General features: G+C 45.6%; 112 protein-coding genes, 1 tRNA gene and 1 pseudogene (1 of these 114 running past the window's edge). 59 read left to right on the top strand and 55 right to left on the bottom strand.

The annotated features are described in order from the left end of the window. Positions 1-42, bottom strand: partial view of a hypothetical protein gene (locus tag AC5EF3_RS05355; protein WP_493547296.1) — the start only. The gene continues 594 nt to the left of window position 1, outside the view; the window shows 42 of its 636 coding nt (coding positions 1-42); it begins with the start codon at positions 40-42; its stop codon lies off the left edge, out of view. A 247-nt stretch (positions 43-289) separates the two neighbouring features. Between AC5EF3_RS05355 and AC5EF3_RS05350 the strand changes: the two genes are divergently transcribed. Beyond that, positions 290-3,226, top strand: a complete 2,937-nt coding sequence (locus AC5EF3_RS05350) for a M16 family metallopeptidase (protein WP_493547295.1) — start codon at positions 290-292, stop codon at positions 3,224-3,226. 85 nt (positions 3,227-3,311) lie between these two features. Here the strand turns inward: AC5EF3_RS05350 and AC5EF3_RS05345 are convergent, their stop codons facing one another. From AC5EF3_RS05345 to AC5EF3_RS05335, 3 genes are all read right to left on the bottom strand, one after another. Then, entirely contained in the window at positions 3,312-3,515 is a 204-nt protein-coding gene (locus AC5EF3_RS05345; RefSeq protein WP_015826491.1) for a DUF3126 family protein, read from the bottom strand. A 158-nt stretch (positions 3,516-3,673) separates the two neighbouring features. Beyond that, complete coding sequence (gene cysE, locus AC5EF3_RS05340) at positions 3,674-4,513, bottom strand: serine O-acetyltransferase (protein WP_493547294.1); 840 nt, start codon at positions 4,511-4,513, stop codon at positions 3,674-3,676. Between the two features lie 50 nt (positions 4,514-4,563). Continuing rightward, positions 4,564-5,205, bottom strand: a complete 642-nt coding sequence (locus AC5EF3_RS05335; RefSeq protein ID WP_493547293.1) for an NUDIX domain-containing protein — start codon at positions 5,203-5,205, stop codon at positions 4,564-4,566. A 155-nt stretch (positions 5,206-5,360) separates the two neighbouring features. On the opposite strand from AC5EF3_RS05335, the gene AC5EF3_RS05330 reads away from it, so the two are divergent. From AC5EF3_RS05330 to ald, 3 genes are all read left to right on the top strand, one after another. Then, positions 5,361-5,999: a nitroreductase family protein gene (locus AC5EF3_RS05330; RefSeq protein ID WP_493547292.1), complete on the top strand. Its 639-nt coding sequence runs from the start codon at positions 5,361-5,363 to the stop codon at positions 5,997-5,999. Positions 6,000-6,310: 311 nt separating this feature from the next. Continuing rightward, positions 6,311-6,967, top strand: coding sequence for a TorF family putative porin (locus tag AC5EF3_RS05325; RefSeq protein WP_015826487.1), 657 nt, complete (start codon positions 6,311-6,313; stop codon positions 6,965-6,967). A gap of 265 nt (positions 6,968-7,232) precedes the next feature. After that, the gene (gene ald / locus AC5EF3_RS05320) at positions 7,233-8,348 is read left to right on the top strand and encodes an alanine dehydrogenase (protein WP_015826486.1); all 1,116 of its coding nucleotides are present in this window, start codon (positions 7,233-7,235) and stop codon (positions 8,346-8,348) included. A 144-nt stretch (positions 8,349-8,492) separates the two neighbouring features. Here ald and AC5EF3_RS05315 read toward each other — a convergent pair whose 3' ends face one another. From AC5EF3_RS05315 to AC5EF3_RS05275, 9 genes are all read right to left on the bottom strand, one after another. After that, positions 8,493-9,884: a M28 family metallopeptidase gene (locus AC5EF3_RS05315; protein ID WP_493547291.1), complete on the bottom strand. Its 1,392-nt coding sequence runs from the start codon at positions 9,882-9,884 to the stop codon at positions 8,493-8,495. A gap of 122 nt (positions 9,885-10,006) precedes the next feature. Then, on the bottom strand, positions 10,007-11,392 hold the full coding sequence (locus AC5EF3_RS05310; protein WP_493547290.1) for an efflux transporter outer membrane subunit: 1,386 nt from the start codon (positions 11,390-11,392) through the stop codon (positions 10,007-10,009). Continuing rightward, a complete protein-coding gene (locus AC5EF3_RS05305) occupies positions 11,389-14,493 on the bottom strand; it encodes an efflux RND transporter permease subunit (RefSeq protein WP_493547289.1) in 3,105 nt (1,034 codons plus the stop codon). Before AC5EF3_RS05305 ends, AC5EF3_RS05310 begins: the two co-directional genes overlap by 4 nt. A 10-nt stretch (positions 14,494-14,503) precedes the next feature. After that, complete coding sequence (locus AC5EF3_RS05300) at positions 14,504-15,568, bottom strand: efflux RND transporter periplasmic adaptor subunit (RefSeq protein WP_493547288.1); 1,065 nt, start codon at positions 15,566-15,568, stop codon at positions 14,504-14,506. A 115-nt stretch (positions 15,569-15,683) separates the two neighbouring features. Continuing rightward, a complete protein-coding gene (locus tag AC5EF3_RS05295) occupies positions 15,684-16,364 on the bottom strand; it encodes an HTTM domain-containing protein (protein ID WP_493547287.1) in 681 nt (226 codons plus the stop codon). Continuing rightward, positions 16,361-16,834: a hypothetical protein gene (locus AC5EF3_RS05290; protein WP_493547286.1), complete on the bottom strand. Its 474-nt coding sequence runs from the start codon at positions 16,832-16,834 to the stop codon at positions 16,361-16,363. The genes AC5EF3_RS05295 and AC5EF3_RS05290 overlap by 4 nt, the downstream gene beginning before the upstream one ends. A gap of 87 nt (positions 16,835-16,921) precedes the next feature. Beyond that, positions 16,922-17,008: transfer RNA gene (locus tag AC5EF3_RS05285), tRNA-Leu, on the bottom strand. 107 nt (positions 17,009-17,115) lie between these two features. Beyond that, entirely contained in the window at positions 17,116-18,159 is a 1,044-nt protein-coding gene (locus AC5EF3_RS05280) for a cupin-like domain-containing protein (RefSeq protein ID WP_493547285.1), read from the bottom strand. A gap of 66 nt (positions 18,160-18,225) precedes the next feature. Next, on the bottom strand, positions 18,226-19,002 hold the full coding sequence (locus AC5EF3_RS05275; protein ID WP_493547284.1) for a competence/damage-inducible protein A: 777 nt from the start codon (positions 19,000-19,002) through the stop codon (positions 18,226-18,228). A 238-nt stretch (positions 19,003-19,240) separates the two neighbouring features. Between AC5EF3_RS05275 and map the strand changes: the two genes are divergently transcribed. Continuing rightward, positions 19,241-20,077 carry a type I methionyl aminopeptidase gene (gene map / locus AC5EF3_RS05270; RefSeq protein WP_083773106.1) on the top strand — a complete coding sequence of 279 codons (837 nt, stop codon included), beginning with the start codon at positions 19,241-19,243 and terminating at the stop codon, positions 20,075-20,077. 29 nt (positions 20,078-20,106) lie between these two features. Beyond that, positions 20,107-20,925, top strand: coding sequence for a RadC family protein (radC, locus tag AC5EF3_RS05265; RefSeq protein ID WP_493547283.1), 819 nt, complete (start codon positions 20,107-20,109; stop codon positions 20,923-20,925). Between the two features lie 86 nt (positions 20,926-21,011). On the opposite strand, the gene AC5EF3_RS05260 is transcribed toward radC, so the two are convergent. Then, positions 21,012-21,878 (bottom strand): NAD(P)H-binding protein, encoded by an 867-nt coding sequence (locus AC5EF3_RS05260; RefSeq protein WP_493547282.1) that lies wholly within the window; start codon positions 21,876-21,878, stop codon positions 21,012-21,014. Between the two features lie 126 nt (positions 21,879-22,004). On the opposite strand from AC5EF3_RS05260, the gene AC5EF3_RS05255 reads away from it, so the two are divergent. Beyond that, positions 22,005-22,709: a TetR/AcrR family transcriptional regulator gene (locus tag AC5EF3_RS05255; RefSeq protein ID WP_493547281.1), complete on the top strand. Its 705-nt coding sequence runs from the start codon at positions 22,005-22,007 to the stop codon at positions 22,707-22,709. 99 nt (positions 22,710-22,808) lie between these two features. Here AC5EF3_RS05255 and AC5EF3_RS05250 read toward each other — a convergent pair whose 3' ends face one another. Continuing rightward, positions 22,809-23,780, bottom strand: coding sequence for a peptidoglycan-binding domain-containing protein (locus tag AC5EF3_RS05250; RefSeq protein ID WP_015826463.1), 972 nt, complete (start codon positions 23,778-23,780; stop codon positions 22,809-22,811). Positions 23,781-24,142: 362 nt separating this feature from the next. Between AC5EF3_RS05250 and purB the strand changes: the two genes are divergently transcribed. Beyond that, positions 24,143-25,450: an adenylosuccinate lyase gene (gene purB / locus AC5EF3_RS05245; protein WP_015826462.1), complete on the top strand. Its 1,308-nt coding sequence runs from the start codon at positions 24,143-24,145 to the stop codon at positions 25,448-25,450. Between the two features lie 173 nt (positions 25,451-25,623). After that, entirely contained in the window at positions 25,624-26,106 is a 483-nt protein-coding gene (locus AC5EF3_RS05240; protein ID WP_493547280.1) for a TlpA family protein disulfide reductase, read from the top strand. Between the two features lie 30 nt (positions 26,107-26,136). Here the strand turns inward: AC5EF3_RS05240 and AC5EF3_RS05235 are convergent, their stop codons facing one another. Then, positions 26,137-26,445 carry a DUF1476 domain-containing protein gene (locus AC5EF3_RS05235; protein WP_015826460.1) on the bottom strand — a complete coding sequence of 103 codons (309 nt, stop codon included), beginning with the start codon at positions 26,443-26,445 and terminating at the stop codon, positions 26,137-26,139. A 245-nt stretch (positions 26,446-26,690) separates the two neighbouring features. Beyond that, a complete protein-coding gene (locus AC5EF3_RS05230) occupies positions 26,691-27,020 on the bottom strand; it encodes a DUF1476 domain-containing protein (protein ID WP_015826459.1) in 330 nt (109 codons plus the stop codon). Positions 27,021-27,298: 278 nt separating this feature from the next. Here AC5EF3_RS05230 and purC point away from each other — a divergent pair, with 278 nt between their 5' ends. Genes purC through AC5EF3_RS05210 form a run of 4 tightly spaced genes read left to right on the top strand, consistent with a single transcriptional unit; the run spans position 27,299 to position 29,695 of the window. Then, positions 27,299-28,075, top strand: a complete 777-nt coding sequence (gene purC / locus AC5EF3_RS05225; RefSeq protein ID WP_015826458.1) for a phosphoribosylaminoimidazolesuccinocarboxamide synthase — start codon at positions 27,299-27,301, stop codon at positions 28,073-28,075. After that, on the top strand, positions 28,076-28,318 hold the full coding sequence (purS, locus tag AC5EF3_RS05220; protein WP_015826457.1) for a phosphoribosylformylglycinamidine synthase subunit PurS: 243 nt from the start codon (positions 28,076-28,078) through the stop codon (positions 28,316-28,318). A gap of 45 nt (positions 28,319-28,363) precedes the next feature. Next, positions 28,364-29,038 (top strand): phosphoribosylformylglycinamidine synthase subunit PurQ, encoded by a 675-nt coding sequence (gene purQ / locus AC5EF3_RS05215; protein WP_493547279.1) that lies wholly within the window; start codon positions 28,364-28,366, stop codon positions 29,036-29,038. A 48-nt stretch (positions 29,039-29,086) separates the two neighbouring features. After that, complete coding sequence (locus AC5EF3_RS05210) at positions 29,087-29,695, top strand: hypothetical protein (RefSeq protein WP_015826455.1); 609 nt, start codon at positions 29,087-29,089, stop codon at positions 29,693-29,695. A gap of 21 nt (positions 29,696-29,716) precedes the next feature. Here AC5EF3_RS05210 and AC5EF3_RS05205 read toward each other — a convergent pair whose 3' ends face one another. Next, positions 29,717-30,106 (bottom strand): BRCT domain-containing protein, encoded by a 390-nt coding sequence (locus AC5EF3_RS05205; RefSeq protein WP_015826454.1) that lies wholly within the window; start codon positions 30,104-30,106, stop codon positions 29,717-29,719. Between the two features lie 158 nt (positions 30,107-30,264). Between AC5EF3_RS05205 and purL the strand changes: the two genes are divergently transcribed. Beyond that, entirely contained in the window at positions 30,265-32,535 is a 2,271-nt protein-coding gene (gene purL, locus AC5EF3_RS05200) for a phosphoribosylformylglycinamidine synthase subunit PurL (protein WP_493547278.1), read from the top strand. An 84-nt stretch (positions 32,536-32,619) separates the two neighbouring features. After that, complete coding sequence (locus tag AC5EF3_RS05195; RefSeq protein WP_493547277.1) at positions 32,620-33,693, top strand: alpha/beta hydrolase; 1,074 nt, start codon at positions 32,620-32,622, stop codon at positions 33,691-33,693. A gap of 52 nt (positions 33,694-33,745) precedes the next feature. Here AC5EF3_RS05195 and AC5EF3_RS05190 read toward each other — a convergent pair whose 3' ends face one another. Then, positions 33,746-34,270, bottom strand: a complete 525-nt coding sequence (locus AC5EF3_RS05190; protein WP_015826451.1) for a DUF1993 domain-containing protein — start codon at positions 34,268-34,270, stop codon at positions 33,746-33,748. Between the two features lie 322 nt (positions 34,271-34,592). On the opposite strand from AC5EF3_RS05190, the gene AC5EF3_RS05185 reads away from it, so the two are divergent. Beyond that, positions 34,593-36,446 (top strand): M2 family metallopeptidase, encoded by a 1,854-nt coding sequence (locus AC5EF3_RS05185; protein ID WP_493547276.1) that lies wholly within the window; start codon positions 34,593-34,595, stop codon positions 36,444-36,446. A 94-nt stretch (positions 36,447-36,540) separates the two neighbouring features. On the opposite strand, the gene AC5EF3_RS05180 is transcribed toward AC5EF3_RS05185, so the two are convergent. After that, positions 36,541-36,831 carry a putative quinol monooxygenase gene (locus AC5EF3_RS05180; RefSeq protein WP_493547275.1) on the bottom strand — a complete coding sequence of 97 codons (291 nt, stop codon included), beginning with the start codon at positions 36,829-36,831 and terminating at the stop codon, positions 36,541-36,543. A gap of 219 nt (positions 36,832-37,050) precedes the next feature. Here AC5EF3_RS05180 and AC5EF3_RS05175 point away from each other — a divergent pair, with 219 nt between their 5' ends. The 5 genes from AC5EF3_RS05175 (at position 37,051) to rimO (ending at position 40,804) form a co-directional block, all read left to right on the top strand. Next, positions 37,051-37,293 carry a BolA/IbaG family iron-sulfur metabolism protein gene (locus AC5EF3_RS05175; RefSeq protein WP_015826448.1) on the top strand — a complete coding sequence of 81 codons (243 nt, stop codon included), beginning with the start codon at positions 37,051-37,053 and terminating at the stop codon, positions 37,291-37,293. A 28-nt stretch (positions 37,294-37,321) separates the two neighbouring features. Next, positions 37,322-38,206: an aldo/keto reductase gene (locus AC5EF3_RS05170; RefSeq protein WP_493547274.1), complete on the top strand. Its 885-nt coding sequence runs from the start codon at positions 37,322-37,324 to the stop codon at positions 38,204-38,206. Between the two features lie 50 nt (positions 38,207-38,256). Further along, positions 38,257-38,592, top strand: coding sequence for a Grx4 family monothiol glutaredoxin (gene grxD / locus AC5EF3_RS05165; RefSeq protein WP_015826446.1), 336 nt, complete (start codon positions 38,257-38,259; stop codon positions 38,590-38,592). Between the two features lie 256 nt (positions 38,593-38,848). Beyond that, positions 38,849-39,256 (top strand): hypothetical protein, encoded by a 408-nt coding sequence (locus AC5EF3_RS05160; protein WP_015826445.1) that lies wholly within the window; start codon positions 38,849-38,851, stop codon positions 39,254-39,256. Positions 39,257-39,451: 195 nt separating this feature from the next. After that, a complete protein-coding gene (rimO, locus tag AC5EF3_RS05155) occupies positions 39,452-40,804 on the top strand; it encodes a 30S ribosomal protein S12 methylthiotransferase RimO (protein WP_493547273.1) in 1,353 nt (450 codons plus the stop codon). Positions 40,805-40,863: 59 nt separating this feature from the next. Here rimO and AC5EF3_RS05150 read toward each other — a convergent pair whose 3' ends face one another. Next, a complete protein-coding gene (locus AC5EF3_RS05150; RefSeq protein WP_493547272.1) occupies positions 40,864-42,894 on the bottom strand; it encodes a methyl-accepting chemotaxis protein in 2,031 nt (676 codons plus the stop codon). Between the two features lie 399 nt (positions 42,895-43,293). Here AC5EF3_RS05150 and AC5EF3_RS05145 point away from each other — a divergent pair, with 399 nt between their 5' ends. Further along, the gene (locus AC5EF3_RS05145; RefSeq protein WP_493547271.1) at positions 43,294-45,699 is read left to right on the top strand and encodes a DUF4332 domain-containing protein; all 2,406 of its coding nucleotides are present in this window, start codon (positions 43,294-43,296) and stop codon (positions 45,697-45,699) included. Positions 45,700-45,758: 59 nt separating this feature from the next. Here the strand turns inward: AC5EF3_RS05145 and AC5EF3_RS05140 are convergent, their stop codons facing one another. Both AC5EF3_RS05140 and AC5EF3_RS05135 read right to left on the bottom strand, forming a co-directional pair. Further along, a complete protein-coding gene (locus tag AC5EF3_RS05140; RefSeq protein WP_015826441.1) occupies positions 45,759-46,121 on the bottom strand; it encodes a hypothetical protein in 363 nt (120 codons plus the stop codon). Between the two features lie 87 nt (positions 46,122-46,208). After that, complete coding sequence (locus tag AC5EF3_RS05135; RefSeq protein ID WP_493547270.1) at positions 46,209-46,595, bottom strand: winged helix-turn-helix transcriptional regulator; 387 nt, start codon at positions 46,593-46,595, stop codon at positions 46,209-46,211. Between the two features lie 213 nt (positions 46,596-46,808). Here AC5EF3_RS05135 and AC5EF3_RS05130 point away from each other — a divergent pair, with 213 nt between their 5' ends. Next, positions 46,809-47,393 (top strand): NAD(P)H-dependent oxidoreductase, encoded by a 585-nt coding sequence (locus tag AC5EF3_RS05130; RefSeq protein ID WP_493547269.1) that lies wholly within the window; start codon positions 46,809-46,811, stop codon positions 47,391-47,393. A gap of 33 nt (positions 47,394-47,426) precedes the next feature. Here AC5EF3_RS05130 and AC5EF3_RS05125 read toward each other — a convergent pair whose 3' ends face one another. After that, entirely contained in the window at positions 47,427-48,257 is an 831-nt protein-coding gene (locus AC5EF3_RS05125) for a PPK2 family polyphosphate kinase (RefSeq protein ID WP_493547268.1), read from the bottom strand. Between the two features lie 299 nt (positions 48,258-48,556). Here AC5EF3_RS05125 and AC5EF3_RS05120 point away from each other — a divergent pair, with 299 nt between their 5' ends. Further along, positions 48,557-49,387 (top strand): TylF/MycF/NovP-related O-methyltransferase, encoded by an 831-nt coding sequence (locus AC5EF3_RS05120; protein ID WP_493547267.1) that lies wholly within the window; start codon positions 48,557-48,559, stop codon positions 49,385-49,387. A 101-nt stretch (positions 49,388-49,488) separates the two neighbouring features. Here AC5EF3_RS05120 and rpsD read toward each other — a convergent pair whose 3' ends face one another. Continuing rightward, on the bottom strand, positions 49,489-50,106 hold the full coding sequence (rpsD, locus tag AC5EF3_RS05115) for a 30S ribosomal protein S4 (RefSeq protein ID WP_015826436.1): 618 nt from the start codon (positions 50,104-50,106) through the stop codon (positions 49,489-49,491). Positions 50,107-50,363: 257 nt separating this feature from the next. On the opposite strand from rpsD, the gene AC5EF3_RS05110 reads away from it, so the two are divergent. Continuing rightward, positions 50,364-51,032 carry a hypothetical protein gene (locus tag AC5EF3_RS05110; protein ID WP_493547266.1) on the top strand — a complete coding sequence of 223 codons (669 nt, stop codon included), beginning with the start codon at positions 50,364-50,366 and terminating at the stop codon, positions 51,030-51,032. 58 nt (positions 51,033-51,090) lie between these two features. Here AC5EF3_RS05110 and AC5EF3_RS05105 read toward each other — a convergent pair whose 3' ends face one another. Next, positions 51,091-51,807 carry a glutathione S-transferase family protein gene (locus tag AC5EF3_RS05105; protein ID WP_493547265.1) on the bottom strand — a complete coding sequence of 239 codons (717 nt, stop codon included), beginning with the start codon at positions 51,805-51,807 and terminating at the stop codon, positions 51,091-51,093. 114 nt (positions 51,808-51,921) lie between these two features. On the opposite strand from AC5EF3_RS05105, the gene AC5EF3_RS05100 reads away from it, so the two are divergent. Continuing rightward, the gene (locus tag AC5EF3_RS05100; RefSeq protein ID WP_493547264.1) at positions 51,922-52,671 is read left to right on the top strand and encodes a helix-turn-helix transcriptional regulator; all 750 of its coding nucleotides are present in this window, start codon (positions 51,922-51,924) and stop codon (positions 52,669-52,671) included. On the opposite strand, the gene AC5EF3_RS05095 is transcribed toward AC5EF3_RS05100, so the two are convergent. Further along, positions 52,640-54,046 carry an L-serine ammonia-lyase gene (locus tag AC5EF3_RS05095; protein WP_493547263.1) on the bottom strand — a complete coding sequence of 469 codons (1,407 nt, stop codon included), beginning with the start codon at positions 54,044-54,046 and terminating at the stop codon, positions 52,640-52,642. The genes AC5EF3_RS05100 and AC5EF3_RS05095 overlap by 32 nt on opposite strands. Before the next feature lie 99 nt (positions 54,047-54,145). Between AC5EF3_RS05095 and AC5EF3_RS05090 the strand changes: the two genes are divergently transcribed. Beyond that, positions 54,146-54,601 carry a methyltransferase family protein gene (locus AC5EF3_RS05090; RefSeq protein WP_493547262.1) on the top strand — a complete coding sequence of 152 codons (456 nt, stop codon included), beginning with the start codon at positions 54,146-54,148 and terminating at the stop codon, positions 54,599-54,601. Positions 54,602-54,603: 2 nt separating this feature from the next. Here the strand turns inward: AC5EF3_RS05090 and AC5EF3_RS05085 are convergent, their stop codons facing one another. The 3 genes from AC5EF3_RS05085 to AC5EF3_RS05075 form a co-directional block, all read right to left on the bottom strand. Beyond that, positions 54,604-55,365, bottom strand: coding sequence for an RNA methyltransferase (locus AC5EF3_RS05085; RefSeq protein ID WP_493547261.1), 762 nt, complete (start codon positions 55,363-55,365; stop codon positions 54,604-54,606). A gap of 97 nt (positions 55,366-55,462) precedes the next feature. Then, positions 55,463-56,086: a class I SAM-dependent methyltransferase gene (locus tag AC5EF3_RS05080; RefSeq protein ID WP_493547260.1), complete on the bottom strand. Its 624-nt coding sequence runs from the start codon at positions 56,084-56,086 to the stop codon at positions 55,463-55,465. A 70-nt stretch (positions 56,087-56,156) separates the two neighbouring features. Then, on the bottom strand, positions 56,157-57,158 hold the full coding sequence (locus tag AC5EF3_RS05075; protein ID WP_493547259.1) for a GIN domain-containing protein: 1,002 nt from the start codon (positions 57,156-57,158) through the stop codon (positions 56,157-56,159). 249 nt (positions 57,159-57,407) lie between these two features. On the opposite strand from AC5EF3_RS05075, the gene AC5EF3_RS05070 reads away from it, so the two are divergent. Next, complete coding sequence (locus AC5EF3_RS05070; protein WP_493547258.1) at positions 57,408-58,631, top strand: NADP-dependent isocitrate dehydrogenase; 1,224 nt, start codon at positions 57,408-57,410, stop codon at positions 58,629-58,631. A 194-nt stretch (positions 58,632-58,825) separates the two neighbouring features. Further along, entirely contained in the window at positions 58,826-59,161 is a 336-nt protein-coding gene (locus tag AC5EF3_RS05065; protein WP_493547257.1) for a 5-carboxymethyl-2-hydroxymuconate Delta-isomerase, read from the top strand. 70 nt (positions 59,162-59,231) lie between these two features. On the opposite strand, the gene AC5EF3_RS05060 is transcribed toward AC5EF3_RS05065, so the two are convergent. After that, on the bottom strand, positions 59,232-60,767 hold the full coding sequence (locus tag AC5EF3_RS05060) for an alpha-N-arabinofuranosidase (protein WP_493547256.1): 1,536 nt from the start codon (positions 60,765-60,767) through the stop codon (positions 59,232-59,234). Between the two features lie 197 nt (positions 60,768-60,964). On the opposite strand from AC5EF3_RS05060, the gene AC5EF3_RS05055 reads away from it, so the two are divergent. The 5 genes from AC5EF3_RS05055 to AC5EF3_RS05035 all read left to right on the top strand — a co-directional run bounded on the left by AC5EF3_RS05055 (position 60,965) and on the right by AC5EF3_RS05035 (position 69,042). Next, positions 60,965-62,179, top strand: coding sequence for a TIGR03862 family flavoprotein (locus AC5EF3_RS05055; protein ID WP_493547255.1), 1,215 nt, complete (start codon positions 60,965-60,967; stop codon positions 62,177-62,179). Between the two features lie 337 nt (positions 62,180-62,516). Continuing rightward, a complete protein-coding gene (locus AC5EF3_RS05050; protein WP_493547254.1) occupies positions 62,517-64,727 on the top strand; it encodes a putative bifunctional diguanylate cyclase/phosphodiesterase in 2,211 nt (736 codons plus the stop codon). Positions 64,728-64,813: 86 nt separating this feature from the next. Further along, positions 64,814-66,808: an ABC-F family ATP-binding cassette domain-containing protein gene (locus AC5EF3_RS05045; protein WP_015826421.1), complete on the top strand. Its 1,995-nt coding sequence runs from the start codon at positions 64,814-64,816 to the stop codon at positions 66,806-66,808. 2 nt (positions 66,809-66,810) lie between these two features. Further along, positions 66,811-68,079 carry a peptidase MATCAP family protein gene (locus AC5EF3_RS05040; RefSeq protein ID WP_493547253.1) on the top strand — a complete coding sequence of 423 codons (1,269 nt, stop codon included), beginning with the start codon at positions 66,811-66,813 and terminating at the stop codon, positions 68,077-68,079. A 222-nt stretch (positions 68,080-68,301) separates the two neighbouring features. Next, positions 68,302-69,042 (top strand): hypothetical protein, encoded by a 741-nt coding sequence (locus AC5EF3_RS05035; RefSeq protein ID WP_493547252.1) that lies wholly within the window; start codon positions 68,302-68,304, stop codon positions 69,040-69,042. An 80-nt stretch (positions 69,043-69,122) separates the two neighbouring features. On the opposite strand, the gene AC5EF3_RS05030 is transcribed toward AC5EF3_RS05035, so the two are convergent. Beyond that, positions 69,123-69,863, bottom strand: a complete 741-nt coding sequence (locus tag AC5EF3_RS05030) for a DUF481 domain-containing protein (protein ID WP_493547251.1) — start codon at positions 69,861-69,863, stop codon at positions 69,123-69,125. 309 nt (positions 69,864-70,172) lie between these two features. Between AC5EF3_RS05030 and AC5EF3_RS05025 the strand changes: the two genes are divergently transcribed. Together AC5EF3_RS05025 and AC5EF3_RS05020 are read left to right on the top strand one after the other, a co-directional pair. Continuing rightward, on the top strand, positions 70,173-70,748 hold the full coding sequence (locus tag AC5EF3_RS05025; RefSeq protein ID WP_493547250.1) for an NADPH-dependent FMN reductase: 576 nt from the start codon (positions 70,173-70,175) through the stop codon (positions 70,746-70,748). A 98-nt stretch (positions 70,749-70,846) separates the two neighbouring features. After that, positions 70,847-71,299, top strand: coding sequence for a group III truncated hemoglobin (locus AC5EF3_RS05020; protein WP_493547249.1), 453 nt, complete (start codon positions 70,847-70,849; stop codon positions 71,297-71,299). On the opposite strand, the gene AC5EF3_RS05015 is transcribed toward AC5EF3_RS05020, so the two are convergent. From AC5EF3_RS05015 to AC5EF3_RS05005, 3 genes are all read right to left on the bottom strand, one after another. After that, positions 71,296-71,763, bottom strand: a complete 468-nt coding sequence (locus AC5EF3_RS05015) for a DUF1203 domain-containing protein (RefSeq protein WP_493547248.1) — start codon at positions 71,761-71,763, stop codon at positions 71,296-71,298. The two genes, AC5EF3_RS05020 and AC5EF3_RS05015, sit on opposite strands and share 4 nt — an antisense overlap. An 86-nt stretch (positions 71,764-71,849) precedes the next feature. After that, positions 71,850-72,467 (bottom strand): dethiobiotin synthase, encoded by a 618-nt coding sequence (gene bioD / locus AC5EF3_RS05010; protein ID WP_015826414.1) that lies wholly within the window; start codon positions 72,465-72,467, stop codon positions 71,850-71,852. Between the two features lie 12 nt (positions 72,468-72,479). Continuing rightward, a complete protein-coding gene (locus tag AC5EF3_RS05005) occupies positions 72,480-73,637 on the bottom strand; it encodes an aminotransferase class I/II-fold pyridoxal phosphate-dependent enzyme (protein WP_493547247.1) in 1,158 nt (385 codons plus the stop codon). Between the two features lie 61 nt (positions 73,638-73,698). Between AC5EF3_RS05005 and AC5EF3_RS05000 the strand changes: the two genes are divergently transcribed. The 4 genes from AC5EF3_RS05000 to AC5EF3_RS04985 all read left to right on the top strand — a co-directional run bounded on the left by AC5EF3_RS05000 (position 73,699) and on the right by AC5EF3_RS04985 (position 78,414). Continuing rightward, complete coding sequence (locus AC5EF3_RS05000) at positions 73,699-74,976, top strand: adenosylmethionine--8-amino-7-oxononanoate transaminase (RefSeq protein WP_493547246.1); 1,278 nt, start codon at positions 73,699-73,701, stop codon at positions 74,974-74,976. Positions 74,977-75,388: 412 nt separating this feature from the next. Then, entirely contained in the window at positions 75,389-76,615 is a 1,227-nt protein-coding gene (locus tag AC5EF3_RS04995) for a methyltransferase domain-containing protein (RefSeq protein ID WP_493547245.1), read from the top strand. 153 nt (positions 76,616-76,768) lie between these two features. After that, a complete protein-coding gene (locus AC5EF3_RS04990; protein WP_493547244.1) occupies positions 76,769-77,269 on the top strand; it encodes a YybH family protein in 501 nt (166 codons plus the stop codon). Positions 77,270-77,394: 125 nt separating this feature from the next. Beyond that, positions 77,395-78,414: a TIGR00341 family protein gene (locus tag AC5EF3_RS04985; protein WP_493547243.1), complete on the top strand. Its 1,020-nt coding sequence runs from the start codon at positions 77,395-77,397 to the stop codon at positions 78,412-78,414. Between the two features lie 64 nt (positions 78,415-78,478). On the opposite strand, the gene AC5EF3_RS04980 is transcribed toward AC5EF3_RS04985, so the two are convergent. Then, complete coding sequence (locus tag AC5EF3_RS04980) at positions 78,479-80,353, bottom strand: toll/interleukin-1 receptor domain-containing protein (protein ID WP_493547242.1); 1,875 nt, start codon at positions 80,351-80,353, stop codon at positions 78,479-78,481. 179 nt (positions 80,354-80,532) lie between these two features. On the opposite strand from AC5EF3_RS04980, the gene AC5EF3_RS04975 reads away from it, so the two are divergent. Next, positions 80,533-80,913 carry a hypothetical protein gene (locus AC5EF3_RS04975; RefSeq protein ID WP_493547241.1) on the top strand — a complete coding sequence of 127 codons (381 nt, stop codon included), beginning with the start codon at positions 80,533-80,535 and terminating at the stop codon, positions 80,911-80,913. Here the strand turns inward: AC5EF3_RS04975 and fliE are convergent. Genes fliE through AC5EF3_RS04960 form a run of 3 tightly spaced genes read right to left on the bottom strand, consistent with a single transcriptional unit; the run spans position 80,910 to position 82,124 of the window. Continuing rightward, positions 80,910-81,224 (bottom strand): flagellar hook-basal body complex protein FliE, encoded by a 315-nt coding sequence (fliE, locus tag AC5EF3_RS04970; RefSeq protein WP_015826406.1) that lies wholly within the window; start codon positions 81,222-81,224, stop codon positions 80,910-80,912. The genes AC5EF3_RS04975 and fliE overlap by 4 nt on opposite strands. Before the next feature lie 10 nt (positions 81,225-81,234). Further along, positions 81,235-81,651: a flagellar basal body rod protein FlgC gene (gene flgC / locus AC5EF3_RS04965; RefSeq protein ID WP_015826405.1), complete on the bottom strand. Its 417-nt coding sequence runs from the start codon at positions 81,649-81,651 to the stop codon at positions 81,235-81,237. A 23-nt stretch (positions 81,652-81,674) separates the two neighbouring features. Then, positions 81,675-82,124, bottom strand: coding sequence for a flagellar basal body rod protein FlgB (locus tag AC5EF3_RS04960; protein WP_015826404.1), 450 nt, complete (start codon positions 82,122-82,124; stop codon positions 81,675-81,677). Positions 82,125-82,347: 223 nt separating this feature from the next. On the opposite strand from AC5EF3_RS04960, the gene AC5EF3_RS04955 reads away from it, so the two are divergent. From AC5EF3_RS04955 to AC5EF3_RS04945, 3 genes are all read left to right on the top strand, one after another. Next, positions 82,348-82,746 (top strand): FliO/MopB family protein, encoded by a 399-nt coding sequence (locus tag AC5EF3_RS04955; RefSeq protein WP_493547240.1) that lies wholly within the window; start codon positions 82,348-82,350, stop codon positions 82,744-82,746. Further along, the gene (gene fliP / locus AC5EF3_RS04950) at positions 82,746-83,513 is read left to right on the top strand and encodes a flagellar type III secretion system pore protein FliP (RefSeq protein ID WP_493547239.1); all 768 of its coding nucleotides are present in this window, start codon (positions 82,746-82,748) and stop codon (positions 83,511-83,513) included. Before AC5EF3_RS04955 ends, fliP begins: the two co-directional genes overlap by 1 nt. 99 nt (positions 83,514-83,612) lie before the next feature. Beyond that, the gene (locus AC5EF3_RS04945) at positions 83,613-84,101 is read left to right on the top strand and encodes a RidA family protein (protein WP_493547238.1); all 489 of its coding nucleotides are present in this window, start codon (positions 83,613-83,615) and stop codon (positions 84,099-84,101) included. Positions 84,102-84,220: 119 nt separating this feature from the next. Here the strand turns inward: AC5EF3_RS04945 and putP are convergent, their stop codons facing one another. Continuing rightward, entirely contained in the window at positions 84,221-85,726 is a 1,506-nt protein-coding gene (gene putP / locus AC5EF3_RS04940) for a sodium/proline symporter PutP (protein ID WP_493547307.1), read from the bottom strand. Between the two features lie 325 nt (positions 85,727-86,051). Between putP and AC5EF3_RS04935 the strand changes: the two genes are divergently transcribed. Then, complete coding sequence (locus tag AC5EF3_RS04935) at positions 86,052-86,639, top strand: NAD(P)H-dependent oxidoreductase (protein WP_493547237.1); 588 nt, start codon at positions 86,052-86,054, stop codon at positions 86,637-86,639. 78 nt (positions 86,640-86,717) lie between these two features. Here AC5EF3_RS04935 and AC5EF3_RS04930 read toward each other — a convergent pair whose 3' ends face one another. Then, positions 86,718-87,233, bottom strand: a complete 516-nt coding sequence (locus AC5EF3_RS04930; protein ID WP_493547236.1) for a lactoylglutathione lyase family protein — start codon at positions 87,231-87,233, stop codon at positions 86,718-86,720. Between the two features lie 131 nt (positions 87,234-87,364). Between AC5EF3_RS04930 and AC5EF3_RS04925 the strand changes: the two genes are divergently transcribed. Next, complete coding sequence (locus AC5EF3_RS04925) at positions 87,365-88,246, top strand: LysR family transcriptional regulator (RefSeq protein WP_493547235.1); 882 nt, start codon at positions 87,365-87,367, stop codon at positions 88,244-88,246. 76 nt (positions 88,247-88,322) lie between these two features. On the opposite strand, the gene AC5EF3_RS04920 is transcribed toward AC5EF3_RS04925, so the two are convergent. Both AC5EF3_RS04920 and AC5EF3_RS04915 read right to left on the bottom strand, forming a co-directional pair. After that, positions 88,323-89,765 (bottom strand): M28 family peptidase, encoded by a 1,443-nt coding sequence (locus AC5EF3_RS04920; protein WP_493547234.1) that lies wholly within the window; start codon positions 89,763-89,765, stop codon positions 88,323-88,325. Positions 89,766-90,012: 247 nt separating this feature from the next. Continuing rightward, positions 90,013-90,369, bottom strand: a complete 357-nt coding sequence (locus tag AC5EF3_RS04915; protein ID WP_015826396.1) for a hypothetical protein — start codon at positions 90,367-90,369, stop codon at positions 90,013-90,015. 392 nt (positions 90,370-90,761) lie between these two features. Here AC5EF3_RS04915 and ttcA point away from each other — a divergent pair, with 392 nt between their 5' ends. Both ttcA and AC5EF3_RS04905 read left to right on the top strand, forming a co-directional pair. Beyond that, complete coding sequence (gene ttcA / locus AC5EF3_RS04910; RefSeq protein ID WP_493547306.1) at positions 90,762-91,673, top strand: tRNA 2-thiocytidine(32) synthetase TtcA; 912 nt, start codon at positions 90,762-90,764, stop codon at positions 91,671-91,673. A 70-nt stretch (positions 91,674-91,743) separates the two neighbouring features. Continuing rightward, positions 91,744-92,055 carry a hypothetical protein gene (locus tag AC5EF3_RS04905; protein WP_493547233.1) on the top strand — a complete coding sequence of 104 codons (312 nt, stop codon included), beginning with the start codon at positions 91,744-91,746 and terminating at the stop codon, positions 92,053-92,055. A 120-nt stretch (positions 92,056-92,175) separates the two neighbouring features. On the opposite strand, the gene AC5EF3_RS04900 is transcribed toward AC5EF3_RS04905, so the two are convergent. Further along, on the bottom strand, positions 92,176-92,796 hold the full coding sequence (locus AC5EF3_RS04900) for a hypothetical protein (RefSeq protein ID WP_493547232.1): 621 nt from the start codon (positions 92,794-92,796) through the stop codon (positions 92,176-92,178). Positions 92,797-93,049: 253 nt separating this feature from the next. Here AC5EF3_RS04900 and AC5EF3_RS04895 point away from each other — a divergent pair, with 253 nt between their 5' ends. The 3 genes from AC5EF3_RS04895 to AC5EF3_RS04885 all read left to right on the top strand — a co-directional run bounded on the left by AC5EF3_RS04895 (position 93,050) and on the right by AC5EF3_RS04885 (position 97,774). Further along, positions 93,050-94,789 (top strand): DCC1-like thiol-disulfide oxidoreductase family protein, encoded by a 1,740-nt coding sequence (locus AC5EF3_RS04895; RefSeq protein ID WP_493547231.1) that lies wholly within the window; start codon positions 93,050-93,052, stop codon positions 94,787-94,789. Between the two features lie 564 nt (positions 94,790-95,353). Beyond that, a complete protein-coding gene (locus AC5EF3_RS04890) occupies positions 95,354-97,069 on the top strand; it encodes a methyl-accepting chemotaxis protein (protein WP_493547230.1) in 1,716 nt (571 codons plus the stop codon). A 234-nt stretch (positions 97,070-97,303) separates the two neighbouring features. Continuing rightward, positions 97,304-97,774 carry a hypothetical protein gene (locus tag AC5EF3_RS04885; RefSeq protein ID WP_493547229.1) on the top strand — a complete coding sequence of 157 codons (471 nt, stop codon included), beginning with the start codon at positions 97,304-97,306 and terminating at the stop codon, positions 97,772-97,774. A 65-nt stretch (positions 97,775-97,839) separates the two neighbouring features. Here AC5EF3_RS04885 and AC5EF3_RS04880 read toward each other — a convergent pair whose 3' ends face one another. Further along, positions 97,840-99,291, bottom strand: a complete 1,452-nt coding sequence (locus AC5EF3_RS04880; RefSeq protein WP_493547228.1) for a catalase — start codon at positions 99,289-99,291, stop codon at positions 97,840-97,842. Between the two features lie 151 nt (positions 99,292-99,442). On the opposite strand from AC5EF3_RS04880, the gene AC5EF3_RS04875 reads away from it, so the two are divergent. Continuing rightward, positions 99,443-99,739 (top strand): hypothetical protein, encoded by a 297-nt coding sequence (locus tag AC5EF3_RS04875; protein ID WP_015826388.1) that lies wholly within the window; start codon positions 99,443-99,445, stop codon positions 99,737-99,739. A gap of 52 nt (positions 99,740-99,791) precedes the next feature. Here AC5EF3_RS04875 and AC5EF3_RS04870 read toward each other — a convergent pair whose 3' ends face one another. The 5 genes from AC5EF3_RS04870 to AC5EF3_RS04850 are packed head-to-tail and all read right to left on the bottom strand — an operon-like array spanning position 99,792 to position 106,217. Next, on the bottom strand, positions 99,792-103,337 hold the full coding sequence (locus AC5EF3_RS04870) for a tetratricopeptide repeat protein (protein WP_493547227.1): 3,546 nt from the start codon (positions 103,335-103,337) through the stop codon (positions 99,792-99,794). Positions 103,338-103,344: 7 nt separating this feature from the next. Then, on the bottom strand, positions 103,345-104,073 hold the full coding sequence (locus tag AC5EF3_RS04865) for a MotE family protein (protein WP_015826386.1): 729 nt from the start codon (positions 104,071-104,073) through the stop codon (positions 103,345-103,347). A gap of 12 nt (positions 104,074-104,085) precedes the next feature. Next, complete coding sequence (locus AC5EF3_RS04860) at positions 104,086-104,403, bottom strand: DUF6468 domain-containing protein (protein ID WP_015826385.1); 318 nt, start codon at positions 104,401-104,403, stop codon at positions 104,086-104,088. Beyond that, positions 104,400-105,530, bottom strand: coding sequence for a flagellar motor switch protein FliM (gene fliM, locus AC5EF3_RS04855; RefSeq protein WP_015826384.1), 1,131 nt, complete (start codon positions 105,528-105,530; stop codon positions 104,400-104,402). Before fliM ends, AC5EF3_RS04860 begins: the two co-directional genes overlap by 4 nt. Before the next feature lie 12 nt (positions 105,531-105,542). After that, entirely contained in the window at positions 105,543-106,217 is a 675-nt protein-coding gene (locus tag AC5EF3_RS04850) for a flagellar basal body-associated FliL family protein (protein ID WP_493547226.1), read from the bottom strand. A gap of 300 nt (positions 106,218-106,517) precedes the next feature. Between AC5EF3_RS04850 and flgF the strand changes: the two genes are divergently transcribed. The 4 genes from flgF (at position 106,518) to flgH (ending at position 109,682) form a co-directional block, all read left to right on the top strand. Beyond that, positions 106,518-107,285, top strand: coding sequence for a flagellar basal-body rod protein FlgF (flgF, locus tag AC5EF3_RS04845; protein ID WP_493547225.1), 768 nt, complete (start codon positions 106,518-106,520; stop codon positions 107,283-107,285). A 62-nt stretch (positions 107,286-107,347) separates the two neighbouring features. Beyond that, a complete protein-coding gene (gene flgG / locus AC5EF3_RS04840) occupies positions 107,348-108,133 on the top strand; it encodes a flagellar basal-body rod protein FlgG (protein ID WP_493547224.1) in 786 nt (261 codons plus the stop codon). 23 nt (positions 108,134-108,156) lie between these two features. Beyond that, entirely contained in the window at positions 108,157-108,906 is a 750-nt protein-coding gene (flgA, locus tag AC5EF3_RS04835; protein ID WP_493547223.1) for a flagellar basal body P-ring formation chaperone FlgA, read from the top strand. A gap of 26 nt (positions 108,907-108,932) precedes the next feature. After that, entirely contained in the window at positions 108,933-109,682 is a 750-nt protein-coding gene (flgH, locus tag AC5EF3_RS04830; protein ID WP_015826379.1) for a flagellar basal body L-ring protein FlgH, read from the top strand. Positions 109,683-109,774: 92 nt separating this feature from the next. On the opposite strand, the gene dksA is transcribed toward flgH, so the two are convergent. Continuing rightward, positions 109,775-110,188: an RNA polymerase-binding protein DksA gene (gene dksA, locus AC5EF3_RS04825; RefSeq protein WP_015826378.1), complete on the bottom strand. Its 414-nt coding sequence runs from the start codon at positions 110,186-110,188 to the stop codon at positions 109,775-109,777. A 137-nt stretch (positions 110,189-110,325) separates the two neighbouring features. Then, on the bottom strand, positions 110,326-110,775 hold the full coding sequence (locus AC5EF3_RS04820) for a flagellar assembly protein FliX (RefSeq protein WP_493547222.1): 450 nt from the start codon (positions 110,773-110,775) through the stop codon (positions 110,326-110,328). 208 nt (positions 110,776-110,983) lie between these two features. On the opposite strand from AC5EF3_RS04820, the gene AC5EF3_RS04815 reads away from it, so the two are divergent. Genes AC5EF3_RS04815 through AC5EF3_RS04805 form a run of 3 tightly spaced genes read left to right on the top strand, consistent with a single transcriptional unit; the run spans position 110,984 to position 112,875 of the window. After that, entirely contained in the window at positions 110,984-112,093 is a 1,110-nt protein-coding gene (locus AC5EF3_RS04815; RefSeq protein WP_493547221.1) for a flagellar basal body P-ring protein FlgI, read from the top strand. Then, positions 112,093-112,419 carry a rod-binding protein gene (locus tag AC5EF3_RS04810; RefSeq protein ID WP_015826375.1) on the top strand — a complete coding sequence of 109 codons (327 nt, stop codon included), beginning with the start codon at positions 112,093-112,095 and terminating at the stop codon, positions 112,417-112,419. Before AC5EF3_RS04815 ends, AC5EF3_RS04810 begins: the two co-directional genes overlap by 1 nt. A 3-nt stretch (positions 112,420-112,422) precedes the next feature. Then, the gene (locus AC5EF3_RS04805; RefSeq protein ID WP_493547220.1) at positions 112,423-112,875 is read left to right on the top strand and encodes a flagellar basal-body protein FlbY; all 453 of its coding nucleotides are present in this window, start codon (positions 112,423-112,425) and stop codon (positions 112,873-112,875) included. A gap of 65 nt (positions 112,876-112,940) precedes the next feature. Here the strand turns inward: AC5EF3_RS04805 and AC5EF3_RS04800 are convergent, their stop codons facing one another. The 3 genes and pseudogenes from AC5EF3_RS04800 to AC5EF3_RS04790 all read right to left on the bottom strand — a co-directional run. Then, the gene (locus tag AC5EF3_RS04800; protein ID WP_493547219.1) at positions 112,941-114,554 is read right to left on the bottom strand and encodes an AbgT family transporter; all 1,614 of its coding nucleotides are present in this window, start codon (positions 114,552-114,554) and stop codon (positions 112,941-112,943) included. Between the two features lie 160 nt (positions 114,555-114,714). Further along, positions 114,715-115,116: a 50S ribosomal protein L19 gene (gene rplS, locus AC5EF3_RS04795; RefSeq protein ID WP_015826372.1), complete on the bottom strand. Its 402-nt coding sequence runs from the start codon at positions 115,114-115,116 to the stop codon at positions 114,715-114,717. Between the two features lie 5 nt (positions 115,117-115,121). Beyond that, positions 115,122-115,343: pseudogene (locus tag AC5EF3_RS04790) on the bottom strand (tRNA (guanosine(37)-N1)-methyltransferase TrmD); the annotation flags it as partial.

Raw genomic sequence — 115,343 nt, 5'->3', positions numbered from 1 at the left:
AGCACCAATCACAAAAAATCCAGATCGAAGCAAGAAATTCATGCGTCCCTCCCTGAGCATTGCAAAGCTATTCTAATAAAATAACAGCAAAAATTCAACTTAGGTGTCTCGCAATCATATCGCCCAATTCAGCTAGCAAAACACGTAAATGCCTTGCATTTGGCTTGTCTGTCAGCTTCTCGCCTTGCTTTTGCCAGCAACCCATTTTACCCGTTAAACAATAAGAATTTAACCATACCGCGCTGGATTTCCTGAAAATCCGGCCGCCGAAGTATTTAAGGTTCAACCAATGGCAATACGTTCAACGCTAATCGCAGCACTCATGATGAGTGTGTCTTCATGTGCATTCATCAACACAACGGGTAATATTCCCGCAACCAATGAAACACCCTCTTCAGTGGTTGAAGAAATTGCCTCGCCACTTCCTGGCGGCATTGAACTGGTTGAATCTTTCACGCCCGCCGAAGGTGAAATCGGCATTCCCTACACAAAATATCTCATGCCAAATGGCCTGACAATTGTCCTGCATGAAGACAAATCAGACCCACTTATTCATACAGATATCACATACCATGTCGGATCTGGTCGCGAAGAAGCTGGCAAATCAGGGTTTGCTCACTTCTTTGAACACATGATGTTTCAAGGCTCCAACAATGTCGCCGATGAAGAACATTTCAAAACCATCTCTGAAGCAGGTGGTACGTTGAATGGATCAACCAATTCAGACCGCACAAATTATTATGAGACTATCCCGTCCAACCAATTGGAAAAAATCCTCTGGCTAGAAGCCGACCGCATGGGTTTCTTTCTCGATGCTGTGACAGAAGAAAAATTTGAAAACCAACGCGAAACTGTCAAAAACGAACGCGGTCAAAATTACGACAACCGCCCCTACGGCCTGCTAAGAGAACGTGTTGGTGAAGCTCTATATCCAGAAGGCCACCCTTATTCATGGTCCACAATCGGATACATCGAAGACCTAAACCGCGCCAATCTAAACGATTTGAAGAAATTCTTTTCCCGCTGGTATGGGCCAAATAATGCCACGCTAACAATCGGCGGCGATATAGACAAAACACAAGCGCTTGAATGGATTGCCAAATATTTTGGGTCTATTCCACGCGGCCCAGAAGTAGAAGCTCCAGAATATATACCCGTCACACTCGATGCTGATCGTTATATTTCTATGGAAGATAAAGTAGCTCTTCCGCTTATCTATATGTCCATCCCAACAGTATATGCACGCCACCCTGACGAAGCACCATTGGATGTTTTAATGTCAATTATGGGTGAAGGCCGCACATCCCTTCTTTATAAAAACCTCGTCAAAGAAGGCCTAGCCGTACAAGCAAGTGCTGGCCATGGATGTGCAGAACTTATGTGTAATTTCACACTATTAGCTCTACCTAACCCAGCTTCTGGCAAATCCCTCTCAGACATGGATAAAATTCTGCGCGATTCGATCAAAGAATTTGAAACGCGCGGCGTGGAAGATGATGACCTTGAACGCGTCAAGGCCGGCATCGTATCTGGCATGATATACGGGCTAGAAAGCGTTTCGGGGAAAGTCTCTCAACTTGCCTTCTACGAAACCTTCACAGGCAGCCCCAATTACACATCCAAAGATATTGAACGTTATTCCAATGTTACAAAAGAAGATGTAATGCGCGTTTACAATCAATATATCAAAGACAAACCCGCTGTTGTCATGTCCATCGTCCCAGAAGGACAACCAGATGCCATTGCTGCGCCGGATACATGGACAATGTATGAGCGCAACATCCCTGAAGAAGACAACACCGAAGAATTAGAAGTGCGCTATGCCACCGATGATTTTGACAGATCTATCAAACCAGCAGCCGCTGATTTCAACCCCACTGTAAAACTTCCAGACATGTGGACTTCCAATCTGGAAAATGGCGTAGACATTCTTGGTGCCATCAACACAGAAACACCAACGACAGCGCTTCAAATCCGTATTGAAGCGGGTGAGCGCCAACAAACGCTCGACAATTTAGGTATCGCCTCACTGACAGCCAACATGCTGAGTGAAGCAACTGAAATGTCGACCAATGAAGAGTTATCCAATCGCTTGGCAAAGCTAGGCTCCAGCATAGGCATTTCTTCTGGAGCACGCTTTACAACAATCACTGTGCACTCGCTCACCGAAAATATCGATGAGACAATGGCAATTGTAAAAGAGCGATTGCTACATCCTAAATTTGATGAGGCAGACTTCAAACGCATCAAAGAGCAAACGCTTCAAGGCATTGAGCAACGCAAAACGCAAGCATCCGCCATCGCCAGCGGCATTTTCACATTGCTCACATACGGACAAGACACACCATCAGCTCACCCAAGTCTGGGGACGAAAGAAACAGTCTCTGCAATTACGTTGGAAGATGCCAAAAATTTCTACGCTGATCATTACACAGCCGGCGCAGCGTCTATCATCGCTGTTAGCGACCTATCCCAAGACGAATTAACATCCACTTTGGGCGCACTTTCTGATTGGACGGGCGACAATAATATCATGTCGCCTTCCTTCAACTATCCCGCATTGGAAGCAGGCACACTCTATCTCATTGATAAAGAAGGCGCGGCGCAATCTGAAATCCGCATAGGTAAGCGCGCACTAAAATATGATGCCACTGGCGAATATTTCAAATCTGGCATTATGAATTATCCATTAGGTGGCGCATTTAACAGCCGGATCAATATAAACCTGCGTGAAGACAAGGGATATACATATGGCGCACGCTCACGCTTCAGCGGCAGCGACGTCAAAGGACTGTTCACGGCATCTGCAGGCGTTCGCACAGATGCGACAGCAGATTCCATCGTGCAATTCGTCAATGAAATTACAGGCTATTATGAAAACGGCATCACTGAAGAAGAATTGGCGTTTACAAAATCTGCAATCGGACAAAGCGATGCGCTAGATTACGAAACACCATTCGACAAGCTCGGCTTCCTCTCTCAGATCGTCACTTATGATCTTCCTGAAGGTTTCACAGATGAGCAAAGCGAAATCCTGCAAAGCCTGACCAAAGAAGAAGTCGATGCTTTGGCGAAGAAACACCTAAATCTTGATGATATGATCATGGTGATTGTAGGCGACAAAGCCGTCATCGAAGATGATCTCAAAACGCTGGGCTACCCAATTGTCGAGCTTGATTATGACGGTTTGCCAATTCCAGCGCCACAGCGCCCAAAACTCGACTAGAAGAAACCCTCATCAAGTCAAACGAAAAAAGGCGGCCCGATATGGAGCCGCCTTTTTTTATCTACAAGCCGTTTAAATCAGACGTTTAAACGTCTTCCGGCAAGATTGTCATGTTCAACTGATAAGCAATCTCGCCTTCATCTTCGTCTTTATAAATAACCGCGATAAACTCATCACCAAGATAGGCTTCAACTGAATCAGGAGTTTTAGGACGCGCTTTTAGATTGATCGCCGGGTTCAGCGTTTTTTGAAGATACGCTTCTACTTTTTTGGATTCTTCCGGACTCATGTCCTTCTCCCTTTTAAAAATGGTGTGCAGCTCTCAACCACACGAAAACAGGGCCGCACCCTAATGCGCCAAGCCCCTCATGCCTAGTTCAACAAGGCATGTTTCTGACGTTTTGACAGATATTCACAAACTTATTCGAAACACCAAGCCTGATAGCCCTATTCCTTGGGTGCAATCAAATGGTCCATCGCTTTGGCAGGCTCTTCACAATCAATGCATGCAATAACCTTCGCCGGTACACCCGCAACGGTACATCCGCACTGCACATCTTCCAACACAACGGACGACGCCCCAATGCGCGCATAGTCACCAATTTTGATATTTCCCAATATCTTGGCATCCGCACCGATCAACACACCTTTACCCACTTTGGGATGACGGTCTGTAAATTCTTTGCCGGTTCCGCCCAGATTAACGCCGTGCATAAAGGAACAATCATCCCCAACCACAGCCGTCTCACCAATCACAACACCAGTAGCATGGTCCATCATGATCCCACAGCCCATTTTAGCCGCTGGGTGAATATCTACGCCATATAATTCACTCGTACGGGACTGCATGAAAAACGCCAATACATCACGGTCTTGATGCCAAAGCCAATGCGCTACACGATGCGTTTGCAGACCAAGAAAACCTTTGAAAAACAAAAATGGCTGCAAGAGTGTTCGACAAGCCGGATCACGATCACTAACAGCCTGCAAGTCGCGCTCAACGCATCTCAAAATACTCTTATCTTCAATAAAAGCCTGCTTACACACTTCGCGGATCTGAAGCGCATTCATATCTGGGCCACCCGCTTTTTGTGCTAATTGATAGCACAATGCCTGCGCCAAGCTTTCATGGCTCAAAACAGCAGCATTAAAAAAACCGGCCAAGGCTGGTTCACGGCGCGCAGCTTCTTCAGCTTCATACCGCAATCTCTGCCAAACAGGTACTTCTTTGCCTTTAAGAGACACGCTGGAATTTAATCCCACGCTATTGCCCGCCACTTTGGCCATCTCTCTCTCCTTAAGATACCAACACATAAGTGTTGTAGGGATTCCTTAGCCTATACTTGGCCTGCTTCAAATGCTTTAGCGACTTCCACCGGAAGTTTGCCTGCTCTCCATAGATGATCAGCCTTGAGCAAGATCGCAAGGGAGAAGCCATCAGAAATTTCACCATTCACAACCATTTGAACGGCTTGTCCGACTGGCATCTTCCATATTTTCAATTGCTCAACATCATCTGCGGCATGTTCGTTACACTTTGACAGCCCCCATGCAATATAGGCAAACGCTCTTTCATCACTGACAGAATTAGACAAATGGACATTAGAGAACAAAGGCAACCAATTATTCGCTTTCAATTGTACTTCTTCAGACAATTCTCGCTTAGCTGAAAGAATGGGGTCTTCATCTACCGGACATCCCCCTTCTGGAAGCTCCCAAGAATATTGCCCCACTGAAAATCGGTATTGGCCAACCAGATACGTCATTCCGTCAGCATCCAAAGGCAAAACCCCTACCGCCAAATTCTTGAACACAACCACACCATATGTTGCAGGAACACCAGTCGGTGCGACCGCTTCATATTCAGCAACACGTATCCAAGGCGTGTCATATTTTGTCTGTGAAGAATTAATCCGCCATCCCGCATCTGAACTCGGATTGAATGGTCGTTTGGTCAATTTTGATAATTTAGAAGACATAAAATTGCTTTTTGTAGACAAAGAAAACGCAGATTGATCGTCACAGCACACATAATCTATAGGCTTGTTCTAGCGCTGTTATGTACTACCTATAAAGACACTATGCGCTTGTCCAATACTAAGGACGGTTGTGATTTTTATTTTAGGATTTCTTTATGTCCAAGCCCGTTTCTATCCCCGACACCCCCACCCCAAATGAAAAGCTGCCAGCGACTATACCTAGCGAAGACGCATTATCTTTTTTAGCACAGCGTCGTTCGACACCAATAAAATGCCTGTCTAGTCCCGGCCCATCTCTTCAGGACGTCAAAGCACTCCTTAAAATTGCATCTCGCGTACCCGACCACCGCAAACTTGAACCTTGGCGCTTTATTATCATTGAGGGCGATGCCCGTGTGCAATTGGGAGAAGAGCTAGCACGCATAAAGCAAGATGAATGTCCTGATATCAGTGACGCCGACCTGACAATGGAAAAAGAGCGATTTCTAAGAACACCTATTTGCGTCGCCGTCATCTCCAGTCCGGACGTGAATCATAAAACGCCGGTTTGGGAACAGGAATTATCAGCCGGTGCCCTATGCATGAACCTGCTATTGGCAGCAAATGCTGCTAACTGGGCTGGAGCTTGGTTAACAGAATGGTGCGCATTTTCTGAAGCCTTCAACAAAGTCTTGAACATGTCGGCAGATGAAAAAATCGCAGGCTATATATATCTTGGCACGGCAATACAGCAGCCGCCAGAGCGTCCAAGACCTGATTTAGAATCAAAAATTACTTATTGGACAGTTAATTAATCCATGTGGATAGAATCCTCGTGTATTAACTTTTGATCTATAACGCAATTTGAGGCGTAATCATCCTGAAATGCGTACAAAATGCGAGCATAGCAGTCATTTTGACGCCTCAAAACTGAGCAAAGCAGCATATTTTCTCTGTCTTAAACTCTCTGTGATGGCGTAAAGCCTGCGTTGTTGTTTGTGTCAGTTCAACAACGCCTTTCGCGTAGTTACCCCGTTCGTACCTTGAGCATTTCATGTTCAGGGCAAATAATTTCGAATGTCTTTGCTATACACAAAGACCGCATATCTGAAGGGATAGTCCGATCATGCGCAACCTTTTTTCAGCCAGCGTTATCGCTCTTGCTGCCATCGCCACTACAGCTACAGCCACAGCTGAAGTAGAACTTTCTGGTAACGTTGCTTTGACAACAGACTATCACTGGCGCGGTGTGTCTCAGTCAAACCAAGATCTTGCTCTTCAAGGTGGGTTTGACCTAGCAACTGATGCTGGTTTCTACGCAGGTACATGGGCATCTACTATTGATTTCCTAGACGACACTGATTCAAACCTTGAAGTTGACTTCTATGCTGGTTACGGCGGCGAATTCGGTGAAGGTTTTGGTTTTGATGTTGGAGCAATCTACTACGCATACCCAGACAGTGACGATGGCGACCTAGACTTCTACGAAGTATATGCTGGTCTATCAAAAAGCATGGGTGTAGCTGATATTTCAGGTATGCTTTCATACGACCCAGACAATGAAACACTCTATGCGAATGCTGACCTAGGTGTTGCATTCTCTGACTCATTTGGTGCTAGCGTTGGTGTTGGTTCATACCTTGACGGTTTTGACGAGTACACAAACTACAACATCGGTGGAACATACTCTGTTTCTGGCTTCGACCTAGACCTTCGTTGGTATGACAACGATGCAGATGGTGCCGAAGACAACATCGTATTCACAATCGGTCGTTCTCTCTAAGGGGACTGACTGAACCGAAGAGCATTTCTTCGGGGGGAAACAAGAAAGACGTTGCCAATTGCGGCAGCGTCTTTTTTTGTATCAAAAATGCCCTTCTATTCACGTCATTTGGATCATCAATCCCTGTTATTCTAGTCAAATCAGCCCTTCAACACTAAATAATTGGTAAATTCTTGCCCATTAACATCAACAAGCAAAACAAATAGTTGGAATATCAGCTTTTATTAGTATATATTGCGGGAAAACACATCAATGGGAGAACAATATGATCGTCGGCGTTCCAAAAGAAATCAAAGTCGAAGAATATCGCGTTGGTTTAACACCCGAAGCGGCTGCTGAACTGGTTCGACACGGTCATGACGTGATTGTCGAAACCAATGCTGGTGTCGGTATTGAAGCCTCAGATGATGACTATTTAGCTGTCGGTGCTCGCATCATCCCAACAGCAGAAGCTGTGTTTGAACAGGCTGAACTAATCGTCAAGGTTAAAGAGCCTCAAGCCGTCGAATGTGCGCGTCTAAAACCCCACCAAACACTTTTCACATATCTTCATCTTGCTGCTGACAAACCCCAAGCGGAAGCTTTGATGAAATCCGGTGCAACATGCATCGCCTATGAAACCGTTACAGACAAACAAGGCCGCCTCCCTCTCCTTATGCCAATGTCACAAGTGGCTGGCCGGATGGCAACACAAGCTGCCGCAACCGCACTTCAGCGCAGCGAACATGGTGGACGCGGCACACTTATGGGCGGCGTACCCGGCGTACGTCCTGCCAAAGTCATTATTCTCGGCGGCGGTGTATCAGGGACTCACGCAGCTGAAATGGCCATTGGAATGCGGGCCGACGTAACTGTTTTTGACCGTTATATGCCGCGCCTTGCAGAATTAGATGTTCAATTCGCTGGCGCGCTAAAAACAGCATACTCACTGCCGTCATATATAGAAAAAGCAGTGGCAGAAGCTGATGTCGTCATCGGCGCTGTTCTAATTCCGGGCGCGTCTGCACCTAAACTGGTGACCAAAGCAATGCTAAAAACCATGAAGCCCGGTGCTGTCTTGATTGATATCGCGATAGACCAAGGCGGATGTTTTGAAACATCTCGCCCAACAACACACCAAAACCCGATTTTTGTTGAAGATGGCATATTGCATTATTGTGTTGCCAACATGCCCGGCGCAGTGCCACGCACATCTACATACGCACTCAACAATATGACGTTACCATTCACACTCGCACTCGCCAATAAAGGCACAAAACAAGCCCTAAATGACGACACTCACTTAGCAGAAGGGCTCAATGTAGCAGACAATTTCATTACATATGAAACAGTCGCAAACGACCTAAACCTTCCATACAAGAAGCCAGACTGGCTCAACTAAGAAACACTTTCCCCTCCGAAACGTCGAATAGAAATGCCCTTCTGTGATTTCGATGTTCAACAAAGAAAAAGGCGATAGATCACTACCGATCTATCGCCTTTTTTATATCTCTATCGAGGCAAAAACCCTTAAAATTCAAGGTAATTATTCACCAAAGCTTCCCGCATAACCAGGAAAAACGACAGCACTTTCAGCACCATCTTTCGAAACAGACGCCACACCAAAAAGATAATTATCAATCACAACGCCCTTTAAAGTATAATTATCCACATTGCCGACAAATTTGGACCATTGCCATTGAGATTGATCCGTTAACCGCCAATACACTTTATACCCCGCCAAATTCGCAGCTTCCTCACCAATGGCTTGATCCCAGCTTAATGTCGTATCTGGCTGAACTGCGCCTTCCACCTTAACATTGCTTGGGAAAGGCGGTGCAGCCGCCAAATTCGCAAGGGATGCAATATTGAGACTAGTCAATTTCGCTGCATAATCAAAATCTACGCCCTCAACCACATCCCCATATTCAATGCCGTCTTCGACACGTAAATCCTGATGTTGGCGGTTATAGTTTTCATGTGTTTCCATTATCCGCACACCAGGAATTCTGAAGTCGTTGAACGGACGGTGATGTCCCCCGCGACCAAACCGGTCGAGGCGATAAATCATCATCACATCCAAATTCGGAATGAAAAGATCAGCCATTTTATCGACATAACGCGCCAAATTTCGAGATGCCGAATCTACCTCGCCGCCGCGAAAGCGTCGGTATCTTGCTTCCTCAGCAGTCTCATCGACCAATGTGCCTTCAGAAAAAACCCGTGCAGTTGAATTATCAATAACCCCGTCGACACCTTCAATATTGCCGATCATGTCATTATTCAAAATCGCTTTGACTTTCCAACCATTTTCGATGGCATATTCAGCCAATATCTTGCCGCCAAATAATCCCTGCTCTTCCCCTGAAAGTCCTGCATAAACGACAGTTCCAGCAAATTCATGCTGACACATCACACGGGCCGCTTCCATCGTTCCAGCCATTCCCGAAGCATTGTCATTTGCGCCTGGGCTATCATCAGTGAAATTCATCACATCAGATATGCGGCTATCAATATCTCCCGACATTATAACCACGCGGTCAGGATCAATTGCCCCGCGCTGTATAGCAATAACATTCACAATTTCAGTATCTTCTGGGATGCGAAAATCAGGACGCACAATGTCTGAAACAGTGACAACTTCCAGCTTATGCTTACAGCCTTTGGAAATTGTCTTGAACTCTTCTTCTATCCAACGCCGCGCCGCACCAATACCACGCGTGTCGCTCTTAGTGTCAGAAAGCGTGTGACGCGTCCCAAATCCGGCAAGTTTGCGAATGTCATGCTCGATCCGTTCAGCAGACGTTGCGGCCACCATATCATGTGTCACACCATATTCAGCCGCAGGAATAGTGCTTTTCTCTTGGTTTGTTTCCGGCGCTGCAAACGCATGAATTGGAAGCAGAACTCCCATAAATAAAACCGGTAATAGCCGCATGATTGCCTCCCTCATTTTCAAGGGTAAACTTGCAGAGAAATTTCAATGAATAAAGCCTAATGCAAAAGTTTTTTGCCTAAAGGCACTTAATCAGAACCAAAACATGCACAAAACTTAGAAAACTACCAGCTTCCACCCAGTGCCAAATTCAACTTCACCCATTGCGACAAACGCAATTGCTGCACATTCACTAGATTAGCATCAGCTTGGAAAACACGTTGCTGAATGGTTAGCACATCAATCAAAGATGTTTCGCCTTCATTATAGCGAAGGTTAGCAATGCGAAGCGCTTCTTCAGCCTTATCAGCAGACTCTCTTAAAGCTGCCACTCTGCGTTTCAACACAACATTCTGATCAAGCGCTTCTTCCACTTCGCTAAATGCATCTAGGGCAGTTTGCCCATACACAGCTATTGCTTGTTTTTGTTCAGCACTAGCCTGAAGAATTTCAGCTTCATTGCGTCCACCATCAATAAGCGGTGCAGCGATACTCGTCACAGCCTGCCAAGCGACATTGGCAGGATTTAAAATATCAGCCAAATCAGAAGATGCGCCATCCACACTTCCTATCAAACTAATGGATGGAAGATTAGCAACTTTCGCCATATGCAAGCTCTCAAAACTCGCCGCAACATTTCGTTCTGCTGCGATGATATCTGGGCGCCGCTCCAGCAAATCAGATGGCGTTCCAGCAGGCGGCAATTCAGGCACTGACGGCAGCCCTTTAATTATATCCAAATCAGCAGCAGGATAGCGCCCTAATACCACTTCAAGCGCTCTCATCGCGCTTCGTTGAGCACCTTGCGCCGCAATCAAAGATGCCTGCGTGCTCGCTAAATCTGATTTCGCGAGGGCCAAATCTTGAGAAGACGCTAGCCCCGCTTCATATTGTACATCGACAATTCGTGTCGTCTCAGTCAAAGCTTTAAGCGATTTTTCAGTCACATCAGCTTGAAGACCTGCTTCGATCGTCAAAAAATAAGCCTGCGCGACAGCCGCTGCTAAAGAATATTGAGCATAAGTGTAATCAGCTTGGGTTGCTTGCGCCCCGAGAGTAGCGGCGTTCACGCCTGCTTGAATTCGTCCCCAAAGATCAACTTCCCAAGCCGCAGTCAATTCTGTCCCTAAAGCTGCCGCCGATGCACCATCCAGAGCACCGCCGCCACCGCCGCTCGCACCAATATTGACCATTGGAGATAAACCAGCACCAGCTTGCCCAGCTAAAGCCCATGATCTTTCAACACCTGCAGCTGCCGCTTCTAAATTCTTATTGTTTGCAATTGCCTCATCAACAAGCGCGGTTAAAGTTGGATCATTGAGCTTTTCAAGCCACCCCATCTCCACTTCACCCACACGCGCAGCAACACCCGCCCAGTTATCATCTAATTGGGGTATACTTGTACGAGTCGCCATGCTCACGTCTTCTGCCGATGTCATTGACGCACAACCGCTCAAAGTCAAAGTCGAGAGCACAAGCATTAGCGGTGCAGATAGTGCGTTATGTTTCATGCTGTCGCATCCTGTTCAGGCAATGAAGTTTCTATAGGCTTACTAACTTCATTTTTGTGAATTCCAAACATCAACGCATATAACGATGGCGTTACCAACAATGTAATCAACGTTGCGAAAGTTAAACCAAATACCAGAACAACAGTCATGGACCTAAAAAAAGCATCAAAATAAAGCGGTAGCACACCCAAAACGGTCGTAAATGCCCCCATCGTCACAGGCCGCAAACGACTTGCCGACGAATTTAACAAAGCCTCATATCGAGGCATTCCGTCCGCTATATTGCTATCAATACTATCAACGAGAACCAGCGAGTTTTGGATCAATAATCCCGATAATGAGAGCAAGCCAAGAATACCCATAAACTCAAGCGGAGTCTGGGTGATAACAAGACCGACAACAACCCCCACTATCGCCAAAGGTACAGCAAACCAGATAATCAGAGGTTGGCGCACTGAATTGAACAAAAAGACCACGACCAACACCATTGCCAGCAATCCTAGCGGCAATGTGCTGGCTAGCTTTCCTTGAGCATCCGAAGAATCCCCATATTCACCTTTCCACTCTAGATGATACCCTTCAGGCAATTCGATTGCTTCAATCTGCGGCCGCAATCTTTCAAACAAATCCGCAGTCAATACACCAAGACCTGGATCGGTCTGTGCTGTAATTGTAAGTGCGCGATCAATCCTCAGCAAATTAGCATCTCTCCATGTGAGCCTCATATTTTCGAGCACCTGTGCCAATGGCACGGATTGCTGAGAGTTCGCCCCCAACACTTGCAGGGATGCAATGCTCCAAGGCCCAATGCGTTCAGCTTCTGGCGCGCGCGAAATAATCTTTATCAAATCATCGCCTTCACGAAGAATGCCGCGTTCACGACCAGAGAAATTCTCCTCTAATGCCTGTGTGATATCCAAACGGGTAATACCTGCGCGCTCACCCTTTGTTTGCGAATAGATTGGCTCAATAATCGGTAATTGACGTCGCCAATCATCTTTCACCATGATTGCGTCAGGATCATTTGCCATAACTTCTTTGGCCTCATTGGCAAGACGCCTCAAAACACGCGCTTCGGGACCCGTAAACTGAGCTTCAATTTTAGAGCCGCCTCCCGGACCAAGCAGGAATTTCCATGCTTTTGTCTGTCCATCGGGAAAATTCTGAACTGCAAAATTTTGAATTTGCGCGATCAATCCGTCATTTAATTCGTATTTTGAAGTTTGAATTAACAGCTGCCCCACAGACCCATTTGCTTCAGCTGGCTGATAGACCAACATATAGCGCAGCGTGCCTCCGCCAACGATTGTCTGAACTTGCTCCACGCCTTCCAAGCCGCGCACAAAATCTTCCATCCGCTTCATATCTTGGTTGGTTCGCTCAATATCTGTGCCTTCGGGTAAATAATAATCCACAACGATCTGCGGCGATGTTGACGATGGAAAGAAACCATCTTTTACAAACTGAAAGCCCCAAACCGACAGGCAAAAAACACCAATCGTAACAATTATAACTAGGCGTTTTGCCTGAAGAACTGCATTGATCAGCTTCTTATAAATTTTATAAAAGCCATGCTCTTCTTCATTCTGAGAATCTTGCGCTGCTTTAGGCTGCCCTTCAGGGAACATCCAGAAACAAAGCAAGGGTGTGAAGGTGAATGCAAAAACCCAACTCAATCCCAACGCAATCATAACCACCCAGAAAAGGTCGCCCGTATATTCGCCCACTTCACCGGGAGAAAATCCAATTGGCGCAAAGGCGATAATCCCCACCAATGTCCCGCCTAAAAGTGGTTTCATATTCTTTTGCGCAACGTCTTTGGCGATATCTAGTTTTTTGCGCCCTTCATGGATGCCAACCAGTATTCCATCTGTGATCACCACACCATTATCGACCAGCATACCCAGCGAAATCACCAAAGCGCCCAGTGAAATGCGGTGCATTGGAATGCCTGCAATCCACATAATCAACAGTGTTGCCGCCATAGTGATCAACACCGTCATTCCCATGACAAGGCCCGAACGATATCCCATAAAAATTAGAAGCGTCATGAACACAATGACCAGCGCTGCCACCACATTCCATGCAAAATTGACAATCGCCTCATCGACCACTTTTCCTTGGTGATAAAACTCATGAAGCTCCATCCCAACGGGGCGCAGATTTTCTATTTCCGCAAGGCGCGCATCAATGGCTTGCCCGAGCTTAACAACATTAGCCCCAGAAACATTTGAAATACCAATCGCTAAAGCGGGCTGCCCGTCATGCCGAATATATAAACCAGTCGGTTCTTTATATCCCCGCACGACATTCGCCACTGCCCCTAAATTGGTAATTGAGCCATTGCCGCTATTATTGACGATGACATTCTCAATGGCTTCAACAGAATTGATTTCTCCACTCAGGCGCAAAACCACCCGTTCCGACCCCAACACTATATCTCCAGAAGAAGACACCGTATTCTGCTGCGAAAGCGTTGCGTAAACAGCATTCAAAGAAACACCCAAGGCCGCCGCTCGTGCACGCGAAACCTCAACATATATAACTTCTTCTTGCTCGCCTGTGACGGCAACTTTCGCTACGCCGTCCACCCGCAGCAATTCTTTACGCAATGTCTTGGCATAAGAGACCAATTCTGCAGGCGTATACCCTTCTCCCGTCAGAAGGTAATAGACACCATAAACATCACCAAAATCATCATTAACTTGCGTAGGTTGCGCGCCCGGTGGCAGGCTATTTTGAGCATCCGAAATCTTGTTCCGAACCTTGGTCCAGATTAAATTCAAATCTTCTTTGCTGGCCGAATCCTTAAAACGAATTTCAACAGAAATATCTGACAATCCAGCAGACGAGCGCGATTCAACAGTCTCCACTTCTGCCAATTGCTGCAAAGCAGATTCAAGCGGCTCAGTGACTTCATCCAACACTTCCTGAGGACTAGCCCCGGGATATTGCGTGATCACTTTAGCAACCCTGATGGTAAATTCAGGATCTTCAAAACGTGCCATATTTTCAAATGCCAGCCATCCGCCTATTAAAGCAATCAGCATGAAAATGGAGCATATAAGTGGATTTTTAATCGATAGGACTGCGCTGTTCATAATGCTTGTCCTATTCCGGTTTCCATTCACGCACGGTCATGCCTTCATGAAAGAAAGATACGCCTGCCGTGATGATTGTTTCTCCGCCTTCCAATCCATCCGTCACGGCGATATACACACCCGCTTCGGAAGCAAGTTCTACTTTTCGCTTTGAAATCGTGTTGGTTTCTGCATCGACAACCCAGACATATCTGGCATCTCCCTCAGCCAAAATAGATGATAATGGAACAGCAATCCCTTTGCCCACCACATCCGATGCGCCATTGACGCTAATGCTAGAAAAAATAGTTGCCGTCATACCCGGCAAAGTCACCAGATTATCAGGCGCGATAAAAGTCGCTCGCACTTCATAAGTCTGAGATGATGCATCAACTTGACCAGATGCCTCTTTAAAAACCGCCGGTATCTTCACCTCGGGTTGAGCATCCAGAATCACATAGGTATCGAGGATTTCCAATTGCGGGCGACGCGCCATAATTGTGCTCGGCAGATTAAAAACAACTTCTACAGCTTCGCTCTGAATAGAAACGATTGGCTCTTTTGCCTGAACGTTTTGATACTGCTCTCCCCAAACTTTAGAAATATGCCCACTAAATGGGGCTTTCATCACAGTATCACTCAAAGCTTTTTCTGCTGTATCTAACGCTGCTTTCGCGACATCTCTCTGGGTACGACGCGAATCCAAAATACTTTTGGAGATAGCATCTTGATCAAATAAACGTTCAGCCCGCGCAAATTCCGCTTCGGCATTTTCATACTGCGCTTTGGCTTGAGATAGATTATTGCGCACATCCCTCTGATCAAGGCGCGCAATAATTTCACCCCTCTCCACTTCCTGACTTTCTAAAACCTTAAGTTCACTTATCTGACCGCCAATTTGAAAGGTTAGCTGCGCTGTTTGAGTGGCTTCAACAATCGCAGGAAATGAAAACTCTCTCTGATCAGAAGAAGATTCAACCACTTCCAATTTCGCAGGTCTCACAATCTTTTTTGCAACAGGCTCATTCTTGTCCGAACATCCTGACACACATGCCGCCAGCACAAGGCCAACCCAAAGCGGTAGAAGAAGTCTCATATATTCACCTATGCATTCATTAGACCGTTGCGAAAATGATTTGTACGATCACACTAACTTGAATTTGAAACACAATTACGAAAACAAAGAAACGCTTACCAAAGGACAGCCCAGTTTAGAAAAAACGTTCTTGAAACCAGATAATGGAAGGATAAGCCGCAATCCACCCCCAGAAGAAGCGATTAAGCCCAAACAAACAAGCATTAGAAAAATGAAATGCCGCCGCAATGCCCAGCCCCATATAAAGGCTATACTGAGTCAATAAAGTTAAAGGGAATACTAGCTCAAACAACATCACTGCCCAAGACATATAAAACAAAATTTGAGGCCGCTGCGCCCATCCCCGCAGACTCAAACTCACTGGATAGGCAGAGAAAGCAAACACATCCTGTAGCGCCTGCCCACGCCGCCATTCTGGATTGACCACCTTCACCCATCCCGCCATAAAATAAGACAGAACAAGCTGTATTCCCAGATAACCAAAAGCCAGTTCTTTCAGCTGCAAGGTCGGCATAAAATGCGCAAGTGTCAGACAAAACAGGATAAGCATTCCCATCCGGTCGCTGCCGCCATTATATGGCCCCTGAAAACGCTGCAACATCAGCATTGATATTACAACAAGCGCCAACAAAACCCATTGGCTCTGTAGGCCAACCATTAGTATGACGCTAAAAATAAGCCTTAGCCCAAACAATATCCTATCATTTTGATGGCTCTTTAAATGCTCAAGGCTCTGCTGGACAAACGCAAACCCCAGCAAAATTTCGGTCCACCTTAGCGCCAGCTCCAAACTCATGCCGCTCCGCCTTTATCCAATGGACGAATTGCAGAACGAAATGTCTCTTCACGCACAAGCTCGCTCAATTCTCTATGAACAGACATCAAGCGAAATTGCACAAAGCATTTTCTGTTTTCCAAACAATCAATAAGCGCAATATCAGCAAAGACTCGATCAAAGATTTCATCTTCACTATGCAGGGTCGGGTTCGCAATTAGCCGTTCAGAACAACTCAACAGAAACAGAGTTTCATTCCAAACCGGATTCCACAGAATCCGTCTTAGCATGGTCAAAAAAGAGATTGTCTTAGGTCTCGGCCGCAATTCCACCCATGCAATTGGCGCTTCATCACCATCTGTCAATAACGCGTATTCAATACGCGGCGACGGCGCGATCGCATCAAAAAAACGCCAAGATGGAATAATAACAGGCAAGACCAATTTGAGCGTGTTTAGCATCACATCAGCAATCAAAAAGGCAAGAATCAACCATGCTCAATTTCCATACAAATCCCCCAACAAATCAAGCCCTACCGCCGAAACGTATAAGAAATTGATCAATCAAAGGGATATGAATGGTACGGACGGCCGGAATCGAACCGGCACGGCCTTACGGCCAACAGATTTTAAGTCTGGCGCGTCTACCAATTCCGCCACGCCCGCATCAAGGCGCATTGTTACCCAGACACGCATAAGAAATGCAAGGCATTTGTGTCATGAAAAAGCAGAAAAATGCATTTTACGCCAAGAACAAAGGTTTCACACACCCATCACACCGCATGATAAGTGGAATAATTGCTGTAAAAGTCGTTATCGACCACAAAATTCGTGAAGGACATCCCAAATGTCATATCCAGCCCTTTGACATAATGCCACCAACCAACTGGCAAGAATAATACGTCTCCCGGCTCCAGAATACATTCCACCATTCCGGGGCGTCGTCCGGCCTCTGCATTTGCTGCGCCTTCAATATCGACGCTCCAATCTGAAAAACAATGCTGAGAATTACGCATACGGTCCACTTCAAACCCCGGCGCAAGCACAACTTGTTTGCGACCAGAAATTTGAAGAAGGAAATTATTGGTCAAATCATGATGAAATGGCGTCAAAGTTCCCTTTGGGCCTATCCATAAATAGCCAGGCGTTTTTTCCGGTTGCAGATAGTCATCCAGCTGAATGATATCATCCCACAAAGGCGCTAATGCTTTGGCATTCGTGTTGCCATTATTTGCAGTAAGATAATAATTGTTTGTCTCTTCGCCTTTGCGAAGCAAGGCAATATATTCTCGAAAATGCATCACTTTTTTATGTGAAACACTATCAATTTCATAGCGCGCATTGGTGTCACGATCAAATTGCACTTCAATTTTCGCATCACCCAGTTTTTCTTCAAAATAATCCAAACTCCAGCGCTGCATGGCTGGCCAATGGGAAACCATATTCTTGATCAATAAAGGGGTGTTAGTCGCATAATAATTTGCAAAAAATGCCTGAGGTGTCAGCTGATCTGCCTCAAGCGACAATATCTCTTTAGAATGGGGTTGGGTACGCCATAATTTTGCTTGGATATCCAGAAACCAGCTTCGTTTTTTGGCACGTTCAACATAGCGCTTTCCAGCATTCAGATATGGACTGGTCGCCGCTTTATTGACTTCAGATCTCGCGATAGATTGACCAAAGCCCTGCCCGATTAATGTTTGCACGATCTGGTCAGGCGCATACCCTGCTAACAAATATTCTGCGATCTGCTGCCTGACGGCTTTATCAAGCTTGGGTTTAGACTGTATTTTTGCTGTTTGAGGTAAACGCGCCACTTCAACACCTATTCTTAAAATTCAGCTTACTCTACCTACACGATTGGCGCATGTTTTTAAACCGTATCAATGACGTGAAACTTCAGGGATTTTTCCCAATTTTGTCGCCAGCTCGATAAGCGCTTTTTCTGCGACTTCAAGCCTAACTTCATCCACACCGCGCACCACAAGCGCAACGCCAGAATCGCTATCAGTAAACCATGGATAGGATCCAAAGCTCAGATCCGGCATTTTCTCCGCCAATATGCCTAAATCAACAGCGATATCACCTTCTCTCAATCCATCTGCTCTTAAAGTGCGCCCATATACAATTGCACCGCCTTTTAAATTTGGACCGATATTATGTAGCATCGCTTTCATAATGCGCGGCACACCCGCCATCACATGCACATTTTCGATAATAAAACCCGGCGCACCAGAAACCGGATTGGGTATTAAGCGCGCACCATCAGGAATTCGCGCCATACGCAAGCGAGCATCTGTCACGTCACGGTCTGTCTGCGCATACCAATCTTCCAGCACTTTGCGAGCATCATCACGCACGCTAATCCCAACATTAAAGGCTTTCGCGATACATTCGGCGGTTATGTCATCATGCGTGGGGCCGATACCGCCTGTTGTGAACACATAATCATAAGCAGAGCTTAGCGCCCGAACGGACTCAATAATCGTCGCCGCATCATCTGCAATCACCCGCGCCTGCGCCACACGAATGCCAAGCGGAGAGAGAAAATCAGCAATCGTTTTCAGATTTGTATCCTGCGTCCGACCAGAAAGGATTTCATCTCCAATGAGTAAAACACCAGCGGTAACATCTTGAAGGACTGAAGTTTCTGCTGGCATAATAAAATTCCTAAATTGAGCATTTGGTGTGTGTCACATAGCTGCATAACTGGCATTCTATGCATGTTCGTTTCATCGCAAGACTTGAACTTATATGCTATGACTGCCACCAAACAGATAATGAAATAAATTTTGCCTTTGATCTATGGCACATAGTGTCTACGTTAGAGACATGTCTACAGATCAGATATATCTTTGATTTGCTGGACAAATAGAAACATCGTACCGGAATACCCAAATAATGAATTACATCGACGCTAACACACTGCCTCTTCGCAATACTGGTGCTATCCGAATACATGGTCCAGAAGGGTTTGAAGGCATGAAGGCTGCGGGAAATCTATCCGCACGCTGCTTGGATATGTTGGTCGATGAAGTCAAACCCGGCGTCACCACAGGCCACCTTGATGACCTTGCCCGCCAATTCCTATTCGATCATGGCTCAGTCGCCGCCACTATGATGTATCGCGGCTATAAGCATTCGCTTTGCACATCTTTAAATCATGTCGTTTGCCACGGTATCCCAACCCACAAAAAACCACTTAAAGATGGCGATATTCTCAATATTGATATCACTTCGCTCGTCGATGGTTGGCATGGCGACACATCTCGCATGTTTGTGGCCGGTGAAGCCAAACGCAAAGCCAGCCGCCTTATGGATATCACCTATGAATGTCTAATGCGCGGCATGGCAGAAGTTAAACCCGGCGCAACAACAGGCGATATCGGCGCAGCCATTCAAGAATATGCAGAAGCTCAGCGCTGTTCCGTCGTCGAAGCATTTTGCGGCCACGGTCTCGGCAAGCTTTTTCATGATGCCCCAAATATCCTACACTATGGACGTCGCGGCACAGGCCCAGAACTAAAAGAAGGCATGATTTTCACAATCGAGCCTATGATCAATCTTGGTAAAAAAGATGTCGCTCTATTACCTGATGGCTGGACGGCAGTAACACGTGACCGCTCACTGACAGCGCAATTTGAGCATTCTATCGGCGTCACGAAAGACGGGTTTGAAATTTTCACAAAATCTCCAAAGGGACTCGACACCCCGCACACATTATCGGACAAATAGTTCGATAGAGTTTGGGGAGACTGTCGACAATGAATGAGAACGCGAACACCAATTCTCAAGCAACCAATGGAGAAAAGCCCAGTGGTGTTGAGGATGGTCTTGGCGTTCAATATTCATCCACTCCGCTTGTATCAAACACCCCTGCACAACCTGCAGCAAAACCTAAAAGCAAACCAGTCAAACATTATCATGGGCATCGCGACCGCCTAAGGGACCGCGTTTTGCAAGGCCATGGCAACACGTTGCCCGATTATGAATTGCTTGAATTACTGCTCTTTGCATTCATTCCTCGCCGCGATGTGAAACCTGTTGCCAAAGCTTTGATAGATAAATTTGGCGGCATATCTGGCGTGATGGCAGCCCCAATCAAACGCCTCATGGAAGTGGATGGTATTGGCGAGACCTGTGCGACATATATCCAAACCACCCATCTTCTCAATCAACGTTGCTCTTTGGAAGAGGTCAAAGCCCGCCCCATCATCTCCAACTGGGGAGCCTTGCTCTCGCATGTTCGTATTGCGCTACAACATGAAACCGAGGAACAGTTTAGAGTATTGTTTTTAGACCATAAAAACCAACTCATCGCAGACGAACGCCAATCTCAAGGCACGATAAATCACGCGCCCGTTTATCCGCGAGAACTCGCCAAACGTGCGCTTGAGCTTTCCGCATCCGCACTCATCCTTGTGCACAATCATCCATCTGGTGACCCCACACCATCGCGCGCTGATATTGATGTAACACGCGAAATTATGGATGCTTTCGAGCCATTAGAAATCACCATCCACGACCATTTAATCGTCGGCAAAAAAGGCATTACCAGCCTCAAAGCGAAGAATTTGATTTAGCAAAAGCGGAATGGCGGTTATTCGCCAGAGGCGGTATTTATTGAAATGTTACAAAAAAACAATACAAAACAATACAAAACAATACATTAAATATTACTTGTATTTTTTAGCAGCTCTTCAACCGTCATTGGTCGTCGGCCTAAGATATTTGCAAGCGTAGAATCAACTTGCGCAAACTCACCTTTTCTCGCAGCGATATATAAACCAAGTATTATATTTGCTGCACGAGCCGGTAGACCATTTGAAACCAAATTAGCACGCAATTCTTCATCTGGTAAAATATTGATTGGAATCAATTTTCCCGTTTCATTTGTGACTAATTCCAACAAATCTATAAAACTAAGGGCTTCAGGGCCAGTCAGCGGAGAAGTTGGTCCGCTTTTGTAACTTTTATCGCAAAGTATGATTGCAGCGGCTTCTGCTAAATCATCATGAGCGGTCCAAGAAATGGGACCATCTTTTGCAATTTCAAATGATCCCATTTTGAATGCATTTGTAACCATACTGATACCGCTGGCACCATAAAAACCGTGCCGTAAAGCAATCCAATTTAAGCTGGAAGCTTTTAGCATTTTTTCGGTTTCAAAATGATCATGCATTGGTGGAAATGCTGAAAATTCACTTGCAGCCATATGGCTTGTATAGACAACCCGCTTCACTCCCACCTTCTGTGCAGCGTGGATTGCATTTTGGTGTTGGCTCAAAGGGTCCCCGCCATGGCTGCGGGCATTGGATGACACTATAAGTAATTGGCTCGCGCCTCTGAAAGCCTGGATCAAACTCTCTGGGTTCATGAAATCGCCATATCGGACGGTCACTCCCATATTAACAAGATCACCAACCTTGCTGGGGTCTCTGCATGTCGCGACTACTTGATTTGAAGGTACATATTGGAGAATTTTTTTAACGACAGCTTGGCCAAGTTGCCCGGAAGCACCACTTATAACAAACATTTGCACACCCTAAATTGTTATTCTAACAGAACATTATCAATGATAACATAAAAATGTTATCATTGATAATGTTTATCGGCAAGACACCTGTTCCAATGACGTAAAGATTAAGCTATCGTACCGTTCATGGATAAATTACTCTCCAATACCGACAAAAAAGATACGCGCACTCGCATTATCGAAGCGACAGTCAAACTGATTGATATAGGCGGGAAAACAGCTGCAACAACGCGCGCTATTTCAGAAGCTGCGGAAGTACAAGCCCCTACAATTTATAGACTTTTCAATGATAAACAGGGACTTTTAGATGCTGTAGCCAATCATCGCCTAAACTCATATATTACAGAAAAATCTATACGCCTGCGCCACTCGGATCCAATTCAAGATTTGCGCGAGGGTTGGGATATTCATGTTTCCTTTGGTCTCGCTAACCCTGAAATTTTCGAAATTCTATCTGGCAATGCAATGCAACAACAACACTCTTCAGCTACAGAAACCGGCCGCGGCCTCCTTAAAGAAAAAATAGCTGCAATTGCCAAAGCAGGAAAACTCAAAACGAGTGAAGAAAGAGCTTTAAACCTTTTGACCTCTGTTGGAACAGGAACTGTCGCCACCCTGTTAAAACAACCCCAAGAACATCGTGATTTAGGACTGATTGAAACAGCTCGAGAGGCTGTCATCTCGGCAATAACACATGAGCCTCAACACACAGAAAATGTAACACTCAAAAGCACTGCAATTACATTAAAAGCGTCTTTAAACCAAGCGACAAACCTTAGTAATGGCGAACGACTTTTGTTGACAGAACTTTTGGATAGAATAGCGAAATGACGTTATTTTAATCACCCACTTCCAACAAATAAGCCCCACCATATTGCTATGACGGGGCTTAATTTTGTCTCACCTTAGATAAGACGCAATCAGCTAAAATTAGCGGATTGAAAGACCAAGAGACTCAACTGTGCTCATTGTTAGGTATCCAACTGGAAGACCGTTTGCACGTTGGTATGATTCCATTGCAGTCAATGTTGCTGCGCCAAATACACCATCAGCAGGCACTGAATAACCAGCGTTTGTCAAAGCGCGCTGAACTTCAGCAATCTCAGCTGCTGATGTGTTTGTGTCACAAAGAACCTGACGCCATTCGATACCGCCGCCACCAGTAACTTCACGCTTTTCGATTGTTTTGTAAGTCGCAGGAATAGTGATCACTTCTTCACGCGCAGGTGATACCATTTTACGAACTTGAACTGTTTCAGTCACAGCAGGGATAATTTGCTCTACAACTTGCGCAGGCTGAGCAACCACTTGCTTCGTCACTGTTTCATAACGTGCAGGAATAACACGAACATCTGTTGTTTCAGGTGTTGCCACACGTGTACGTGTCACTGTTGTGTATTCAGCAGGCACTTCAACTTTACAAAGCAGCTCACCTGTTGTGGATGTTGCGTCGCCTGAAGCAGGACCAAAACCAGCATTTCCACGGCCATAAAGACCCGCGCCTGGCTTCCATGTTGTGTAAGCTGGACGCACCAAAACTTGCTCAGTGTAAGTTTCGATTTGTGCAGGAATGACGATTTTTTCTGTTTGCTCACCAGCCACAATAACTTGCTCTGTTACTGTTTCATAAGTCGCCGGAATAACAGAGAATTGAGTTGTTTCTTCTTTAACAACAACTGTTTCTGTTACCATTTCGTACTGAGCTTGAATAACTTTAATTTCAGTACGTTCAGGTTGGTCAACAACTTCTTCAGTTACAATTTGAGTTGTTTCTGGAATAAGCACGCGTGCGAAACATTGACCTGGTTGAGCTTCTGGTGGGTAACCAGCGCTTTGAGCGTTTGCAACGCCAGTTAAACCAACAACCGCGGCTGCGGAAAGCATAAGTGTTTTGGTAGCCATCTAGACTTCTCCCCTAGTTTCAAAAGCAGCACACGCTGCAAAAAATACCCGTCAGCTTTTACCCGACCCCCGTCTGAATATAATCTGAACGAATGTCGTTGCCGGCTTGGCATGCGCAAACCACATAGCCCCCATGAACCGACTCTAAGCCTTTTTCACATTAACCCAAATGCAAGCCTGAACCAGCATTTTTAGCAGTAAAGCCGGAAATTTTCTGAAAATTTCATCAAAATTACATACATGTATCGGTGGCTTAAAATTTTTATGACAAATAATTCTCCACAGGACTTGATACCCCGTCATATCTCCTGTTTTACAACAGCAAAGATTTTCAAACATGCTGTTCCTCAAGGAAATATAAAATGATCCCTCGTTATGCCCGCCCTGAAATGACTGCGATTTGGACCCCAAAGGCACGTTATGGTGTTTGGCTAGAAATCGAGACACTCGCTGCTGAAGCCATGGCAGAGCTAGATATTATCCCCAAAGAAGCTGCAATCGCAGCCCGTGAGCGCGGCGACTTTGATGTAGACCGCGTGGATGAAATCGAACGTGAAGTTAAACACGATGTGATTGCATTTCTAACCTCTGTCGCTGAGCACGTTGGTGAAGAAGCCCGTTTTCTCCACAAAGGCATGACTTCATCAGACGTCCTAGATACATGTTTGGCTGTTCAGCTAAAACAAGCTTCTGACATTCTCTTGGGCGGCGTAGACCGTGTTCTAGCAGCTTTAGAAAAGCGCGCCATCGAACACAAAATGACACCAACTATCGGGCGCAGCCACGGTATCCATGCAGAACCAACAACATTCGGCTTAAAACTCGCAGGCTTCCACGCGCAAATGCAGCGCAATCGCGAACGTCTGGAAGTGGCAAAAAAAGAAATCTCAACATGTGCAATTTCTGGTGCTGTGGGAACTTTCGCAAATATCGACCCACGCATTGAAGAAATGGTCGCTGAGCGCCTCGGCATGGTGGCCGAGCCTGTTTCAACACAGGTTATTCCGCGCGACCGTCATGCCGCATTCTTTTCAGCCCTTGGTGTGATTGCATCAACAATCGAAAATATCGCCACAGAAATTCGCCACCTTCAACGCACAGAAGTTCTCGAAGCGGAAGAATTTTTCTCCGCAGGTCAAAAAGGCTCTTCTGCAATGCCACACAAGCGCAACCCTGTGCTGACTGAAAACCTTACAGGCCTTGCCCGCTTGGTGCGCTCATCTGTTGTACCGGCACTAGAAAACGTCGCACTTTGGCATGAGCGTGATATCTCTCACTCATCTGTTGAGCGCGGTATCGGGCCAGATGCTACAATCCACCTTGATTTCGCGCTTCACCGTCTTGCAGGCGTAATCGAAAACCTCGTTATCTACCCTGACAACATGCTGGCCAACCTCAACCGTCTTGGCGGCTTACACAATTCACAGCGTGTTCTTCTTGCTTTGGTCGAAGCTGGCACATCCCGCGAAGATGCTTACCGTCTCGTTCAGCGCAACGCCATGCGCGTGTGGGATAACCCAAACCGCACAGAAGGCGACTTCATGAACTACCTCAAAGGTGATGAAGAGGTTTCCAGCAAGCTATCAGACGAAAAAATCGAAAGCCTGTTTGACCTTGGCTACCACTTCAAAAACGTAGACCATGTTTTCAAACGTGTTTTTGGCAAATAGAAGCTATTGATACGCACAAACGATATCAGAAACCTGCTTTCACGAAGGCAGGTTTCTTTATATCAGGATGGTCACTTCAACATATATTCATCCTGCATTCTAAAATGTGCGTATAGATATAGTTCAGCCGCAGACCAACACTTCAAAGTATTTAGCATTTCAGGGTATTGTTTATGAAGACTATCAAATCATCGCTTCTAACCACATTCACCTTAGCAGCCACAGCCCTGATGATGTCCTTCACCTCTCCCGCAAACGCGCAAGAAGTCTATCTTGTAAACCTGACGGCTGAGTGGTGTCCCAATTGTAAAATCCTAGACCCACGTATTGATCAGGCAGCAGACCGCTTCAAAGATGGCTCGGTTGAACGTGTAGAATTGGATTTCACCAATGGCGATACAATGTCGGAAGCCTTCAAAAAAGTGAATGGCACTTTCATCGCCGGTGTATTTGCTGATTATGCAGGCCTCACCGGCCTTGCTGTTCTCGTCTCTGCAGATTCTGGGGAAAAAATCGATTGCATCAATCGGACAATGTCGACAGATGCAATCGAAATGCAGATCCTTGCAGCCAGAGAAATTGTCCGCACGACGCCTATCGGAAAAAGAGAAACTGGCTCAATCATGTGTCCCGCACCTAATAAGCGGGTCCAGTAATCACCTGAAAGCCTTCACTCAACTTTAGTGTTAACCGACGTTTTGGCGAGCTTCATCCAGAATTTTTTGAAACCGTGAAGTCACTTCAACGCTACAATCCTCACGTCCGGCAAGACGCAAATCATCTTCAACATTCTTAAACGCATCGTTTCCAGCAATGCCTGAACGCACCAATGCTTCAGCGTAAACGGCAACACCCGGCGCACCTTCACCCATAAGCTCTTTAGCAGCCCATTCACCCAGCTGACGCAAGCTACGCGCCTGAACAAGAAACTCTGATGTTTGCTTATTCACGTATGAACCCTCTTCAGCGCGAGCTCGTGCTTGTAATTGCTTCATCTGGTGGCCCCTCCAAGGCTTATTATTTTCTCTGAAATACCACTTTTTTAGTAGTTTCTTTGTTTATGAATAACACAATAAAATTTAAGCCATGTGTGGATGAAACAGTCTTTTGTAAAAAAAAGCGCCATAATCAGTTAACTATAAAACCCACTTCACGCGCCCATTATGAAAAAAGCCTCCCGATGAAAATCAGGAGGCTTTTAAAAATTAAATGGCTTACTTAAAGCCCGTGTATGGGAAGACTATTCTTCCTCTTCACCCATAAGCTGTGCTTTCGCGACGCTTAGCAATTCATCCATTTGTTTTCTGATTTGCTGTTCGCTACGATCTACATTTTTCGCTTCTAGATCAGCACGCACTTTGCGAAATACATCATCATCACCGACTTCTTCAAAGTCTGATTTGATCACTTCTTTTGCGTAAGCATCAGCATCAGCGCCAACCAAACCCATGAGGTCAGCGGCCCATAGTCCCAGCAATTTATTACGACGTGCTGACGCTTTGAATCGTAGGCTCTCACTTTGAGCGAATTTAGCTTCAAAAGCTTTTTCACGCTTATCGAATGTTGTCATTGCGGATCTCCGGATATTATGAGCGCAAATTAATTATAGCAGTTTTGCTTCTATAGCCTACTCAATAGCTGTGGTTGACGCGACATAAAAGCAAGAATTTTGACGAAAAACATACAAATTTATTGTAAGACTCCGTTTCAAACAGAAAATGCGTGATATAGATCGCGACTCTGCTCATGCTATCCAATATAGAAAATCTTCTATATGGGATACTGTATTCTCAGAAGTGACAAGATAACGCCTGCGTTTCGCGGGCACCTATCAGGAGTAAAACACGTATGGCGCGCGGCCGGAAAATCTACGAAGGTAAGGCGAAGATCCTTTATGAAGGACCAGAACCTGGTACACTCATTCAATATTTCAAGGACGACGCAACAGCAAATAATGCTGAAAAACGTGCAGTGCTTGACGGCAAAGGTGTGCTTAACAATCGCATTTCCGAGTTAGTGTTCACGCGCCTTGGTGGCATCGGTATTCCGACACACTTTATCAAACGCATTAATATGCGTGAGCAATTGATCAAGCAGGTTGAAGTTATCCCTCTTGAAGTGGTCTGCCGCAATGTTGCTGCTGGCTCTATCGCTAAGCGCCTTGGCTTAGAAGAAGGCACGCAGCTGCCTCGCTCTCTTGTTGAATTCTACTACAAAAAAGACGAGCTGGGTGACCCACTTGTTTCAGAAGAGCATATTGGTGCTTTTGGCTGGGCAACCGCTCAAGAAATAGACGACATGGTCTCCTTAGCTTTGCGCGTCAATGATTTCATGGCCGGCATGTTTGCAGCAATCGGCATTCGCCTTGTCGATTTCAAAGTCGAATTTGGCCGCCATTATGAAGGGGATTCTTTCCGCACTATTCTTGCCGATGAAATCAGCCCTGATTCATGTCGCCTATGGGACATGGAAACCAATGAAAAACTAGACAAAGACCGTTTCCGCCGCGACATGGGCGGTGTAACAGAAGCCTATGCTGAAGTTGCGCGTCGTCTGGGCATTATTAAAGAGAATGAAAACGGAAGCGGCGGCGCTGAAATCGTTTCCATCAAGGGAGATAAATAGATGAAAGCGCGCGTACACGTAAGCTTGAAACCCGGTGTTCTTGATCCGCAAGGCAAAACTGTTGGTGACACACTTTCCCGTCTAGGCTTTTCCGAAGTGGGTGAAGTCCGTGTAGGGAAAATCATCGAACTCGAATTAGAAGATGGTCTAGAACCCTCTCATGCTGAAGCGAGGGTCAAAGACATGTGCGAAAAATTACTCGCCAATACCGTGATCGAAAAATACGAAATCGAACTGGCATAAGCTAGCGCCCTTTCAGCCCAAAGAAGAAACAAGGCTCACAACGATATGAAATCTGCCGTTATTGTATTTCCCGGTTCCAATTGTGACCGTGACGCGCAAACAGCACTTCGCAAAGCATCTGGTCAGGAACCCAATATGGTCTGGCACAAGGATGCAAGCATTCCTGATGGCACAGACATAGTCATGGTGCCCGGTGGATTTTCATATGGGGACCATCTTCGTTGTGGCGCTATGGCGGGTAACTCCCCAATCATATCCGCACTTAAAGCCCATGCTGATCGCGGCGGGTATATTTTAGGTGTGTGTAACGGGTTTCAAATTCTGACTGAAACGGGTCTTTTGCCCGGCGCACTCATGCGCAACGCGTCTCTACACTTTGTTTGCAAACAGCAGACACTGATTGTGAACAATGCCAACACTGCATACACGGATAAGTACAAATCTGGTGAGAAAATCTCGATACCAATTGCACACCATGACGGCAATTACTTTGCAGATGAACACACACTCGAAACACTAGAAGGCGAAGGTCGTGTGCCATTTAAATATGACGGCAACCCCAATGGTTCAGCACGGGATATAGCTGGTATCACATCGAAAAATGGGCGTGTGCTTGGTATGATGCCTCATCCTGAACGCGCAATTGGTGGTCATGAAGGTGGTACAGATGGCCTTGCCATGTTTGAAAGTCTTATGCAGTCAATTTCTGTCAACGCATAAATAAAGCCGTATTTCTCACTTATCAGACGCACTAAAAGGTCGTTTTCAATGACTGCGCTAGAAGAATTATTGTCCATCTCAACACCTGCTCTAGGTCCAGATACGCACGCCCAAGGTATCAAAGATGAACCGCTTCAAAAGCTTCTAAAGCAGCGCAATGGATTTTTCGCACTTGAAAATGCGCTCTGGGTGTTTGCAGATGACAGTTTGCTTAATCTTCCCGGCCAAAATCACCCCACTATCGCGCAGTGGTCACGCCTATACCCAAAGACTGGCGGCGTAAGTTATGCCTTCGCTGTTGACGCGATTGGCTATCCTTTTTTCGTTTCGAATCAAGGTATTTTACGCATGGATTTGGAAACCGGAAAGTTTGTCCGCGTTGCACATGACCTTGAAGGCTGGGCTGCGCGTATCCTTAAAGAATATTCTCGGATGACGGGCTGGCGACTATGCCATGACTGGCAAGATGTACACGGTGCCCTTCCAGTTGGGCATCGCTTATTTCCTAAAATGCCATTTGTGGGCGGCGGGCAAGAGACAGTCGAAAATATGGCCGCCATGGCACTCACAGACATGATCTCATTTTATGCAGATCTGGCAGAACAAATTCGGGCAATGCCAGAAGGCGGAGAGTTGGAAATTCGCCTCATTGAATAAGTAACACTTTGTTTTGTTTATTTATTCACGAATCGGCAATTCACCTGTTTCTTGAAATTCTTTAAATTCAAATTCCATCAAAATCTCAACACCAAACTTTTCGGCCGCTCGAATTTTCGACGCAGGAGCCGTTGGTCCACAAACCATAAAATCCAATTTTTTCGTCAATCCATTATCGACCAGAAACCCCAAAGCAAAAGCTTCATCACCCAGTTTTTCTTTTAGCTCAGGGCTAAAACCAACAAAACACATGCGCAAACGCCGCACAGCAGGATCATGATTTTCATTCGTCAAATCGCGCAATTGTGCAATTGCTTCCCAAGCGTCTTCAGAACTCATTTGAGAAATGTCATCGGCCGCTAAGTCGGATTTCTTCGAAAGTATCAACCAAGGGTCTGGGGTATAGGTCATAAGGTCTCCTATTTTGTCGAATGGAAGACTTGATGCAATCCAAAAAAGTGTTTCCTACAGCAAGCGGTATTCAAAGCCAAACGCCAAGGTCATTTTTGTTGCAAATCACGCCCTTGAATGGCTAGCGCGTTCGGCCAGTTAATGCTAAATGGCGCGTCATGAACGATATCACACAAAAACTCCCCGCCCGCGACATTCAGTTGAAAATCCTTGAAGCGATGACAGCTGTTCAAAATGAACAAGATGCTGCTGATCGTGGTGTTAATGCTGAAGAGTATAAAGTTCTGCTGGATCGATTAGGTCGTGCACCAAATCGCGTGGAACTTGGTGTGATCGGTGAGATGTGGTCAGAGCATTGCTCCTACAAATCATCCCGTATGCATTTGGCCAAATTCCCAACCAAAGGTGATCGCGTTATTCAAGGTCCCGGTGAGAATGCTGGTGTTGTTGATATTGATGATGGTCAGGCCTGTATCTTCAAGATGGAAAGCCACAACCACCCATCATTTATTGAACCTTATCAAGGTGCTGCCACAGGTGTCGGCGGTATCTTGCGTGATGTCTTTACCATGGGTGCACGCCCTGTTGCGCTTGTAAATGCACTTCGTTTTGGTGAACCAACACACCCTAAAACACGCTCTCTTGTTGAAGGTGTGGTTGCAGGTATTGGTGGTTATGGAAATTGTGTAGGTGTACCAACTGTTGCCGGTGAAACCCAATTCCACAAAGGCTATAATGGCAATATCCTCGTCAATGCGATGGCTGTTGGCCTAGCTGACCAAGACAAGATTTTCTACGCTAAAGGCGCGGTCCCTGGTCGTTCCGTTATGTATGTTGGTGCCAAAACTGGCCGCGACGGAATTGGCGGCGCATCCATGTCGTCCGCAGAATTTGCTGAAGGTGATGAAGAAAAGCGCCCAACAGTTCAAGTGGGTGCCCCCTTCACTGAAAAGCTTCTTATCGAAGCCTGTCTTGAATTGATGGCAACTGATGCCATTGAATCTATTCAAGATATGGGCGCTGCAGGTCTAACTTCATCCGCTGTTGAGATCGCTGACAAAGGCGGCATCGGCATCGAAATGGATATGGATGCAGTGCCTCAGCGTGAAACAAACATGACCGCGTTTGAGATTATGCTTTCTGAATCACAAGAACGCATGTTGATGATTCTAAAACCGGGCCGCGAAGATGTTGCCAAAGCCATTTTTGACAAATGGGATCTAGACGCTGAAGTCATCGGAAAAACAACAGATACAGGCCGCTTTGTCCTCACTCAATTTGGTGAAGTTGTTTGTGATATCCCCGTGCCACCATTGGCAGAAGATGCCCCTAAATACGATCTTCCTTGGAATGAACCACAAGCGGCAACACCAGTTCCACGGGCAGATATCCCTACACCTGCAAGCTACGCAGATACATTAAAGGCCATGCTTGCTTTGCCAAACATGGCATCCAAACGCTGGATCTGGGAACAATATGATCGTCATGTCATGGGCGACACTGTTGATTCCTCTGAATCTGGTGGAGATGCAGCTCTTGTGCGCGTGCACGGCACGGATAAAGCCCTTGCCATCTGTTCAGACTGTAACCCTCAATATGTGGCTGCAGATCCATTTGAAGGCGGTAAGCAAGCCGTCGCTGAGGCCTATAGAAACCTATCTTCTGTCGGTGCAGAACCAATTGCCATCACAAACAATCTAAACTTTGGTAGCCCGAATAAACCAGATACAATGGGCTATATCGTCAAAGCAATCGAAGGCATGGCTGCAGCCTGTAAAGAGTTAGATTTCCCTGTCGTCTCAGGAAATGTATCCCTGAATAATCAGACTGACGGCGTCGCCATTCCACCAACGCCTGTTTGCGGCGGTATTGGTCTTGTCAAAAACATTGGACAAACCACAACAGCGACTAAAGCACGCCTAGGCGATGTGTTGATGATGATTGGTGATGTTGGCACACACCTTAATGCCAGCCTGTATTTACGTGAAATAATAGGCCGCGAAGAAGGCCCGCCACCACCTGTTGATCTAGCAACAGAAAAGCGCCGCGGTGAATTTGTACGTACACTTATCAAAGCCCGCCTCGTAACTGCCTGTCATGATATTTCTGATGGCGGCCTTGCATGTGCTGCCGCTGAAATGGGGCTTGGCTGCGGAGTAGGTGTCGCCCTTAATAATGCCATGCTGGAAGAAGATACTGATCTTTTAGCGCATTATTTTGGTGAAGATCAGGGACGCTATTTATTGGCAATTTCACCAGGCAATGTGCCTGATGTTATGGCCAAAGCACTAGATGCCAACATCCCCCTAACGCCTATCGGCCAGTTTGGCGGAGATAGCGTACAGCTTGGCGATCAATCCGTATCTCTTGCAGATCTACGCGCAGCTCATGAGGACTGGATGCCGGAATACATGGCTAGTCTAAACTAAGGTAAATTCTAGTCTTCCCTTGTTTGACAAAGTCAGCCATTCTACTCAATGACACCGGTGACACAAATTGGGGAAGATATAAACATGGCATTGAATAGACGCGATTTACTATCCGCAGGCGCATTGGGCCTAGCAGGATCAACTCTTAGCGGCTGCATTTCAAATCCATCATTAGCGCCGCCTCAATCTGCATCCACCTTACTGGCCAGCATTGATCCAGAACTACGCCCAATCGCGAAGAGTTTTCTTGATAAATACGAAAGCGGTGAGCGTAGTCGTGTTTCTGCTGCAACCTTAATGGAAAAACGCGGCGATATGAGCTGGCTTGAGACAATACAGCCCAGTCAATCCCCCGGATATGATGTTAAACTAATTCCCGGTGTTGCAAATGGCCCCGATGTCCCAATCCATATAGTTTATGATGATGCACAAGGCCCTAAACCAGCCATCATTTATATGCATGGGGGTGGGTATGTTTCAGGCCACTCCAAAGGCTTGATAAAGCGTTTCAATTCCCTTGTGAAAGACCTTGGCTGCGTAGTCATTGCACCTGAATATCGCCTAGCACCTGAAACTACATTTGAAGGGTCTGTAAACGATAATTATTCGGCGTTGCTTTGGGCTTATAAGAACGCAGGTCAACTTGGTATAGATCGCAATCGTATAGCTGTTATGGGCGGTAGCGCTGGCGGCGGGCATTCAGCCCTACTCGCGCTCGCAGCACGTGATCGCGGTGAAGTGCCTTTAAGCTTCCAATGCTTGATTTATCCAATGTTAGATGACCGCACTGGTACAAATTTCAGCCCGAATCTTGGGCGCGGCGGAATTGTTTGGTCAGAAGCTGAAAACAATTTTGGATGGACGTCTTTTCTAGGCGTACCAGCTGGCGGAAAAAATGTACCAATTGCAGGTGTACCAGCCAGAAGAACAGACCTCAAAGGACTACCACCAACCTTTATCGGCACAGGATCAGTTGATTTATTTGCAGAAGAAAACATCGCTTATGCAAAAGCACTTATCAAAGCCGGTGTTGAAACAGAATTATATGTATCTCCGGGCGGCTTTCATGCCTTTGATAATATCGCAGCAAACACGCGATTGGGACAAACCTTTAACAGTGCCAAGCGTGATGCATTAAAACGTGCATTCACAACATAAAAGCGGCATCTGAGATCTCAGACACCGCTTCTTCTGATAATAAATCCTGCGTCTATAACGCCTCAGCACCTGGCGGCATGAGATAGTCACGCTTTCCAATCGCTACACCTTGGCTGCGTAGCAATCCATAGGCGGTTGTCGCATGAAAATTCAAATTCGTGACGATAAACGACAATGTATATGCTGTTCCCGTCATCGGCATAGTTTGGTCCTTTCCTGCAGGAATTTCCAAAACCGTATCTGCATTGGCATTTATCGCATCATCAGATGTCCCCAAAATATGCGCAATCGCATTGTCACAACGTTCGATCAACTCTGCAAAAGTTGTTTCAGTGTCAGGAAAGCTCGGCATATCACGACCTGCCAAACGTGATGCTCCACGTGCTGACATATCAGTTGCTATCTGCACCTGACGTACAAGCGGGAACATATCGGGAGCTAGACGCGCATTCAGAAAAACACTCTCTTCAACACCAATAGCTTCTGCATGGGCCTGACCTTTGGCCAACACACCTTTTAGTGCACCTAATGTCTGTGCTGTTGTTGTTTTCAGCACCTGTGAAATCGTTAAACTCATTTTTCGCTCCCTCTTGCATTTGCCCGATTATGTACATTGCGCACAGGACAAACTTCATTTTCTATAGTTACTATTCAAAGATGAGGTTTCAAGAGATATCAGCGATTTATTTTTATATGATTTGATTTTCAAGCAGCCAATACTGAGAGCAAAAAAATCCGCGCGTTACCCTAAATTGACAAATTTACTGCTCACATTATACAATTGTGCGCAACTTTGGGCCAAAACGACTAATTCAAAATCAAACTCTTGACCCATCCGCACCAAAAGTCTCTCTTACCTTTAGAAATCGCCTGTTAATGGTTTGATCGGGGAAAATCACATGAAAAAAATTCTTCTTGGAAGTGCAGCATTATTAGTCGCAGCTTGCGCGTCTTCGCAAATGCCTTGGCAAAAAACAGAAGCGGTTGCCGAAGCACCAGCAGCAAGTGTGGCAGCGCCTGTTTTAACTGTCGAAGATGCAGAAACATTTATCACAGCCGCAGAAGCAGAGCTTACTGAAATGGGTGAATATGCTGCCCGCGTTTACTGGCTACAAGCAACAAATATCAATTTTGACTCAAACTGGCTCGTAGCCAAAGTTGGTGCCAAATATACTGAAATGGCTGTACGCCTAGCAAACGAAACTAAGAAATACGAAGAACTAGATCTGCCTGCTGAATTAGCGCGCAAAATGTCTATTTTGAAGGCTGGCATCACGATCCCAGCACCTTCAACCGATGGTGTCGCTGATGAGCTTGCCAACATTACAACAAATCTCGAAAGTACATACTCTACAGGCACTTTTGAACATAATGGTGAAAAACTAAACCTAACACAGCTTTCAAACATCATCGCTGAAAGTCGCGATCCTGAAGAACTCGCAACTGTATGGGCCGGATGGCGCGAAATTTCTAAACCCATGAAAAGTGAATATGCACGCATGGTAGAAATTGCCAATGAGGGTGCGCGCGAACTTGGCTTCAGCGACACAGCTGACATGTGGCTGGCAAATTATGATATGCCTTCCGCCGATATGGAAAAAGAAGTTGAGCGCCTCTGGACGCAAGTTGAGCCACTTTATGACCAACTCCACTGTAAAGTTCGCGCTGATCTGAATGAAAAATACGGTGATGACGTTCAACCAGCAGACGGTTTCATCCGCGCAGACCTGCTTGGAAATATGTGGGCACAGCAATGGTCAAACATCTATGATATAGTTGGTCCTGAAACATCTGGCCCTTCCTACGATGTGACAACAAAACTAGAAGAAAAAGGCTACACGCCATTAAAAATGGTCGAAACTGCCGAAAACTTCTTCACATCCCTTGGCCTAGAAGAACTTCCAGAAACTTTCTGGGAACGCTCACAAATCACTCGCCCACGCGATCGTGAAGTTGTGTGTCATGCTTCAGCATGGGATCTTGATAGCAAAGACGATATCCGCATAAAAATGTGTACACAGGTGAATGCTGAAGATTTCCAAACTGTGCACCACGAGCTAGGCCACAATTATTACCAACGTGCCTATAAAAACCAATCAACCCTTCACCAAGGAGGTGCGCACGACGGTTTCCATGAAGCAATTGGTGATTTCCTCGCACTTTCCATCACGCCGTCTTATCTAAAAGATATTGGCCTGATTGAAGAGAGTGAAATTCCTGACGCTTCAGCCGACACCGGTCTATTGATGAACCAAGCTCTAGATAAGATCGCATTCCTGCCCTTCGGATTGATGGTTGATAAATGGCGCTGGGAAGTTTTCCGGGGCGAGACAACACCAGAAGAATACAATGATTCATGGGTAAAATTGCGCCAGCAATACCAAGGCATAACGCCTCCGGTAGAACGTGCATCTGACGCATTCGATCCTGGTGCGAAATACCACATTCCAGGCAACACACCATATTTGCGTTATTTCCTCTCATTTGTGATGCAGTTCCAATTCCACAAAGCTGCTTGTGAGATGTCCGGATGGGAAGGCCCGCTTCACCGTTGTTCAATCTATAACAACAAAGAAGTGGGTGAAAAATTCAATGCAATGATGGAAATGGGTGCATCCAAACCTTGGCCAGATGCGCTTGAAGCCTTCACCGGCACACGCGAAATGGATGGCTCTGCCATCATCGAATATTTCGATCCATTGATGACATATCTGAAAGAAGAAAACGAAGGCCGCGCTTGCGGTTGGAAATAATATAAAACCAAAAACAGGAGCCGAGAATATCGACTCCTGTTTTTACATAGATTAGATATTTATTGAGAGCTGTCTTGGTCTAAGACACAAAGCATCAACCAATCAAATCATGCATCTCTATAACTGGAGCGCCTGCGAGGCATCCACCCAATATTTTTTGAGCTGCCTGGAAATATTCAGTTTTCCCATGGGCTATAATGGCATCCATAGAACTATACTGCTCCATAAACACATAACTGGTTTTTGAATTTTGCGTTTTAAATAATTGATACATTAGACAGCCATCTTCATTCGCATTCACTTTTGCGACTAGGTCTTTGGCAGTGGCTTCAAATTCTTCTTGTTTTCCATCTTGAATTTCTAGTTTAGCTGTAACGCCGATCATGGCTGACCTCCATATTATATATAAAGGTCAAACTGTATGCGTATTCATAACAGTCACAAGCCGTGCCGTGGCGTGAGCTCTCAAAAAATCTAATGCTCGAACTTGATATAAACCATCAAATATGTCGCTTCGCTACTTGCATCTACATATAGCCTCCCCCTAGATATAGGGCATAATTTGTGTTCAGACGTATATTCCTAAATTCAGAAAGCCTCAGCAATGGCAATGTCTCATGATGACCTTCTTTCCCACCTACGTGATGGCTTTCCTGATGCCGAAATCATCCTAACCGATCTCGCAGGTGACAATAATCACTGGCAGGCAGAAATCGTTTCAGAGCAATTTAAAGGAAAAACACGGGTCGCACAGCACCAGATGGTATATGCTTCGCTAAAAGGTGCTATGGATGGCGCTGATGGGCAATTGCACGCTCTCGCACTCAAAACACGGGCTCCCAAGTAAATAATCCCATTTAGATAGGCCTCTGAATATGGGGAAACATTTATCGTCATCTCACCTTCCCCAGCTTCCAATGCGTGCATTAGGGGCCACGGGTGCCGTGCTTCCTATTTTGGGCTTTGGCGTGTCTGGTGTGTTAGCCTCACCTCTTGTGAGCCAAGCTCAAGTCAACAATTTAACCCGAACAGCGCGTCGCTTGGGAATTACCGTTTTTGATACCGCACCATTTTATGGTGATGGTGTCGCTGAACAGCGTCTGAAAATAGCTTTAGAAAAATCTAACGACACTGAGCATTTGCCTCCCCCATTCATTATTACAAAGGCTGGCACCCATAGAGTTGGACGAAAAATGTGGAAGGATTTTAGTATCAAGGGACTCCGCGCTCAATTGTCAGACAGCAAATCACGCCTTCCCCATATTGATGCTTTCTTTCTGCATGGTCCCAGTGAAAATGACCTCACACCGCAGCTACTTGCAGAACTACAAAAACTCAAACAAGATGGTCTATTCAAATACCTTGGCATAGCTGGTCGAGGTCACGAATTGGACAAAGCCATCTCATCAAATTCATTCGATCTCATTATGGCCCCCATTCATAGAAATTTGCCATTTCAAGATCTTGAACGACTTGAAAAAGCACAAATCCAAAATCTAGGAGTGATTGGTATCGAAGCCCTTGCTCCTGCCGCTCAAGGAATACGTTTATCCCTAAACCCATCAGACATGTGGTATTCGGCCCGCGCTATTCTTCATGGTAAGGGTTTTCAAAAACAACAAATGACAGCACATGAATGTTTAAACTGGGTGAAACATTCAGGGTTGGCCGATATAATCCTATCTACCACATCACGTATTGAACATTTACACTCAAATGCAGCATCTTGCTCAGATAAGCTTGAAATTCCTTCTAGATAGACTTAGCTCTGAGATAACAAACCTTTTAAAATACTAGGACACTGAAATCCATGACTGCTCAAGAAACGATACAAAAAGCCGTGACTTCAAATGACGTCATGCTCTTCATGAAAGGCACACCTGTTTTTCCGCAATGTGGTTTTTCTTCGACAGTTGCACAAATACTGAACTATCTTGGTGTTGAGTATAATTCTATCAATGTATTGGAAGATCAGGAAGTTCGTCAGGGAATTAAAGACTTCTCAAACTGGCCGACAATTCCTCAGCTTTATGTCAAAGGTGAATTTGTCGGCGGATGTGACATCATCAAAGATATGTTCGAACAAGGTGAATTGCGCGAATATCTTGAAGAAAAAGGCATCGCAACAGCGAACGCTGAACAATAATATTTCTTCATGCACATATGGTGACGAATATTGTATAAAGTTCGTCACCACACCTCAACACTCAACAACTCACAGTAAACCAAAGATAATACTGCTATTTCACAGTTAATATAAGCAGATAAAAACTCACTACATACTTAAATAACTCATAAATTTAAGCGCGTGGTTACTTTTTGTTAGCTGCTTTTCAAGTATTTTCCTGTTACGTTAAAACACTAATTCACCTTAAACGCTTTGGGAAACGGTTTCTAAGTTTATGAGTATCTGGGATATTCTAAAATTCAAATCTAAGAAAAACGAAGTGATTGAAGAAATCACTGAGGAAGAACCGGCTGACTTACGCGCAGGTGACCGCGAAATCATGTATCGCGATTCACGTGTGTATTACCCAAGTGGCGGAAGCGAACCCTGCATCATAAACGATGTGAGTGAAACTGGACTTCGCATTTCTTGTCAGGGTGCAAAAAACTTTCCAGAAAGAATTCGCATCCAATATGCAGGCAAACGTCGTCAATGTGACGTTATTTGGAGAGACGGCATTGTGGCAGGTCTGGCTTTTGTTGAAGGCGAGGGCCTTCGCGAGCACGCCCCTATCCAAGACCAAGACCTTCAACAAGACGAAGTCAGTGTTGACACACCCTTCGCTGAAGACCCACTAAAATAGCCGATACCAGCACCTGACCTACACAATTATATCACACTTGGCGCTTTCTCAATTCAACTTTTGAGGATAGCACTTGCTCTTGTATAGGGTTTTCAACTAATGAAGGCCCTCTCTTACGCACGGTTGTATCCTTCGCGTAGACTTATTACCTGCTGACATACGCACGAACGACACACCTTATAAGGACCGACTTAGATGAACACCGAACAAGCACCTATACGCGGCGTTGCTCCAAAAATCGGAATTGTTTCTCTGGGTTGCCCTAAAGCACTCGTGGACTCTGAACGCATAATCACCCGCCTTCGCGCTGAAGGTTACGAAATTTCTGGCGAGTACAAAGGTGCCAACCTTGTCTTGGTCAACACATGTGCATTTCTCGATTCAGCGCGTGATGAAAGTCTAGAAGCCATTGGTGAGGCCTTAGAGGAAAACGGTCGCGTTATCGTAACGGGGTGTCTAGGCGCAGAACCTGAAGTCATTGAAGCCCAATATTCAAATGTGCTCGCTGTGACTGGGCCTGCACAATATGAGCAAGTTATGGATGCCGTTCATAAACACTGCCCTCAACCTCCTAATGCTTTCCAAAGCCTAGTGCCTGAAAGCGGCATCCGTTTGACACCTCGCCATTACGCCTATTTGAAAATTTCCGAAGGGTGCTCAAACCGCTGTAGCTTTTGTATTATTCCATCACTTCGCGGCGATCTCGCATCTCGCCCGATTGATCAGGTGCTTCGTGAAGCAGAACAATTGCAAAAAGCTGGTGTCAATGAGCTATTGGTGATCTCTCAAGATACATCCGCTTACGGCATGGACATAAAATATGAGCCGCGCACTTGGAAAGACAAAGAATACGAAACGCGCTTCCTTGATTTGTGTCAAGGACTTGGCGATATGGGCATGTGGACACGTCTACACTATGTCTACCCATATCCACACGTAGACAAAGTCATTCCTTTAATGGCGGAAGGGAAAATCCTGCCATATCTGGATATCCCATTCCAACACGCTTCTCCAAATGTGTTGCGCAATATGAAACGTCCAGCCAAACAAGACAAAGTGCTAGAGCGTATCAAGCAATGGCGCATTGATGTCCCAGATATCGCTATCCGCTCGACTTTCATTGTTGGTTTTCCGGGTGAAACGGATGATGATTTTGAAATGTTGATGGACTTCATGCGTGAAGCCAAAATCGACCGTGCCGGCTGTTTTAAATATGAAGACGTTAAAGGTGCAGTCTCACATGATTTGCCAAACCACGTCCCAGAAGAAGTCAAAGAAGAACGCTGGCACCGCTTCATGCAATTGCAGCAAGATATCTCTCATGAACGCTCAGAAGCTCAAATCGGGCGAGTCCTAGATATCATTATCGACGATTCCAATGGTGAAGCTGCTGTTGGACGCACAAAAGCGGATGCACCAGAAATAGACGGCCTCGTTCACTTAGAGAATTATCCTGACTTAGAAGTCGGTGACATTGTCAAAGCAGAGATCACGGATGCCGATTGCTATGATCTTTGGGCGAAAGTGCCGGGAACAAATTCAAACTAAATTTCGTCGAAAAAATACAAAGGGAGCCATTATAAATCGCTCCCTTTTATTCGCGTAACTTAGGCTGCGTTCACATCCTTCAAAAACTTGTCAATCACGATTTCCAGCTCTCTGGACATAAGACCAACTTGTTCAGACGCACCTTTGACCGCGACAGCATCGCCTGATGTCATTTCAGTTGAACGCGCAAGATTCTCGACACCTTCGGAAGCAACACTCGACCCTTGAGCCGCAGATTGTACGCTTTCACTGATAGACATCGTCGCAGATGTTTGCTGATCCATAACAACAGCAATAGCTTGAGAAGCCTCTGAAAGTTCCTCAAATTGCTGAGTAATTCCATTAATTCCTTGAACCGCTGCAAGCGTTTCTGATTGAATACTTGCAATCTGACTAGAAATCTGATCCGTCGCCCTTGCTGTCTGGTTGGCTAGGTTTTTAACTTCCTGCGCGACAACAGCAAACCCGCGACCAGATTCCCCTGCTCTTTCTGCTTCAATCGTCGCGTTAAGCGCCAATAGATTCGTTTGTGAAGCAATCTCGGCGATTGTTGTAATCACGCTATTAATGGCATCTGCCGAACGCTCCAATGTCTGCACCCTTGCCGTCGCTTGGCTCGCCGCACTAGCTGCATTTTCGGTTGCTTCACGGGACGAGGCAATTCTTGCATTTATATCATGAATAGATGCTGATAATTCTTCTACCGCAGCCGCAACAGCCTGCACCGCACCACTCGCTTCAGCAGATGAAGACCTTGCAACAATCGCCCCTGTGCGCGCTTCTTCCACAGCGCGGTTCAGTGACTCAGATACTTCATTCAAGCTTTCTGAAGTAGCACCGACACTGGCGATAGCATTGTTCGAACGGGTCTTGAACTCATCAACACAAGCAGAGATTCTATCCGCGCGTGCTTTTTCCTCTTTTTCTTGCAACACTTTGTTTGCCTGCGCCACCTGACGTTCAATGTCCATTTGGCGAAATATCTCTACCGCACGCGCAATCTCTCCAATTTCATCAGTGCGGGATTTACCTTCAACATCTTGAGAGTTATCGCCATTGGTCAGTACATTTAGCGCATTTACCAAAGTTTTCATTGGCCGCGTCAATCCAACACTCAACCGCCATACCGAAATGCCACACAACACCATTACAGCAACAAGAAAAAACAGAGATGAGAAAACTGCGTTATTCGCGTTGACCATAGATTGAACGGCAGCGTTATGAAGGTCATTTTCCATACGGTTTTCTATACTTCTCAGCAATTCTATTCGTTGAGTAGCCGCTGCAAACCATTCCGTACTCGTTAGTCCTACAATACCCTCACCTGACACCTCTGCCTGTTGCAAGCGTTCTCGATATTGGTTCACCCTAGCATTGATGGGATTGTCGTTGGTTTCATTAATGAAATCACGCTCTTCTGGTGTCGCAAACATGAGAGCATACTCAAAATAAGCTTTTTGTAAGGCTGATTCTTCCAAAAATCTTTGATAAACATCACCAGGAAATTTACCGGCGCTAATACCCGTTGCCCCCAATGCCCGTTCAATACCAGCGTGCTCTTTTGCCATCATAATGGATGAAAAGACTGAATTTAATAATACAATATGCCTATCGTCTAAATGAGATGCCAAATCATATGTCGTAATGATGCTATCGTGGATCGTCGACGTATAATATTCTGCCATAGTTTCAACATCAGTATTCAGGCTAGACACCTTCCCCCTCATAGCCGGCAATTGCTTGAGATCTGCCTCTAGCTTTGAGACATCTGCAACAAGATCAGCATCTTGTTTTAATTCATTTGCGACATCAGTAAATTGCAACACTTTCAGGTCTGTGACGGCGCGTTGCTGTTTAAGCTCGCGAACAAATGTGTTGCCTTTAGAAGAAATGTATCCGGCGGATAAGCCACGTTCTTTTTGCAACGCGTGTGTCAGCTCCGTGAGTTGGGGAGCATGATCAATACGTTCGATTGCATGTTGAGCTGACTGCTTTTTCACATAACCTTGAAATACAAAATAGCCGCCAAAACACAATAATCCTATTAACGGAACCAATGCGACAGCGATCAAGCGCGTATTAATCTTCATATGAATATGACCTCATCCTTCTTCAGCCTGCAGTATTCCTTAAGAGTATTAACGAAACACCTAAGCTAAGGTTTTGTGTCGCAATAATTTGAAAATGAATTTCACAGCTAAATTACCATCAAAATCGTTGGTTAACAGGATTATACCAAGCAAAGGGCCTTATTTCGCGCCTGTTGCAAGCATCATAGCTTTGCAAGCTCAAACTCTATTCAAATAAAGATTTCTGTCTTTTAGTCGCTTTTTAAATTTCAACGTTTAACACTAAAATTGAAATTCTGACCCGACCATTTACTCTCTAGTAACCATATCCCGCGAAAAATAGTTAATTAAGAAGGTCTGATTATTTGCTATTTCGCAATATTCGGGTTCCTTCATGACATATTTCTCAGGGAAGCCGATATGACCTCGCTCCTCTTTCGCGTCATCAGCGCGCATCGTTGTCGATCAACGCATCACCACATCGCTATTGGTGCACTTACTCTTTTAAAAGGTGAGCACGCGCAGCGCTGGCACGACCTCATGCTCGTCATGCATGACGACCTCCTAAAAGGCGCTAAAGCGCCTGACGCCGAATTTAAAGATTTCAAAAATCATGTTCTTCATATTGAAGAAGGTGAATGGGGCGGCGCACGTGATGCAGCCCTTGAATGGTATGCAAAATCTGTCATGGCGCTTAAGGCAAAGAAATGGTCTGATGCAGCCTATGCTCTGGGCGTGATGAGCCATTACTACGCCGACCCAATCCAACCTTTTCACACAGGCCAAACAGAAGAAGAAGGTGCAATTCATCGCGCTGTTGAATGGTCTATTGCTAAATCCCGTCCAGAAATTGCACGCCGCATAGAAACCAAAGGCTATCCAGTTGTACCAACAGGTGAAGGCCCAGGATTTGTATCCGATATGGTTCGCTCTGGTGCAGAAAAATCTCATCCACATTACAACACTCTGCTTGATCACTACAATGTGGATGCTGGCGTCAAAGTCCCAGAAGATGGGCTTGATGATACACTTCTAGACGTCATTTCAGACCTAGTTGCATACGCCACATCTGGGCTAGCTGCGATCTATATGCGCGCTTTTGAAGAAGCTGGCGTTGCACCACCAAAATCGAATTTGTCCATCAACGGTTTCTTGGCAACACTCGACATTCCCATCCGCTGGATTACAAGCAAACTAGAAGATGCCAATGATCGCCGTATTGTGACGGCGATGTATGAAGAGCTTCGCAAAACCGGTAAAGTCATCAAAAAACTACCCGATGATGACAAGCAAATTCGTAAAATGCATGCGCAACAAGTTCTGCGCATTCCCCTTAAAGAGCTTGATGCGCAGCGTATGCGTAAAATTGGTGAAAAACACGTCGCCCGCGCGGGTGCAACGCCCGTTATTAACTCACACAATAACGCACAAACTGAAGCCCCAGCACAGCCAGCCAAAGTGATAGAAGAAGCAACGCCTGTTGTAGCATCTGCTGCTGCAACGGTTGCGATGGCTGACACAACAATCACCACCCAAGCCAAAGACGCATCATCTAAGATTGATAAAAAAGCTGAACGTTTAGCTATCAAAGAAGCAAAACAGGCTGAAAAGCAGCGCATAGCACAAGAAAAAGCCGACGCAAAAGAGCGTGCCAAAGCAGAAAAAGCCGCCGCTGCTCAAGCCAAAATTGAAGCAGCTGCCAATGCAAAAGCTGAAAAAGTAGCTGCCCTCCAAGCCAAAGCAGACGAGGAAGCACGGATCAAAGCCGAAGAAAAGGCATCAGCAGAAAAAGCCGCAGCTGAAAAAGCCGAAGCCGCCAAACAAGCCCGCGCAGAAGCGAACGCGAAGAAAGAAGCTGAGGAACGCGCAGCAGCTCAAGCCAAGGCCACAAAGCAGGCTGAAAAAGATTCCAAACGCAAAAACCGTGGACAAACTGATTGCGACGAAACGGCTGAAGCCGCCGCCCTCCTTACAGCAGCGCACAAGACAGCCGCTCAACGCGAAGCTGAGCAGAGAGAAGCTGAGCAGCGCGCAGCAGCTGCCGCAGAAGCATCTGCTCCTGAGGCCAAGCAACAAACAGCAAAATCAACAAATACAGAGCCACAACCTGAGAAACCCAAATACCGCGTCAAAACAACAGGCGAGCATTCTGAGGCAAAATCTAAAGAATATGATGAAGCCGAATCCGCTTTTGCTGCTCAACTCAAACAAGTGTCCAAAGGCACAAGGTTTGAACCCGTTGAAAATGACCCAGATGAAGATATGGACGTCACAACATATGACGCCATGATCGATGCAATGGATGATGACGATCTAGGTCTCAATGAAGATGATTCATCTGAAACAGTGGATTACGAAGACACAGCTGAAGAAGATACATATGCATCTTCGCGTACGTCTCGCCGTGAACCACTAAGCAATGAATCTCCAATCGTTGATGCGCCCTCTATCGGCAAGAAAACAGCTGCACGCATGCGCAATGTCGGCATCCACACAGTTGGTGATTTTGTGCAAGCCAAAGCAAAAGACCTGTCGGCAAAGCTTGGCGGTGGTTATATGACACCCGCAACGCTTATTGATTGGCAGGATCAAGCTCTGCTTATGATCGACATGCCATCCTTGCGCGTACACGATGCTCAAATTCTTGTTGGTGCCGGCGTTCGCTGCGTTGAAGATCTTGCAGAAAGCTCCTCAAGAGATCTCTTTGCATCAGCAGTATCGTTTTTGAAAACAAAAGACGGCGCACGCATTGCTCAAAATGGCAACGCGCTTGATCATGAAGAAGTTTATGACTGGATAGAAGAAGCTCAAGCCGCCTTTGCATAGAGGCGACGACATAAGGCAGCTTGAGAAGTTTAAACACAAATTAGCGGCTGGTTTGGAGATTAGCCGCGAACTTGGTTTTCAATTTCCACTGTGGATCCATCAGGAATACCTAATTCCTGGAATGTATAAGTCAGCGTCTTGCCTTCACGCATTAAAGCCCGGCAATGGTCTTCCCGGATACGTTCAAACTCGACCTCGAAATGATTTTTGCCATCGCGCTCAACGTCTGCATCGATAAAGGATTTATCGGTACATCCGTTAGATGAAACTGTAATCATGATCTGATTTTCTTGAACAACAGCCCCTGAAAGAGACTGGGCATCATGAAAATCAAAATCTCCATGGCCATTTGCCTGCACATTAATGCATCCCGTCGCAACGAAAGCCAATGGCAAAATTGCCGCGATTTTTATCAACTGCATAATCTGTTCCTTATTGAAAAACAATAATTTTCAATATCGTTTTTCAATAAAAACGTCAAGTAAAACTTCTGATAATTATAGCAAGGATCAATTTTGATGACCGATCAGATTATCTCGGCACATGGTTTTAATCGGCTCGGGTAAATTTTCAGACCATGTTTTCAATACTTCCAATCCCTCGATAGCCGCCTGTCCAATCGGTGTGATGGCATACTCAACTCCAATAGGAGATGTCGGTAAAATGCGCCGCTCAATCAATTGATGGCTCTCCAAGTGTCGTAATCTTTCTGTCAGAATTTTTTTACTCGCTCCAACAAGCCCGCGCGATAGATCGTTAAAACGCACCGGCTCGTCTTTGAGATGATAAAGGATCGAACCAGTCCACTTTCCGCCCAAAATCCGCATGCTCAATTCAACCGAACATGGCTCGCTTACTATTTTGCGAGGCTCTTTTGCTTTCTTGCGTTCTGCCATTCTTCACGCCTCTTTCACATCAAACCTGTATGCTGAATTTAAAAAATAAATTATTTTTCATAACAAAATCAAATATATACATAAATTTCACAACCAGTTACTAAAAGTAAACTAGTTGAAAAAGTATACCTAAAGAGGCAATTCAGCAATGCATTTATCGCTCAATAAAAGCATTCAAGATCCAATTACATAAAATTCCAAACAGGTATCTCAATGAAAAACGTTTTAATCATCAACGGGCATGAGCCATACTCCTTTGCGCCGGGAGAGCTAAATGCTTCTCTTGTGTCACAAGTTTCTAATTTCTTTTCTTCCAGAGGCGCAGAAGTCTCCATCACAGAAACGGCCAAAGCATTTGATATTGAAGAAGAACTAGAAAAACACGTGCAGGCAGACTTCATATTCTACCAATTTCCAATCTATTGGATGGGACCACCTTGGCGCATGAAAAAATACATTGATGATGTCTACACCGCCGGCACCAACGGCCCTCTTTGTGATAATGATGGCCGCAGCTCACGCACTCCCAAGCACAATTACGGAAGCGGCGGAACACGCTCCGATACAAAATACATGCTATCAGTCACCCTCAACGCCCCAGCAGAAGCATTTGATGATCCCAATGAATATCTCTTAGAGGGGCGCTCACTGGATGATTTATTGCTACCGATGCATACAACAGCACGGTTTTTCAAAATGCAGCCTCAGCCCACTTTTGCAGCTTTTGATGTCATCAAAAACCCAGAACTGGAGACTGACTTTGATCGCTTAAATTCTATGCTCGAAGCACTCGTCTAAATCAAGAACAGCCTTCAAAATGTGAAGTCTCGTTTAATCAATCACGAACTGATCCGGTCGATAGCCCGGATCAGGGATTTTCGGGTCTATATCTTCCAAAGCCCCACGCACAAGACGGGCGACAATCGCTTTACGACGCACACGGCTATCGCTTGGCACCACAAACCAAGGCACCTCATCAGTCGAGCATTCATTGACGGCAATTTCATATGCTTCTTGATACTCATCCCATAATTTGCGGTCTTCTAAATCACCCGGATTAAACTTCCAACGCTTATTAGGGTTTTCAAGACGTTCAAGTAATCGCTCCCCCTGCGTACGTCGTGAGATGTGCAGCATCACTTTTACAATCTTGATATTGTTTTGCGTCAGATGCTTTTCAAAATTATTGATCTGCTCATAGCGCTGCTCAATCTGAGACATGGGTGCTAGCCCTCGCACGCGCCCAATCAAAACATCCTCATAGTGAGAGCGATTAAACACAGCAATTTCACCCAGACGCGGTATAAAATTATGAATGCGCCAAAGATAATCACGGGCCAATTCATTTGAAGAAGGCTTACCAAAAGCATGAACGCGCAAGCCTAAAGGTGATGTTTGAGAGAACACAGCTTTTGTTGTGCCATCTTTGCCAGATGTATCTATGCCCTGCAAAATAAGCAGCATGCCCTGTGTTTTCTCAGCGTAGAGACGGTCCTGCAATTCATCAATCGCCAATGCATCGTCTTTCAGGGATCGTTTAGCTTCATCTTTATCTGGGAATAATTCAGTTCCATCAGTTGTGTAATCGTCCAATGAAATTTTCTTGCCCGGCTTGGCCAGTGTTGCCTTCCGAATTTCCTCTATATTTGGACGATCAAACATGCACTTACCTTTATTCAATATCCATAACACGCAGGTCCACGACAAATAGACCTCAAAACAACAATATTCCCATAGAAATCTGCGGGATTTTTATAAGAGCATAATTTTTCTTAGCTGACCAAGGGTTTGAACAGATTAAATTTATTGGCCAATTACGATCATCCACAAGTAGCAATCTTTCATTTTTGCCACGCTCGGGATGACATTAACCATAAAATAATATAAGTTTTAAGGGTATTTCGATGTATCCCAGCAAAATTTAAGGACAATAACACAATCTAAGATAGCAAAACTGGGTAATGAAACAGTCGGATATCAGTCACTTAAATCCAAACCCCGATATGGATGAAGTTTTCACTATGATACACGCACTTAAATCTACACTCTCTCATCTTGGTATATTATCGCCGCTAAAAAAAGCACGTTATGAGCTGAACGAAGCAAAATGGAAAACTAAACTAAAGCTAAAGCGTGTTGCTATGGCATATGGTTTAGCGAAGTGGAAACCACTTATTCCTGAGCAAAAATACGCACGAATTTGCAATCAAATTATCGACGAACTTCAACAAAATGGCCATAAATTTGGTGATCATCTAGAATTCGGCGTTAGTCGAGGAACCTCTCTCGCAACCATGCGCCATTCTCTAAAAAAAGCCAATCTAGGACATATTCGCAGCATTGGCTTCGATTCATTTAAAGGCATGCCTGCTGGTTCTGAAGAAGAAGGTTGGGACAAGGGCGCATTTGCTTCAACAGAAAGTGCCACAAAATCTTATCTAGAAAAGCAGGGCGTCGATCTATCCAACGTGCATCTTGTAAAAGGCTGGTTCAACGAAACCTGCAATGACGATACGATACAAAAATATGGCATGAATAAAGCCAGTATTGTTATGATAGATTGTGATATCTACTCAGCAACGTGTGAAGTGCTAAACTTTATCGAACCGCTTTTAGCTGAAACCTCTGTATTGATCTTTGATGATTGGGGCTGGCGCTCTGACATCAATGAAATTGGTCAAAAAGAAGCTTTTGAAGAATTCATAGATAAACATCCTGAATTCACAGCGTCCCCTCGCCCAACATATCTTGATCAAGCTCGTATTTTCCTCATGAAACGCGCACAGCAATAGCAAAAAAAAACCACAGTCGGTGTGACTGTGGTTTTTCGTTTTGTGCGTATCCAACAGCATTTAAAATCAAACTGACATAAACGCCGCTGAAAACTAAAGATCTAAGATGAGTAGTACTCAACAACCAAGTTTGGTTCCATGCGACATGCATATGGTACATCAGCCAATTCAGGCAAACGTACGAATGTTGCTGTCATCGCTTTTGGCTCAACTTCGATGTAATCAGGAATGTCACGCTCAGCTGAACCAAGTGCTTCAAGCACAAGAGCCATAGAACGGGATTTGTCTTTAACCTGAACAACGTCGCCTGGACGCAAGCGGTATGAAGGAACGTTTGCTTTTACGCCGTTCACAGTCACGTGACCGTGGTTTACGAACTGACGTGCAGCAAAGATTGTTGGAACAAATTTAGCGCGGTAAACAAGAGCATCCAAACGGGACTCAAGAAGACCGATCAAGTTCTCAGCTGTGTTACCTTTACGGCGAGCAGCTTCATCATATGTACGACGGAACTGTTTCTCAGTCACGTCACCATAGTGACCTTTAAGCTTTTGCTTAGCCATCAATTGAAGACCAAAGTCAGAAAGCTTACCCTTACGAGCTGCACCGTGCTGACCTGGACGTGATTGACGTTTGTTGATTGGGGACTTAGCGCGACCCCATACGTTTTCGCCTACGCGGCGATCGAGTTTGTACTTCGCAGAACTACGACGTGACATAGTATACCTCAATTTAGACGTGGGCCGGCGCATTTCCTCTTGAAATACGCGATTGCAACGGCGGCGACACATCACCCGTGATACCCAAACTAAAAGTCGGGAGCGCGCTATAAACAGGTAAAATCATCCAGAGTCAATATTGCGCAATTGAAACGCTACGAAACAATGGCTTCATTTGCTCTTTATCGCCTCACTTCTGACTTCAACCAAGACTATTTTATGTTAAACATCGCAAAACAGTAAGCGTAGAGGCAATCATGACACATCAAATTTCGACGAAACTTAAAGCATGCTTGCTGGCTTCAACCCTCGCTATTGCTCTACCAAATACAGCTTTTGCGCAAGCAAACATATGCGAAAGCCAGATCACCGATGGAGCCTACACAGCTTCCCTCTATATCGGTGAATTCTACCCCGGTAGTGAGCTACGCCGTCAGACGATAACAATTACCGGAACCCCTGAAATTCTTCCCCTTGAAACAAAGTCCATCAAAACACCTTCAGGCCCCGTTGATGCCAATATTCAGCTTGAGCTAAAAAACAGCCTTCAAAGTGGAGCCATTCTAACGGCTGGTAAGTGGAATGAATTAAAAATGACCATGACATTGCCGCGCATCTCAGCCGGTACATGGTATCACAAAAACTGCACGATCGAGACGGAGAATTTCATTCTTCACAAAGATCAAAAAATTGAGGGTGACTATACCAATCATTGCGATTTGATGCTGCAAGATGCCCAACGCAATATCTTGGAAAAAGAAAACTATATCGATTACGCTTTTTCTGGCGATGATCACTGGCAACCACTCACGCTGAGATATGATTTGGTCAAACTCCGCGAATTCAATGCCAAAGTCACAAAAGCTAGTGAAAAGCAAATTGCTGATTTTGCAGCAGGGACATGCACCCTTCGTCCCTTCAGCTAGCAAAAAAATGCAAAGGCGGCTCCCAACTTGAGCCGCCTGCCGTCCTCCCCAAATTAAATCAAGCAGCAGCCCATTTTTCTGTTTTTACAAAGCGCGCATCAACGCGCTTGGAATGCTCCTGAAGGTTTGAATATTTGTGCATAATATCAATCATTGGTGTTTCAAAAAACGGCGTAGAACACCCTTGAACAAAGGCAGCCACACACGCATCCACACCTGTTGCATTCTCTCCAAACATATAAGTTGAATCGCCAAGCTGGTTGGACAAAGCACTCACAACCTTATCAAACAGATACAACCTGTCAGTTTCTTCAAATCTGGATAGTCCTTGTCCATCTGCTCGTTGACGAAGTGCATTGAGACTTCCTTCAATCACACTCGAACGCACCGCCTCAGGCACACCATCAAAAAAGTGCATTGGCCCTTTATTGAAATTCTCTTCTTTCAGCCAACGTTCGTGCAGAAGCATCAACCCCATATCCGCTTCAACCATTCGCTCAATTGCCCATGCCTGCGCTTTTTCTTTTTGGGATAAAGCTGCATCAAGATCTTTATTTAGTTTTGCTTCAAAATGACGCCTAATGAGAACTGAATCCCCAATCAGTTTTCCCTCATCTTTGACATAAGGCGCTTTCTTAAATGGCGCTTCCTCAAGATCTGCAATCTGAACAGAATAATCAACTTCCAACATCTCTAAGTGAATCATACTCTTCATCACATAGGGACTGACTGAACTACATTCCCACATTGGGCCCCAACCAAATAACACCGTCATAAACATTTTCCCTTCACCAATTCGACACTAAATGCACAATAACTCTTGAACATCTCCACAAATAAGCACACCTAATGACACTTATATGTCAGCAGTCTGTCATTAGGATTTAATATGCGCCGCACAGAACGCCTCTTCCAAATCATCCAGATATTGCGACGCCACCGTCATCCTGTACGCGGCAAGGAAATTGCCGAAGAATTGGGAACATCCCTGCGTACAATCTACAGAGATATCGTGGAATTACAGGCACAAAACGTCCCCGTAGAAGGCGAAGCCGGTATTGGTTATGTCCTATCGGGCGAATACGATATGCCTCCTCTAATGCTAACTGTTGATGAGTTAGAAGCAGCTGTTTTAGGCGCAAGGTGGGTTGCTATGCGCTCTGATCCAGACCTAAAGCGCGGCGCTGAAGATCTACTCGCAAAAATCCGCCTCGCAATGCCAGACAGGCTAAAACCCGTTGTTCTTGATAGCGCTGTTGAACCCGTTCAATTTGTTCATTTGAAAGAAGATTCTTGTGATGTTGCCTTGATCCGTCAAGCCATTCGCGAGCAGCGCAAACTCGATATGAATTACACCAATGAGAAAAATGAAACAGTCGTCAGAACCATTTGGCCATTCCTTGTCGCCTATTCAGAAACGGCACGTTTCATCTGCGCATGGTGTGAAAAACGCAATGATTTTCGCACCTTCCGTACAGACCGTGTCAATTCTCTAGAAAAATCACACGAGAAATTTTCTGAACGCGTACCAGTTCTTCGTAAAAAATGGAGAGACCTCCAAAAGGCCCGCCGTGAAGAATGCGAATATGCAAACCCGCCTATAGACGTTAGCACTCAACGACATTCACGGGCACAGTAACGGCCAACCCACCTTGGCTGGTCTCTTTATATTTAGATGACATATCTAGCCCCGTCTGACGCATGGTTTCAATCACCTGATCCAACGTCACTTTAGGCGCATCAACAGCCCGCAACGCAAGACGTGCTGCATTCGCGGCTTTCACAGCCCCCATCGCATTACGTTCAATACAGGGTATCTGCACCAGCCCGCCAACAGGATCGCATGTCAAACCTAGATTGTGCTCCATACCAATCTCTGCAGCGGCACAAACTTGTTGCGCACTTGCCCCCCATACAGCCGCTAAGCCAGCAGCAGCCATGGAACACGCCACCCCAACTTCGCCCTGACACCCCATCTCAGCACCCGAAATAGACGCACGCTGTTTATAAAGAATACCAATCGCAGCCGCCGTCAGTAAAAATTTCCCAATACGGCCCTCAGAATAGCAATCGGCTTCTTCCCAACCTTCTTCAGCGCAATAATGTTTGATCACAGCCGGAATAATCCCAGCAGCCCCATTTGTTGGAGATGTAACAACACGCCCTCCCGCCGCATTTTCTTCATTCACTGCCATGGCAAACACATTGAGCCAATCAAACAAAAGTTCGCGTTCATTAGCTCCTGGATTTTCACGTAAGCTTCGATACAATTTTGCTACACGGCGCTGTACTTTCAGCCCGCCAGGCAAAACACCTTCTTGCGTCAATCCTCTTTCTATACAGCCATCCATAGCTTTCCAGATGTCACATAATTTCTGATCAGTCTCTTCGCGGCTACGCTGCTCATCCTCATTGGCAAGAAGTAATTGCGCGATTGATTTGCCGTGCTGGATACATTTTGCCACCAGCTCCGCACCCGAATGAAAAGAGTACTCTCCCTTACCTGTTCCCAATATCAAATCATCTTTTGCAGGCGCATTCAGCTGAGCTTCGCTTGCGATAAAACCGCCGCCGACTGAATAAAAAGTTCGCACCAACAAGTACTCACCCAAGGCATTAAGAATAGTCACTTTCATGCCATTTGGGTGAAGCAAGGGCACAATATCGCCGCGCATATCAACATCGCGTTTTGGTATGAATTTAATGCTCTTGCCATTGGGCAATGTCAGGCGGTTTGTCTTCTTAACGTCAATAAATGCAGCCTCCGCCCAATCTGGATCGACAGCATCAGGCTCAGCCCCCATTAAGCCTAGTATAGCTGCTTTATCAGAGCCATGCCCAACACCGGTTAACGCCAACGACCCTTGCAACTCGATTACGCAGCGAGACACCTTGTCTATCAGCCCTAAATCATGCACCTCTTGAATGACTCGACTGGTAATGCGCATAGGCCCAACTGTATGAGAAGAAGATGGACCTATTCCAATTTTGAAAATGTCAAAAACGCTGAGCATAAATTAATTGTTCCACCGGCTAATTACGCATTATTCATCAAACCAACCCAAAGAAACAAGCACGTTTCTGCTGTCATATGAATAGGAATACGCCTAATCATGCTTATAAAATTTCTAAAATTACCCATTTTGCATTGCTTGGTGAGTATCGCTCTCATGCAAATGATCACGACCTATTTTCCAATGCCTGCACTCATGGCCGAAAATATCCGCATGTCAGGTTCAATATCCGCTCTAATTATTGGTGTTATATTCTTAGTGTCAGCGACCCTAAAATTTCGACAACTTCGAACCAATATCAAGCCATTTCAAGAACCCAACAAACTCATTACCACCGGCGTTTTTGGCATTAGCCGCAATCCAATTTATCTTGGTTTTGTACTCATCAGCCTGAGCGCTGCATTTTATTTCAATCAGCTTAGCGCTTTCCTACTTGTCCTAATGCTCTTTTTGCTCGCCAATTATTGGTATATTCCACACGAAGAACGCGACGCAGCACGCATTTTCGGCCCAGAGTTTGAGGCATACAAAACCCGCGTAAGACGCTGGCTATAAAATCAGTCCTTGCGATCAATCCGCGCTTTTCCGCGCCCTAATGCTAGCGCTTTAACAGCTCCCCTAAAGGTTTGCACTTCTTGGTTTGTCCATTGAGCCCGAATAAATGCATTACGCAGGTTTTGCGTCATCACAGGCCGTTTTTCTGCTGGAAAGAAAAAACCAGCACGGTCTAACTCGTCTTCAAAATGCTCAAACATGCGCACTAATTGCTCGCGGTCCGCAAGCTCACCCACGCCGGCAAACTCCTTCTTAGCTTCACCTTCAAGCGTACGGGCTGCCCAAGCATGAGCAAACACACCCACAGCCTGCGCTAAATTCAAAGATGAAAAAGAGCGATCAACTGGATAGGTCAAAATACCATCTGCAAGCGCAACGTCTTCATTCAGCAGGCCTGCTTTTTCTGCGCCAAACATCACCCCAACGCCAACATCAGGCCGAGACATTAAAGCACCAATGCCCTCTTCTGCGTTGAAGACAGGCTTTTCCATACCACGAGGACGTGCCGTCGTCGCAAGCACATATGTCAGATCAGCCAGCCCCGCTTCAAGTGTATCGAAGACTTTAGCTTCAACACCCCATTCAAAAGCTCCAGCGCTCATTGTATCAGCTTTATCATTTGGCCAACCATCGCGCGGATTGATAATGCGCAAATCCTTCAAGCCAAAATTAGCCATGACCCGTGCCGTGGCACCGATATTCTCACCCATTTGCGGGTAAACGAGTATAATTGTGGGTTGTCGATTTGAAATTGGATTGCTCATAAATAAAGGGCAACCATTTTCAGGCTGCCCTCGTCAAGACTAAAATTACTTCAAGTATTCCAAGTCCGCGTCTCAACCCAGACCGGCTATGACAAAACTACACCTTTTTTGCGACAATATAACGACTAATCGATTTTTCAGGAAATGACCCGCTTTCTTCAATAGAAAAGCCTTCATCCAAAACCATTGTTTCTAAATGGCTTACCTTGAGAAAATTCACATAAGGTGCTTTTCCAACTAGCCGCATCAAACCAATAATTGGCTTAATATAATCCATCCGCCCACCAAGGCACGCTGTCTTGCTAATGAACAATCCATCCGGCTTTAATAGCTCATTTATCCGCGCTATTACCAGAGGTATGTTCTCAAGGAGATGAATTATATTGTGAGCTAAGATCACATCATATGATTGGGGTGCCAATCTTTCATCAAAAACGTCAGCTTTTAAAAAATCAATATTCGTGACGCCCTGATCCTTGGCTTTATCCTCACCGATTTCGATCATGACGCCAGATATATCTGTCGCAGTAAAATGCTTAACTTCACCCGCAAGCAACAAGGCAGTGGAGCCGGTTCCACAGCCAATTTCCAAGACCCGCTGCTCACGATTTAGATAAGAGCGCGTCTTAGCGAGTGTAGTTTCATATGACTCCATATTATCAATAGGTTTCTTGGCATATCCCGGAGCCATTTTATCCCAAAATTTTGCAGAACTACTCATAAAAGCCTCGATATATTGTATGAATTACCACACTCGCTAAACGCGCAAAGGCAATGGAAACTAGGTGTAATTATTGAGGAAGATACCAACGTCCATTTTTATAAACGACGTCTTCACCATTCACTTTCAAATCACCTGATCCACGGATTCCACCAGTAAGTTCTCCAGTCAGCGAACGAACATCTACATCACCTGACCCATTGATCATTACATTAAGATCAACAACCTCACCATCAATTAGGATATCTCCAGAACCGGCGACATTGACATCGGCACTTTCAAATTTTCCATCAGCAATTTCCACATCACCTGAGCCGCGAACTTCAATGATCGCTTTTTTATTGGCACTTTTGGCAAACACATCACCTGAACCTTTTATGGACGCATAAAATTCTCCTGAGATGTTGCCGATAACAACATCACCAGATCCTTTAATGTCTGCCATCGCCTTGCCGGCAACAGAACCAACATTCACATCGCCGGAGCCTTTAATATCGACGGACATCTCCCCAACATTGCCGACACTTATGTCTCCGCTGCCACGGATATCACCGACGAAATTGTTCGCAACATTATTCAGGAAGGCATCCCCACAGCCTTGAATAACTATTTTCGTGGCAAGGATATCATCTACTTTTACATATCCACTGTTGAGCGCGAGATCGAGACTTGCGCTGGAAGGCATAGAAATTTCTAGACGTGGATAATCCTCTAAGGGACGTAATTTATCTCCCTTCAGCTTCAGCCGATACTTTCCATCATTAGATTTACATTGATTGATTTTAACATCATCGTCACCGACAATATGAATACCCTCAGCACTGACTGTCATTTGCGGGATATCAATTTTGCCTGATTTCACCAAAGCACCTTCGGTCAGCTTTGCGTCAAATTTCATATCCTTGCCGGTCTTTACGATTAGAATACCAGTAAAGTCTTCAACCTGAACTAAACCCGCTGACTGATGGGATTCAATACCCGACATTTCCGGTGCTTCCGCGCCTGCAGAACATGCTGCAACAAAAGCAAGACACGCTGTTGAGAAAAAAAGAGGTGCAATTTTGCGAGACATGACGCATTCTCCGACAATATAAGATTTAGTGTACCAATCCTATATTTATCGTTTTTCGATAAATGTCAACGCATGATGGGTGATTCTTGTCGAATCTAACGGTCAATCTCTTGGCCAATAGTCTCACTTTTCAACAAGTTTAGCACTTCTCCTTTGACGGGTGTGATCCCTCTGCTATAGCAAAACGCAAATTATGCCAGTTGGAGAGATTACCCATCTCTCCATATAGATAGATAGAAGGATAAAAGCATGGCCGTGATTAAGGTAGATAACCCAATCGTTGAGATGGATGGTGATGAGATGACACGCATCATCTGGGCGATGATCAAAGAACGTCTTATCCTTCCCTACCTCGACATTGACCTTAAATATTTCGACCTATCCGTTGAAAAACGTGACGAGACAGACGACCAGATCACTATTGACGCTGCTGAAGCGACAAAAAAATATGGTGTTGCGGTTAAATGTGCGACAATCACTCCAGATGAAGGCCGTGTTGAAGAATTTGGCCTAAAGCAAATGTGGCGCTCACCAAACGGAACTATCCGTAACATTCTTGGTGGTGTTGTGTTTCGTGAGCCTATCGTAATTTCAAACGTACCGCGTTTGGTTCCTGGCTGGACAAAACCTGTTGTTATCGGTCGTCACGCTTTTGGTGACCAATACCGCGCAACTGACTTCCTAGTCCCTGGTAAAGGTAAGCTGACTATGAAGTGGGAAGCTTCTGATGGCGGCGAAACAATCGAAAAAGAAATCTACGACTTCCCTGAAGCCGGTATCGCAATGGGTATGTACAACCTTGACGATTCAATCCGTGACTTCGCGCGCGCGTCTATGAACTATGGTCTACAACGCAAATGGCCTGTTTACTTGTCCACTAAAAACACAATCATGAAAAAATATGATGGTCGTTTTAAAGACATTTTCCAAGAAGTATTCGACAACGAATTTGCTGACAAATTCGCAGAATTTGGTGGCACATATGAGCACCGCTTGATTGATGACATGGTTGCTGCAGCCATGAAATGGTCTGGTGGATATGTTTGGGCATGTAAAAACTATGATGGTGACGTTCAGTCAGACACAGTTGCTCAAGGGTATGGTTCACTTGGTCTGATGACATCTGTTTTGATGACTCCAGATGGTAACACTGTTGAAGCTGAAGCTGCTCACGGGACAGTGACACGTCACTACCGTGCTCACCAACGCGGCGAAGCAACATCAACTAACTCTATCGCTTCTATCTTTGCTTGGACACGTGGTCTTGGCCACCGTGGTCGCATGGATGGCAACCAAGCTGTTATGGACTTTGCTCAGTTACTTGAAGACACAGTTATCTCAACTGTTGAATCTGGTCACATGACAAAAGACTTGGCGCTACTTGTTGGTGCTGACCAGTCATGGCTGACAACTGAAGGCTTTATCGACAAAGTCGCAACGAACTTCCAAGACGCAATGGCAAAAGCAAAGTAAGCTTTTAGCTCCATAATATATAGAAACGGTGGCTCTGCTTGGGGCCGCCGTTTTTTATGTCCCAAATACATAGGTCGATTTCACGAGGGTCGATTGTACGAGAAATTTTGGCTTACCACCGGCAAAACCAATAGCTTGCACCTTTAATCGCTTTTGGTATGACATGCTCAAAGCATCTAAAAAAAGGTTTCCCAATGCCAGATTGTATCGTTGAATACTCTTCCAGACTAACAACAAAAATTTCTGCTGAAAAAATCGTACAAGCGGCTCATCAAGGCGCGATCAATTCAGAGATTTTTGACACCTCAAAACTAAAAACACGCGCCGCGCCAATCGCGCATCAAATCTTACGTGATGATCGAGACGTTATTCACGTCACCATTCGTTTTATGCCGGGGCGCACTGATGAACAAAAGAAACATTTGTCAGATTCCATCGTCGCCGAGCTTTGCAATTTGGGACTAACCAATGTCGCCGTCAGCGCCGATGTTTATGATCTAGGTCCAGGTTACGCGATAAAGCTTCTCTAAGCTCTATTCCTCTTTATTTATTAATGCACATCCCCATTAAAATAATGGGGATGTACGTTCAAATATGTATTTACTGTTTAGTGCTTTCTAATGTTAACACGGTGACAGAGCGTGCTGGTAAAGTTAAATCCACATCTCCACCTTTCGCTTTCAACTTTAAACTCTTTGGCTGAATAGCGTCTGGCTCCTCAAAACTATTATGCGCATCAAGTTCAGCTCCATATAATTGTTGCCCCGTAATAGTCACATCCCCGACAACTGGAATTTCAATATCATGCGATGTGCTCGGGTCCGCATTCACTAATGCAATAACTATATCTCCATTTTCATTGTGCGCCGCAGATACAGAAAGCGCGTCAAATGCAATACCTTCTTTCTCATACACAGGGCTATTCATTGAAACGGCATACGATTCCGCTCCCTGAAAAGGACGATACATTTTGTAAACATAATATGTAGGTGTTAGCACCATCTCAGGACCGTCGGTCAAAATCATGGCCTGCAAAACATTGACCATCTGAGCAATATTCGTCATTGCAATTCTGTCTGCATGATCATGGAATAAATTCAGATTGAGGGCCGCAACCACACCATCACGAATAGTGTTTTGCTGGTGAAGTGAAGGGTCTCCATCTTCAGTATTAACCCACATGCCCCACTCATCGACATACAATCCAAAATCGTCATCGACTTGACTAGCATCAAGCACCTTCAAAAAGTCCGAAACCGCTGCTTCCATTTTCAAGGTATTCTTAATGGTTGACGCCCATTCCAACTCCGAAAATCCCAATGCTGCGCCCTTATCGTCCCAATCATCCGTTGGTAAGGTGTAATAATGCAATGAAATTCCTTCTGAGAGATCCGACATATTCGGATGCGTCAAAATTTCGGCTGAATAGTCGATATTATCCTGATGCGACCCAGAGATAATACGCGTTGGCTGCTCACCACCTGTTTTCAAGATAGTCGCCCATTGTGCATATTGATCGGCATATGCAGCAGCTCGCATATGACCACCACACCCCCAAGTCTCATTTCCAATTGATAAATAATCAATCGACCACGGTTTGTCCCGTCCATTCGCCCGGCGCAGATTGGCTAAATCTGACTCGCCATCAAACGTTATGTATTCCAACCAGTCAGAGGCTTCATTCACTGTACCCGATGCAAGATTTACATTAAGGTATGTTTTCGCTCCTAGCTTTTCAGCAAAATTAAAAAATTCGTGCGTCCCAAAACCATTGGGTTCAGCTGTTCCGCCCCAAGCCATATTGACGCGCTTTTTACGTTCGCTCTGCGGACCTATTCCGTCTTTCCAGTGATAAAGGTCTGCATAACACCCGCCCGGCCAGCGAATAACGGGAATATCCAACACAGATAAGGCCTCAAACACATCATTGCGAATACCGTCCGTATTTGGAATATCGCTCTCATGGCCCACCCATATTCCGTCATAAACCTGTGTGCCAACATGTTCGAGAAACTGCCCATAAATTTCAGGCTGAATCGTGCCGATTGGTTTGTCCGTGTGAATGTCAATTTTTGTTTGAGCTGTCGCAACTGGCAAAGTGATAGCCATTATTGCTGAAAACAACATAGATTTCATGTTCAATTTCCTCTCCCATTTTGTTTATTATTCTTTTGAATAACATCTTCCAATCCAAAATGATATCGTTAACATTACATCAAACCAACAACTTTTAAGTCTTCTATTTCACATCACTGGCAAGCAGATGATGTGTTGATCTTCTCCTCTCACAATGGCACAGCTTGCAGTCTCTTTTTTAAACGGGCTGTATAAGAATGTCAGAATCAAACCGCGTCGCAATTATTGGTGCCGGCCCAGCCGGTTTAATGGCAGCTGAAATACTGACGGGCAAAGGCATTGGCGTTGATATATATGACGCTATGCCAAGTGTGGGCCGAAAATTCCTCATGGCAGGCAAGAGCGGCCTCAACATCACCCATTCAGAACCCGAAGATATTTTTCTCAACCGCTATGGAGATAACCAGCGATTGATTGAAATGGTCTCTCAATTTGGTTCTCAAGATATTATAAAGTGGATGGCTGATTTAGGGATAGAAGCACACACAGGCTCCACGGGACGCATTTTCCCTGTCATGATGAAGTCATCTCCTTTGCTACGCGCATGGCTCATGCGTTTGGGCGAACGCGGCGCTGTCCTGCACACAAAACACCGCTGGCAAGGCTGGAATGATTTAGGTGGACTAATATTCGACACCCCAGAAGGCATACGCACCTCCAGCCCAACAGCCACCATCTTCGCCATGGGCGGCGGCAGCTGGAAACGCTTAGGGTCTGATGGTAAATGGGCCGACATTTTCAACAAACAATCGCTTCAAACCATACCATTTGAACCATCCAATAGCGGCTTTCTCATCAACTGGTCTGATAAAATCAAGCAAGATTTTGCTGGTGCACCGGTCAAATCAATTCGTGTCGGCCTTGGCCAAGACCTAATAGCAGGTGAGTTTGTCGTCACCGAAAAAGGCGTGGAAAGCGGAGCCATCTACACGCTCTCGGCCAAAATACGGGAACAAATAAAAGCCTATGGATCTGCTAAGCTGATTATAGATCTCTTACCCCACATGTCAGAGCAGGATATCCTAAATAAACTTTCTCGCCCACGCGGAAAACAATCGCTCTCTAATTACCTTCGCAAGACCGTAAAATTATCCGGTGTCAAACTCGCGCTCCTATATGAGGAAATAGACAAAGCCTTCTTGCAAGACATGGAAAAATTAGCTTGGCGGATCAAATCCCTTCCACTCACCATCACTGGAACAGCGAATTTGGATGAAGCTATTTCGACAACTGGCGGAGTACATTGGGAGGCACTGGATGAAAACCTCATGCTCAAAGATTACCCTGGTAATTATTGTGCCGGGGAAATGATTGATTGGGATGCTCCGACCGGCGGCTATCTCATAACTGCTTGTTTAGCGACAGGCAGAATGGCGGGACTAAGTGTTGCGGCACGTATACTTGAGCCATAGCGGATCCAAACTGCACAGAAATAGTCAGATGCTTGCTAGGCGAATTTATGACTAATTCCAAAACAAGCCGCCTCTTTTTTATACGACATATAGATTCTATCTAAATAATTTTGTGCAATATACTTATACAAATACTTATTCAGGTCGGCACGAGATTAACTCTCTTTTTACTTGAATGAAATGATACTGAATCAATAATTTACAATTTGCTCAATAACCCAAAAATTCTTTTCAAATCATATAATAAACCTGCAATCCACAGCGTCAAAAAAGCGAAATATTAATAAAAACGCATTATCTGTTCAGCATTGCCCAAACAAGAATAATGGATGTTTCCATGAAAATGATGAATAAAAGTGAGTATCAAATAGCAGCGACGATTGCTGTAATGTTGATATTCAGCATTATTTGCTATGTATATTATTCCACCCAAACAAATCGCACTCTGGGCAGTGAGCGCTTCCACAACTCACTTGTTTCATCAAGCCTCTCAATAGAAGCAAAAGTAACCGTATTACACAAAATCGAAAAAGAGTTTCTCTTATCCAGAGAATTGCGTCTGCAATCAGTTTTTGATGAAACTATTCAGGCTATCTATACAGAACTTGACTCCAAATGGACCGACAATATCGTCCACAATTCAGCCCCTTTATTAAAGCAATTGCATGCCTATCACGCAGCAGTCGAGCAACAGTTCAAACTGCATAAATCCATAGGGCTAGATCAAGATTCTGGCTTGGAAGGCAAACTAAGGAATTCTGCCCATAAAGCAGAAGATCTATTAATTGCCCTAAAGGATGACACGCTTCTCTCCCACCTGATGTACTTACGCCGGCATGAAAAAGACTACATGCTGAGAGGAGATGATATTTATGTCGAAAAATTTTATGATCGTATACAAAAAATGCGTTCAATCTTGGCACAGCGAAACTGGTCAAAGGATCAAAAATCAGAACTTACCCAACATCTAGATGGTTATGAAGACAACTTCCAAAAATGGTTAGTTGATCGACTAAATGTGCAAACAGTTATAAAAAATACAGACAATGCATTCGCTCTTACTGAGCTCTACACGAAACAATTGATCCGCCAAGCAGCTGAAGGCACAAAAGCAGCAGCCGAAAGCAATGACAATCATCGCAACGTAACTAGCAAAATACTGATGTTGTTGGGTGGAATTTGTATTATCGCAACGATACTGCTCGTAAGCATGATAATGCGGCATAAAAAATTGGCTGTAACCGTTGAAAAATTGGCGAAAGTTGACCCGCTAACCTCACTTCCCAATCGACGCCATTTCTTTCAAAAACTCAATGCAGACGTAGAAAGTGAAGACAGCTTGAGTATTGGCCTGATAGATTTGGACGGCTTCAAATCTATCAATGATATATACGGGCATGCAGCCGGTGACCAATTGCTAGAGGCAGCCTCAGCGCGTTTGACCGATCAGTTACAAGCAGATGTATTTCTAGCCAGATTGGGCGGCGACGAATTTGGAATTATCCTAAACACACCACAAACTGAAGAAAAATTGTTCAAACTGGGTGAACGCATCTGTATGCTGCTTAAACAGCCATTCACTCTAAACTTTGGAACAGTGAGCATTGGTGGAACAATTGGTTTTGCTCAATTCCCCGAATTCGCCAAAACAACTGAAACTTTGTTTGAATATGCAGATTATGCACTTTACCATTCAAAATATCACTCAAAAGGACACCCAGTTCTATTCTCCAAGGAACATGAACATTCCATTCTGAGCCAAAGAAAAATGGAACAATGTCTCATCGATGCAAACTTAGAAGAAGAACTTCAAGTTCATTACCAACCGATTGTAGATACACACAGTGGCCGCACTGTTGGAATGGAAGCCTTAGCACGTTGGAATAATCCACAATTGGGTTTTGTCTCTCCTGCCCAATTTATTCCGGCTGCAGAAAATCTAGGTATAATCAGTAAATTGACAACGATTTTGATGGAAAAGGCCCTCAAAGTCGCCTCGTCTTGGACGACAGACACATATCTATCATTCAACCTGTCTGCATCCGACCTCGCATCTCCTGAAACACCTCTAAAACTCATGGCGATTATCATGAGAAGTGGCTTCTCACCTAAACGCCTTGTTTTTGAAATTACAGAAACCACAATGATGGTGAATTTTGAACGTGCAAATGAAGTCTTGCGTCCGTTCAGGGACCTTGGTGTTGAAATTGCCCTCGACGATTTTGGAACAGGCTATTCAAGTTTGGGCTATATCCAAAAAATGCCAATCGACCGCCTCAAAATTGACCGTGCATTTGTTTCCGATCTTGAAGCCAAGAAAATTTCCCGAGATATTATGGGGACAATCGTAGATTTATGTTCTCATTTGGAAATTAAATGCATCGTCGAAGGTGTAGAAACACATAAACAACTTGAATTGGTTCAGCTGCTAGGATGCCATTTGATTCAAGGATATTATTATTCAAAACCTCTGCCTACTGATGAGGCCAATGAATTTCTAAAGCAGAACACAAATGCATCAATGAATGATTGGCAATTGGTTTCCTAGCCTAAAGCTACATCCAAACTTATATTTGCAACGACGCATTTCACAAAAGTCTTGCTATCTGCGTGGGCGGCGCTACACCCCTTCCCATGCTACAAATATCTGATCTCACATTCGCCATTCAGGGCCGCCCCTTGTTTGAAAATGCCAACGCGCAAATTGCTAGCGGCTGGAAAGTCGGCCTTGTTGGTCGCAATGGAACAGGCAAGTCCACCCTGCTACGCATTATTCGTGAAGAGATCGCCAAACCATCTGCCGATAGTCCGATCAAACTAAACCAAGGTGCACGCTTGGGCTGGGTGGCGCAGGAAGTCGCTGCAACAGATCAAACCATTCTTGAAGTCGTTCTTGAATGTGATGAAGAACGCCACGCACTCATGATTGAATCAGAAACAGCAACTGACCCCGACCGTATTGGTGAAATCCATATGCGTCTGGCAGATATTGACGCCTGGACAGCTGAAGCACGCGCTGCTGAGGTATTGATGGGGCTAGGCTTCACCAATGATGACCTATCCCGCGCCACCAGAGAATTCTCCGGAGGATGGCGCATGCGTGCCGCTATTGCCGGCGTGCTATTTTCGGAGCCAGACTTATTGCTCCTAGATGAGCCAACCAACTATCTTGACCTTGAAGGTGCAGCATGGCTGGAAGGCTATATCCGCAAATACAAACACACTGTGCTAATCGTTAGCCATGACAGAGATTTGCTAAACCGCTGTGTCTCACACACAATCGCACTAGAACACCAGAAACTCTCACTTTGCGTGGGGGGATATGATGCGTGGATGAAGAAACGCGCTGAACAAGTTGAACAATTAACAGCGCAAAAAGCCAAACAAGATAAGAATAAAGCGCACTTACAATCATTCGTAGATCGCTTCAAAGCCAAAGCCTCCAAAGCACGCCAAGCACAATCTCGCGTCAAAATGCTAGAGAAAATGCAAGACGTGACTATCCCGATAGAAGAACGCTGTGCGCCGTTTAATTTCCCCGGCCCCAAGGATGAATTATCTCCACCTCTTCTTGAGCTACGCGATGCAGATCTTGGCTATGGAATGGATGCGAAAATTTTATCTGATGTCACTTTGCGTATGGATCCAGACGACCGTATCGCGATTGTCGGCACCAATGGTCAAGGTAAAACAACGCTCGTAAAATCCATCGCCAAACTTCTGCCTTTAATGGCAGGTGAAGTCATTGGCGCAAAAGCCATTACAATCGGGTATTTCTCGCAGGACCAGATGGATGAACTACATCCCGGCGAAACAGTATTGGAGCATGTACGGTTAGCCCTGCCTACGGGTACGCCAGTCCCTCGCCAACGCGCTGTTGCTGCCGCTATGGGCTTCCCACATGAAAAAGTTGAAACCAAAGTCGAAAAGCTTTCAGGGGGTGAAAAAGTGCGCCTCCTGCTTGGCCTGACAGCAATGGAAGCACCGCATATCCTGATACTGGATGAGCCAACATCCCACCTTGATATCGACAGCCGCGAAGCGCTGATTTACGGATTAAACGACTATCCCGGAGCCGTGCTCCTCATCACCCACGATGTCTACCTCGCAGAAGCCACAGCCGATAGTTTATGGCTGGTCAAAGATGGCTCCGCAAAGCCATATGATGGCGACATAAATGACTATCGAAAACTTGTTATGCAAGCAGACCGAGCACCTGCTGCACACAATGCTGACAAGGGTGATAAGAAGTCCAAAAAATCAAAAAAGCAAACAGGGACTGACGCCTCAGCAGTCCCAGAACCAACAAAAACGTCCGATGTTAAAACGCCTTCTAAACCTGTGCTTTCCAAAGCAGAACGCGACGAACAAAAACGCCGCGCCTCCGAAGCGCGAAAAAAAGCTGCGCCCCTCAAACGCCAAGCTGAGCAAGCGGAAAAAGCGTTGGAGACAGCGAACAAAAAGATAGCCGAGATTGATACGGAGCTAGCTGGCCCACCACCAAGCTCAGACCGCATGGTTGAGCTAATGAAAGAGCGCGCTGCGCAAGAAAACAAAGCCGAACAATCTGAAATGGACTGGCTAGAAGCACTCGATGCATATGAAGCCGCCGTCGCTGAAGCGAGTTAGACATGACCGAATTTTCGACAGGTGAACTTAAGAAACTAAAAAAAGCCTCTAGCCTGTTATTACAGGCTGAAGATAGATTGCCGGTCCTAAGCTCAATTAGCTGGGATGCATCTGTTTCCAAGCAGTTTTTTGCCGATAAATGTAAATCCCTGCCCAAACCTGTTTATAAAAAAATCGATCCGGCCCCCTCCTTCGAATTAGTCGAGCAAGCGCGTTCACTGATTGAAGGTTCCAGCCCCGTGCATGACTGGCTCCTGCGCCTGTGCGATGTCTTTGGCCAAACAGCCTCAATGATGGCGAGCGTGGGCACAAAAGACTTCTACACGCATTCTCGCGCATTATATGGTGGACCTAAATCTCCCATTGGTGACAAAAAGAAAGCTATTCTACAATTTGCGCAGCGACTGGATGAAGTCTTTTCTGAATTTGACCTAACATCGAGTTATTTTGAGCCGGCAGAAACGCTAAATGCAAAAACGCTCAAAGAACGCATGGACGCGGAGCTTCCTCTTTATTTTGGTGATCGCGCGCCTAAAATCATCGTCACACCTGATGTATCTGCCAAAGCAGCTGCTGGACGCGATTATATTAAAATACGCGAAAATGCACACTTTTCGGATCTGGATGTCATCCAACTCATTCAACATGAAGCGCTGGTGCACATAGCCACCAATTTTAATGGTTTATCGCAAACGAACTTTCCAATTCTTGGGGAAAGCCATCCAGGTAATGCAAGAACACAAGAAGGTCTTGCTGTGTTTGCTGAATTTATTTCCGGCGCGCTTGATCCGCCTCGCATGCGCCGCCTTGCTAACCGCGTTATTGCAATTGATATGGCCGAAAACGGTGCGGATTTCATCCAGATTTTCAATTTTTTCAAAGAAAAAATGCCTCATCAATCAGACTTTGAGGCATTTGAAAATGCGCGCCGTATCGTGCGTGGCGGCCTTGTTGAAGGCGGTGCCCCCTTCACGAAAGATGCAATCTATTTAGGCGGCTTGTTGGATGTTCACAATTACCTTCGTACAGCTGTAAAATCTGGTGATATTGCAGATATGCGCCGGCTTTTCGTCGGCAAATTTGATCTAATTGACCTTGAAGCCATCAAGTTATTGCGTGATCAAAACCTATTGAGCGAACCCGAATTTGTGCCGCCATGGATAAGCGATATGCGCCACCTTGTATCCTATTTGGCCTATTCAACATTCCTCAATGAAATCAATCTGGACGATGTCGCCAGTCAGTATGATAATCTATTTGAAACCGAATAGACAAACTATCGCCATAAATAGGCGCTAACTAAACCAGAGAAACAAACCCAAACAGAGGAGAGCAAAATGTCGAACGATAAATCATCCATTCGCAGGAAAATCTCTTCTAATTTATGGGTTATTTCATCATGGGCAATTCCTATGCAGGCGCGTTAAACCGCCTAAACCTTTTCTATAAAATTTCGCACCTTCATCTCGTTTGTTTCCATTATGGAGGCAATCATGCGTGAAGATATGTTCAAAGTCATCGTCACCCGGCCACGCTGGGGGCATCGTCATGCACCGCGTTCTAAAATGCGCTATGATAAATGCCCCGATCGTCAGCATGTGACCGGTCGCCGAATGATGCAGGAAGCAGGTCACGCAAAACACCTCAACGAAAACCTCGCACCCTTAAAGCGTTTTCTACACAAACAGAAAGGTCGCAAATGGGATGATGTTTTCAGTGAGATTTGCCAGCATTTAGACACAGGTAGCACTGTAAAAATGCATGTGCGCGAGCATTTGCAGGATTTCATCTACTACAACACAAAGTCTAAACCTGATGGTTCAATTTTCGGCACATCAAGATGGGGTGGCTATAGCCAACCAACAGATTGGTACGCTGAATTATATGTTGATCCTAAGGATGGTATCATCAAAGAAACACGTAAGCTTTGTAAAAAGCTGAATGTCCCTTTCTCGCGTGATAGATTCAAATATTACTGGCAATCAGATGCGCCACCAGAAGGCATAAAACACCTTCAAGGCCTCATCTGGCATGTTCGTATATCTGGCATTTGGTATGAAGTCGAATTGTCAAAACCTCCACTCAATGAGCGTGGTTTTGCAATTGATATCTCCACTTTATATGCAAACCTGAAAAGCAAAAACAAACAGACGGAAGATAACATTAAAATCCGCCGCAAGCATCAATTCTCAAAGAAGGAGTTAAAAGCACTCAAGCTTTCAAACTCCCACTAAGCAGCCAAATGAAAAGCACTGCCCCTTTTCAGGAGCAGTGCTTTTTTATCTCATAATGAGAACTAACTTTATCAGTTCCCTTAGAATCCATACACAAGTGACAAACGTGTCGCTGTGTCTGTTTCTTCAAATCCTGCAGGAGGGTTTGTGTCATGACGCACTTCATAAGATGCACGACCAGACAGTGCATCACTAAATTTAGATGTCACAGCCAAAATGTTTGAAATCTGTGTCGATTCCTCAGCGTACATCACACTTGTTGAGTTAGACAAAGTCACACTGTCATTAAAAGCGTGGGAGAATTCAGATCCTGCAAACACTGAAAAAGATGTCAGTGTGTCAGCTGGAATCGTTGCTTCGCCTTCTACAATAATAGGCTTAACTTCATCATACTTCACACCTGGACCACCGCGTACAGTCCACTTTGTCTGCTCGCCTGTTAGCACGTGATACCCAAGACCAGCACCAAGGAAAGAGCGAGAGTCAAAGCCTGTAAATTCATCGCGTTCGTGAGTGATTTTACCAAATCCGAACAACCGGTCATTGATCTCACGGTCAACATTCAGACCACCATAAATACGGTTTTTTGATTCAACGCCGTCAATTTCCCCATAGTCCACGGCTGCTTCACCACCAAAAACCCATGGGCCTGATGTTTTAGCTAGTTTCAAACCAAGCCCAATATCACGTGTATCTGTGTTACCTGAAGTTTGACCGGCACTTAACGCACCCTCACCTGTCCAACCAGATTTTGTTTCCTCTGCGAACGCAGCCGAACTGACACTAGCAAGCAAAGCTACTGAAACTAAATAATTTTTCATAATCTACATTCCTGTTAAACGCCTCTATAGGAAGGCGGCGCAGACTACTATCACCCGCTTTTGAACAGTAAAGTAACAAATCATTCATCTGCCGCTCATCATTGCAGCAATCGCTGATTTCTCGCTGTTTACGGCGATTTTAGACGTTTCGAAACTGCACGAAGGTTCAAGATGCAGCAAAAATAACACACAAAATCCAGATGCTTTTCGCAAACAAGACACCATCTATTGAAAGGAATGAGTTGCAAATTGACGCCTAATCAGTGTTGAACAGTCAGAATGGATGCATAATCGGATAGGATAGCAAAAATGGTAAAACTCCTTTTTCTCGCAGGCAGTAAACGCAAAGAGTCTTTAAACAAAAAACTAGCTCTACACGCGAGCAAACTCGCTGCAGATATGAATGTCGAAGCCACTTTCATCGATCTTGCAGATTTTGACATGCCAATCTTATGCGAGGATCTGGAAGCAGAACATGGCATGCCGGAAAATGCTCAAAAACTAAAACAGCTATTCAATGATCATGATGGCTTTTTCATCGCTTCACCTGAATATAATAGCTCTTTCTCTGCCCTACTTAAAAACTCACTTGATTGGGTCACACGCCCCAGCCCTGAAGCTGAACCTAAATGGGTGCCGTTCGAGGGGAAAGTTGCTGCTATCTCTGGCGTATCTCCGGGCGGTCTTGGAGCCTTAAGAGGCCTCGTGCCGCTGCGCATGTATCTGGGTAATATCGGCGTGTATGTTGTGCCAAACCAAGCGGCTATCTCAAATGGCTTTACAGCATTCAACGAAGAAGGCGCATTGGCGCATGAGCCGCAAATTGCCATGTTTAACGCAGTTCTCCATGACCTCATCAATACAACGCGTAAAATGAACGCATAAAGCATCTCAATCAGACAGATTGTCCCACAGCTTATTCGTCGCGTGGGACGATCTGGTTTCTCTTGATATATTGCATCCCGACGGATGGAGACTTGCAATTGACCCGCATACAACGCACCGCAGATGAACGCCGCGCTCAGATAAAAGCTGATGCCGCTGCAATGGGAATTGACGAAGAATATATATCAACACTGGTCGATACATTTTATGATCGTGTTCGCGTCCACCCCGAACTTGGACCTGTTTTCAATAATAAAATTGGTGACAATTGGGATGCACATCTGGATACGCTAAAACGCTTCTGGTCTTCTGTTGCCCTCAATGCAGGCACATATCATGGTCGTCCAGTTCCAGCACATATGGAAGTTACGCAGGCAAAAGAGGAACAATTTGCCATCTGGCTGTCCCTATTTCGCCAAACGCTAGAAGATACTGCAGCCACACCTGAAGCCGTGGAATATTTTTACGAACGCGCCAACCGCATCGCCAATAGCCTGAAACTGGCCATGTTCGGCATTAAGGGAATTCCAGGGCCAATGTCTGGCAATTAAACCCGCGTGACGCTAGCTGCAAAACATCCGGGCTTTGCATAATGCATGTGTAGATAATCCACTTGAGGAATTGAAAACATCTGCGCGATAGATTTCTCCAACTCTGTTCCCACAACAACATCTGCATTGACCATCATATGATTGACCGAAAATGCACGTACGGACATTAATCGCTCTCTCATTAATTGTGGGACTTCACCAATATCTGGTTTTGCCTGCTCAACACCTTGACGCACATATATAGCATGGCTGGACGCATAGGGGGAATTTACAGGTAAATGTGCATGCTGGACAAGAATAACCTCTTCTCCTTGTACCGCATCTTCCAAACTAATCCGGCAAGGCGCGCCAGGATAAGATGTCGCTTTACGGCGAACCGCTTTATGCGCCATCAAATCTTCATCAGACAGTGAAAAAAGATGTTTAAAAGGCTCTGGTGAAAGTGCATGAAATTGGAATGACATTGAAATACCTCGCTATTTTATCGCTCTTTCATAAAAATAGCTTAGCGTTTCAATTTCTGCTCGCCGATTTCGGACTTGGAATTTTCCTAAGCCACCTCAAAAGTCACATCACTCCAGCGCTGTAATTCTTCGATTAAAGCCTCCGCTTCTCCATGCTCACTGGTTGGTTTTGTCACCACCACACGCTCGAGGACAATACCCTTATTAGACATCACTTCTAGGGCGCTAAGTGTATGACTAATTGATCCTAAATAATTGGCTGTGACCAAGATTGCGGGCATTGCAAGGTCATAAATAAGATCAAGATGCAATTTGTTATCCGTCACCGGAGACATTATTCCACCCGCACCCTCAACGATGATAGGAGACCCTTCTGCCAGCAAAACACGCGAATTCACAAAAGCCAAAATGTCATCATAATCAAGAGCTTGGTTAGCTTCTCGCGCTGCTTGATTTGGCGCAACTGGTTTTTCATAGCGGCGCATACAGATACGATTTACATTTTCAGGGGTAATCTTTTCCCCCATTGCAGCCAGCAATTGCCCAGCATCAGATTGAGCAAGGTCGCTTTCTCCAAATCCGCTCATCAACGGTTTGACAGCATGCGGATTAAGACCTTGCTCCCGCCATTCGTTTAGCATTTTAGATGCAACAAATGTCTTGCCAATATCCGTGCCGGTGGCCGTGATAAATACGCTACTCATTTTGGTGTCCCGTTATATATTTAATACATCTTTTGGTAGATGTTTTTTTAAACTGTTAGCCAAAGCCAACACATCGTCAAGCTCGTGTGAGGCAGAAAAAGCGATACGCAAACGCGAACTACCATCGGGCACGGTTGGCGGCCGAATGGCAGATACATGGAAGCCGTCTTCTAGCAATTTAGCTTGTACTTTCAAGGCAATGCTTGCTTCGCCCAGCAAGATTGGGACAATGGTACTCGTGGGTTTTGGCAGCCCCAACGCATCTGTAAATGCGGTCGTTTTTGCCATAACATTTTTGGCTAAATGCGTGTCTTCATTGATAATATTGACGGCTTCTAGCGCTGCTCCCAAAACTTGAGGCGGCAAGCCTGTTGTAAAAACAAAAGTGCGCGCACGGCTTATCATCAACTCAATAAACGCCGCAGGACCACATACATATCCTCCATAAACTCCTACAGCTTTAGACAGCGTGCCCATCTGGATAAGCGCCGGATTATTCTGCTTGATGACGCCAAAACCATGCGCGTCATCTGTCATCAGCCACGCGCCATATTCTTCACAAAGGGCTTGTAATTCTTCCAATGGAGCAAGGTCTCCATCCATAGAAAACACTGTTTCAGTCATCAATAATATGCGACTATCTGCCGAGATATTGTGTAATTTCTGTCGTGCATCTTCCACATCATTGTGTTTGAAGGTGCGAATCTCTGCGCCAGAGAGCTGCGCGCCGGCTCTCATACATGCATGAGAAAGTTCATCCATCACGACGACATCTGATTTACCAACCAAACAAGGTATCGCACCTAAATTTGCCATATAGCCCGAGCCAAAAATACGACAAGCTTCCAGCCCTTTCATTTTGGCAAGTAATGTCTCTAATTCATGATTAAGTGGACTATCACCAGACACTAACCGAGATGCCCCAGCACCTGCACCATAGCGAATAGCTGCTGCTCCTGCTGCTGCCACAACGCGTGTGTTTTGAGAGAGGCCCAGATAGTCATTATCGCAAAAAGAAATTGCAGGAATTCCATCACGCACAATAGCCCCACCAACGCCGCGCGATGTGGGGATAAGTCCACGCTTTAAATCTTTTGCGTGAAGTTTATCGAGTTTTGCTTGCGCAAATGCATTCAATTCATCAACTTGGCGAGAAATAACAGGCCCCAATATGGTTTATGGTAATGCATCTGGCATACACCAGAGCATCAAAAGCGTAGAAAGTTGTAAAATGAGTTCAGATAAATCCAAAATCGAATGGCTAGACACAGGTTTGGATCACATCTGGCTTCCATATACGCAGATGCAAACCAATCCCAAACCGGCCGCCGTCTCTCATACCCAAAACGCGAGCATATTTCTAGAAGACGGCACACAATTAATTGACGGAATTGGCAGCTGGTGGACCAACGTACACGGATATAATCATCCCAAACTAAAAGACGCGCTGATCAAGCAATTGGAAACCATGCCCCATATCATGTTGGGCGGTCTGGGACATAAATCAGCTTATCAATTAGCAACGCGATTAGCACAGATCACACCGGGTGATTTATCACGCACTTTTTTCGTGGAATCAGGTTCGGTCGCCGTTGAAGTCGCAATGAAAGTCGCGGTGCAATTCTGGCTAAACACCACAGGTAAGGTACGCCCTAAATTCATGTCGTTCAAAGGCGGGTATCACGGCGACACATTCGCAGCCATGTCAGTGTGTGATCCAGATGAAGGTATGCATTCTCTTTTTGGACCCGCTTTGGCAAATCAATATGTACTCGACCTGCCCGAAGATGAAGACAGTAAATTCCTGTTTGAAGACATATTGGAAGATCGCAATGACATCGCCGCAGTGATTGTTGAGCCACTTATCCAAGGTGCGGGTGGTATGCGAATGCACTCACCTGAAACTCTGCGTTATCTGCGCGACACCTGCGATAAATTTGAAAAACTTTTGATCTTCGATGAGATTTTTACTGGATTTGGCCGCACGGGTGAAATGTTTGCCGCCAATGTGGCCGGCGTTGTGCCTGATATTATGACCATTGGGAAAGCACTGACGGGCGGCGTCACACCACTCGCTGCAACAATCGTGACGGACCGTGTATATAATGTCTTCCATGCAGATGATCCCAATAAAGCACTGATGCACGGCCCAACCTTTTCCGGCCACGCCCTCGCCTGCGCAGTCGCCATGGCAAGTCTTGATCTATTGGAGGAAGAAAACGCTCTTGATCGCGTCAAAGCCATTGAAGCCCAGTTTGAACGTGAATTGCGTCCGTTGGAAGCACGCGATGATATCAAGCAAGTGCGCATATTAGGAGCTGTCGCAGCTGTGGAACTGGTCAACGGATTTGATCTTGCCGCCATCCGCCAGCGCTTTATCGATAATGGTGTCTTTATCCGTCCGCTGGGCAATGTGATGTATCTATCGCCGTCTTTTTCAACCACGCCGGAAGAGATTTCATCACTGACAGGTGCGATTATTGAGATGGTAGAATATTTGGCGGGGTGAGTGAGATTAATTTCAAGCTAAACGTCCATAAAACGACTCAGCTTGCCCATTCCCTCCAACGTAATAATCCAACACAATATTCCAGGAGCCTCATCACCTTTTGAGGCTCATAATTTACTGCACAAAAACTTATATTTGCGCAATATATGAAATACTTTGCACGCCCTTATTTTAAATAATTTGAATAATATTCAATATGATAAGCAACGCTGAATTTATAACAATTCCACATGTGCGACTAATTTACCAATACTGCAATTTTACCTTTAAATTTCTTGAAAAGATGACTCTTTTGTAATATAAAATGCCTGCTTTCGAAGATGCCTTACCCTACATTTCCCCTGCATCAAATTAACCATAAAAAATGTTGGCACTTCGATATTTATTTGTTGAATATAGATGAGGCTCACTCATGAAGTGCCGTCACTGTCAGACCGAACTAGAGCACATGTTTTGTGATCTAGGATTTGCTCCCCCTTCCAACTCTTACATTTCCCAAGATCATGATAACGCACCTGAAACGTGGTACCCTTTAAAGGTCATGGTGTGTGACAATTGCTGGCTTGTTCAGACACAAGACTATGCAAAACGTGAGGAATTTTTCTCGAACAATTATGCCTATTTCAGTGCCACTTCCAAAAGTTGGTGTGATCATGCCAAACGCTATGTAAGCGACATGACGAGCCGTTTCGGACTAGATCATCATTCTATGATCTGCGAAATCGCGGCAAATGATGGCTATCTGCTGCAATACGCGCTCCAATCCAATATCCCCTGCTATGGTATAGAACCGACATCCAGCACAGCTGAAGCTGCGCGCGAAAAAGGCATTGAGATATACGAAGAATTTTTTGGCGAAGAATATGCCAGACACCTCGTTAGCGAGGGCAAATCGGCTGACCTAACAACCGCCAATAATGTGCTGGCGCACGTACCCGACATCAATGATTTCGTGCGCGGATTTTGTATTCTTCTAAAAGAAGATGGCGTCGCGACTTTTGAGTTTCCTCACCTTCTAAATCTGATCTCAAAGCTTCAATTTGATACCATTTATCACGAACATTATTCCTATCTTTCATTGCTTGCTGTGCGCCGCATATTTGCAGCCAATGGTTTGCAAGTGTTTGATGTTGAAGAATGGTCTACACATGGTGGATCATTGCGCGTCTTCGCACAACGCAGCGACACGGGCACACGCCCTATAAGCGATGCCGTTGACAACATTATTGCAAAAGAACGCGCCGCAAATCTGGATGAGCTTTCTGGTTATTTAGATTTCCAGAGCAAGGCTGAAAAAGTCAAAAACGAACTTCTTAAATTTCTGATCAAAGCCAAAGAAGAGGGAAAAACCGTTGCAGCTTATGGCGCGGCTGCCAAAGGCAACACTTTCATGAACTTCGCAGGCGTGCATCCTGACCTCGTTCAATTCGCTGTTGACAATGCAACCGCCAAACAAAACAAGCGCATGCCGGGAAGCCATATCCCAATTGTCTCTTCAGCGATGATATTGTCTGCAAGACCTGACTATGTGTTGATCTTGCCGTGGAATTTGAAAGATGAAATATCCAGCGCCCTTAGCCAGATATACACTTGGGGCGGCAAATGTGTCATCGCCATCCCTGAAATCATGATTTTCTAATTCGCTAACTTAGTCGCAGAATCTTTGGCCCAACCATTGATTCTGCGCTATAGCTTTGACAGCTCAACAAACGGCTTGAACGGCCAGATTAATTGCGCTGATTGCCTCTTACTTTTAAATAAAGTATTTGTGAGCTTTGGTTGGGGAAATAAAATGAAACTTCATATGCCATTGATAACTGTGATTTGGCTGGCGTTAGCTGCATGTCAGTCCAATACAGATGATCTCTCGCCCAAAGATTTAAGTGCAATCAAAACGTCCTCGGCAAAATGGGTGGAAACCTATAACAACAATGATTGGGCGGCGTTAGCAGAACTCTTTGCACCCAACGCGATCATGATGCCACCCAACAGCCCTGAAGTGATCGGCCGCACCGCTATCGCAGATTGGGAGGCTAAATTCGAGCAAGGGTTTAGTATCGCATTCGATATACAAACAATTGACGGGAATGCGGACCTAGCCATTGTGAGAGGTCGCTCTTGTGTCTTTATACCTTTAGAATCTGGTGAAACAGGCGTGGATATCGGAAAATTCCTAGAAGTGAGACAAAAGCAACCAAATGGTGACTGGCTCATCACCTATGATATTTTCAATTCTGACCTCGCAATGAACAGCGACCTTCAAGACACGTGCCCGTTTGCTGACAAAGAATAGACCAGAGTTCTATTTCAAAATGAAAATTCTAAACCGTCATTTCGTCTCTTCCCGATTGACGTTACAGCGACAATAAACAATGCTCCGCGCCACTCGAATTTCGTCATCAACGGCAGCGCACCTTCATGAAAAATATCCAGATCACTTATCCGGCCTCCTATCAAAAACGCGTTGAAGCTGCGATTGAAAAAGCCTGTCCAATTGATTGGCACAGAGAAGCTGAACCAGACGAGACACGCGAAAGTGTGCTGGTTTTGCTGGAAGATGGCGAAGGCCAATCCCTCATGGATGCCGCGCAAAATATTTTTACATCAAAAGACCAATGGCGCTTAACTGTGATGGATGTGGAAGCGACTTTGCCGCGCAATGAAGTGACCAAATCTGACGATGATAAGGAAGAAAAGAAAAACCCCAAACAAGCCATGCGCGAAGCGCTCGTCGAGGAAGTGATGGGCGGCAGCAAGCTGACAATCGATTTTGTCGTACTCACAATTTTATCTGCCATTGTGGCAGCGATCGGGTTGAATGAGAACAATGTCGCCGTGGTCATCGGGGCGATGGTCATTGCGCCTTTGCTGGGGCCAATTCTGGGTTTTAGCCTCTCGTCTGCGCTTGGCTCCAGCCCCCTTATGCTAACGGCGGCAAAAACGGCGGTGTCTGGCCTTGCTATCGGATTTGGGACAGTCTTTGTGCTGGCCTTAATATTCCCCGTAAATCTGGAAAGCCAAGAGTTGATTTCCCGCACCAATATCAATCCAGAAGTGATCGCACTCGCGCTAGCGTCCGGTGCAGCGGCTGCCCTGTCTTTAACTGGTGGATTATCCTCATCCTTGGTGGGCGTCATGGTGGCTGTGGCACTCTTGCCGCCATCGGCTGCGTCGGCGATGTATCTAGGGTCTGGTGATACGAGAAATGCACTCACAGCAGCGATATTGGTGTTGCTCAACGTTGTGTGTGTTTTGTTATCCACTCAGATTGTGTTCGTTTGGAAAGGCGTGCAGCCGCGCCGCTGGTTGCAACAACAAAACGCTGCAAAATCACGCAAAATAAACATAGCCGTTTGGGCGGTGTTATTGATCATTCTGTTTTCGCTGGGGTATTGGGTCAGCAATCATGGTGAACTCTTGGAATCCACTTTTTTGTAGCCCCTGCTTAAAGCATTAAAGTAAGCCTTGCGCGAATGTGTTCTGTTATTTAGCTAAGACCAAACTAGAACCAAATCTCTGCGCGGTGGAGCGGTAATTTTCCATACCGGCCCGCCAGTGACATAACGCGATAATTGCCAGCATCACTCCAACCTGCGCGCCCTGTCTGACTTGCAGCTTTAGCACAGAATGCGGCTAAATAAGCTGACTGTTCAGCTTGTGGATCATAATAATAGCGCACAGACCGCGCTTTTGCAGGATCATAATCAACCACATCAATGCCCAGCACTTTAAAGCCAGCAGACTTTAATTCATTGGCGATTATCTGCGCATCCGCATACTGGCTTTTATCCGAAATGTGCAGATAAACTTCTGTGATTTCAAAATCTTTTACAATTTTCGCCTGCTCAATCACAGGTTCGGCGGGCGCTTCTACAGTGCGACTTGGCACCCGAGGAGGTGCCTGTGTTGGATTTCGACTTCCAGGCCTAATAGGTTCGCTAGTGACTGGTGGCGGCTGCGTAACAGATGGAGCTTCCTCCACAACATCTCCAATAGAAGGCTCTATCATAGCGATCTGGTCAAACGGCGCATCATCATAATCACACGCCTGACCGACACTGCAAACGGCAGTTTTAGCTTCATCACATATCACACCAGATTTTTCCCGTGCTTCGGCATCGCGCCAGCTGATAAATTTACGGACCTCTTCAGGTGCTTCTGCTAGTTGCGCACCGATTGCGTTGATGCGGTCAGATGCCAAGCAAGAATAAACGGCGCGCGAAACAAAATCCTCTGCGAGCACCTGACTATAATCACTGAAACGTTCTTTTTGTTCTGGAGCAAAAGCTGTGAGCTCTGCGATATTCTCATCTATTGGAATAACGGCTGTTTCATTGCCATTATAAAAACGTGCTTTGGCCAGATCACGCCGCACAGATTGGCGAATAAAGACCACATGATCAGCCTCGCTATGAACGATAGAATCGCGCGAATTGAGCTTATCATACGCGTCTTCTAGCATACGCCCTGATACACGGGTCGCATTCTCAGATTGGCTTTCATAATCTTCTGGGATTTCATGCTTGTTCAGCGCCAAGCTTTGACGGCCACTTGCCCATTGCTCTGCGGCGCCAACAATGACTTTCATATCGTCAGTCTGCACATTTAATTCAGCGAGCGTGCTTGCGGCTTCTTCTTTCGCCACCCATGCGCCAAACCCCACAATAATGGCAGCAATCGTTGCCAATGCAGACGCGATTGATAAGCCGCCCAATAGAGCGACTCTAGCCCGTTCCTTTTTCAGACGCTTCACATGCGCAATCTGACTGGCGTCTATATATGCGGTAATAGCTTGAGGCACGCTTTCGATTTTTTCAGTCTGCGCTTGCCAGTTTTGTGCTTGCACCAGCTGTTCACCTGTCAAAAGCACGCCACCGCCGCTTTTCCATTCTTTTGCCCGCTCTTCATAGCGCCGCAATAGGCGCAAGCGTTCCAAATCATGGCGCAATGCACGCTGCAAAGATTTAAAACCGGCATAAAAACCAGTTCCATCCCCGGAATTAAGACTGAAAAAATGGATGTAATTGAGCCGAGATAATTCCGGCGGCACATCCTTTGCCGTCAAAGGCTTGGGCAATAAGGGGATAAGGCGTTTATTGCGCGCAACAGCTTGTTGAATTTCCCAGCCGCAATTTTGTGACGCCAGATAATCATCCGTCAGCACAAAAACCACTGTGTCACTGCTTGATATTAGCTCTTGTAAGCGCGCTTCCCATTGCTCCGTCGCGGCAATGTCATCACGGTCAATTTTGGGATCATAGCCTTCATCTTCCAGCATGGAGACAATCTGATTGGCAAAATCCATATCTTTGCGGCAATAGGAGATAAAGACATTGCTGCCCGCAACGCTGGTTTCAGATAAAATATCCTGCGCCATGCCTATCCCCTAACCATCACTTCGACATCGTCGCCTGAAGTACTGAGGTTAGGTTAACATGCGAGTTTGAAGCTGGGAACTCTACTTCTTCAAAAGCAACGTTTTACGGCGCGAGCATAGACTAAATTGTACCAGCGGGGTATTTACAGCAAAATCTCAACTTGTAAGAGCATTCATTCATGCCAGACTTACCAATTCCACTGAGTTTTTTCTATCGGTTATTTATTTTCGCAAAACAAAACCCTTGCACAATAGAAGTGTTAACAGATGAAAATAACAAACAAAGCATTAGAATTAGAAATGACAGCTCAACACCAATTCAGCTTTTCGATGTAGATTTCTATTGGAAAACTAAGGGAAGCAAAAAATTTAATAATTTTGATTCACCCATGGTTTGGTGTTTAAGCCCACATACCCAAAGCTCACTAAACCCAAGCCATTCATTTGAACACCCTATAGATGTGCATGAAAAGGGTGAGCCAATTGCAGAATGCGAGGTTAGAGTCATTCACAATCGCTCAAAATATCCGTCCAAGAAACGCTTCAAAGTGAAGAATTAAATCGGCATACGCATAACTTCTTGATAGGCTGAAATCACCTGATCGCGCACGGCGACGACTGTTTCCAATGTCGCTTCTGCGGCGGCAACGGCTGTTACCACATCCACAAGATCTGCATTGCCCATAGTGGCAGAAGCAATAGCATTTTCAGCCTGATTTGCCGCGCCTGATGTTTGGGAAATTGCGGCATCAAGAATTTGACCAAATGGCGCACCTGAAATTCCGCCAACATTTTGTGAGCTTTCGGGTTTAAGTGCAGCTTGCGCTGCTTTCATATATGCATTTGTTGCTGCGGTTGCACCGATATCCATAACGCTTCACCTATGCTTTCAAAATATCAACAGCGGCCAAAAGCATGGACCGGCTGGCTTCAACAACGTTCAAATTGGCTTCATATGCGCGCTGGGCCTCGCGCATGTCTGTCATCTCAACAAGCGCTGAGACATTGGAATATTTCACCATACCGCCTTCATCAGCGGCTGGGTGTGTCGGGTCAAACTTAACCGTAAATGGCGCTGTATCATTGTGCACACCAGAAACTTTTACACGCTCGGCCCCAGATTCGCGATCTAGATAGTTTTTAAAAACAGGCACTTTGCGCTGATATGGGTCCGCGCCGGGAGTATCGCCCGTTGAATTTGCATTTGCCAGATTTTCCGCCGACACGCGGATACGCACAGTTTGCGCACGCAGACCAGAAGCGGCCGAAGACATTGCAGACATTAAATCGCCAGACATAGCTTAATTCCTCTTCTTTATTTCTAACGTGGTGCTTTTGCAGCCAGTCGCATCATGGACAGGCTTTTATTGTAGAGCCCAATCATGGTCTCAAATTCCATACGCGTTTCAGCAATTTTCATCATTTGATCCTCAACCACGACGCCATTGCCATCGAGCGTGGTCTCTGAATCGGGTGCTTTTTCAATATATGCACCAGCCACAAGTGAACCACGGCTTGCGCTTGCAGCGATGTGACCGGGATGCGTAACAGCCATCGCGCCAGCATTGGCCGGCCCGCCGGCACCCGCATTATTGCCAACTTTCCCCTTAGCCAGCGCGGCATTGAATGAAGATATATCAACATCCTTAGGGGTATAGCCGGGCGTAGACACATTGGAGACGTTTTGCGACAGCACTTTTTGACGTTCACCCAGCATGTCCATGCGCGCTTTCATCATTCCGAAGATGGGCATATTCATAGGGCCAGTCACGTATCGCACTCCTAAAAATCAATCGGCGCATCCGCACTGGGCAGAAACGACCTGTCTACTAGGCAGTTTCCACCCTTAAGGTTAAGGAGTTTTTAAAATTGTGAACAGTGATATTAACCACTCATTTACCTTCAAGACCGAAAAGTTAACAAGACCGTTTCAATTTGTTGGAATCGGTGCAATTGGGCATGCAAAAAGCATCTCGTTATAGACTGGTCAGACCATGGAAGAACTCATCCGCGCGACTGCTGCGCTTATATTTGTGTTGTCCATCATTCTAGGCATGGGCTGGGCTGCTCGCCGCTATGCCGGCCAGCGCGCCAATCTCATCAATAATCAATCTGATCTTCGCATCGTCGAATGGCGCGGCATGGATGCGCGCCGCAAACTCGCTGTTGTGCATTGGGATGGCCGCGAGCACCTCCTTTGCCTAAGTCAAACAGACCAAACCCTCGTGGCAAGTCGAGATGCGCCAAAACCAGAACCGACATCAACAGCAGAGAATACATCCGCTTCGCCCGTGCAAACGCCTAAAACACTTGTCGAGCAAATGGCCAATAGCATCAGCAAAATGACATCCCCCTCCAAACCGCCCCACTCCAAAACAACGGAGAAGCCATAATGCGCGCCCTCAAACGCTCGACCAAAATGATGGGCCGCGTCACGCTCCTATTATTAGGCACGCTATTGCTGGCCCCTGCGGGTATCGCTCAGGAATTTAATTTCGATCTGGGCACTGGCGCAGGCATGACGAGCGGCATTGTTGAAATGCTCGGCGTGATCACGATTTTATCCTTAGCGCCGTCAATTTTGGTGATGACAACAAGCTTTGTGCGTATTGTGGTGGTGCTATCTTTATTGCGAACAGCAATGGGGCTTCAACAAGCGCCGCCCAATGCGGTGATTATCTCGCTTTCCCTATTCCTAACCGCTTTTGTTATGGCTCCCACTTTTGAAGTAGCCTATAAGGAAGGGGTTGAACCTTTCATGGCCGAATCTATCGGATTGGAAGACGCGCTGCCGCGCGCTGCTGCCCCGATTAAAACCTTTATGGCCAAGCATGTGCAGGATGATGATCTGGCATTGTTTATGGGTATGGCAAATATAGAAACACTAGAAAGCGCAGAAGCAGCGCCATTTCAGGTGCTCGCGCCTGCATTCATGATATCCGAGCTGAAGCGCGCCTTTGAGATCGGGTTCATGATATTCCTCCCCTTCCTCGTGATCGACCTTGTCGTCGCGTCTATCCTGATGAGTATGGGGATGATGATGTTGCCGCCTGTGACAATCTCTATGCCGTTTAAGCTCATCTTTTTCGTGCTGGTAGATGGCTGGCGTTTATTGGCTGGATCACTTGTCGAAAGCTTCGTGGCTGGCCCGCCAGGATAACCTCCCCGAGTTGAACTTGACGCCCTATATGGAAGGTGCTCCCCTTTCTGTTGTTCTGTCAAAGCCTTTGACAGAACAACAGAGAATCTGGGGAAAAAAATGCAAAAATTTCTAAAATTAATATTGCCTGTAGCGGTCACTGGTCTGATTGCAGCGTGCGGCAACACGATACCAAACGAGAGCGCTTCCGCCACCAGCGCAGAACCTGAATGGTTCTTGCTAAGGCCAGAAATTGAAAAAGCCTATGGGTACAGCCATGGTGTGCGTATTGGCGATACCGTTAAAATTTCCGGTGCTGTAAGCATGGATGATCAAGGTGCGCCAACGGCGGTTGGTAATTTAGAACAACAGATGAAGAATAACTATTCTGATCTAGAAAAAGTCCTAGCTCATTTTGGCTGTAGTTTTGATGATGTTATCATCGAAGATGTCTTTACAACAGATATGGCCAAATTTTTGGAAGTCGCCGGTTACCGCGCTGAAATTTATACCAAACACTTCCCAACCGGAACATGGTTAGAAGTGCAAGGGCTGGCAATGCCAGAGTTTCTTATCGAAATTGAGATGGAAGCGCACGGGTGCAATTAACTCATTAACTCCACTTACTCAAAGCATAATAACATAGACAAGATGCTGAAAATAGCACGCTTGTCTATGTTGCAACACTCGTGAATACGAAACCAAAAACTTGTCCCGCTTCTTCACATTTACAGCAAAGATTTCGGCAAAGCTTCCATCTCTGTTTTCATGGCGTCAAACTCACCTTCAGTCGCCTCACTTGGCTTGGTCAGCAGACTCACACCAACAGCAACGATCAACGCGATCACAAAGCCCGGTACGATTTCATAAATGATTGAAGACAAGGATTGCCCATCAATTGTTATGGGCGCGTAGAGCCAGAATAACACGGTCAAAGCACCCGCAATCATACCCGCCAACGCGCCATTGCGCGTAAATTTACGCCAGTAGAGCGACAATAGGATAATCGGTCCAAAGGCAGCACCAAAGCCTGCCCATGCACTTCCCACCAAAGAAAGAATGCTGCTGGAGCGATCAAATGCGAGCACAATCGCCACCCCGCAAACCAACACAGTCGCAAGGCGTCCCACCATAACAAGCTCTTTTTCAGATGCATTGCGTTTCAGGAATGTCTTGTAAATATCTTCAGTCAGTGAACTAGACGACACCAATAATTGAGACGAAATCGTGCTCATGATTGCCGCCAGAATAGCAGCTAACAAGAATCCAGACACGAGCGGATGAAACAATGTTTGAGATAGCAGGATAAAGATCGTTTCTGAATCAGTCAGAGCTGATTGAAGCGCGTTTTCCTGAACATATGCCAAACCGATTATGCCAACAAACACTGCTCCGATCACAGTCACCAACATCCATGACATTCCAATATACCGCGCTGTTGCGATATCTTTCAAAGACCGGATCGCCATAAAACGCACAATGATATGCGGCTGCCCAAAATAACCCAATCCCCATGCCATAAGCGACACAACGCTCATGAAAGTTACGCCATCTGTCCAGCTAAAATAGCCTTCCAAATCAAGCGGCGCTGAGCCAGCAGGCTGCACAGTATTGGCCGCTGCAGCAATTTGTGTCTCCACACCCTGCATGCCGCCCACAAATTGATAGGCCACAATCGGCACGAGCACCAATGCAATGAACATGATACAGCCTTGCACAAAGTCTGTCAGGCTTACGGCAAGAAAGCCGCCAATCACTGTGTAAGCCAACACCACTCCAGCGGTAACAAACAGCCCCAGCTGGTAATCCATGCCAAAGCTTGCTTCAAATAATTTACCGCCCGCCACAACGCCGGCAGAGGTATAGAGGGTGAAAAAGATAATAATCACAAACGCTGATATTAAGCGCAATGCGTGGCTGGTATCATCAAACCTGTTTTCAAAGAAATCTGGGAGCGTAATGGAATCGCTGGCCAGCTCGGTATAAACTCGCAAACGCGGCGCAACGAACCTGTAATTTAGGTAAGCACCGATAACCAAACCAACGGCAATCCAAGCTTCGCTCACACCCGATAAATAAACCGCGCCGGGCAATCCCATGAGCATCCATCCGCTCATATCAGACGCACCAGCAGACAAAGCACCTACAGCGGGATGAAGTTGACGCCCTCCAAGCATGTACTCAGAAACGTTGCTCGTAGACTTTCTGTAAGCGTAAAAGCCAATCGCCATCATCAAGATGAAATAAGCACTTAGTGAAATAATCTCGTAGAAACTAATGGTCAAAACATAACTCTTCGGTCAAAATCTAAGTAAATTTAAGAATACCTCACCAAAAACGCAGCCACCTTATCTAGTCAAAAAAGCAGAACTGTTTCCTTGCTAAGGCTCTTCGAGGGGGTATGTACCGCATTTATTAGCGAAATAATCAAGGGATCTCTCCCAGATCTTTGCATCTGGTGTATCAATTAACACTCATATTCTGTCAGTTATCGAAAAAATCTCTACCAATCCCTGTCCCTGTTTAAGATAAATTCGACGATTACCTTGGAAATACTCTATGCAAAAAATTCTTCTCATTAATGGACACCAACCTTTCCCCTCCTCCTCAGGCAAATTGAACGAAGCCTTTGTTTCGCGTGCGCATCAGTTTTTTCAGGCTCAAAATAAGGATGTGCGCCGCGTCAATACTTCCCAAGCATGGGACATTGAGGAAGAAGTCAAAAATCAACAATGGGCAGATTTCATTCTGGTGCAATTCCCGTTAAATTCCATGGGAATGCCTTGGCCATTAAAACGTTATTTTGACGAAGTCTACACCGCCGGCATGGATGGACGTTTAGCCAAAGGTGATGGCCGAAGCCGCAAAGACGCCAGCAAACAATATGGCAGTGGCGGCCTTATGCAGGACACATCCTATATGTTGTCAGTGACGCTCAATGCGCCACTCACAGCTTTTTCCGATCCAAATCAAAGCCTGTTTGCAGGACGGTCACTTGATGAGCTACTTGCCCCTGTCCACATCAATTTTGCTTTCTTCGGAATGACTGCCAAACCCAGTTTTGCAGCTTATGATGTTAATAAAGGGCCGCAGATTGAAACTGACTTGAAGCGCTTCCAAACCCAATTGGAAAACCTTCTACCCTAAACCAGCTTTTCTCCGTTGCGGAAAAAAACGGCGCTTAGTGATCCACCAAGCGCCGCATTCTGGCAAACCTTCTAGGCTCTAATCATATGCACCTGCTGCATAGTGAAGCTCATAACTATGGCTATAAATTTCTAGAATATTGCCAAACGGGTCTTCCATATAAATCATGCGATATGGTTTTTCATTCGGGTAATAATAGCGGGGTGCCTTCATGCGTTTCTTACCGCCAGCCGCCACGATTTTTTCTGCTAATCCTTCCACATCAGGATCTTGGACGCAAAAGTGAAATATACCCGTTTTCCAGTATTCAAAATTATCCTCAGGATTCTCCTGATTTTTAAATTCAAACAATTCCACACCGATCCTGTCTCCCGTGGAAAGGTGGGCAATGCGAAATTTTTCCCATCCTTTTCCAAACACATCAGTGCACATCTCACCAATGGCTGAATCGTCCTCAATTATTTGCGTGGGTTTCATAATCAAATACCAGCCAAGGACTTCAGTGTAGAATTTCACAGCCGCTTCAAGGTCGGGCACTGAGATACCGATATGAGAAAAAGATCTTGGATATGTTTTGTTGTTATCAATGAGCATGGGGTGAACCTATATTGTGTGAAGAGCCAGACTATCCGCCTCATCACCTCCACAATACCGACCACGTTGCATTTTGAAAAATTATCAATTATTCTTATTTTGATAATTTTATTTTATGAGATGACTTGTTTATGCTCAACCCCGCATGGCTGCACACATTCAAAACACTTGTTGATATCGGCCATTTCACCAAGACAGCGCAAAAGCTAAATATGACCCAACCCGGTGTCAGTCAGCATATCAAAAAATTAGAAGACGCTTGTGGGCACGCCCTTATAAAACGAAATACTAAACGCCTTGAACTCACCGAACAGGGCCGGCAAATCTTTGAGTATGCAATCCAGCTTACATTAAATGAAACCAAGCTATTAGAAGCGCTCAATTATGATGACCCCCAAAAGGGTATTTGCAAATTAGCATGCTCAGGATCATTTGCATTAAAGCTGTATCCGCCTCTGCTCGAAATGCAGAAAACCCATCCAAAACTCTTTTTTGAATTAGAAGTCGCGCCCAATCACAAAATCCTTGCTGATGTGCTTGAGGGCCGAACTGATTTAGGCATTGTCACCCAAAATCCTACACAAAGCATGTTTGATGTCGAGAAGATTGGCCGTGAGCAATTGTGTCTAATTTTGCCGCGCGAAGTTGAAATCAATCCAAATATTGCAAAAACAATCAAAACTTTAGGACTAATTCATCATCCCGATGCCGCACACTATCTAACGCTCTATTTTGATTTATGCGGTGAAGCGGATTTAAAAACCCTCAAATTCGAAGACATTCCTAAATCAGGATATATCAATCAGCTAAGTCAGATCCTATTGCCGGTTTCAAAAGGGCTGGGTTTTACCGTTCTTCCCAAAAGCGCGTTGGATAATTTTGCAGAAAAAAACAAACTAAACGTTTTTAATCCCCCTCAAAATGTAGAAGAAACACTCTTTAGGGTGAAGGTCCGAGGCCGCCAATTGCCTGCCCGATATAATATACCTATCCAAGCAATTTGCGACATATGATAGGAGCGCTACCCAACACAAAAGCGGCGCTCAGTGATCAACTAAGCGCCGCTTTATTTTGTATTACGAAGTTCGCCTATTCGGCTTCTGCTTCTCCGGCGCGGAAATCAACATCCAATTCAGCCGCAAGATAGGTAAACACTGACCAAGCGGCTATATTTTGTTGTAGCTCGTCTTCATCAATTTTATCCAATGTATCATTTGGTGTGTGGTGATATTCAAAATAGTCTTCACCATTTTGATCCAAACGCCCCATAGGCACACCCGCCATCGCAAGCGGGATCATATCAGGACCACCGCCGCTTTCATTATCGCCGCGAATAATGCCAAGATCGGCAAGCTCACGCCCAATTGCATCCATAGCTGGCAAGGCGTCTGGACCAACATTTGATCCAAAACGCCAGACTTCACCAGCTCCAAAATCAGATTCTGATCCTATCACATGGTTTGCAAGTGTTTCATCTTCAATGCGGGCTACTGCATAGGCACGCGCACCGACCAATCCCACTTCTTCAGAACCAAACAAAACAACACGGATCGTACGGCGTGGATTTTCAGGCAAATTCGCAATCAACTTTGCCGCTGCCATTGTGATACCAACACCCGCACCATCATCAAGCGCGCCTGTACCAGTATCCCAGCTATCCAAATGCCCGCCAATAACAACAATCTCGTCTGGTTTTTCACGGCCAACAATTTCACCAATCACATTTCCAGACATGGATTTACCGCGCCATCCTGCAAATGTTTTCAGCTTGATTTTCATCACTTCACCAGATTTGGCAATGCGCTCAATCTGGTCTGCATCAGGATTGGACACTGACAATGCAGGGATTTTAGGGTGACGCCCTTCAGGGAAACTCATCATACCGGTGTGCGCAAAGCGATTGTTTGATGTACCAACAGAGCGAATGAATAATGCAGTCGCGCCGCGATCTTCTGCCATCACCCATGCATCACGGCGTTTACGATTAGCCCAGCCATATCCCTCGCCTGTGCGAGATGCCGTCATGCGGTCCCCAACAAACACAATCTTACCTGTCAGATCAGAAACCGTGTCTGCCTTCAGCGCATCATAGCTTGCAAAATAGACAACTTCAGCTTCGCTCCCCTCTTCTGGCGTGGCACCGCCCCCACCAAGCGAGATCGCATAAAGTGGCTGCGGGTAAGGCGCTGTTAGCGTCACTTCTTCATATACAGAATGTCCACGCGTCCATAAATCCAGCTCAAATGGCTCTTCCCGAACATTTTCAAAACCAAGCTCTTTTAGCTTTGCCATGCCCCATTCGCGTGCGCGCGCTTCTTGCGGCGTTCCGGCAAGACGTGGGCCGATTTGCGTCGTAAGGTCTTCAATTATACGAAAACCAAGATTGCTTTCTAAGGCTGTTGATTTGAGCGTTTGCGCTGTTTCAGCTATATCAGTAGGTATAATAAAAGGTGGCGCTGCCTCATCAGTTTGCGCGTGCGCACATGCAACGCTAGCAAAACTGACTGCACCTATAATAAGCGAACGTATCATTGAAGATCCCTGTAAAGCTAAGATTTTGCTTCACCATAAGGATAAGCACGGCGGAGGCAATCTACAGGCGTGTTTTTCCAGAAAAATCTTCCCCAAAACAATAAAGCAGCGCACGAACATAATCGCACACTGCTCTATCGCTGCTTCACACCACGATCTGTCTGGGTTGGGGGGAGACAAATCAGGCGTAATTAGGTTGGCTCTGTTATATTTCCTTATTATCGAGCCGAATTCTTATTCGTATAGTTTAGTCTTCCATGGACCATTCGATACGAAGCGGGTGCACAGATGCAACCTCAACTGTTTCATCAACGCCAACAAGCTTGCTTGCTTCTGTTGCAAAATCGTCTGACGAACATGCCTCAACGCTAACTGCGCCGATATTACCTTGGTCGTCCACTTTCACAGACAAATCACATGAACCAGCACGACTCTTTACACCCGCAGAATATGGGTAAGTGAGTTGGTGCAAGCCCGAAGGAGCGACTGCGCCTTCTACTTTAATTTCAAACGCCCGAGCTGGTGTGTCTCCAGCGGATTGCGCATTAGCAACCGGCATAACGCCTGCAGCTAACACGCACAGAATGATTGATGCGTGTTTCATGACAGTTTTATGACATAAACCGTCATGTTTGTCACTATAAAGATTATAGAAAAACACTCAAATCCACATAACATATTGTTTTTATTGAAAAGAAAAGTCTATACATTTGCTGTACGCCGCATAAAAAAGCCCTCCACAACCACTCTAATGTTAGTTATATATGCATGCCAGCCATCAAAATCTGACCTCAAAAATCATCAAAAAGGCGATTTACTCCCCTTAAAAGTGAATATTTCCAGACTTTCTAGCCGTGTTTTTTTGATCAGATTCGATTTTTGGGTCTTGCTCAATCCATATAAGGCGGTATCGCTGAGCGTATGAGCGAGCAAACACACAATCTTATCAATGCGAAAGCCAATTCCACCACAGCGACAGCTGAGGCAGAAGAAGTCATGGCGGCACAAGCGACACCATTAGAAGGCACACAATCTCCCAAAGACGAGAGCCTGTTTGAGCCCTATCATCCGATTTTCGCCAACGCGCCAAAATCTGTGAACTTCAAGAAAACGCGCAAAGCAATCGTGCGTCAGACCAAAGAAGTCATTGAAGAATTCAAGCTCATCCCCGAAGACGCCAAAAAGCGTGAGACACCCTATAAATGGATGGTGTGTTTATCCGGCGGAAAAGACAGCTACACCTTAATGGCGGCCCTGCTCGATCTAAAATGGCAAGGCGCTTTGCCCGTTGATCTATTGTTCGTCAATCTGGATCAGGGCCAGCCCGGTTTTCCCAAGCATATATTGCCAGATTACCTGACAAGCCTTGGTGTCGATTATCGCATCATCACCGAAGACACCTATTCCATCGTCAAAGAGAAAACGCCGGCCAAAGCCACTTATTGCGCTTTGTGTTCGCGTTTGCGTCGCGGCATCCTCTATAATGCAGCCCGTGAAGAAGGATGTGACGCCATCGTGCTAGGCCATCACCGCGATGACGCGCTTGAAACCTTCATGATGAATTTATTCCATGGTGGACGCCTCGCTTCCATGCCGCCAACCTTGCTTAATGATGAAGGCGATATCAAAGTCCACCGTCCGCTGCTGCACTGCGCCGAAAGTGATATTGAGCGCTTTTCCAAAGCGATGAATTTTCCAATCATCCCGTGTAATCTCTGCGGCACGCAAGAAGGCTTGCAGCGCAATGCCATGAAGCAAATGCTAAATGAGTGGGAACAAAAAGCCCCAGGCCGCCGCCAAACCATGTTCCGCGCCCTCAAAAACGTGCGCCCCAGCCATCTGGCCGATAAATCCATCTTCGACTTCATGGACCTACAACCCACCCCACCAAATGAGGACGGGCTATAGGGTTTCCCCGACTTGCTAAATAGAGCTTTGATAGCAGTATTACGGCCTTTAATTTGGGGAAAGAATATACATGGGCAAACTAAATTGGACGCATTTTGCAGCAGCTTTGGCCTGTAATATTGTTTATAATCTAAACACAATTACATCGCTCAAACCGAGTGCTTTCAATCAATTGTTACATGTACGTTTGGGAAGCAATATTGTAGGATCAACATTTGTCGACCTAATAACAATCTGCGTTGGTATAATTGGACTTATCGCTTTGGGCTGGATACTCAAAACGGCTTGGAACAAGATCGGTAAAAACTTCGTCCAGAACGAGTATGAATTATCCCTGTCAGAAGGCGCATTTCTCGCAGTACTGCTTAACACACTGTTTTAACAAATCCTCCAGCACGTTTACACACAAGCAATTCACCCCACCAAATGAGGACGGGCTTGAAAGGTAAATGTCTATTTTTGGCCCTAAACAGTCGTTCGACAACGTTAGCTTTTTTGTAAATTACAGGCAGTCCTCAACTGGGATGCTGCCCCACATATTTTCCTCTAATCTCAACTCAAATTCATCAGGTGCATCACATTCTTGCCTTACATAAGGAACCGTTCCGCTTGAAAGGTTAAATATGTCACCTTCCAATGAACTTACTAACCCCATCAAGCTATTTGATAAAATAGTACATTTAAAATCTCCGCCTTTGATACCCGAAAGCGGATTATAGGTATTTGCCCCATACTTAAAACAAATTCGCGGAGTTGCTTCAATTTGTTCAGGACCTCCATTCTTACCGAAATCCCGTTTTTCGAGTTTCCATTGCGCCGGAAGGGAAACTTCATTTCCACCATACCATAGCCAAGATCTTTCAGGAGTTTCGTAGTAGGTAATTTGAAATTTGTGATCAGGATCAAATGACAAATATGTTGTACCAACTTTAGGGTAGTCTGGAAAAATTTGCTGCAATACCTTTGTACGGGCTGCCAATTGTTGTTTTATTTGATTGAGATCATAGTTGGGTATGGTTGGTACCCAAATATCTGGTTTATATGTTGAGGTTGCTTTGTTTTCAGCGCAAGCAACCAATGCTATTAGTGCTGTTATGGTAATACAAAATTCTTTGTAACGCATAATCACCCCCAGTTTATTACGTTTAGTACTCTTATAGACAATTCAGTTTTCATCTTCAAGAATTCAACGCCGCATAGTAAAAAAGCATCATGAAAGTAAGAATAGCATTGCTGACGTGAGTGTCGCCTTTTGGCGAATATGAGACTCTTTATCCTCTTCGCAATTCAACATATCTTTACCTTAGTTTGCCAATGAATAGGCCTAAAATGGACTGGTCGGGGGAGATGGCCAGCCTTAAAATGGCGAGGCCTATATGTCCCTTCTTGTTTATTATGATGGTGAATGTCCATTTTGTAATCGCTATGTGAAATTATTGCGATTGAAAGAGTCTGCCGGTGGTGTAAGCCTGATTGACCTACGTGAAAGCCCCCAACAACGTCAGGAATTGATTGATCAGGGTTTTAATCTTGATCTAGGCATGGTCGTTGAAACAGATGGTCGCCGCGTGGCAGGTGATGACGCCGTCAACATGCTGGCCATGCTCTCCACCCCGTCCACTTTCCTAAACCGCGTCAATAAAGCTGTATTTTCATCGCCCTTATTAGCGACACTTCTATATCCGCTATTGCGCGCTGGTCGATGGCTCACCTTGTTTATCTTGGGCCTTGGTCAAATTATGCCAGATGATGATGGCGCACGCGCCCGCGCCACAATATTTGGCACGCTATTCTCGCTTTTCTCATTCTATCACTTCTTCAATTACGCATTAGAATATATGCGTTTTCCGCCGCAAATTGATATGATTGCCATAGCAATTTGCGCAGTGGCTTTGTTTTTCAGGCCCGCCTCATCTCGGCTATTATTCCTGCTCATGCTGGTCAGTACTGTGAGCGCCATTCTTCAAGCTCCAATTACATCCAATCACACCATGGTGCGAAACATGGTTCTACTTGGATACTGGGTCTCGTTTTTCTATACGATGATAAGAGGCCTGAAATGGTCTGATATTTTCACCAATTTCGCGCCCGCCGGTCAGGGTGCGCTTTTGGTCATGTATGTCTTTGGGATCTTCCATAAAATCAATACAGGCTTTTTAAATCCTGAAACCAGTTGCGCCGTCGCGCTATGGCGACAAATGCCCATGCCGCTGAATGCCATTGATATTCCTGCCATGCATTATCTGGCTATATACGGGACTTTCATTGTCGAGGGCGGGATTATCCTGATGCTATTCTCAAGGAAATTGCGCCATATCGGTATCGTATGCGGCATCCTGTTTCACACTCTTTTGGCGTTTAGCAATTACGCCATGTATATCTCGTTCACGACGCTTTCCATCGCTTTGCACTGCCTTTTCCTGAATGAAGAAAGCGCCCGTAATATTCGTGATTCAAAAATGATGACAGCCTTCACAAAGCGCATGCGGGATCCCGTCTATATTCTCGCGGCGGCCATCTTAGTTGCGTTGCTATTTTATGTTGGCATGTCGCGAAATTATACGCTCGTCACTCTTATGGCTTTGCCGCTTATTATTCCATTTTGCGTCAATATCATCCGGCATGGCAGTTCAACCAAGCCGCTTCTTGCAAAAGGTCACCGCGTCACACCTCTCATCATTGGAACCATTGTAACCACGCTTTTCTTTCTCAATTGTACAATGCCCTATTGGGGATTAAAAAGCGCACAGACAATCAACATGTTCTCAAACCTTCGCGTGGAAGGCGGCATCAATAATCATTTAATTATGAAACACATATCCGCGCCCTTTGGGTATCTGGACGATGTCGTCACGATTGAAAAAGCCCAAGGCCCACAGGCAAACATAACAACGGATTTAGATCAGCACGGCATGGTCTATTATGATCTACTTGCACATTTAAGCGATAATCCAAACCTTGTTGTGACATATACGCGAGACGGAAAAATCTACGAAAATATGAGTGCGGCAACGCTCGCAGATGATATTCAACACACGCTCCATCCCGCATGGTTTCGAAAGTGGTTTCATTTTCAACGCGTCAACTTAAAAGAGCCAATTACCTGCGCATATTAAAGCGGATATCTCAAAACTTATCCCCGCCCCTCAAATAACACCTCATACTTATCTCATCTTCTCACAGGTGGACGGAACGCGGCCGTGGTGTTTTGTGGGAAGACTGATGGCTTGGAGAATGAGCCAGCGAACAGTGCAGGATGATGGTTGAGTGATTTGTGAGACTCAAACATAAGATTGCGCCAAAAACTGGTCAGATCGGGTCAGCACGCGGCGTGCAGACCCGCCAAGCGCAGGATCGCCAATAGATTACCCACAACGCGAGGCGTGGGCATAGGTTTATGGTCCCTTGTTTAGAAGTAGTCTAACCTGCGATAAATCATCAGACGGAGTGCACTCTTTAGAGGCACATTTACCGCTAGCTTTTGCTAGCTATTACGCCAACGAAGTGTGCACTCTGTTGTCCACTCATTTATAACTTTGCATGGAAACATGGCGAAGATAATTGCGCATCTTGCATCCGTTCATGTCGTCAACGTCGGGTAAACACACTACTTCGTTTATTCATTAATTATTTAATGTCTCCAATTAATATCGCCTGAATAGATATTGACGGAGATCATCTTGAAAAACCTTTTTTCTCGCCTTAGTGCCACATCAGCACTCGTAACTTTATCGGCGGGTGTGTTAGCCGTTTCAATGTTTGTTGTTGGTGTAATTTTGTACCAAGTCGCCTTAGGGCAAGCACAAACATCAGCTCAGGAAAAACAAGAAATCAATTTGCGCGTTGCCGCAACCCTCATGCAAGAGCGCGTTGAAGGCACGAAAGTCTCCTGGAATCCTTCAGGAAACGTCACGAAAATTCAACTCGATGCCATCCCTGAATTCACACAGCATGGCCTGATCGACTCAATTGGTAGAATGACTGGCGAAACAGCAACTGTGTTTGCGTGGGACCAAAAAACACAAGATTTCTGGCGGAAAACAACCAACATTATCAAAGACGATGGTAACCGCGCCGTTGGCACACCACTTGGCAAAAAAGGCGCTGTTTATTCGGTTGTCACCAAAGGCGAAACCTTTTTTGGCGAAGCAACCATTCTCGGCAAAGACTATTTCACAGTCTACAAACCCATTTTTAACAACAAAAGCAACATCATCGGCATACTTTATGCCGGTGTTGAAAAACAAGCGGTACACGCCAATGTTTGGGAATTGATGAACCGCTATACAATGCTGGCTCTTCCCGTTGTTGGATTGTCGGTTTTGTTGCTAATTTTTGCAATCAAACATCAATTTCGTCCTGTCACGCGACTAGCGGAAATCACAAATCAGATCGCACAAGATAACATTGTGGACGACATCCCATACACAGACCGTACCGATCAAATTGGTCTCCTTGCTCAATCTGTCAGCAGTTTGAAAGCAAGATCTATTGAGCGTTTGGCAATGGAAGAAAATCAACGTCAATCGGAAAACAATGCCAGCCAACGCCAACAAATGGTTCAAGATCTTATCGCAAGCTTCCGCAGCAATATCTCAACTTTCCTTAACTCCGTTGACGAAACAGCAGGTGGTCTAAAAACAACTGCTGGACGCCTATCCGACCTGACTGGTTTGAGTGCAACAAGTGCTCAAGAAACTTTAAACTCTGCCGATGATGCCACTTCAAGTGTGCAAAATGTTGCCAGCTCAGCAGAAGAACTCTCTGCCTCTATCGGTGAAATATCGCGCCAAGTTGCTCAAACCACTGACGTGGTGAACCGCGCAACTGAAGGCACAAGAAACACAAACACCAAAGTTGCTGGCCTTGCTAATTCGGCATCTAAAATTGGTGAAGTCATTGTCCTAATTCAGGCAATTGCTGAACAAACAAACCTACTTGCACTGAACGCAACCATTGAGGCAGCCCGTGCAGGAGAAGCCGGTAAAGGCTTTGCTGTCGTTGCAACGGAAGTTAAAGAACTTGCAACTCAAACTTCTAAAGCAACTGAGGAAATTAGTTCTCAGATTTCGGAAATTCAATCAGCTTCCAAAGAATCAGCAGACTCCATTGCGCAAATCATGACGATTATGGAAGAAGTGAACACTTACACCTCAAACATGGCAAACGCAGTGAATGAGCAAGGGTTTGCAACAAATGAAATTTCGGAAAATGCTCAAAAGGCAGCACAAGGAACAACATTTGCGTCCTCACGCATGTCCGACCTTTCAAATTCTGTGAAAGAGACATCAGAATCTTCACACGAAGTGCTGAATGCCTCCAGTCTTTTGTCCACACGTACAGAAGAACTAAAACGCGAAATTGAAAACTTCTTGGACAAAGTCGCCGCAGCGTAATCTCGAATAAAGCCCAGAACACTTCCAACACAACCTCTTTCATCAATTTGGTCGCGTAGATATCCTACATCTGATGAAATAGTTTATTCTTAGCAAGTCAGGAGATACTTTACGTGTTTCCTGACTTCTATTTTTACAGGTCACCTGCGGCTCACTCTGTCTTTCAGTCTTTCTTTTGTCCTAATTCCGGCGTCTACTCTTTTTTGGAGTAATATTTTTATGAGGGACAAAAATATGAGACTTTCAAAATGGCTTATAGCAAGCGCTTTAGCACTGAATACAACATATTTTGCGACAGCTTCCGCAGATGAAGTTTGGCAAACCCCTATCGGGAATGTCATTTATGCTGACGAGATCAATGAATATGCCGTCTTACACTTCCCTACTATGCGCGAAGATGTGTTTGGCATTGCCTATATTAAAGACTTGGCAGGCAATTACGACAATCGTGATCAAACTTTTGAAGGCTATTGGGTCGAGCCGATTTCAGGCGCAAGCACAGTATGTGATGTAGGTATAGTCGACGAAACCGGCGACACTTATCACAGCTGGGGCCGTTTAAAGATGGTTTTTACCGAAACCGCTTTTCCCTCAGGCTGGGTTGCTCTTCGCGGCGAATGTTTCGATGAACCAAATGATGCATTGGCGGGCAAGCCAATCATCGGCCCAATCGAGATTCAGGAAACAAAGTTGGAAACCCAATAGCTGCCACCCAAAAAAAGGACAGACAAAACTGCCAGTCCTTTTTCTGTTGATATTTGGAACGGACCTTATTTCGCCGCGATCGCAGCGCGCACACCCGCTTCATAAGCGGCATCCACACGGCCAAAGTGTATCATCTGACGTTCGACAATTTCAGTTGGAACACCTTCCATCGCATCAGCAATATTGCTGAAAAGGCGTTGTTTCTGACCGTCGTCAAATAGATCAAACAAGTCTTTAACCTGACGATAATCATCATTACCGTCGCGGTGATCATATCTATCCGCATCACCGCTCAACTTTAATGGAGGTTCAGCAAAGCTTGGTGCTTCTTTTGCCGATCCCGACACAGAGTTTGGCTCATAATACGCATCTGGATTACCCGTTTTGGGTCCGTGATAATTCATGCTTCCGTCTTTGTGATAGTGATGCACAGGACATTTTGGCTGGTTCACTGGAAGGCTCTCATAATGCGTACCCAAGCGATAACGGTGAGCATCTGCATATGAGAAAATACGCGCTTGTAGCACTTTATCGGGAGAGAAACCGATACCTGGAATGATATTTGATGGGCTAAATGCAGCATTTTCAATTTCTGCAAAATAGTTATCCGCATTACGGTTTAGTTCCATTACACCTACATCCATCACAGGGTAATCACCATGTGGCCAAACTTTTGTAAGATCGAAAGGATTATACCAAGTTTTACCAACATCTGATTCCGGCATGATTTGCACTTTCACATCCCATTGCGGGAAGTTACCTTCTTCAATCGTGCCAAACAGTGCTTCTTGATAACCTTCACGTGTCTGACCGATTTTCTCAGCAGATTCTGCATTGGTGTAAAATGTGTGGCCTTGACGTGTTTTGAAGTGGAATTTCACCCAGAAACGCTCATTATCAGCATTGATAAAACTATAAGTATGCGAACCATATCCATTCATATTCATTGGCGTGGTTGGGCAACCGCGATCAGACATCAAAATCGTCACTTGGTGCAAGGATTCGGGAGATAAACTCCAGTAATCCCACATCGCCGTATTGCTTCTTAAATTGGTCCGAGGGTGGCGCTTTTGTGTGTGGATGAAGTCAGGAAATTTTTGTGGATCACGAATAAAGAAAACAGGTGTGTTGTTTCCAACTAAATCCCAATTTCCTTCTTCTGTGTAGAATTTAGTCGAAAACCCACGCACATCACGTTCATTGTCCGCTGCGCCTGCTTCACCGGCGACAGTAGAAAAACGAGAAAGAATTGGAGTTTGTTTTCCAACCTCACTGAAGATTTTTGCTTTGGTGTATTTGGTAATATCATGCGTAACGGTAAAAGTGCCGTGTGCACCCCAGCCTTTGGCGTGTACGACGCGTTCAGGAATACGTTCGCGGTTCTGATGCGCTAGTTTTTCTATCAATTGATAGTCTTGCATCAACACAGGACCGCGCTCTCCAGCAGTCAGTGAATTTTGGTTGTCAGAAATTGGATTTCCGGCAGTCGTTGTTTGGTATGGGCATTTATTCGTCATTTTTCTCTCCAAATTATTTCAGGAACATGACTATTCAGATGCGTACTCAACGTCTCATTTCAATTACGCTGAGATTTATAACGTACATCATTTTCAAGGAACTTACCCTGTTTATATGCGTTAACAATATATACAGAAACGGAGTACGCAGATGAAACTCGCTGAAAAAACAAAACCATTAGACCATCAACAGATAGACGAAAAAAACCGACAACGCGGTTATGATGAGGTCATACCCAATGACAGATCTGACATTGATCGCGGCGTATTTCGGGATGATGGACAACCTAAACCTGAGACGCCATATGCAAGAAAATTGGAACGCTCAAATGTCAGTGTGAAAACACCCGACGACCCGCGTCACCCGAACACACCAGACTATGTTGATGAAGAATTGGAAGACGATATCAAAGCGAAATTCCATCCCGCCACATTATCAACCGATTAGTGCTAGAGATGGCGTAGAGAATTATTGGATCAACTCACTTGGTCGTGAGAAATCATCCCTCGCCGTCAAATCTTTGCTTTAAACTAGCAGCAAAAGCATCAACACGTGGAGCATCTGCTCGGCGGCTAACGGCTTCAGAAAGTGCTGCGCCTGAAATATCCGTTTGGGATGTAATCAGCGCAAAGCTTTGTTCATTGGCTGTGTTTTCAAATAAATGCGCATACCCTTCATTTAGTCTGGAGAGTAAGCCCATATTTTTAGCCAATCGCCCCGCAATGGCAGCTTTAAGCGCAAGATCTATATCAGATTTTTCGGCTTGGGATGCTTCCGGCAGCATGGACGCCAATTGATTTGCTGCATCGGTCCATTTCTCACTTTTCCAATATGCATCAGCTCGAATAGAAGCAGCCTCAAGTCCTTCAACGCCCTCAAGCAATTCAATCGCGTGATCTGAACGCCCCATATCCCGATAAGCAGCTGCCTCTAACAGACGCCTTTGCAAAGCAAGTTCTTTAGGCAAACGGGGCTGACGCGAGGCACCAATTGCCGCCAATGCGCGCTCTGGTTGGCGGTCCATCAAATAGATTGATGCGAGATCAACAGCAATCACTGCCTTACCACGGCCACGCACACGATTATCAACTTGGTGCTGCAAAAGCTCGGTTGCAGGATCCAAAAGATCGAAAGCCACAAGTCTTCGCGCAAGCTTTCGTATCATTCTATCCCCATCCTGCCCGATGGGTGTAAGATCTTTAAATTCATAAAACAGTGCCAGAGCCTGTATAGGATCTAGCCTTTCAGCTTCACCATCAAGGTAAAGTTTTCTAAAAAACTCAACCAAACGGATTCGCAGTTCACGCGCACCCGGTTCATCAGGATTACGCAATGCTGCCGATTGCACGAGCAATAATGCCTCTCGGAAACGACCAAGGCTCATATACTGATCGGCAAGAATACCGACAGTTTCCATCTCAGTTGCATCACCTCGCCAGCGATATCGTAAAGTATCTAAATGATCAGCAGCTTCAGAAGGAGTAATTTTATCAATTTTAGCACCTAAATCGAGCCGACGAAGTTCTGCACGAACCGCTACTGGCTCGATACCATCAATAGTAAGCGCAAGATATTGTTTGTAGGCTTTTTCAGTTTCACCAACAGCTTCATCAATTTGCGCTAAAAGCAAAGACGCGGACTCAGCGGATTCTCGATAACTCGTTCCAGCAGCTCGTCCTGCTAATTGTCTCGCGCGATCAAGTTCTTTTGCTCTGAGTGCGGCTTCGGCAGCAACACTGTAAAATTCAGATGCCCACCGTCCAGAGTATGCAAAAATCAATTCTTCAGATTGTCGGAAAAAATCATTCGCTCTTTCCCATTGCCCCATTTTAGCAGCAACATAACCACGCCAAAGCAAAGCTGACTGATCTGCTCGCAATGGACCTTTTGATAAGTCTTTTTCAGCCAGTTCATATCGCTTCATCATGACTTCAGCAGCACCGCGAAGCCCCAAAAAAGCTGCATCTTGCTCTAACAAAGGACGCCCATCCAAAGCAGAATCCAAAACACCTGACGCCTCAGCACCAAGATCATGCCCGATATAAAAACGCGCAAGGTCAACAAGCACATCTGCACCTGCTTTGGATGAAGGATCACGTGTCGCAGCGACACGTTCAAGTTCACCCTTTCGGCTAAAAAATGCATTGCCAGCAAGCCCGCCCCATGAATCAAAATCAATAAATGCTGGTGTTGGCGTGTCCGAGTTCATTTTCGTATAACTGGATGAAGTGACGCCAGAAAAATTTGACATCGCCATACCGCGCGATGAGGAAACAACAACGCGTTCATCGTGAAGCTTTACTAAAACATCATCAGAGTTGGGAATGACAACCAAACCATGCGCTGTAGAAGGCATTTCAGCTTCAACGAATTTGCGTGGTGTCGTCGAAGCAGATGTAGGCCCAAAAGCAACAACAGATGCGATTTCATCGCCAACCACCGGATCGGTAAACCAGACGATCCCAGCAGCACCAATTAAAGGCGTTTCGATACTAAAACGTCCCGTTTCTGAGACTTCTCTTACAGGTTTTAAAAAACGTTCAGCCTGCATAGCAGCACCTGCAAAGGTAATTGTCCAAATCGTCCCTTCTGATTGCGCAGAAGCAATCATTCCCTCTGGCGCTTCTACACGCATGAGCACGGCATTATCTTGTCTGATGACATCAATATTATAAAGCGACGGAAGCTGGGTTGTATCAATCTCTATATCGGCATCTACTGCAAATACGATCCAATTTGCAGGGGGACGGTTAAATACAGCAGCCGGCGCTGGAGCTTGCCAAGGCACTGTTATCGTCAAACTATTGGGTTGGGCATCAATTTCAGCTTTTACTTTTCGAGATAAAGGTGCTGGCTCAGCCCATTCTCCCCTGAAAAAAGTTTCTCTTGTACCAACAGACTTATTGCTAGCCTGAGTACCCTGATTGACATTGCTGTTTTCATTTTGCTGCACAGGCCGCGCTGTCTTAGTACCGCGATCAACATCAATATCTTGAGATAATCCAACAGATTCCGAAGATGATCCAAAAACAGCTTCTTTCAGCGTAGGAGCTGCCACAGGCATAGCAAGCTGTATCGGCTTTTCAGGTTGAACAGGTTGTGCACTTACAGAATGTGGCGTGGTATCTTCAACCTGATCATCATCTTCTTTAGAAGTTTCAGGCACTTCATTCGCCGTTGACATCGCTGCTAATAAAGCATCTTTTTCTTTCTTCGCTGCTTCAATCGCTTCTTTTGAGGCAAGATCAACAATGACGATATTGTCTTCTTTGTAGGACGTTGGTTTAACTCCTGCTAGAAGCTGAATATCAAACTGCATCCCTAGATCATCATTCGTGTACCTTGCACTTTTCAATTGTTCAGGCGGGTCAATATTCAATCGTGCAATATCTGGTTTGGCACGGCGGTCAAACTTCAATGTATAGATATTGCCTGAAGAACTAGCAGTATAATTGACATCCTGCGGCCAATAAAACGCGACACGGGTTCGATTACCTGCTTCGGACACACGCACTTCTAAACCATCAATTAAATCAACTGGCGGTGGGATTTCAGCGATAATCGCTGCCTCTTTTGCAGCCTCACGTATTGCAATTAACGGCGAGACTATATCAGCTGGATCAGTCTCACTCTCCTCAGGCAAAATATCAACAGCAGCAAGGTCTGCCGATGAAGACACATGTATGCGCGTATCTTGTTTTTTCAGTGCAATTCGCGCAGTTAAGCCATCTGCATCTAACCGCGCTAATGCCACCCAATTTGGCAATTCCTCCCGTACCGCGCTCAGATCTATCGCTACAGGCTCAGGAAATTCTAGAACAAGAACCCGATTTTGAATACTTGCTTCAATCTTTGGCGCATTTTCATCGCCATCACCCCATTTTGCCACAAGACGCGCATGCCCAGCTTTTTCATCCGCCGACAAAGACACCGCGCGCTGCGCCCATGCAGATTGTTCCCATAAAACAGGAATTATCATTGCCAAACCTAGCGTCAGGATTACATGCTTCAGTTTGATGGATAATATGGGGAGCGACTTCTTCAAAATAGATCTATCCAGCTTCCGCTTGAGCCAATAAGTCTTCAGCCGTATCAGGCAATTCTGCTCGCTCCGCGAGAAGACGTGTCAGCTCTTCTGCTCTTTTTGATGACATTGAAGACATTACCGCCCCCAATTGCGCATATTTCATTCTTTGTGAAACCTCTAAAAGCACTTCATCACTGAGCGATTCAAAAATACGAGCGGCATCTTTAGGCTTCATGCTTTGATAAACATTAACCAGCCCTTCTAAACGTTCATCTCGTTTTTGTTCCATAGTTGCTAGAAGTGATTGAACGCCTGTCTCTAATTCTTTAAGTTCAGCTATTTGTTCATCCAGACGGGCCTCTGCAGCCGCCGCCATCTGCTCGCGAGTGTCCAAATCATCTGCCCGTTCATCCAGTTCAACCCGGCGGTCAGCAAGTGAACGAAGGACTTCAATTTCATATTGAGACAAGCCCGTTTCAGCCGTAAAATCTGGAACAGCCATACATGCATCATCATTGACTTCGGCGCTGTCAGAATAATTGACATCCGTCATCTCATCAAAGTCGTCCTCATGCCCAGTATCATCATAGACATCTGGCGCATCATGACCATCATTCTCAGCGTGTTCTGGCGCTTCAGCATGATCTGTTTCTGAAGGCTCGGTTGCTGCCTCCGCAATATCAACCGCCTTTAAAGCGATAGACCCTAAAGAAACAGCGATTAGAGCCGGCATTAGACGTATAGTTTTAGCCATTTTGGACAGCCCTTAAAATGAGTTCCGGCGACGCAATCCTGCATCACCCTTGGTTACTGAAGCTTCTTGATTGCGCGTGTGCAGTGCTCTTGCTTCATCAATTTGAAGCTGCAACTTTTGCCCGATATCAGTCGACGTCGATTTAAGGTCACCAATGGTGGCCTGAGCCTGATTGATCGTAAGTGCTAACTCCTTGGTCGCCTCCAGCATGCTATCGCGCCCAGACTTGATCGCCTTTAAACGATTATCAAGGCGCCAGAAATAAGCGATGGCGATAACCAAAAGAACAATCAAGAATATGTCTACGATAATAGATGGGGAAATTATCATTTTTTGCTCTCCACAAGGGCTTTCTTGGCAACACCTTCAAGCGGTGCGTCGACCCGTACAGCTACTTTTTTACCGATACGGCCAATCTGACCTTCTGTTAAATATATATCACCACACCTTAGCGAAACCTTTGAATTTTGTCCGGCTGTCATCAAAAGAGTATCCCCAACCTCAAGGCTCATCATACGTCCTAAAGGTTGTTCAAATTCATCCATAACAACACGCACATTCGTTGGCGCAGTCCATATCTCAGTGGCTAAGTGACCTTCCCAGATATTATCGTTACCAAATTTCTCACCCATGAAATTTTGGAGCAACATTTTCCGTATAGGCTCCAGCGTCGCATAGGGCAGCATCAGCTCACAACGTCCACCACGATCTTCCATATCAACACGTAGTCGCACCAAAATGGCAGCGTTTGCAGGCTGGGCGATGGCTGCAAATCGTGGGTTCGTTTCAATACGGTCTAGATCAAAATCAACTTCAGTCAGTGGATTAAAAGCTTTTTTTGCATCCGCCAGAATAACTTCAACAAGGCGCGTCACCAGCATGCGTTCAATTGTCGTGTAAGGTCGTCCTTCAACACGCATTGCAGCCGTTCCTCGGCGCCCACCCAGCAACACATCCACAATGGAATAGATCAAGTTTGAATCGACAGTCACCAATCCATAGTTATCGAGTTGACGTGCACGGAAAACTGACAAGATAGCAGGCAGAGGGATAGAGTTCAGATAATCTCCAAACCGCATACTAGCGATGGAATCTAGAGACACCTCAACGTTGTCAGAAGTGAAGTTACGCAAACTCGTCGTCAACAAACGGACTAGGCGGTCAAATACCACCTCCAACATAGGCAAACGTTCATACGATACATGTGCCGAGTTAATGATGGAACGGATACCTGATCCTTTTCCATCTTCATCATCCTCAATGGAGAAGCCAAGAAGAGAGTCAATCTCATCCTGATTTAGAATCCTCTCAGACCCAGCAGAATGTTGAGATGAAACAGATGTTTCTAGGTCAGCCTCAGCCTCATTGGCCAGTTCTGCTTCCCAGGCGGCAGCCATGTCCTCGTCGAAATTACCTTCGCCGCCATCCACATCCCAGTTTTCTTCTTCAGCTGCCATAAATTAATGCTCCTATTGCACAAGCATTTCTTCAATCAACACCGCATCAACGCGCGATGGCGCAATCGCGATATTGATCCGGCGCAAAAGCTCTAAACGCAGCCTATAGCCCCCTGCAGAGCCATTTAAGTCATCAACGCGCAGCTCTCTTAAAAACATTTGATACTGGTCGGTAATACGCGGCAGCATTTTAGGAATATCAGCAAACATTTCAGGATCTTCAGCTTCAAGCGTGAGCTTAAGTTTCAAGAATAACTGACGATCGCCGTCTTGGCTTGCTAGATTCACCAATAGGTCGGGCATGATATAATAGGATGGATCGCCACTATTGCCGACCTGCAAAGTCCCGGTCTCACGCGCAGGGCCCTGATGATCACCTGAACCCGAAGATTCTCCATGGCCATCATCTTTTGCACCGTGATCATCAGCTTTTTCTTCATGACTATCACTTTTTTTACCGTGATCGTCCTTTTCCTTACCATGATCGTCAACAATTTCCGCATGACTTTCAGAAGCTGCTTCTTTGCCACCGCCCGCCAGCATCATACCGACAGCAACTCCGCCACCCATAATGAGCAAAGCAGGAAGAACAATGAACAAAATCATAGTCTTACCAGCGAGTTTCTTTTTCGCCGGCTTTTCTTCTTCTAATGTTGTTTCTTCAGATTCTTTATCTTCGTCAGCCATGAAACCTGCCCAAAATTATTCGCGCGTGTATTACCTTTTAATAGGCAAAATCGTTCTACTTCGTTAACGTTTCATGGACATAGGAAGAAACTGCCCACTAAAAGCGGAAAAAAATTCATAGCAAGCCGTTTATATCAATAGGGTGTTAACCATCTTGAGGCCATTTTGTAATTTGAAAACTTACATGTTCCGCGCAAAATAGCGCAGAACGCCGACGTATGAACCAAGGATATATTGGTAAGTCGTCTTTTACAGTCTCTCGCAAAACAGCAGAGTCTCGTATCAGGTTTGTGTGGTCCAATGGACAATTCATTAGCAATCGGTCTTTCAACGCAACAATTGTTGCGCAAAAAGATGGATGTGACAGCGAACAATCTCGCAAATATGAACACAACCGGCTTCAAGGTCGAACACCTCGTCAATCACGAAATCTCGGACAGACCTGCGCGCGCGACTGATAAACCACACGATATTACGTTCACGCAGGGATGGCAGCTGCAACGCGATATGAATAATGGCAGCATCGCCCAAACTGGGAATCCCCTAGATGTCGCAATTGACGGCAATGGCTTCTTTGAAGTTGAAGCAGAAAATGGTGACATTTTTTATACGCGTGATGGGGAATTTTCTATGAACCCTGACGGGATGCTTGTCACTCGCAATGGCTATCTGCTGCGCGGTGAAGGCGAAGTCTTAGACGGTGAAAAACTGCTGGCGAATGGTGTGCCCATTGCTCTTAATCCAGAAGGTGGTGAAATCGTCATCAACAAAGACGGCTCCATTATGCAAGATGGTGCTCAGCTTGGTCAATTAAAGCTAAAAACCTTCGAGCTTCCAGAAGCGCTCGAGAAAGTTGGAAACAATCTATACATCTCTGGTGAGCAAGAACCCATAGATGCAAATGTGACGCTTGCCCAAGGTTTCGTCGAAAGTTCCAACGTCTCAGCCATCGTTGAGATGACTCAAATGATCGAAATATCACGCGCGTATCAAAGCGTAGCCAAACTCATATCGAACTCAAACGATATGCGTGAAAAAGCAATCAATAAACTCGCCCAAGTTCGCTAACCCATAGCCAGAAACTCTAAGTCTGGCTCAATGCTAGCAAGTCGATAAGAAGGAAATAATTCATGCGCGCACTCAGTACAGCAGCCACCGGCATGCAAGCTCAACAGCTCAATGTTGAGGTTATTTCGAACAACATCGCCAACATGAATACAACTGGGTATAAACGCCAGCGTGCAGAATTTCAGGATCTTCTATACACGAGCATGGAGAAAATGGGTGTTTCTTCATCCGATGCAAATACGATTGTACCAACAGGCATACAAATTGGTACGGGTGTAAAAGCTGGTTCTGTTTACCGCATCACCGAACAAGGCCCCGTCGAGCAAACAAGCAACCCTTACGATGTCGCTATGCAAGGTGAAGGCTATTTCATCGTACAATTGCCAGACGGACGCGATGCTTACACACGTGCGGGTAATTTCTCCGTCAATGGTGATGGTCAAATCGTTACGGAGGACGGATATACTGTTTCTCCCGGCATCAACGTTCCAGAAGACACGCTTTCAGTTACTATCAATGCTCAAGGCACCGTCACAGCGACGACAGCTGGAGCAACTGACCCAACCGACCTAGGTGCTCTTGAGCTTGCGCGTTTCGTCAACCCTCCTGGTCTTGATGCCATCGGAGACAATTTGCTTCTAGAAACAGCTGCTTCCGGTGCCGCCAATGTCGGACAAGCTGGTGCTCTCGGTTTTGGAACAATCCTTCAAGGATTTTTAGAAACATCCAACGTCAATGCGGTGACAGAAATTTCCGCTCTGATTAATGCTCAGCGAGCATATGAGATGAATTCCAAAGTCATCACGGCAACTGATGAAATGCTTCAAACAACGTCCCAGCTAAAGTAATAAGGTAATTGGATTTAGGATTTATGCGTAACAGTTTATTCCATCTTACATTTCTTGCGGCCATGATCGCATGCGTGCCCTTTGCACGCGCAGAAAGCAGCGAAGAGGCAATCACTGTATCTGGTCCTTGGATAACGCTTGGTGACGTGGCGGAAGCATCTGGCCCATTAGCGAAAATACGTGTGGCTCCCTCGCCCGACCCAGGACAATCCATCCAATTAGACCCTCAATTTGTCGGTAATATAGCCCGCGAAAACGGCATATATTTCTCCAGTACAGAAACTGATCCTATTTTGGTATCTCGATATTCAGAAGAAGACATCATTCAGGCAAAACGTGCAGCAGAGCGCGCAGCGCTTCCCGCTCAAAATTCACCGCCGACACCTGATCATCTAATGGCCTTTAACGTAGACATGAGCCGAGGTGATGTTGTGAGTGCTGAAGATCTCATATGGATACCAGCGCCTGATAACCGCTTAAGACCAACAGGGACACCAAATTTGAAATCCAACATTGTGGGTAAAGAATTAAAACGTTCGGTACGTGCACAAACTGCTTTTCGAATTAGCGATGTTCATACACCCGCCCTTATCAGGAAGGGTGATCCGGTAACGCTCACTTATTTGAAAGGTGCATTGCGTCTTTCAGTAGATGGCAAAGCCCTCATGGATGCCGCGCAAGACGCCCCTATTCGCGTACTAAATAATTATTCCAAACGAACCATTGACGCCATCGTATCAGGTGCTGGTGAAGCACGCGTCCTTGACCGATAAAATAGCAGATAAGAATTGAGATAAAAATGAGTGATATCAACAAAATCAAAGCTGCTACGACTTTTGCGGTCACAGCCATGCTTGGTGCATGTTCAACAGCCGGCATATCAGACAAGATGGCATCGCCTGAGCTTTCACCGATAGAAAATCCAGCCAGTGTAAACGGCCCCTACCCTGTATCAATGCCGCAGCCCGCTCCGATAACTCAAGACTACGCACAAAATTCATTGTGGCGAACAGGCGCACGTTCTTTCTTCGATGATCAGCGAGCAGGCGACATTGGTGACATCCTAACCGTCAATATTGAAATATCCGATCAAGCCCAAGTCAATAACACAACTTCCCGCAGTCGCACCGGTAATACATCTGCAGAAATAAACGCGATGTTTGGGCTGAATGAATTGATCGACAGAAACATTCCAGGCGGCATTGGACTTTCACCGGGGGCCGATTTTGGATCTTCATCTTCTTCAAATGGGACAGGGACAGTAAACCGCGCAGAAACCATAGACTTAACAATCGCTGCCGTCATTACTCAAAAACTTCCAAACGGAAATTTGGTTATCGCTGGATCTCAGGAAGTGAAAGTGAACAATGAAGTGCGAGAATTAGTGGTGGGAGGCATTATCCGTCCACAGGATATTTCAGCGACAAACACAATCTCGCATGAACAAATCGCTCAAGCCCGCATTTCATATGGTGGACGCGGCGATTTATCAAACCTGCAACGGGCGAGCACGGCAGCACGTGCTGTAGATGCAATAAACCCGTTTTAAGCGAACAAATAGATTCCATCATCAAACTAAAAAGGCAGCTCACTTGGGAGCTGCCTTTTTTAAGGACGTTTGTAATCGGAGACTGTATTTAGTTAGTCGTCACGAATAGTACGTTCTTTCTTCTCGTGGCGCTCTTGGGCTTCTACACACAAAGTTGCTGTTGGTCGTGCGTTCAAGCGTCCCAGACCAATTGGTTCACCTGTGTGTTCACAAAATCCATACTCATCAGACTCAATTCGACGTAAAGCAGCATCAATCTTGGAAACAAGTTTGCGTTGCCGGTCACGCGTTCTAAGTTCCAGCGCTCGATCAGCTTCGTTTGATGCTCGATCTATCAAATCGGAAAGGTTAGATGCATCTTCACGCATCGTTTCAATTGTTTCTTTAGCTCCATCGAGAATATCTTTTTTCCAAGCTTCCAGTTTTGCTTTAAAATAAGCTTTCTGGCGCTCACTCATGTATTCTTCATCATTCGATGGTGTGTAATCTTCAAGACTTACGCTCATTGGGCACACTCCTGTTCATTGCCCCCGTCATTGCAGATACATCTGCAACACCTCCTCTGGGCACGGCTCATATAGCGAACAATGTGCAAAGCTACAACAACGAATTTATCACACTTTCATATTCGCTTAAGCATTTGTTAGCGTGAATATTTTTTCTGGCGTTCCAGTTTCGCAATTTCCACCGCAGTTCGTACTTCTACGTGGCCTAATGCATTATCTAGGCCATCATCACCCGATTCTTCGCGTACTTCACTTAAAGCACGCTGTAATAAACCCAGATGTGACTGCGACGTATGCCCGTCCAGAATTGATAATTGAAGACGGTCTAAAGCGTCCATCATGCGGCGACCTTTGCGCATAGCGCGATTGCGACGTTCTGTTGTGTTGTCCACACCTTGCAGCGCCATAATGGACTCAACGCCACCCACACCTGCAACACCACCAGCAGCAGCATTGGGTGCTGTTTGCTCAATGCCATCTCCAGAATTAGCACTGGTTACAAGATTAGAAAACCCACCTTTGGGCGCGGCTTTCGCTTTGCTAATACCCGTTGTTGGTTTGTTTGAAACTGGACGTGAAACGCGCATTTTTTGGAGCTCCCGCATAGGTGATTAGAATCCTACCAAAGAGTTAAAGTGTTCCTAATACTAACTTAAAAAAAAACATAAATATTAAGTCTTTGTTTTGGGTTCTAGGCCAAAATAGCCTCGAATTCACCATTCGCAACGGTAATTGATATATCGGTCTGTATTGTGGCCCTTTCTCAAATGCCGAAGCACCAAGAAGGACGCTGTTATGAATCGCATTCTCTGCGCTTTTTTTCTAACGCTATTACTCTCGCTCAATTCTTTGGGCGCAGCAGCTGGATCACGTTTGAAAGACATCGTTGATATCGAAGGCGTACGTGACAACCAACTTATCGGATATGGGATTGTTGTCGGTCTAAACGGCTCTGGCGATAGTCTTAGAAACTCCCCGATGACGCGCCAAAGTTTAGAAGCGATGCTTGAGCGTCTGGGGGTAAACACACGCGAAGAAACCCTCAATACAAAAAATGTCGCCGCCGTGATGGTTACGGCTAGTCTGCCAGCATTTTCTACAGCTGGATCCAGAATTGACATAACAGTTTCAGCAATGGGTGATGCTAAAAGCCTGGAAGGTGGAACGTTATTGGTAACTCCTTTAATGGGTGCCAATGGAGAGGTTTATGCTGTGGGGCAAGGCTCAGTGGCTGTTGGTGGATTTGCAGCTGGCGGCGATTCTGGTTCTGCACTTGTCCGCAACGTCCCCACAAATGGGCGCATCCCCAATGGTGCGCTCGTTGAACTTGAAGTGCCATATGCACTCAACAATCAAAACAAATTGCGCTTATCTCTGCGCAACCCAGATTTCACGACAGCAACAAGAATTTCATCTGTAATCAATTCCTACATGGGAACAACAGTCGCCTTCGCAATGGACCCAGCGACAGTTGCGCTGAACCGTCCACCAAATTTTCAAGGTGGCATGTCTATGCTTCTCGCTGAAATAGAACGCCTAGAAGTCGAGCCAGATCAACCCGCTAGAATCGTTATCAATGAAACGACCGGTATCATTGTAATGGGTGAAAATGTTCGCGTGTCGCAAGTGGCGATTGCTCAAGGTAACTTAACAATTTCTGTTTCTGAACAGCCAGCAGTATCTCAGCCCAATGCATTTGGCGCAGGTGAAACTGTTGTCATCCCTCAGACGGATATTGCCGCCAATGAAGATGTCGCTGATCTCGCTTTAATAGGTGGCAGTGTTCCACTTAATGATCTCGTCAATGGACTGAATGCATTGGGCGTTAGCCCGCGTGATATGATTTCTATCCTGCAAGCTCTTAAAGCATCCGGCGCACTTCAAGCAGATATCGAGATAATGTAATGGCAAACCCGATTTCAGGACCACTTGACCTAGGCGCTCTTCAATCAATGGGCATTTCTAAGGATTTTCGCTTTACTGAAGCGCAAACCCGAGAGAAAGCCGAAGAAATGGCGCAGGAATTTGAAACAATGTTCCTATCGGAAATGCTTCAACCGATTTTCAATCAGATTGAAACCGACGGCCCATTTGGTGGCGGGCAGGCAGAAGATGCATTTCGCCCAATGCTCACAGAAGAATATGCAAAATCATTATCTTCGGCAGGTGGTGTTGGCATTGCTGACAAAGTTCTCGTTGAAATTTTGCGAATGCAAGGATTAGAGGAGTAAACCATGGCTATTGCAGCACGTGATGGCGCAGACCGCGCAGAACAACTCATCGCTCTCACAGAACGCTTAAGCACGCTCATGGCTGAAGAGATTGAAGCACATAAGGAAAACCGCCTTGATGCTTCTTCCAGAGATTGGGCTGAAAAAGAAAAACTTGCTCATGCTTACCGTTTTGAAATAGCGAGCATCCGGGAAAACCCATCATTATTGGCTGAAGCCAGCCAAGGACAAAAAGAAGAGCTAAAAACTAAAGTAGAAGCGTTTGGAAAATTAGCAGAACGTCATGCAAATGCACTTGCAGCCTCTAAAGAGGTCACTGAAGGCATTGTGCGTGCGATTACAGAGGAAGTTGCCACTTCCCGTGCCGCACCCGCAGGCTATGGCCGCGCCGGTGCCATAACAGCTCCTAAAAGTAGTGCTGCACATTCTGGTATTGCAACAAATCTAAAGATTTAATCTTAAACTTACATTCTAGCCGAAGTTAAAACGCCGCCCTGACATAGAGCGGCGTTTTTAAGTATTTAGCCTGGCAATGAATAAGTTATCGGTGCCCCTGGTCCCAAGTCCACACCTAGGAATACCCAAGCGACAACTAGCAATAATCCTGTAATCAGCATCCAGATTGAATATGGAATCATCATCGCGGTCAGTGAGCCCAAACCAAAGTCTTTATTCCAACGCTGCGCAAAGATCAGCACAAGTGGGAAATACACCATAAGTGGTGTGATAATGTTTGTCGCACCATCTCCCACACGGTAGATCGCTGTCGCCCCCTCAGGGCTAACACCGAGCAGCATGAGCATTGGCACCAATACAGGTGCTAACAGCGCCCACTTAGCACTCGCAGACCCAACAAAGAGATTCAGCGTAGCAGACAACATAACAATCAAACCCATTGCGATCGGCAATGGCAGACCAGAGGCCTCAATCCCAGCAGCACCATGAATAGCGAAAATCAAACCAAGGTTTGACCATTTGAACAAAGCCACAAAGTGAGCGGCAGCAAATGCCAATACGAGATAATATCCCATATCCTTCATGCCTTCAGACATCATTGCAACGAGGTCTTTGTGATTCTTCACTGTGCCAACTGCTGCTCCATAAGCCCAACCAGCACCCAAGAACAAAACCATAAAACCACCCACGAGGGATTTGAAGAATGGTGACAAGCGTTGAACAGCAGCACATTGGCCTTCAGCCTCTAGTGCAACAGGACAAGCTGCCTCATCTATCAGCGGTGTACCGGGACCAAAGGTCATAATGAGCCATACAGCCACAACAGCCAATAAAGCTAAACCAGCCCTGCCCAATCCTTTTTTCTCATCGACAGACAATTGCGTTGATGGGTCTTCAACGGTTTCAGCTTCTGATATCCCATTTGAAAAAGGTGTATTTGCCAAACGTGGCTCAATAATTTTATCAGTAACAAACCAAATGACCGGCAGATAGATAAAGGTCAATACAAGAATAAACCACCAGTTACCTGCCACATTCATTGTCCAATTCGGATCTAGCTGAGACCCCTCAACGGCAACTTCAGTGATTCCAAAAAGCAAAACATCCAACTGCCCCGGAAGGATGTTAGCAGAGAAACCGCCAGAAACCCCAGCAAACGCTGCAGCTATACCCGCAACCGGATGGCGCCCCACCGCATGAAACATAATCCCTGCCAACGGGATCATCACAACATAAGCTGCATCTGCTGCGTGATTAGCAATCATCGCAATCAAAGCAACCATTGGTGTTAAAATGACTTTGGGGGCATTTCCCAATGCTGCACGCATCGCAGCCCCGAACAAACCTGAACGCTCAGCAACGCCGGCCCCCAACATAACCACCAGTACATACCCTAATGGATGGAAGTGTGAGAATGTTGTGGTCATCTCCACCCAGAAACGGGCAATATTTTCACCAGACAGCAAACTTTGAGATGAAACGATAGCCGGATTTCCATCCGCTCCGATTTGAGTGGGGTGTTGAGCTGTCAATCCGAAACCAGCACACGCCACCGAAATACCGATCAATATAAGACCTAGAAAGAGAAATATCACAACCGGATCGGGCAGTTTATTGCCTGTTCGCTCGACCCAACCGAGTATTCCACCTACTTTTTCGTCATTTGCAGCATTAGCCATGCATTCCTCCAACAAAACCCCAAACAAGCAGGTTAGCCGTTGAATCCAAAATGGCGCAACTCTCAATATGTAAATCGAGACACAAAAAAAACGCCGCAACACATGTTTGCGACGTTTTTTTCAAATTCTTAAAGGAAGGCTAGCTTCCCAGCATCAAAGCCTAAGCTTTTACTTTTTTCTCACGACGCACAATGCCGTGACCAGTTGTACGCTCAACAATACGAGCAGCTTTACCAGTACGTCCACGAAGGTAATAAAGTTTCGCACGTCTAACTTTACCCTTACGTTTCACTTCAATGCCTTCAAGCATTGGAGAAACAACAGGGAATACACGTTCCACACCTTCACCAAATGAAAGTTTGCGAACTGTGAAGTTCTCTTGGATGCCGCCGCCTGCGCGTGCGATACATACACCTTCGAACGCCTGAACACGTTCGCGGTCACCTTCTTTAATCTTCACACTAACACGTAGAGTGTCGCCTGGTGAAAAGTCAGGAATTTTCTTGTCGCCGAGAACGCGTTGCATCTCTTCAGCTTCGAGAGTTTGAATAATGTTGGCCATCGGTATTAGCTCTTATCTTTCGGTCGCGCGTTCGTCGCTGCGTTTAACTTGAAGGAGGCGTATAAATCTGGTCTGCGGGCTTTTGTCAACGCCAAAGACTGATCTAGACGCCATTTGTCTATCTTTTTATGGTCTCCGGACAATAAAACTTCCGGAGTCGGTCTATTTTTCCAGTTTCTTGGCTTAGTATAATGTGGATGTTCAAGCAATCCAGTTTCAAAACTTTC

The organism is Hirschia sp. (genome assembly GCF_058892565.1).
Note: the sequence above shows the minus strand (reverse complement) of the source record. Positions and strands in the feature narration are given on the sequence as shown.

Excerpts from the sequence above, each read along its gene's own strand:
- AC5EF3_RS05350 (WP_493547295.1), top strand. The coding sequence starts at position 290 with ATGGCAATACGTTCAACGCTAATCGCAGCACTCATGATGAGTGTGTCT.
- AC5EF3_RS05345 (WP_015826491.1), bottom strand. The coding sequence starts at position 3,515 with ATGAGTCCGGAAGAATCCAAAAAAGTAGAAGCGTATCTTCAAAAAACG.
- cysE (WP_493547294.1), bottom strand. The coding sequence starts at position 4,513 with ATGGCCAAAGTGGCGGGCAATAGCGTGGGATTAAATTCCAGCGTGTCT.
- AC5EF3_RS05335 (WP_493547293.1), bottom strand. The coding sequence starts at position 5,205 with ATGTCTTCTAAATTATCAAAATTGACCAAACGACCATTCAATCCGAGT.
- AC5EF3_RS05330 (WP_493547292.1), top strand. The coding sequence starts at position 5,361 with ATGTCCAAGCCCGTTTCTATCCCCGACACCCCCACCCCAAATGAAAAG.
- AC5EF3_RS05325 (WP_015826487.1), top strand. The coding sequence starts at position 6,311 with ATGCGCAACCTTTTTTCAGCCAGCGTTATCGCTCTTGCTGCCATCGCC.
- ald (WP_015826486.1), top strand. The coding sequence starts at position 7,233 with ATGATCGTCGGCGTTCCAAAAGAAATCAAAGTCGAAGAATATCGCGTT.
- AC5EF3_RS05315 (WP_493547291.1), bottom strand. The coding sequence starts at position 9,884 with ATGCGGCTATTACCGGTTTTATTTATGGGAGTTCTGCTTCCAATTCAT.
- AC5EF3_RS05310 (WP_493547290.1), bottom strand. The coding sequence starts at position 11,392 with ATGAAACATAACGCACTATCTGCACCGCTAATGCTTGTGCTCTCGACT.
- AC5EF3_RS05305 (WP_493547289.1), bottom strand. The coding sequence starts at position 14,493 with ATGAACAGCGCAGTCCTATCGATTAAAAATCCACTTATATGCTCCATT.
- AC5EF3_RS05300 (WP_493547288.1), bottom strand. The coding sequence starts at position 15,568 with ATGAGACTTCTTCTACCGCTTTGGGTTGGCCTTGTGCTGGCGGCATGT.
- AC5EF3_RS05295 (WP_493547287.1), bottom strand. The coding sequence starts at position 16,364 with ATGAGTTTGGAGCTGGCGCTAAGGTGGACCGAAATTTTGCTGGGGTTT.
- AC5EF3_RS05275 (WP_493547284.1), bottom strand. The coding sequence starts at position 19,002 with ATGCCAGCAGAAACTTCAGTCCTTCAAGATGTTACCGCTGGTGTTTTA.
- radC (WP_493547283.1), top strand. The coding sequence starts at position 20,107 with ATGAATGAGAACGCGAACACCAATTCTCAAGCAACCAATGGAGAAAAG.
- AC5EF3_RS05260 (WP_493547282.1), bottom strand. The coding sequence starts at position 21,878 with ATGTTTGTTATAAGTGGTGCTTCCGGGCAACTTGGCCAAGCTGTCGTT.
- AC5EF3_RS05255 (WP_493547281.1), top strand. The coding sequence starts at position 22,005 with ATGGATAAATTACTCTCCAATACCGACAAAAAAGATACGCGCACTCGC.
- AC5EF3_RS05250 (WP_015826463.1), bottom strand. The coding sequence starts at position 23,780 with ATGGCTACCAAAACACTTATGCTTTCCGCAGCCGCGGTTGTTGGTTTA.
- purB (WP_015826462.1), top strand. The coding sequence starts at position 24,143 with ATGATCCCTCGTTATGCCCGCCCTGAAATGACTGCGATTTGGACCCCA.
- AC5EF3_RS05240 (WP_493547280.1), top strand. The coding sequence starts at position 25,624 with ATGAAGACTATCAAATCATCGCTTCTAACCACATTCACCTTAGCAGCC.
- AC5EF3_RS05235 (WP_015826460.1), bottom strand. The coding sequence starts at position 26,445 with ATGAAGCAATTACAAGCACGAGCTCGCGCTGAAGAGGGTTCATACGTG.
- AC5EF3_RS05230 (WP_015826459.1), bottom strand. The coding sequence starts at position 27,020 with ATGACAACATTCGATAAGCGTGAAAAAGCTTTTGAAGCTAAATTCGCT.
- purC (WP_015826458.1), top strand. The coding sequence starts at position 27,299 with ATGGCGCGCGGCCGGAAAATCTACGAAGGTAAGGCGAAGATCCTTTAT.
- purS (WP_015826457.1), top strand. The coding sequence starts at position 28,076 with ATGAAAGCGCGCGTACACGTAAGCTTGAAACCCGGTGTTCTTGATCCG.
- purQ (WP_493547279.1), top strand. The coding sequence starts at position 28,364 with ATGAAATCTGCCGTTATTGTATTTCCCGGTTCCAATTGTGACCGTGAC.
- AC5EF3_RS05210 (WP_015826455.1), top strand. The coding sequence starts at position 29,087 with ATGACTGCGCTAGAAGAATTATTGTCCATCTCAACACCTGCTCTAGGT.
- AC5EF3_RS05205 (WP_015826454.1), bottom strand. The coding sequence starts at position 30,106 with ATGACCTATACCCCAGACCCTTGGTTGATACTTTCGAAGAAATCCGAC.
- purL (WP_493547278.1), top strand. The coding sequence starts at position 30,265 with ATGAACGATATCACACAAAAACTCCCCGCCCGCGACATTCAGTTGAAA.
- AC5EF3_RS05195 (WP_493547277.1), top strand. The coding sequence starts at position 32,620 with ATGGCATTGAATAGACGCGATTTACTATCCGCAGGCGCATTGGGCCTA.
- AC5EF3_RS05190 (WP_015826451.1), bottom strand. The coding sequence starts at position 34,270 with ATGAGTTTAACGATTTCACAGGTGCTGAAAACAACAACAGCACAGACA.
- AC5EF3_RS05185 (WP_493547276.1), top strand. The coding sequence starts at position 34,593 with ATGAAAAAAATTCTTCTTGGAAGTGCAGCATTATTAGTCGCAGCTTGC.
- AC5EF3_RS05180 (WP_493547275.1), bottom strand. The coding sequence starts at position 36,831 with ATGATCGGCGTTACAGCTAAACTAGAAATTCAAGATGGAAAACAAGAA.
- AC5EF3_RS05175 (WP_015826448.1), top strand. The coding sequence starts at position 37,051 with ATGGCAATGTCTCATGATGACCTTCTTTCCCACCTACGTGATGGCTTT.
- AC5EF3_RS05170 (WP_493547274.1), top strand. The coding sequence starts at position 37,322 with ATGGGGAAACATTTATCGTCATCTCACCTTCCCCAGCTTCCAATGCGT.
- grxD (WP_015826446.1), top strand. The coding sequence starts at position 38,257 with ATGACTGCTCAAGAAACGATACAAAAAGCCGTGACTTCAAATGACGTC.
- AC5EF3_RS05160 (WP_015826445.1), top strand. The coding sequence starts at position 38,849 with ATGAGTATCTGGGATATTCTAAAATTCAAATCTAAGAAAAACGAAGTG.
- rimO (WP_493547273.1), top strand. The coding sequence starts at position 39,452 with ATGAACACCGAACAAGCACCTATACGCGGCGTTGCTCCAAAAATCGGA.
- AC5EF3_RS05150 (WP_493547272.1), bottom strand. The coding sequence starts at position 42,894 with ATGAAGATTAATACGCGCTTGATCGCTGTCGCATTGGTTCCGTTAATA.
- AC5EF3_RS05145 (WP_493547271.1), top strand. The coding sequence starts at position 43,294 with ATGACCTCGCTCCTCTTTCGCGTCATCAGCGCGCATCGTTGTCGATCA.
- AC5EF3_RS05140 (WP_015826441.1), bottom strand. The coding sequence starts at position 46,121 with ATGCAGTTGATAAAAATCGCGGCAATTTTGCCATTGGCTTTCGTTGCG.
- AC5EF3_RS05135 (WP_493547270.1), bottom strand. The coding sequence starts at position 46,595 with ATGGCAGAACGCAAGAAAGCAAAAGAGCCTCGCAAAATAGTAAGCGAG.
- AC5EF3_RS05130 (WP_493547269.1), top strand. The coding sequence starts at position 46,809 with ATGAAAAACGTTTTAATCATCAACGGGCATGAGCCATACTCCTTTGCG.
- AC5EF3_RS05125 (WP_493547268.1), bottom strand. The coding sequence starts at position 48,257 with ATGTTTGATCGTCCAAATATAGAGGAAATTCGGAAGGCAACACTGGCC.
- AC5EF3_RS05120 (WP_493547267.1), top strand. The coding sequence starts at position 48,557 with ATGAAACAGTCGGATATCAGTCACTTAAATCCAAACCCCGATATGGAT.
- rpsD (WP_015826436.1), bottom strand. The coding sequence starts at position 50,106 with ATGTCACGTCGTAGTTCTGCGAAGTACAAACTCGATCGCCGCGTAGGC.
- AC5EF3_RS05110 (WP_493547266.1), top strand. The coding sequence starts at position 50,364 with ATGACACATCAAATTTCGACGAAACTTAAAGCATGCTTGCTGGCTTCA.
- AC5EF3_RS05105 (WP_493547265.1), bottom strand. The coding sequence starts at position 51,807 with ATGACGGTGTTATTTGGTTGGGGCCCAATGTGGGAATGTAGTTCAGTC.
- AC5EF3_RS05100 (WP_493547264.1), top strand. The coding sequence starts at position 51,922 with ATGCGCCGCACAGAACGCCTCTTCCAAATCATCCAGATATTGCGACGC.
- AC5EF3_RS05095 (WP_493547263.1), bottom strand. The coding sequence starts at position 54,046 with ATGCTCAGCGTTTTTGACATTTTCAAAATTGGAATAGGTCCATCTTCT.
- AC5EF3_RS05090 (WP_493547262.1), top strand. The coding sequence starts at position 54,146 with ATGCTTATAAAATTTCTAAAATTACCCATTTTGCATTGCTTGGTGAGT.
- AC5EF3_RS05085 (WP_493547261.1), bottom strand. The coding sequence starts at position 55,365 with ATGAGCAATCCAATTTCAAATCGACAACCCACAATTATACTCGTTTAC.
- AC5EF3_RS05080 (WP_493547260.1), bottom strand. The coding sequence starts at position 56,086 with ATGAGTAGTTCTGCAAAATTTTGGGATAAAATGGCTCCGGGATATGCC.
- AC5EF3_RS05075 (WP_493547259.1), bottom strand. The coding sequence starts at position 57,158 with ATGTCTCGCAAAATTGCACCTCTTTTTTTCTCAACAGCGTGTCTTGCT.
- AC5EF3_RS05070 (WP_493547258.1), top strand. The coding sequence starts at position 57,408 with ATGGCCGTGATTAAGGTAGATAACCCAATCGTTGAGATGGATGGTGAT.
- AC5EF3_RS05065 (WP_493547257.1), top strand. The coding sequence starts at position 58,826 with ATGCCAGATTGTATCGTTGAATACTCTTCCAGACTAACAACAAAAATT.
- AC5EF3_RS05060 (WP_493547256.1), bottom strand. The coding sequence starts at position 60,767 with ATGAAATCTATGTTGTTTTCAGCAATAATGGCTATCACTTTGCCAGTT.
- AC5EF3_RS05055 (WP_493547255.1), top strand. The coding sequence starts at position 60,965 with ATGTCAGAATCAAACCGCGTCGCAATTATTGGTGCCGGCCCAGCCGGT.
- AC5EF3_RS05050 (WP_493547254.1), top strand. The coding sequence starts at position 62,517 with ATGAAAATGATGAATAAAAGTGAGTATCAAATAGCAGCGACGATTGCT.
- AC5EF3_RS05045 (WP_015826421.1), top strand. The coding sequence starts at position 64,814 with ATGCTACAAATATCTGATCTCACATTCGCCATTCAGGGCCGCCCCTTG.
- AC5EF3_RS05040 (WP_493547253.1), top strand. The coding sequence starts at position 66,811 with ATGACCGAATTTTCGACAGGTGAACTTAAGAAACTAAAAAAAGCCTCT.
- AC5EF3_RS05035 (WP_493547252.1), top strand. The coding sequence starts at position 68,302 with ATGCGTGAAGATATGTTCAAAGTCATCGTCACCCGGCCACGCTGGGGG.
- AC5EF3_RS05030 (WP_493547251.1), bottom strand. The coding sequence starts at position 69,863 with ATGAAAAATTATTTAGTTTCAGTAGCTTTGCTTGCTAGTGTCAGTTCG.
- AC5EF3_RS05025 (WP_493547250.1), top strand. The coding sequence starts at position 70,173 with ATGGTAAAACTCCTTTTTCTCGCAGGCAGTAAACGCAAAGAGTCTTTA.
- AC5EF3_RS05015 (WP_493547248.1), bottom strand. The coding sequence starts at position 71,763 with ATGTCATTCCAATTTCATGCACTTTCACCAGAGCCTTTTAAACATCTT.
- bioD (WP_015826414.1), bottom strand. The coding sequence starts at position 72,467 with ATGAGTAGCGTATTTATCACGGCCACCGGCACGGATATTGGCAAGACA.
- AC5EF3_RS05000 (WP_493547246.1), top strand. The coding sequence starts at position 73,699 with ATGAGTTCAGATAAATCCAAAATCGAATGGCTAGACACAGGTTTGGAT.
- AC5EF3_RS04995 (WP_493547245.1), top strand. The coding sequence starts at position 75,389 with ATGAAGTGCCGTCACTGTCAGACCGAACTAGAGCACATGTTTTGTGAT.
- AC5EF3_RS04990 (WP_493547244.1), top strand. The coding sequence starts at position 76,769 with ATGAAACTTCATATGCCATTGATAACTGTGATTTGGCTGGCGTTAGCT.
- AC5EF3_RS04985 (WP_493547243.1), top strand. The coding sequence starts at position 77,395 with ATGAAAAATATCCAGATCACTTATCCGGCCTCCTATCAAAAACGCGTT.
- AC5EF3_RS04980 (WP_493547242.1), bottom strand. The coding sequence starts at position 80,353 with ATGGCGCAGGATATTTTATCTGAAACCAGCGTTGCGGGCAGCAATGTC.
- AC5EF3_RS04975 (WP_493547241.1), top strand. The coding sequence starts at position 80,533 with ATGCCAGACTTACCAATTCCACTGAGTTTTTTCTATCGGTTATTTATT.
- fliE (WP_015826406.1), bottom strand. The coding sequence starts at position 81,224 with ATGGATATCGGTGCAACCGCAGCAACAAATGCATATATGAAAGCAGCG.
- flgC (WP_015826405.1), bottom strand. The coding sequence starts at position 81,651 with ATGTCTGGCGATTTAATGTCTGCAATGTCTTCGGCCGCTTCTGGTCTG.
- AC5EF3_RS04955 (WP_493547240.1), top strand. The coding sequence starts at position 82,348 with ATGGAAGAACTCATCCGCGCGACTGCTGCGCTTATATTTGTGTTGTCC.
- fliP (WP_493547239.1), top strand. The coding sequence starts at position 82,746 with ATGCGCGCCCTCAAACGCTCGACCAAAATGATGGGCCGCGTCACGCTC.
- AC5EF3_RS04945 (WP_493547238.1), top strand. The coding sequence starts at position 83,613 with ATGCAAAAATTTCTAAAATTAATATTGCCTGTAGCGGTCACTGGTCTG.
- putP (WP_493547307.1), bottom strand. The coding sequence starts at position 85,726 with ATGATGGCGATTGGCTTTTACGCTTACAGAAAGTCTACGAGCAACGTT.
- AC5EF3_RS04935 (WP_493547237.1), top strand. The coding sequence starts at position 86,052 with ATGCAAAAAATTCTTCTCATTAATGGACACCAACCTTTCCCCTCCTCC.
- AC5EF3_RS04930 (WP_493547236.1), bottom strand. The coding sequence starts at position 87,233 with ATGCTCATTGATAACAACAAAACATATCCAAGATCTTTTTCTCATATC.
- AC5EF3_RS04925 (WP_493547235.1), top strand. The coding sequence starts at position 87,365 with ATGCTCAACCCCGCATGGCTGCACACATTCAAAACACTTGTTGATATC.
- AC5EF3_RS04920 (WP_493547234.1), bottom strand. The coding sequence starts at position 89,765 with ATGATACGTTCGCTTATTATAGGTGCAGTCAGTTTTGCTAGCGTTGCA.
- AC5EF3_RS04915 (WP_015826396.1), bottom strand. The coding sequence starts at position 90,369 with ATGAAACACGCATCAATCATTCTGTGCGTGTTAGCTGCAGGCGTTATG.
- ttcA (WP_493547306.1), top strand. The coding sequence starts at position 90,762 with ATGGCGGCACAAGCGACACCATTAGAAGGCACACAATCTCCCAAAGAC.
- AC5EF3_RS04905 (WP_493547233.1), top strand. The coding sequence starts at position 91,744 with ATGGGCAAACTAAATTGGACGCATTTTGCAGCAGCTTTGGCCTGTAAT.
- AC5EF3_RS04900 (WP_493547232.1), bottom strand. The coding sequence starts at position 92,796 with ATGCGTTACAAAGAATTTTGTATTACCATAACAGCACTAATAGCATTG.
- AC5EF3_RS04895 (WP_493547231.1), top strand. The coding sequence starts at position 93,050 with ATGTCCCTTCTTGTTTATTATGATGGTGAATGTCCATTTTGTAATCGC.
- AC5EF3_RS04885 (WP_493547229.1), top strand. The coding sequence starts at position 97,304 with ATGAGACTTTCAAAATGGCTTATAGCAAGCGCTTTAGCACTGAATACA.
- AC5EF3_RS04880 (WP_493547228.1), bottom strand. The coding sequence starts at position 99,291 with ATGACGAATAAATGCCCATACCAAACAACGACTGCCGGAAATCCAATT.
- AC5EF3_RS04875 (WP_015826388.1), top strand. The coding sequence starts at position 99,443 with ATGAAACTCGCTGAAAAAACAAAACCATTAGACCATCAACAGATAGAC.
- AC5EF3_RS04865 (WP_015826386.1), bottom strand. The coding sequence starts at position 104,073 with ATGGCTAAAACTATACGTCTAATGCCGGCTCTAATCGCTGTTTCTTTA.
- AC5EF3_RS04860 (WP_015826385.1), bottom strand. The coding sequence starts at position 104,403 with ATGATAATTTCCCCATCTATTATCGTAGACATATTCTTGATTGTTCTT.
- fliM (WP_015826384.1), bottom strand. The coding sequence starts at position 105,530 with ATGGCAGCTGAAGAAGAAAACTGGGATGTGGATGGCGGCGAAGGTAAT.
- AC5EF3_RS04850 (WP_493547226.1), bottom strand. The coding sequence starts at position 106,217 with ATGGCTGACGAAGATAAAGAATCTGAAGAAACAACATTAGAAGAAGAA.
- flgF (WP_493547225.1), top strand. The coding sequence starts at position 106,518 with ATGGACAATTCATTAGCAATCGGTCTTTCAACGCAACAATTGTTGCGC.
- flgG (WP_493547224.1), top strand. The coding sequence starts at position 107,348 with ATGCGCGCACTCAGTACAGCAGCCACCGGCATGCAAGCTCAACAGCTC.
- flgA (WP_493547223.1), top strand. The coding sequence starts at position 108,157 with ATGCGTAACAGTTTATTCCATCTTACATTTCTTGCGGCCATGATCGCA.
- flgH (WP_015826379.1), top strand. The coding sequence starts at position 108,933 with ATGAGTGATATCAACAAAATCAAAGCTGCTACGACTTTTGCGGTCACA.
- dksA (WP_015826378.1), bottom strand. The coding sequence starts at position 110,188 with ATGAGCGTAAGTCTTGAAGATTACACACCATCGAATGATGAAGAATAC.
- AC5EF3_RS04820 (WP_493547222.1), bottom strand. The coding sequence starts at position 110,775 with ATGCGCGTTTCACGTCCAGTTTCAAACAAACCAACAACGGGTATTAGC.
- AC5EF3_RS04815 (WP_493547221.1), top strand. The coding sequence starts at position 110,984 with ATGAATCGCATTCTCTGCGCTTTTTTTCTAACGCTATTACTCTCGCTC.
- AC5EF3_RS04810 (WP_015826375.1), top strand. The coding sequence starts at position 112,093 with ATGGCAAACCCGATTTCAGGACCACTTGACCTAGGCGCTCTTCAATCA.
- AC5EF3_RS04805 (WP_493547220.1), top strand. The coding sequence starts at position 112,423 with ATGGCTATTGCAGCACGTGATGGCGCAGACCGCGCAGAACAACTCATC.
- AC5EF3_RS04800 (WP_493547219.1), bottom strand. The coding sequence starts at position 114,554 with ATGGCTAATGCTGCAAATGACGAAAAAGTAGGTGGAATACTCGGTTGG.
- rplS (WP_015826372.1), bottom strand. The coding sequence starts at position 115,116 with ATGGCCAACATTATTCAAACTCTCGAAGCTGAAGAGATGCAACGCGTT.